Annotated in this window: 79 protein-coding genes and 3 pseudogenes; 48 read left to right on the top strand and 34 right to left on the bottom strand. The window is 72.9% G+C overall.

Annotated features, from left to right (window positions below):
* Nucleotides 1-344: 344 nt before the first annotated feature.
* The 3 genes from cmk (at nucleotide 345) to der (ending at nucleotide 3,179) form a co-directional block, all read left to right on the top strand.
* Nucleotides 345-1,019 carry a (d)CMP kinase gene (cmk, locus tag OO54_RS26395; RefSeq protein WP_033207209.1) on the top strand — a complete coding sequence of 225 codons (675 nt, stop codon included), beginning with the start codon at nucleotides 345-347 and terminating at the stop codon, nucleotides 1,017-1,019.
* A 53-nt stretch (nucleotides 1,020-1,072) separates the two neighbouring features.
* Nucleotides 1,073-1,660, top strand: a complete 588-nt coding sequence (locus OO54_RS26390; protein WP_051787195.1) for a lysophospholipid acyltransferase family protein — start codon at nucleotides 1,073-1,075, stop codon at nucleotides 1,658-1,660.
* 70 nt (nucleotides 1,661-1,730) lie between these two features.
* On the top strand, nucleotides 1,731-3,179 hold the full coding sequence (gene der, locus OO54_RS26385) for a ribosome biogenesis GTPase Der (protein WP_033207205.1): 1,449 nt from the start codon (nucleotides 1,731-1,733) through the stop codon (nucleotides 3,177-3,179).
* A gap of 76 nt (nucleotides 3,180-3,255) precedes the next feature.
* On the opposite strand, the gene OO54_RS47535 is transcribed toward der, so the two are convergent.
* Both OO54_RS47535 and OO54_RS26375 read right to left on the bottom strand, forming a co-directional pair.
* The gene (locus OO54_RS47535; RefSeq protein ID WP_033207203.1) at nucleotides 3,256-3,540 is read right to left on the bottom strand and encodes a hypothetical protein; all 285 of its coding nucleotides are present in this window, start codon (nucleotides 3,538-3,540) and stop codon (nucleotides 3,256-3,258) included.
* A gap of 221 nt (nucleotides 3,541-3,761) precedes the next feature.
* The gene (locus OO54_RS26375; RefSeq protein WP_017241560.1) at nucleotides 3,762-4,544 is read right to left on the bottom strand and encodes a hypothetical protein; all 783 of its coding nucleotides are present in this window, start codon (nucleotides 4,542-4,544) and stop codon (nucleotides 3,762-3,764) included.
* Nucleotides 4,545-5,024: 480 nt separating this feature from the next.
* Between OO54_RS26375 and OO54_RS48835 the strand changes: the two genes are divergently transcribed.
* Nucleotides 5,025-5,489 (top strand): LysM peptidoglycan-binding domain-containing protein, encoded by a 465-nt coding sequence (locus OO54_RS48835; RefSeq protein WP_418953238.1) that lies wholly within the window; start codon nucleotides 5,025-5,027, stop codon nucleotides 5,487-5,489.
* Nucleotides 5,490-5,509: 20 nt separating this feature from the next.
* On the opposite strand, the gene OO54_RS26365 is transcribed toward OO54_RS48835, so the two are convergent.
* The 3 genes from OO54_RS26365 to OO54_RS26355 are packed head-to-tail and all read right to left on the bottom strand — an operon-like array spanning nucleotide 5,510 to nucleotide 9,140.
* Nucleotides 5,510-6,157, bottom strand: coding sequence for an ABC transporter ATP-binding protein (locus OO54_RS26365; RefSeq protein ID WP_033207200.1), 648 nt, complete (start codon nucleotides 6,155-6,157; stop codon nucleotides 5,510-5,512).
* Nucleotides 6,154-8,751, bottom strand: a complete 2,598-nt coding sequence (locus tag OO54_RS26360) for an ABC transporter permease subunit (protein WP_033207198.1) — start codon at nucleotides 8,749-8,751, stop codon at nucleotides 6,154-6,156. The genes OO54_RS26365 and OO54_RS26360 overlap by 4 nt, the downstream gene beginning before the upstream one ends.
* Nucleotides 8,739-9,140, bottom strand: coding sequence for a hypothetical protein (locus tag OO54_RS26355; protein WP_033207197.1), 402 nt, complete (start codon nucleotides 9,138-9,140; stop codon nucleotides 8,739-8,741). Before OO54_RS26355 ends, OO54_RS26360 begins: the two co-directional genes overlap by 13 nt.
* A gap of 106 nt (nucleotides 9,141-9,246) precedes the next feature.
* On the opposite strand from OO54_RS26355, the gene OO54_RS26350 reads away from it, so the two are divergent.
* From OO54_RS26350 to OO54_RS26335, 4 genes are all read left to right on the top strand, one after another.
* Entirely contained in the window at nucleotides 9,247-9,765 is a 519-nt protein-coding gene (locus OO54_RS26350) for an MTB12 C-terminal domain-containing protein (RefSeq protein ID WP_033207224.1), read from the top strand.
* On the top strand, nucleotides 9,743-11,035 hold the full coding sequence (locus OO54_RS26345; protein WP_033207195.1) for an ABC transporter substrate-binding protein: 1,293 nt from the start codon (nucleotides 9,743-9,745) through the stop codon (nucleotides 11,033-11,035). Before OO54_RS26350 ends, OO54_RS26345 begins: the two co-directional genes overlap by 23 nt.
* Before the next feature lie 75 nt (nucleotides 11,036-11,110).
* On the top strand, nucleotides 11,111-12,385 hold the full coding sequence (locus OO54_RS26340) for a glycosyltransferase family 4 protein (RefSeq protein WP_033207193.1): 1,275 nt from the start codon (nucleotides 11,111-11,113) through the stop codon (nucleotides 12,383-12,385).
* 180 nt (nucleotides 12,386-12,565) lie between these two features.
* On the top strand, nucleotides 12,566-13,552 hold the full coding sequence (locus OO54_RS26335; protein WP_033207191.1) for a helix-turn-helix transcriptional regulator: 987 nt from the start codon (nucleotides 12,566-12,568) through the stop codon (nucleotides 13,550-13,552).
* Here the strand turns inward: OO54_RS26335 and ctaD are convergent.
* Complete coding sequence (ctaD, locus tag OO54_RS26330) at nucleotides 13,491-15,203, bottom strand: aa3-type cytochrome oxidase subunit I (RefSeq protein ID WP_033207190.1); 1,713 nt, start codon at nucleotides 15,201-15,203, stop codon at nucleotides 13,491-13,493. The two genes, OO54_RS26335 and ctaD, sit on opposite strands and share 62 nt — an antisense overlap.
* Nucleotides 15,204-15,512: 309 nt before the next feature.
* Between ctaD and OO54_RS26325 the strand changes: the two genes are divergently transcribed.
* Entirely contained in the window at nucleotides 15,513-15,728 is a 216-nt protein-coding gene (locus OO54_RS26325; RefSeq protein ID WP_026058646.1) for an I78 family peptidase inhibitor, read from the top strand.
* A gap of 72 nt (nucleotides 15,729-15,800) precedes the next feature.
* On the opposite strand, the gene OO54_RS26320 is transcribed toward OO54_RS26325, so the two are convergent.
* Entirely contained in the window at nucleotides 15,801-16,697 is an 897-nt protein-coding gene (locus OO54_RS26320) for a phosphatase PAP2 family protein (protein WP_033207188.1), read from the bottom strand.
* A gap of 407 nt (nucleotides 16,698-17,104) precedes the next feature.
* Here OO54_RS26320 and OO54_RS26315 point away from each other — a divergent pair, with 407 nt between their 5' ends.
* A complete protein-coding gene (locus tag OO54_RS26315; protein WP_033207186.1) occupies nucleotides 17,105-18,838 on the top strand; it encodes an MFS transporter in 1,734 nt (577 codons plus the stop codon).
* A 45-nt stretch (nucleotides 18,839-18,883) separates the two neighbouring features.
* Here OO54_RS26315 and OO54_RS26310 read toward each other — a convergent pair whose 3' ends face one another.
* The gene (locus OO54_RS26310) at nucleotides 18,884-19,318 is read right to left on the bottom strand and encodes a cell division protein SepF (RefSeq protein ID WP_017241572.1); all 435 of its coding nucleotides are present in this window, start codon (nucleotides 19,316-19,318) and stop codon (nucleotides 18,884-18,886) included.
* A gap of 311 nt (nucleotides 19,319-19,629) precedes the next feature.
* Here OO54_RS26310 and OO54_RS26305 point away from each other — a divergent pair, with 311 nt between their 5' ends.
* Complete coding sequence (locus OO54_RS26305; protein ID WP_200146579.1) at nucleotides 19,630-20,913, top strand: DUF5685 family protein; 1,284 nt, start codon at nucleotides 19,630-19,632, stop codon at nucleotides 20,911-20,913.
* Nucleotides 20,914-20,924: 11 nt separating this feature from the next.
* Here the strand turns inward: OO54_RS26305 and OO54_RS26300 are convergent, their stop codons facing one another.
* A complete protein-coding gene (locus OO54_RS26300) occupies nucleotides 20,925-21,902 on the bottom strand; it encodes an ABC transporter substrate-binding protein (RefSeq protein ID WP_033207184.1) in 978 nt (325 codons plus the stop codon).
* Nucleotides 21,899-22,378 carry a GNAT family N-acetyltransferase gene (locus OO54_RS26295; RefSeq protein ID WP_017241575.1) on the bottom strand — a complete coding sequence of 160 codons (480 nt, stop codon included), beginning with the start codon at nucleotides 22,376-22,378 and terminating at the stop codon, nucleotides 21,899-21,901. Before OO54_RS26295 ends, OO54_RS26300 begins: the two co-directional genes overlap by 4 nt.
* 476 nt (nucleotides 22,379-22,854) lie before the next feature.
* On the opposite strand from OO54_RS26295, the gene OO54_RS26290 reads away from it, so the two are divergent.
* The 11 genes from OO54_RS26290 to adhE all read left to right on the top strand — a co-directional run bounded on the left by OO54_RS26290 (nucleotide 22,855) and on the right by adhE (nucleotide 36,334).
* The gene (locus OO54_RS26290; RefSeq protein ID WP_017241576.1) at nucleotides 22,855-23,703 is read left to right on the top strand and encodes an amino acid ABC transporter permease; all 849 of its coding nucleotides are present in this window, start codon (nucleotides 22,855-22,857) and stop codon (nucleotides 23,701-23,703) included.
* Complete coding sequence (locus OO54_RS26285) at nucleotides 23,700-25,505, top strand: FAD/NAD(P)-binding protein (RefSeq protein WP_033207182.1); 1,806 nt, start codon at nucleotides 23,700-23,702, stop codon at nucleotides 25,503-25,505. The genes OO54_RS26290 and OO54_RS26285 overlap by 4 nt, the downstream gene beginning before the upstream one ends.
* A gap of 103 nt (nucleotides 25,506-25,608) precedes the next feature.
* On the top strand, nucleotides 25,609-26,502 hold the full coding sequence (locus tag OO54_RS26280; RefSeq protein WP_033207180.1) for an amino acid ABC transporter permease: 894 nt from the start codon (nucleotides 25,609-25,611) through the stop codon (nucleotides 26,500-26,502).
* Nucleotides 26,499-27,299 (top strand): amino acid ABC transporter ATP-binding protein, encoded by an 801-nt coding sequence (locus tag OO54_RS26275; protein ID WP_051787193.1) that lies wholly within the window; start codon nucleotides 26,499-26,501, stop codon nucleotides 27,297-27,299. Before OO54_RS26280 ends, OO54_RS26275 begins: the two co-directional genes overlap by 4 nt.
* 35 nt (nucleotides 27,300-27,334) lie before the next feature.
* On the top strand, nucleotides 27,335-28,309 hold the full coding sequence (locus OO54_RS26270) for an ABC transporter substrate-binding protein (protein WP_033207179.1): 975 nt from the start codon (nucleotides 27,335-27,337) through the stop codon (nucleotides 28,307-28,309).
* Between the two features lie 50 nt (nucleotides 28,310-28,359).
* Nucleotides 28,360-29,382, top strand: a complete 1,023-nt coding sequence (locus OO54_RS26265) for an LLM class flavin-dependent oxidoreductase (protein WP_033207177.1) — start codon at nucleotides 28,360-28,362, stop codon at nucleotides 29,380-29,382.
* Nucleotides 29,379-30,689 (top strand): NtaA/DmoA family FMN-dependent monooxygenase, encoded by a 1,311-nt coding sequence (locus OO54_RS26260; protein ID WP_033207175.1) that lies wholly within the window; start codon nucleotides 29,379-29,381, stop codon nucleotides 30,687-30,689. The genes OO54_RS26265 and OO54_RS26260 overlap by 4 nt, the downstream gene beginning before the upstream one ends.
* 5 nt (nucleotides 30,690-30,694) lie before the next feature.
* The gene (locus OO54_RS26255) at nucleotides 30,695-31,483 is read left to right on the top strand and encodes a DUF1684 domain-containing protein (protein WP_033207173.1); all 789 of its coding nucleotides are present in this window, start codon (nucleotides 30,695-30,697) and stop codon (nucleotides 31,481-31,483) included.
* 188 nt (nucleotides 31,484-31,671) lie between these two features.
* Nucleotides 31,672-32,529, top strand: coding sequence for a S1 family peptidase (locus tag OO54_RS26250; RefSeq protein ID WP_033207171.1), 858 nt, complete (start codon nucleotides 31,672-31,674; stop codon nucleotides 32,527-32,529).
* Nucleotides 32,530-32,696: 167 nt separating this feature from the next.
* Entirely contained in the window at nucleotides 32,697-33,587 is an 891-nt protein-coding gene (locus tag OO54_RS26245; RefSeq protein WP_033207169.1) for a S1 family peptidase, read from the top strand.
* Nucleotides 33,588-33,739: 152 nt separating this feature from the next.
* Entirely contained in the window at nucleotides 33,740-36,334 is a 2,595-nt protein-coding gene (adhE, locus tag OO54_RS26240) for a bifunctional acetaldehyde-CoA/alcohol dehydrogenase (protein ID WP_033207167.1), read from the top strand.
* Nucleotides 36,335-36,390: 56 nt separating this feature from the next.
* Here adhE and OO54_RS26235 read toward each other — a convergent pair whose 3' ends face one another.
* The gene (locus OO54_RS26235; protein ID WP_033207165.1) at nucleotides 36,391-37,428 is read right to left on the bottom strand and encodes an ABC-2 transporter permease; all 1,038 of its coding nucleotides are present in this window, start codon (nucleotides 37,426-37,428) and stop codon (nucleotides 36,391-36,393) included.
* Nucleotides 37,429-37,954: 526 nt separating this feature from the next.
* Between OO54_RS26235 and OO54_RS26230 the strand changes: the two genes are divergently transcribed.
* Nucleotides 37,955-38,845: an esterase/lipase family protein gene (locus OO54_RS26230; RefSeq protein ID WP_051787192.1), complete on the top strand. Its 891-nt coding sequence runs from the start codon at nucleotides 37,955-37,957 to the stop codon at nucleotides 38,843-38,845.
* Between the two features lie 112 nt (nucleotides 38,846-38,957).
* Here the strand turns inward: OO54_RS26230 and OO54_RS26225 are convergent, their stop codons facing one another.
* Nucleotides 38,958-39,953, bottom strand: coding sequence for a lytic polysaccharide monooxygenase auxiliary activity family 9 protein (locus tag OO54_RS26225; protein ID WP_033207164.1), 996 nt, complete (start codon nucleotides 39,951-39,953; stop codon nucleotides 38,958-38,960).
* Between the two features lie 123 nt (nucleotides 39,954-40,076).
* Entirely contained in the window at nucleotides 40,077-40,745 is a 669-nt protein-coding gene (locus OO54_RS26220; RefSeq protein WP_078905349.1) for a response regulator, read from the bottom strand.
* Between the two features lie 131 nt (nucleotides 40,746-40,876).
* On the opposite strand from OO54_RS26220, the gene OO54_RS26215 reads away from it, so the two are divergent.
* From OO54_RS26215 to OO54_RS26200, 4 genes are all read left to right on the top strand, one after another.
* On the top strand, nucleotides 40,877-41,860 hold the full coding sequence (locus tag OO54_RS26215; RefSeq protein WP_033207162.1) for a Bug family tripartite tricarboxylate transporter substrate binding protein: 984 nt from the start codon (nucleotides 40,877-40,879) through the stop codon (nucleotides 41,858-41,860).
* The gene (locus tag OO54_RS26210) at nucleotides 41,857-42,363 is read left to right on the top strand and encodes a tripartite tricarboxylate transporter TctB family protein (RefSeq protein ID WP_033207160.1); all 507 of its coding nucleotides are present in this window, start codon (nucleotides 41,857-41,859) and stop codon (nucleotides 42,361-42,363) included. Before OO54_RS26215 ends, OO54_RS26210 begins: the two co-directional genes overlap by 4 nt.
* Before the next feature lie 3 nt (nucleotides 42,364-42,366).
* On the top strand, nucleotides 42,367-43,857 hold the full coding sequence (locus tag OO54_RS26205) for a tripartite tricarboxylate transporter permease (RefSeq protein WP_017241596.1): 1,491 nt from the start codon (nucleotides 42,367-42,369) through the stop codon (nucleotides 43,855-43,857).
* Nucleotides 43,858-43,985: 128 nt separating this feature from the next.
* Nucleotides 43,986-44,396 (top strand): DUF6299 family protein, encoded by a 411-nt coding sequence (locus OO54_RS26200; protein WP_033207158.1) that lies wholly within the window; start codon nucleotides 43,986-43,988, stop codon nucleotides 44,394-44,396.
* A gap of 37 nt (nucleotides 44,397-44,433) precedes the next feature.
* Here the strand turns inward: OO54_RS26200 and OO54_RS26195 are convergent, their stop codons facing one another.
* Both OO54_RS26195 and OO54_RS26190 read right to left on the bottom strand, forming a co-directional pair.
* On the bottom strand, nucleotides 44,434-44,913 hold the full coding sequence (locus OO54_RS26195) for a ribonuclease FAU-1 family protein (RefSeq protein WP_017241598.1): 480 nt from the start codon (nucleotides 44,911-44,913) through the stop codon (nucleotides 44,434-44,436).
* The gene (locus tag OO54_RS26190) at nucleotides 44,894-45,817 is read right to left on the bottom strand and encodes a GNAT family N-acetyltransferase (protein WP_033207156.1); all 924 of its coding nucleotides are present in this window, start codon (nucleotides 45,815-45,817) and stop codon (nucleotides 44,894-44,896) included. The genes OO54_RS26195 and OO54_RS26190 overlap by 20 nt, the downstream gene beginning before the upstream one ends.
* 74 nt (nucleotides 45,818-45,891) lie before the next feature.
* On the opposite strand from OO54_RS26190, the gene OO54_RS26185 reads away from it, so the two are divergent.
* A complete protein-coding gene (locus OO54_RS26185; protein WP_017241600.1) occupies nucleotides 45,892-46,266 on the top strand; it encodes a GntR family transcriptional regulator in 375 nt (124 codons plus the stop codon).
* Nucleotides 46,267-46,324: 58 nt separating this feature from the next.
* Here the strand turns inward: OO54_RS26185 and OO54_RS26180 are convergent, their stop codons facing one another.
* The 4 genes from OO54_RS26180 to OO54_RS26165 all read right to left on the bottom strand — a co-directional run bounded on the left by OO54_RS26180 (nucleotide 46,325) and on the right by OO54_RS26165 (nucleotide 50,285).
* On the bottom strand, nucleotides 46,325-47,443 hold the full coding sequence (locus OO54_RS26180; protein ID WP_033207154.1) for a DUF5925 domain-containing protein: 1,119 nt from the start codon (nucleotides 47,441-47,443) through the stop codon (nucleotides 46,325-46,327).
* A gap of 126 nt (nucleotides 47,444-47,569) precedes the next feature.
* Entirely contained in the window at nucleotides 47,570-48,334 is a 765-nt protein-coding gene (locus OO54_RS26175) for a polysaccharide deacetylase family protein (protein ID WP_078905348.1), read from the bottom strand.
* A gap of 44 nt (nucleotides 48,335-48,378) precedes the next feature.
* The gene (locus OO54_RS26170) at nucleotides 48,379-49,458 is read right to left on the bottom strand and encodes a glycosyltransferase family 2 protein (protein ID WP_033207152.1); all 1,080 of its coding nucleotides are present in this window, start codon (nucleotides 49,456-49,458) and stop codon (nucleotides 48,379-48,381) included.
* Complete coding sequence (locus OO54_RS26165) at nucleotides 49,455-50,285, bottom strand: glycosyltransferase family 2 protein (RefSeq protein WP_033207150.1); 831 nt, start codon at nucleotides 50,283-50,285, stop codon at nucleotides 49,455-49,457. Before OO54_RS26165 ends, OO54_RS26170 begins: the two co-directional genes overlap by 4 nt.
* A 635-nt stretch (nucleotides 50,286-50,920) precedes the next feature.
* Here OO54_RS26165 and OO54_RS26160 point away from each other — a divergent pair.
* Nucleotides 50,921-51,727, top strand: a complete 807-nt coding sequence (locus tag OO54_RS26160) for an SGNH/GDSL hydrolase family protein (RefSeq protein WP_033207149.1) — start codon at nucleotides 50,921-50,923, stop codon at nucleotides 51,725-51,727.
* On the opposite strand, the gene OO54_RS26155 is transcribed toward OO54_RS26160, so the two are convergent.
* Nucleotides 51,711-52,850 (bottom strand): protein kinase domain-containing protein, encoded by a 1,140-nt coding sequence (locus OO54_RS26155; protein WP_033207147.1) that lies wholly within the window; start codon nucleotides 52,848-52,850, stop codon nucleotides 51,711-51,713. The two genes, OO54_RS26160 and OO54_RS26155, sit on opposite strands and share 17 nt — an antisense overlap.
* A 312-nt stretch (nucleotides 52,851-53,162) precedes the next feature.
* On the opposite strand from OO54_RS26155, the gene OO54_RS26150 reads away from it, so the two are divergent.
* On the top strand, nucleotides 53,163-53,435 hold the full coding sequence (locus tag OO54_RS26150; RefSeq protein ID WP_026058652.1) for a hypothetical protein: 273 nt from the start codon (nucleotides 53,163-53,165) through the stop codon (nucleotides 53,433-53,435).
* Nucleotides 53,436-53,556: 121 nt separating this feature from the next.
* Here OO54_RS26150 and OO54_RS26145 read toward each other — a convergent pair whose 3' ends face one another.
* The 3 genes from OO54_RS26145 to OO54_RS26135 all read right to left on the bottom strand — a co-directional run bounded on the left by OO54_RS26145 (nucleotide 53,557) and on the right by OO54_RS26135 (nucleotide 56,584).
* A complete protein-coding gene (locus OO54_RS26145; protein ID WP_033207145.1) occupies nucleotides 53,557-54,753 on the bottom strand; it encodes a CaiB/BaiF CoA transferase family protein in 1,197 nt (398 codons plus the stop codon).
* Nucleotides 54,754-54,872: 119 nt separating this feature from the next.
* Nucleotides 54,873-55,649, bottom strand: a complete 777-nt coding sequence (locus OO54_RS26140; RefSeq protein ID WP_033207143.1) for an ABC transporter permease — start codon at nucleotides 55,647-55,649, stop codon at nucleotides 54,873-54,875.
* A complete protein-coding gene (locus tag OO54_RS26135; RefSeq protein ID WP_033207141.1) occupies nucleotides 55,646-56,584 on the bottom strand; it encodes a daunorubicin resistance protein DrrA family ABC transporter ATP-binding protein in 939 nt (312 codons plus the stop codon). The genes OO54_RS26140 and OO54_RS26135 overlap by 4 nt, the downstream gene beginning before the upstream one ends.
* 63 nt (nucleotides 56,585-56,647) lie before the next feature.
* Here OO54_RS26135 and OO54_RS26130 point away from each other — a divergent pair, with 63 nt between their 5' ends.
* Nucleotides 56,648-57,391: a TetR/AcrR family transcriptional regulator gene (locus OO54_RS26130; protein WP_033207139.1), complete on the top strand. Its 744-nt coding sequence runs from the start codon at nucleotides 56,648-56,650 to the stop codon at nucleotides 57,389-57,391.
* On the opposite strand, the gene OO54_RS26125 is transcribed toward OO54_RS26130, so the two are convergent.
* The 3 genes from OO54_RS26125 to hmgA all read right to left on the bottom strand — a co-directional run bounded on the left by OO54_RS26125 (nucleotide 57,378) and on the right by hmgA (nucleotide 61,011).
* Nucleotides 57,378-58,703 carry a type ISP restriction/modification enzyme gene (locus OO54_RS26125; RefSeq protein ID WP_033207137.1) on the bottom strand — a complete coding sequence of 442 codons (1,326 nt, stop codon included), beginning with the start codon at nucleotides 58,701-58,703 and terminating at the stop codon, nucleotides 57,378-57,380. The two genes, OO54_RS26130 and OO54_RS26125, sit on opposite strands and share 14 nt — an antisense overlap.
* A gap of 204 nt (nucleotides 58,704-58,907) precedes the next feature.
* Nucleotides 58,908-59,657 (bottom strand): GntR family transcriptional regulator, encoded by a 750-nt coding sequence (locus OO54_RS26120; RefSeq protein WP_017241613.1) that lies wholly within the window; start codon nucleotides 59,655-59,657, stop codon nucleotides 58,908-58,910.
* Between the two features lie 40 nt (nucleotides 59,658-59,697).
* Nucleotides 59,698-61,011, bottom strand: coding sequence for a homogentisate 1,2-dioxygenase (gene hmgA, locus OO54_RS26115; RefSeq protein ID WP_017241614.1), 1,314 nt, complete (start codon nucleotides 61,009-61,011; stop codon nucleotides 59,698-59,700).
* A gap of 189 nt (nucleotides 61,012-61,200) precedes the next feature.
* On the opposite strand from hmgA, the gene OO54_RS26110 reads away from it, so the two are divergent.
* The 10 genes and pseudogenes from OO54_RS26110 to OO54_RS43865 all read left to right on the top strand — a co-directional run.
* Complete coding sequence (locus OO54_RS26110) at nucleotides 61,201-63,282, top strand: right-handed parallel beta-helix repeat-containing protein (protein ID WP_033207135.1); 2,082 nt, start codon at nucleotides 61,201-61,203, stop codon at nucleotides 63,280-63,282.
* 14 nt (nucleotides 63,283-63,296) lie between these two features.
* Nucleotides 63,297-64,157 (top strand): cupredoxin domain-containing protein, encoded by an 861-nt coding sequence (locus tag OO54_RS45940; protein ID WP_033207133.1) that lies wholly within the window; start codon nucleotides 63,297-63,299, stop codon nucleotides 64,155-64,157.
* A 71-nt stretch (nucleotides 64,158-64,228) separates the two neighbouring features.
* Complete coding sequence (locus tag OO54_RS26100) at nucleotides 64,229-65,470, top strand: hypothetical protein (RefSeq protein WP_033207213.1); 1,242 nt, start codon at nucleotides 64,229-64,231, stop codon at nucleotides 65,468-65,470.
* Nucleotides 65,471-65,507: 37 nt separating this feature from the next.
* A complete protein-coding gene (locus tag OO54_RS26095) occupies nucleotides 65,508-66,251 on the top strand; it encodes a TetR/AcrR family transcriptional regulator (protein ID WP_033207131.1) in 744 nt (247 codons plus the stop codon).
* A 290-nt stretch (nucleotides 66,252-66,541) separates the two neighbouring features.
* Nucleotides 66,542-68,743, top strand: coding sequence for a molybdopterin-dependent oxidoreductase (locus tag OO54_RS26090; protein ID WP_033207129.1), 2,202 nt, complete (start codon nucleotides 66,542-66,544; stop codon nucleotides 68,741-68,743).
* Nucleotides 68,744-69,081: 338 nt separating this feature from the next.
* Nucleotides 69,082-70,503 carry a CitMHS family transporter gene (locus OO54_RS26085; RefSeq protein ID WP_033207127.1) on the top strand — a complete coding sequence of 474 codons (1,422 nt, stop codon included), beginning with the start codon at nucleotides 69,082-69,084 and terminating at the stop codon, nucleotides 70,501-70,503.
* Between the two features lie 182 nt (nucleotides 70,504-70,685).
* Nucleotides 70,686-71,345, top strand: coding sequence for a hypothetical protein (locus OO54_RS26080; protein WP_033207125.1), 660 nt, complete (start codon nucleotides 70,686-70,688; stop codon nucleotides 71,343-71,345).
* Between the two features lie 52 nt (nucleotides 71,346-71,397).
* The gene (locus OO54_RS26075) at nucleotides 71,398-72,066 is read left to right on the top strand and encodes a class F sortase (protein WP_033207124.1); all 669 of its coding nucleotides are present in this window, start codon (nucleotides 71,398-71,400) and stop codon (nucleotides 72,064-72,066) included.
* 403 nt (nucleotides 72,067-72,469) lie between these two features.
* Nucleotides 72,470-73,861 carry an aldehyde dehydrogenase family protein gene (locus OO54_RS26070; protein ID WP_033207122.1) on the top strand — a complete coding sequence of 464 codons (1,392 nt, stop codon included), beginning with the start codon at nucleotides 72,470-72,472 and terminating at the stop codon, nucleotides 73,859-73,861.
* Nucleotides 73,862-73,880: 19 nt separating this feature from the next.
* Nucleotides 73,881-74,831: pseudogene (locus tag OO54_RS43865) on the top strand (zinc-binding dehydrogenase); the annotation flags it as partial.
* 180 nt (nucleotides 74,832-75,011) lie between these two features.
* Here the strand turns inward: OO54_RS43865 and OO54_RS48390 are convergent.
* The 4 genes and pseudogenes from OO54_RS48390 to OO54_RS26055 all read right to left on the bottom strand — a co-directional run.
* A pseudogene (locus OO54_RS48390) lies at nucleotides 75,012-75,167 on the bottom strand (DUF6190 family protein); the annotation flags it as partial.
* An 82-nt stretch (nucleotides 75,168-75,249) separates the two neighbouring features.
* Nucleotides 75,250-75,996 (bottom strand): DsbA family oxidoreductase, encoded by a 747-nt coding sequence (locus tag OO54_RS26065; protein WP_051787190.1) that lies wholly within the window; start codon nucleotides 75,994-75,996, stop codon nucleotides 75,250-75,252.
* 52 nt (nucleotides 75,997-76,048) lie between these two features.
* Entirely contained in the window at nucleotides 76,049-76,849 is an 801-nt protein-coding gene (locus tag OO54_RS26060) for an oxygen-binding di-iron domain-containing protein (RefSeq protein WP_033207120.1), read from the bottom strand.
* Between the two features lie 23 nt (nucleotides 76,850-76,872).
* A complete protein-coding gene (locus OO54_RS26055; protein WP_033207119.1) occupies nucleotides 76,873-77,811 on the bottom strand; it encodes a DMT family transporter in 939 nt (312 codons plus the stop codon).
* Between the two features lie 121 nt (nucleotides 77,812-77,932).
* Between OO54_RS26055 and OO54_RS26050 the strand changes: the two genes are divergently transcribed.
* The gene (locus OO54_RS26050; protein WP_033207116.1) at nucleotides 77,933-78,601 is read left to right on the top strand and encodes a TetR/AcrR family transcriptional regulator; all 669 of its coding nucleotides are present in this window, start codon (nucleotides 77,933-77,935) and stop codon (nucleotides 78,599-78,601) included.
* Between the two features lie 41 nt (nucleotides 78,602-78,642).
* Here the strand turns inward: OO54_RS26050 and OO54_RS26045 are convergent, their stop codons facing one another.
* Together OO54_RS26045 and OO54_RS26040 are read right to left on the bottom strand one after the other, a co-directional pair.
* Entirely contained in the window at nucleotides 78,643-79,599 is a 957-nt protein-coding gene (locus OO54_RS26045) for a DMT family transporter (protein WP_051787189.1), read from the bottom strand.
* A gap of 166 nt (nucleotides 79,600-79,765) precedes the next feature.
* Complete coding sequence (locus tag OO54_RS26040) at nucleotides 79,766-80,461, bottom strand: ArsR/SmtB family transcription factor (protein ID WP_033207112.1); 696 nt, start codon at nucleotides 80,459-80,461, stop codon at nucleotides 79,766-79,768.
* Nucleotides 80,462-80,767: 306 nt separating this feature from the next.
* Between OO54_RS26040 and OO54_RS26035 the strand changes: the two genes are divergently transcribed.
* Both OO54_RS26035 and OO54_RS41695 read left to right on the top strand, forming a co-directional pair.
* Complete coding sequence (locus tag OO54_RS26035) at nucleotides 80,768-82,099, top strand: outer membrane protein assembly factor BamB family protein (RefSeq protein ID WP_157856511.1); 1,332 nt, start codon at nucleotides 80,768-80,770, stop codon at nucleotides 82,097-82,099.
* A 127-nt stretch (nucleotides 82,100-82,226) separates the two neighbouring features.
* A pseudogene (locus OO54_RS41695) lies at nucleotides 82,227-82,439 on the top strand (transposase); the annotation flags it as partial.
* 100 nt (nucleotides 82,440-82,539) lie between these two features.
* Here the strand turns inward: OO54_RS41695 and OO54_RS26025 are convergent.
* Nucleotides 82,540-83,202: a TetR/AcrR family transcriptional regulator gene (locus OO54_RS26025; RefSeq protein ID WP_033207108.1), complete on the bottom strand. Its 663-nt coding sequence runs from the start codon at nucleotides 83,200-83,202 to the stop codon at nucleotides 82,540-82,542.
* A gap of 69 nt (nucleotides 83,203-83,271) precedes the next feature.
* Here OO54_RS26025 and OO54_RS26020 point away from each other — a divergent pair, with 69 nt between their 5' ends.
* The 3 genes from OO54_RS26020 (at nucleotide 83,272) to OO54_RS26010 (ending at nucleotide 85,549) form a co-directional block, all read left to right on the top strand.
* Complete coding sequence (locus tag OO54_RS26020) at nucleotides 83,272-84,429, top strand: acyl-CoA dehydrogenase family protein (protein WP_033207106.1); 1,158 nt, start codon at nucleotides 83,272-83,274, stop codon at nucleotides 84,427-84,429.
* Between the two features lie 60 nt (nucleotides 84,430-84,489).
* Nucleotides 84,490-84,777: a YiaA/YiaB family inner membrane protein gene (locus tag OO54_RS26015; protein ID WP_033207104.1), complete on the top strand. Its 288-nt coding sequence runs from the start codon at nucleotides 84,490-84,492 to the stop codon at nucleotides 84,775-84,777.
* A 142-nt stretch (nucleotides 84,778-84,919) separates the two neighbouring features.
* The gene (locus tag OO54_RS26010; protein ID WP_033207102.1) at nucleotides 84,920-85,549 is read left to right on the top strand and encodes a TetR/AcrR family transcriptional regulator; all 630 of its coding nucleotides are present in this window, start codon (nucleotides 84,920-84,922) and stop codon (nucleotides 85,547-85,549) included.
* Nucleotides 85,550-85,677: 128 nt separating this feature from the next.
* Here the strand turns inward: OO54_RS26010 and OO54_RS26005 are convergent, their stop codons facing one another.
* Entirely contained in the window at nucleotides 85,678-86,142 is a 465-nt protein-coding gene (locus tag OO54_RS26005) for a MaoC family dehydratase (RefSeq protein ID WP_026058659.1), read from the bottom strand.
* Between the two features lie 118 nt (nucleotides 86,143-86,260).
* On the opposite strand from OO54_RS26005, the gene soxR reads away from it, so the two are divergent.
* Nucleotides 86,261-86,740: a redox-sensitive transcriptional activator SoxR gene (gene soxR / locus OO54_RS26000; RefSeq protein ID WP_017241634.1), complete on the top strand. Its 480-nt coding sequence runs from the start codon at nucleotides 86,261-86,263 to the stop codon at nucleotides 86,738-86,740.
* Nucleotides 86,741-86,834: the final 94 nt, after the last annotated feature.

Raw genomic sequence — 86,834 nt, 5'->3', positions numbered from 1 at the left:
GCGCGCTTGGCGGCGCCTCCGCCCCTTGTGCCCGGACCCGCACCGATACGGCGTCGCACAGCCGGTGCGGGTTCAGGCGCGGAAGCCTGGGCCCGGCAAAGGGCGCCGTCCGTTGTGCCCACCCGTTCCGCCCCAGCGGAACGACTGCCCACAACGAGGCGGGGCGCAGCCCACAACGCGGGGCGCAGGCCACAACGGGCGGGGCGCGGGCGGGGGCGGGGGCTGGGCTGCACGGCGGCGGGTGCGGGCCCGTACGGGTGAGGGTCGGGGACTCGGTAACCTTGTGGGGGTGCCCGCATACCGCAGGGCGCCCCGCCACTCACCCCCAGGAAGGTGTTCCCACCGTGGAATCCGTGATCGTCGCCATCGACGGGCCCTCCGGCACGGGCAAGTCGAGCACTTCGAAGGCGGTCGCCGCCAAGCTGGGGCTGAGCTACCTGGACACGGGGGCGCAGTACCGGGCGATCACGTGGTGGATGATCAGCAACGGGGTGGACGTGCACGACGCCGACGCCGTCGCGAACGCCGCCGCGAAGCCGGTCATCGTCTCCGGCACCGACCCGTCCCGGCCGACCATCACGGTCGACGGCGCCGACGCGGCGGGCCCGATCCGTACCGAGGAGGTCACCTCGAAGGTCAGCGCCGTGAGCGCCGTCCCCGAGGTGCGGCGGCTCATCACCGAGCTGCAGCGGACGATCGCGAAGGGCGCCGAGCTCGGGATCGTGGTGGAGGGCCGGGACATCGGCACCACCGTCCTGCCCGACGCGGACCTGAAGATCTTCCTGACCGCCTCGCCCGAGGCCCGTGCCGCGCGCCGCTCCGGCGAGCTCAAGGGCGTCGACGTACACGCGACGAAGGAAGCCCTGATCAAGCGGGACGCGGCGGACTCCAGCCGTAAGACGTCCCCGCTGGCCAAGGCCGACGACGCCGTCGAGGTCGACACCACGGACCTCACGCTGGACCAGGTCATCGAGTGCGTCGTCACCCTGGTGGACGAGAAGCGGGCGGCCGCCAAGTGACCTTGCCCTCCGGGAAGGGCGCCGCCGTCGGTCGTCGTATCGGCATCGGGCTGATGTACGGCTTCTGGAAGCCGCGCGTCCTCGGCGCCTGGCGGGTGCCGGCCTCCGGCCCCGTCATCCTGGCCGTCAACCACGCGCACAACATCGACGGCCCCATGCTCATGGGCACCGCACCGCGGCCCGTGCACTTCCTCATCAAGAAGGAGGCGTTCGTCGGCCCGCTCGGCAGCTTCCTGGAGGGCATCGGGCAGCTCAAGGTCGACCGGCACAGCGCCGACCGCGCCGCGATAGGCAACGCGCTCGGTGTCCTGGAGCAGGGCGGCGTCCTCGGGATCTTCCCCGAGGGCACCCGCGGCGACGGCGACTTCGCCTCGCTGCGTGCCGGCCTGGCCTACTTCGCCGTCCGCAGTGGCGCGCCGATCGTCCCGGTCGCCGTCCTGGGAAGCACCGAGCGCCGCGGACGGTTGATCAAGGCACTGCCTCCGCTGCGCGGCCGCGTCGACGTCGTCTTCGGTGACGCGTTCGACGCGGGCGACGGCTCGGGCCGCCGCACCCGCAAGGCGCTCGACGAGGCCACCGTGCGGATCCAGGACCGGCTCACCGCCCACCTGGAAAACGCCAGGCGCCTCACCGGGCGCTGAGCGAGACTTTCAGTAGTGGGCCCCGCGGCCCGGGGACCCACCGACCACGAATGATCAAGGAACGGACTTCATGAACGACCAGCACGACCACGGGGCACTTGGCGACGCCGAGTACGCGGAGTTCATGGAGCTCGCCGCGGAAGAGGGCTTCGACGTCGACGAGGTCGAGGGCGCGATCGAGGAGGCCGGCCACGGCCCGCTCCCCGTCCTCGCCGTCGTCGGCCGTCCGAACGTCGGCAAGTCGACCCTGGTGAACCGCATCATCGGCCGCCGCGAGGCCGTCGTCGAGGACAAGCCGGGCGTCACCCGCGACCGCGTGACCTACGAGGCCGAGTGGGCCGGCCGCCGCTTCAAGGTCGTCGACACCGGCGGCTGGGAGCAGGACGTCCTCGGCATCGACGCCTCCGTCGCCGCCCAGGCCGAGTACGCCATCGAGGCCGCCGACGCCTGCCTCTTCGTCGTGGACGCCACCGTCGGCGCCACCGACACCGACGAGGCCGTCGTCAAGCTGCTCCGCCGCGCCGGCAAGCCGGTCGTCCTGGCCGCGAACAAGGTCGACGGCCAGTCCGGCGAGGCCGATGCCGCGATGCTCTGGTCCCTGGGCCTCGGCGAGCCGTTCCCCGTCTCCTCCCTGCACGGCCGCGGCACCGGCGACCTCCTCGACGAGGTCCTGCGCAAGCTGCCCGAGGCCCCCGAGCAGCGCTTCGGCAACGCGGTGGGCGGCCCCCGCCGCATCGCCCTCATCGGCCGCCCGAACGTCGGCAAGTCCTCCCTGCTCAACAAGGTGGCGGGCGAGGACCGCGTCGTCGTCAACGAGCTGGCCGGCACCACCCGCGACCCGGTCGACGAGCTCATCGAGCTCGGCGGCGTGACGTGGAAGTTCGTCGACACCGCCGGCATCCGCAAGAAGGTCCACCTCCAGGCGGGCGCCGACTACTACGCCTCGCTGCGGACCGCGGCCGCCATCGAGAAGGCGGAGGTGGCGGTCATCCTCATCGACACCACCGACAACATCTCGGTCCAGGACCAGCGCATCATCACGACGGCCGTCGAGTCGGGCCGCGCGATCGTCATCGCCTACAACAAGTGGGACGAGCTCGACGAGGAGCGCCGCTACTACCTCGAGCGCGAGATCGAGACCGAGATGCAGCAGGTCGCCTGGGCGCCCCGGGTCAACGTCTCCGCCAAGACCGGCCGCCACATGGAGAAGCTGGTCCCGGCCATCGAGACCGCCCTCGCCGGCTGGGAGACCCGCGTCCCCACCGGCCGGCTCAACTCCTTCCTCGGTGAGATCGTCGCGTCCCACCCGCACCCGGTCCGCGGCGGCAAGCAGCCCCGCATCCTCTTCGGCACGCAGGCCGGCACCAAGCCGCCCCGCTTCGTGCTCTTCGCCTCGGGCTTCCTGGAGGCCGGCTACCGCCGCTTCATCGAGCGCCGCCTGCGCGAGGAGTTCGGCTTCGAGGGCACCCCGATCCACATCTCGGTCCGGGTGCGCGAGAAGCGCGGCCGCAAGAAGTAGCACCCGCACCGCGGGTACGGCGGAGGGCCGGGGCTTCGACAAGCCCCGGCCCTCCGCCGTACCCCCGGCCCCGCTCCTACAGGCCCCTGCGCGGGCCGGGTGGCAGCGCCGCCTTCGGGTGCGTGACTGCCGGGGTGAACGGCTGCGGATGCTGCGCCGACCAGGCCGTCGGGTGCGCCGGCGTGTGCCGGTGGCCCTGCCCGTGTCCGTACCCGCCCGCGCCGAAGGCCCGGAACGCCAGCTCCTCCTCGCCGCTGCGGTCACCCGGCAGCGTGCGGAACGACCTGCGGTACTCCGAGTACAGGGCGTCGTAGATCGGCGTGGGCGAAGCGCCCGCCGCGACGTCCTGCGCGGGGCGCATGGCCGGGATCTGACTCGGATGCGGCTGGAGGAAGGGGTCGTATGCGTGCACGTACGTGCCAACGACCCCGCCGCCCGTCGGATGCGGGCGGCTCTCCGAAAGGGGCGCCCGCCGGGGACGCGGCACGGTCGGGCCCCCGGGCTTTGCCGGGCCGGTGCCGGCCGGACCCGTCGGTGAGCCGGGAACCCGCGCCCGCCCTATGGCCGGCCGGCCGTCCTCCATCAGGTACCGGCCAGCGGCATCGCGGCGGCCACCAGGCGGCCGTTCGCCGCCGCCTTCTCCAGGGCGTCGCGCAGCAGGTCCTCGCGCGGCTGCTGGCCGATCGAGCCCACCGGGGCGGCGAAGACGAGGACCGTGTGCGACTTGTTGGCCGCCGCGCGCCAGCCGTCGGTGACCTGGAGCGGCTGGTGCGCCTGCCACCAGGCGGCCTGGCCGACGCCGCCCGGCCCCGGCTGGAGCACGGAGTGCAGCTGGCCCATGGCGACCAGGACCGACCAGCCCGGCAGTACGGCGGGCTTCTCGTGGAGGTCCATGACCTGCTGGAAGCCCTGGTCGGCCAGGAGCGGCAGGAACTCGTCGGTCAGGCCGTCCGAACCGGGACGGGCCACCGGCGCGGTCGGCTCCACGACGAGCGCCGGGTGCAGCTCGCCGTCGATCAGGACGAGACCGCTGGTGACGCCGAGCACGGCCTGCTCGGGGTGGGCGGCGCTCAGCGCTTCGGCGGTGTCCGAGGCCGTGATGGAGGCGACGGCGCCCTGGAGCTGCTCTTCGGCGACCCGGACGACCTGCGACGGAATGCAACTGGCGTGGGCGAACGCGAGGACCGCGGTCTCGTCGCCGACGAACAGCACCGTGCTGGTGCGCTCCTGCTCGGAGTCGCCCGGCGTGCGGCAGGAGGTGCAGTCGTAGCTGCCCGGGGCGTTGTCGCCGGCGAGCAGCCGGTCCGCTTCTTCGTCGCCGATCTCGGCGCGTACGTCCTCGCTGACGTCGAGCATGCGCGGCACGGGGGGCTCCCTGGACTCGGTACGGGGGGACGCCGGGCCGTTCCCGGGCGCCTCATGACGACTTCAACGGGTCAGGCTCGGCCGGGGTCACGCGTGGAAGCGGGGCAACTTGGCACCGGCTCGTGCGGGACGATCCGCGGAGGGCCGGTGCCTCCGACCGGGTGGGGTGTGAACAGTGTTCCGCGCGGCACGGGCCGGGGGTGCCGGGCTGCTGCCTAGCCTGCCCCGATGTCGAAGATCCGATTTTGGACGGCCGGTTCCCTCGTGGCGGCGTCCGCGGCCGCGCTCCTGACCCTGGCCCCGGTGCCCGCCCGGGCCCAGGGCGCGCCCGACGCGGTCGGGAGCCGGCCCGATGCCGTCGCGGCCCGGCCCCGGGTGGTCGGGGACGTACCCGACGGACCCGACGCCCTCCGGGACGTGCCCGAAGCGGCCAGGGAGGCCGCTGCCGCCGCCCGGGAGGCCTCCGACGTCCTCCTGGAGGTGTCGGACGCGCTCCGGGGCGCCGCCTCGGTGCCCTCCTACGCCTGCGCGAAGGACCAGTGGCCGTGGGGCTGCGTCGCCGAGTGCGAGTCCAGCGGGCGGTGGCACGTCAACACCGGGAACGGATTCTACGGCGGGCTCCAGTTCTGGCAGCCGACCTGGGTCGAGCACGGCGGACTGCGGTACGCCCGGCGCGCCGACCTGGCGACCCGGCCGCAGCAGATCGCGGTCGCGGAGGAGGTGCTGCGCACCCAGGGGTGGGGAGCCTGGCCGGTCTGCTCCAAGCGGTACGGGCTGAGCGGGCGCGTCCACACCGTGCAGGCCGGGGACACGCTCGGCACGATCGCCCGCCGGTTCGCGATCAGGGGCGGCTGGCAGGCGCTCTACGCGGCGAACCGGAGCCTGATCGGGCCCGACCCGAACCGGATCGTCGTCGGCACCATGCTGCGGATCGCACCGCTCTGACGCCCCCGGGGGGACCGGCGTCAGGCGAGCTCGGCCGGTTCCCCGCTCCACGCCAGGGAGCCCCGCCGCAGCTCGTGGACCAGCGAGCCCGGCGGAAGGGCGTCCGGCACGTGCTGCTCGGCCAGGACCACGGCCGCGCCGTCCCGTACGGCGAGCCCGGCGAGCAGCCGGTACGTACGGGCGGCGACCGCCGGGGCCAGGCCGAGGGACGGCTCGTCGACCAGCACCACGCGCGCGGGTGCCGCCAGGGCGCGCGAGAGCGCCAGCATCCGGCGTTCCCCGCCCGACAGGGTGCCGGCGGTGCGGGACAGCAGGGGGACGAGTTCGGGGTACGGGGTGGGGGAGGCGGGCCCGGGGGAGGAGAGCGCGAGGTTCTCGGCGACGGTGAGGCCGTCGTACACGGCCCGCAGGTCCGGTACGAAGCACAGCCCGCGGCGGGCCCGCTCGTGCGGCGAGAGCCGCGTCACGTCGACGCCCCGCCACAGCACCCGGCCGGCGGAGAGCCGCACCGTGCCGGCGAGGGCGCGCAGGGCGGTCGTCCGGCCGGCGCCGTTCCGGCCCAGGAGCACGGTCACGGTCCCGGCCGGGACCGGCAGGTCGAGGCCGTGCAGGGCCTCCAGGGGGCCGTAGCGCACCCGGGCGGCGCGGAGCGCGATCTCGACGCTCATGACAGGATCCGGCCCCCTTCCATGGTGTGCACCGCGTGGGCGATCCCCCGGACGAGGTCCGGGTCGTGCTCCACGACCAGGACCGTCAGGCCGTCCGCCGCGAGAGCGGCCAGGATCCGCGCCAGCGCGGCCGTCTCGGCGGCGTCGAGCCCGGCCGCCGGTTCGTCGAGGAGCAGCGTGTGCGGCTGCCCGGCCAGCGCGCGGGCCAGCTCCACCCGGCGCAGGGTCCCGGTGGGCAGGTCCGCCGCCGGCCGGTGCCGTACGGGCCCGGCGAGCCCGACGAGCCGCAGGCTCCGCTCCACCGCCGCCGGGCCGCCGCGGACATGGCCCCGCTCCTCGCCCAGCCGGACGTTCTCCTCCACGGTGAGCGACGGGAAGACCGCCAGCCTCTGGAAGGTACGGGCGATGCCGAGGCGGGTCCTGGCGTGGGCGGAGCGGGCCGTGATGTCGGCGCCGTCGAGCGTGATCCGGCCCTCGCGGGGCCGCAGGGTTCCCGCGAGACAGTCGAAGAGGGTGCTCTTGCCGGCGCCGTTGGGCCCCACCAGGGCGGTCACGCGCCCGGGGCCGAGGCCGAGGGTGACGTGTGAGAGGGCGGTGGTCCCGCCGGGGTAGGTGAGCGTGAGGTCGTGCGCGCGCAGCCGCGGCGCGGGCGCGGCGTCCTCCGCGGGGCGCACGGGGCCGGCGGCGCCCGGCGTCCGGCGGCCCTTGTCGGCGGGGAGCCGCGGGGGCGTGGCGTCGGGGGGCGGCGGTTCCGTCGGCGGTGCCACCGGGCCCGCCACCGGCGTCCGGCGGGTCCCGTTCGCGAGCGTCCGGCGTGGCCGGGGGCGGGTCGGCGGGCCGGCGGGCAGGAGGGTCGTCAGCGGGGGGATCCGGCCCGTGAGCATGGCCAGGAGGCCGATGAGGGCGGCGGCGACACCGGCGTGGGGGCCGGCGTCGAGGGTGACGAGGAGGGCGGCGCCGGCCAGGGGGGTGAGGAGGCTGTCGGCGCCGAGGGCGAGGACGGCGGCGAACCAGAGGAGGCCGCGGACGGGGTCGTACGCCTCGGGGTCGAAGGCGCGCAGGCCCATGCCGAGGAGGCCGCCGCCGAGGGCGGCGAGGGCGGAGCCGAGGACGAAGGCCAGGAGTTTGAGGCCGGGCACGGGGACGCCCGCCGCCTCGGCTCCCGGTTCGTGGTCCCGGAGCGCGGCGAGGGCGCGGCCCGTGCGGCCGCGGCGCAGGACGGCCACGAGCGCCAGGCAGCAGGCCAGGACGACCAGCTCCAGGGCGTAGAAGGCGCGGTCGTCGGAGAAGCCCGCCGGGCGGCCGAGGGAGAGGCCCGCCGTCGCGTACGGCTGGGTGAGGACGAAGCGGCTGACGGCCACCCCGACGGCGAGGGTCGCGAGAGCCAGGGCGAGGCCGTGCCGCCGGATCGCCGGCCATCCCGTCACCAGCCCCACCGCGGCCACCATCGGCACCGCGAGGCCCAGCGCGACCAGGGCCGGCGCCCCGCCCGTCGTGAGCAGGGCCGTGAACAGGGCGCCGAGGCCCGCGTACGCCGCCTGGCCGAGCGCGATCTGGCCGCCCCGGCCCGCCACCACGACGAGGGACAGCAGGATCACGGCGAGCGCGGGGACCTGGATCGCCGTGTGCAGGTCGGAGCCCGCCAGGCCGAGGGGGAGGAGGAACAGCACGCCCACCACGAGCCACAGGCCGCCCGGCACGCGTGCCTCGCGCACCGGTGGCGGCAGGGCGTCGCGGCCCTTGCCGCCGATGCCCGGCAGGACGAGCGCCGCCACCAGGAGCGCCACCACGAACAGGTTCGCGGCGACGGCCTGCACGAGCGGCCCGGCCCAGCCCTCCGGGTGCAGCCGGGTCAGCTGGGCCTGGGCGACGCCGATGGCCAGCGCCGCCGCCACCGCGACCGGCAACGACCGCATCCGGGCGATCACCGCGACCGCGATCACCTCGATGACCAGCAGTGGCATCCCGTACGGGTCGAGCCGTACGTACGGGGCGAGGAGCACCCCGGTGAGCCCGGCCGTGAACGAGCCGAACGCCCAGCCCGCCGCCGCCACCCGGTCCGCGTCGATCCCCGAGAGCACCGCGAGCGGCCGGTTGTCGACGACCGCCCGCAGCTCCCGCCCGAAGCGGGTCCACCGGGTCACCGCCCCCACCAGGCAGGCGAGCGCCACCACCGCCGCGAGCTGCGCCCACGGGTCGTCGCCGAGCAGCACGGGCGCGTCGTCGCGCGCGCCGGGGCCCCACAGCAGCACCGCCGCGCCCACCAGGAGCACGAAGACGCCGATGGAGGCCACCAGGGTCCGCGCCGGGTTCGAGCCGAGGAGGGCGAGCGGCCGGAAGACCCCGCGGTCCAGGACGAGGCCGATGCCGGGCGCGACCACCAGGAGCGTGACGAGGGCGCCGAGGGGCAGCGGCCAGCCCCACTCGACCACCAGCTGGCGCAGGACGTACGCGCAGATCATGGCCACGGCGCCGTGGGCGAGGTTGAGCACCCCGGTCGCCCGGTGGGTGACGACCAGGCCGATGCCGGTGAGCGCGGCCGCGCTGCCGACCGCGAGGCCGGCGAGCGTCAGCTCGTACGTCAGGGAGGCCACGGCTCACACACCGGACAGGGGGCGAGTGCGGCGGCCCCGGCCTCGGTCGCCTCCGGTCTGCCCGCGACCAGGGGGCAGTCCGGGCGGTGCGCGAGGGTTCCGCCGGGCACCCGCAGCGGCGGGCCGTCGGAGGAGGGCGGGGGAGCCTCCTCCGGAGGGGGCGGTCCGGGTTCCCCGGGGCGTACGGGAAGCAGCGCGGCCGTCCCGGCGAGCACCGCTCCCGCCACGATCAGCGCCGCCCCGGGCACGGTGCACGAGGCGAGGTAGGGCAGCTGGCGTTCCGCGAAGCGTTCGCCGGAGATCCCGTACCAGCCGAGGGCGCACAGCACCGCGCCGGCGGCGGCCGCCGCGAGACCGCCCCACAGCAGGATCCGGGGTGTCGACGCCACGGCAGCCTCCCTGCGAGATGCCCTTTTTCTTGCGCTATGTTCTGAATCGTCCCACCCTGGAATCATCAGGCCGCCCGGCCTGCGCGGACACCCGGTGGTGAGCCACATGGTTCTCAGTCGACGTGCGGCAGCGCTCGCGGCCGCCGCGGTCCTGGCCCTGACCCCCGCCCTCGCGAGCTGCTCGGACGACGGGAACGCGTCCGGGGAGCAGACCACCACGACGGCGCCGCCCGAGCAGACGGCCGAGCCACCCGGCGGCGCCGCCCAGCCGGAGGACCCCGCCGCCGCGCGCACCGAGATCACCGACAACTGGACGGCCTTCTTCGACCCGGACACCCCGACGGCGGAGAAGACCGCACTCCTGGAGAACGGCGAACAGATGGCGCCCGTCCTCGCTGCCTTCGCGGGCGACAAGAACGCCGCCGCGACCTCGGCGAAGGTCGACAACATCGACTTCACCTCGCCCAGCGGGGCGAACGTCACCTACGACCTGCTCGTCAACGGCGACGTCGCCCTCCCCGACTCCCGAGGAACCTCGGTCCTCCAGGACGGCACCTGGAAGGTCTCCGTGAAGACGCTGTGCGGCCTGGTCGAGCTGAGCGGTGTCACCGTTCCGGGCTGCTGAGGCGATCGCGGCGCTCTTCCTGGCCGCGCTGCTCGCGCTCCTGACGGCGTGCGGCAGCAGGCTCCCCGAGCGCGCCTTCGGGACGCGGCCCACCGCCACCCCCTCCGGCGGTGAGCCGCTCCGGGTCGGGATCATCACGAGCGCCACCAGCCCGGTCGGCGGCCAGGCGTTCACCGGCCCGCGCGACGGAGCCCGCGCGTACTTCGACGCGCTCAACGCGCGGGGCGGCCTCGACGGCCGCCGCGTCGAGGTCGAGACCTGCGACGACGGCGGCAGCGGAGTCGGGAACAACGCGTGCGTGCACCGGCTCGTCGACGAGCGCCGGGTCTTCGCCCTCGTCGCCACCACCGCCCTGAACTACGCGGGCGCGCCCCTCGTCGCCCGGGCCGGCGTCCCCGACATCGGCGGACAGCCCCTGACGCCCGCGTACGACACGTACCCGCACCTCTACGGGATCTACGGCAGCTCCGCCCCGCGCACCGGCGGGAAGCCCGGCTGGAACGGGACGCTGTACGGCGGGACCGAGGTCTACCGCTGGTTCGCGACGGAGAAGGGCGCGAAGACCGCCGCCGTCGTCTCGTACAACCAGGCCGCGTCCGCCGCGTACGCCCGGCTGGTCGCGGACGGGCTGCGCGCCGAGGGCTACCGGGTCGTCGACGAGCAGGTGGACTTCGCGCTGCCCAACTTCCGCGCGGTCGCCGCCGATCTGCGGGACCGGCACGTCGACGTCCTCTTCGACGCGATGGACACCCACGGGAACGCGCGGCTCTGCGAGGCGATGGAGACCCTCGGGGTACGGGTCGACGCCAAGGTCACCAACGTCCAGAACTGGTCCTCGTCCGTCGCCCGCGACTACGCCCGCGCCCCCGGCTGCCTGAACGCCCTGTGGGTGACCGGCGCAAGCCGCAACCACCAGGACACCGGCCACCCCGCCGTCCGCGAGTTCCGTACGGCCATGGGGCAACGGCCGCTCTCCCAGTGGCAGCTGGAGGGATGGGCGGCGGCGATGTGGTTCACCGACGCGGCCCGCTCCTGCCTCGCCGGGGACGGCCTCACCCGCGCGTGCGTCGAGGAGTTCATGAACCGTCCGGAGCCCTACACCGCACGCGGACTGCTGCTCCCCGTCCGCTTCGAGCGGCTGGAGCGACCGCCGGCCACCCGGAACACATGTCTGTCCGTGGCGCGTTGGCAGGACGACCGGGGCTGGGTGAGCCAGGGAGAGATGACGACGAACTGCGCGACCGTGCCCCAGCTCGGCTACCGCCCGTGACAGCGGCCCCCCCGCAGCGGCAGTACAGTCGGGCGACCGAACGAAGAAGACTGACCGGGGGGAACCGGCGGCGAGATGCGTATCTCCTTTCTGCTCCACAACGGCTACCACTACGGCGGCACCATCAGAACGACGTTCACGCTCGCCGAGGAACTGGCGGAACGTCACGACGTCGAGATCGTCTCGGTGTTCCGCCACCGCGACCGTCCACTCCTGGGCCTGCCCGCGGGGGTGACACTGCGCCACCTCGTCGACCTCCGCAAGGAAAGCCCCGGATACGACGGCGACCACCCCGACCACCACCGGCCCGCCGAGGTCTTCCCGCGCGGCGACGGACGCTGGAAGCAGTACAGCGCGCTGACCGACGCCCGGATCGGGGAACACCTGCGCGGAGTGGAGGCCGACGTCATCGTCGCCACCCGTCCCGGGCTCAACGTGCACCTCGCCCGGCAGGCGCGGCGGGGGCCGGTCCTCGTCGGGCAGGAGCACCTCATCCTGGACGGCCACAGCTACCGGCTGCGCCGGGACATCGCCCACGAGTACGCGCTCCTCGACGCCGTCACGACCGTCACCGAGGCAGACGCCCGCGCCTACCGCGAGCTGAACCTGCCCGACGTACGCGTCGAGTCCGTGCCCAACAGCGTGCCCGCGCCGTCGGTGCCGCCCGCCGACCCGGCGGCGAAGACCGTGGTCGCGGCCGGCCGGCTGACCCGGGTCAAGCGGTACGACGTGCTGATCGACGCCTTCGCGGAGGTGGCCGCCGACCACCCCGACTGGAAGCTGCGGATCTACGGCTCCGGCGACGCCGTCCAGGACCTCAAGGGCCCGCTGGCCCGGCAGATCAAGGAGCGGGGCCTCGGCGAACAGGTCTTCCTCATGGGGTCGGTGACCCCGATGGAACCGGAGTGGGCCAAGGGCTCGATCGCGGCGGTGACCTCGCAGCGGGAGTCCTTCGGCATGACGATCGTGGAGGCGATGCGCTGCGGCCTCCCGGTGGTCTCCACCGACTGCCCGAACGGACCCCGCGAGATCATCGAGGACGGGGTCGACGGGCGCCTGGTGCCGGTCGACGACGTCACCGCGTTCGCGCGGGCGCTGCGCGGCCTCGTCGAGGACGACGAACTGCGTGCCAAGACGGCGCGGGCGGCGCTGGCCGCCTCCGAACGCTTCGATCCGGGCCGGATCGCCGCCCGGCACGAGGCGCTCTGGACGGAGCTCGTCGAGCGGGGCGCGAGCCGACGCACGTACTCCGCAGCGCGGGTGTCGCTCCATCGGGCGGTCGGCCGGGTCGTCGACGCCGTCTACGCGCAGAAGGCGAGGGCCGGCCGGATCGTCCGCCGCTTCCGCTGACGCGTGCCCGCGAGACCGCCCACCGCTGCCGTGGACGCGGTGTCGGCCGGAACGTCGGCCGCTGCCGCTGCCGAGGTGCCGGCCGGAGCGTGCGCTTCCGCTGACGCGGGGCACGCCGGCCGGGTGGGCGGCGGTGCATCGCGGACCGTGGCTGTCCGCGAGGGCTGACAGACTCGGGGCATGTTGGAGACCTCCGCGCGACTGCTGCGTCTGCTCTCGTTGCTCCAGGCCCACCGGGAGTGGTCGGGACCCGATCTCGCCGATCGGCTGGGGGTGACCCCGCGCACGGTACGGCGGGACGTCGACCGGCTGCGGGAGCTCGGCTACCCCGTGCACGCCACCCCCGGCACGGGCGGCGGCTACCAGCTCGGGGCCGGGGCCGAGCTGCCGCCGCTGCTCCTCGACGACGAGGAGGCCGTGGCGGTCGCGGTCGGCCTGCGCGCCGCCGCGGGACAGGGCGTCGAGGGCATCGGCGAGAGCTCCGTACGCGCCCTGGCCAAGCTGGAGCAGGTCCTGCCGGGCCGGCTGCGGCGGCGGATCTCGGCGCTCAACACCTTCACGGTGCCGATGATGCGCACCCCGAAGGACCGGGTGGACCCGGCGGTCCTCACCGAGCTGGCCAACGCCTGCCGGGACGGCGAGCGGCTCCGTTTCGCCTACCGGGACCACGGCGGCACGAGCAGCCGCAGGACCGTCGAGCCGCACCGCCTGGTCTGCACGGAGCGGCGCTGGTACCTGGTCGCCTGGGACCTGGACCGGGGTGACTGGCGCACGTTCCGGGCCGACCGGATCGAGCCGAAGCCGCCGCACGGCCCCCGCTTCCCGCCGCGCGAACCGCCGGCCGCGGATCTGGCCGCCTACGTCTCGAAGGGCGTGTCGAGCACCGCGTACGCGGCGGAGGCGACGGTCAGGCTGTTCGTGCCGCTCGCCGAGGCCGCGTCGGTCGTCGGCCCGCTGGACGGCACCCTGGAGGCCGACGGCGACGGGAGCTGCCTCCTTCGGACGGGGGCGCACAGCCTCGACGTCCTGGTGATCCACGTGTCGCTGATGGGCTTCGACTTCGAGGTGGTCGAACCGCCGGAGCTCACGGACCGGGTCCGCGCCCTCAGGGACCGCTTGTCCCGCGCTCTCGACCGGACGGCAGCGGGGTCGGCGGGGGACTCGTGAGCCGCATCCGCTCGTAGGCCGCGAACTCCGGGTGGTGCAGGTCGAAGGCGGGTGCCTCGGAGCGGATCCGCGGCACCGCGTCGAAGTTGTGCCGGGGCGGCGGGCAGGAGGTCGCCCACTCCAGGGAGCGCCCGAAGCCCCAGGGGTCGTCGACCTCGACCTTCGTGCCGTACCGCCAGGTCCGCCACACGTTGTAGAGGAACGGCAGGGTGGAGAAGCCGAGCAGGAAGGCGCCGATCGTGGACAGCGTGTTGAGGGTGGTGAAGCCGTCCGCCGCCAGGTAGTCGGCGTACCGCCGGGGCATGCCCTCGGCGCCGAGCCAGTGCTGCACCAGGAACGTCAGGTGGAAGCCGGTGAAGAGGGTCCAGAAGTGCATCTTCCCGAGCCGCTCGTCGAGCATCCGGCCGGTGAACTTGGGCCACCAGAAGGAGAAGCCGGCGAAGGTCGCGAAGACCACCGTGCCGAAGACCGTGTAGTGGAAGTGGGCCACCACGAAGTACGAGTCGGTGACCTGGAAGTCCATCGGCGGCGAGGCGAGGATCACCCCGGTCAGGCCGCCGAAGAGGAAGGAGACCAGGAAGCCGACGGACCACAGCATCGGGGTCTCGAAGGAGAGCGAGCCGCGCAGCATCGTCCCGGTCCAGTTGAAGAACTTCACTCCGGTCGGCACCGCGATGAGGAACGACAGCATCGAGAAGAACGGCAGCAGCACCGCGCCCGTCGCGAACATGTGGTGGGCCCAGACCACCACCGAGAGGCCGGTGATCGCCATCGTGGCCGCGATCAGGGTCGTGTACCCGAAGATCGGCTTGCGGGCGAAGACCGGGATGATCTCGCTGACGATCCCGAAGAACGGCAGCGCGATGATGTAGACCTCGGGATGGCCGAAGAACCAGAAGAGGTGCTGCCACAGCAGGGCCCCGCCGTTCTCGGGCTGGAAGACCACGGAGCCGAGGCGCCGGTCCGCCTCCAGGACCAGCAGCGCCGCCGCGAGCACCGGGAAGGCGACGATCACCAGGACCGCGGTGAACAGGACGTTCCAGGTGAAGATCGGCATCCGGAACATGGTCATGCCCGGCGCCCGCATCCCGACGATGGTCGCGAGGAAGTTGACCGAGGTCAGGATGGTGCCGAAACCGGAGAGCGCCAGGCCCATGATCCACAGGTCGACGCCGGCGCCGGGGGAGCGCTCCAGGCTGTTGAGCGGGGCGTACGCGGTCCAGCCGAAGGCGGCCGGGCCGGTCGGCGTGAGCAGCGAGCCGACCACCATCAGGCCGCCGAAGAGGAACAGCCAGTACGAGAACATGTTCAGCCGGGGGAAGGCGACGTCGGGCGCTCCGATCTGGAGCGGCACCAGCTCGTTGGCGAAGCCGGCGAACGTGGGTGTGGCGAAGAGCAGCAGCATGATCGTGCCGTGCAGGGTGAAGGCCTGGTTGAACTCCTGGTTCGAGACGAGCTGGAGTCCCGGCCGGGCCAGCTCGGCCCGCATCAGCATCGCCATGAGGCCGGCCAGGAGGAAGAACGCGAACGAGGTGGCCAGATAGAGGTGGCCGATTTTCTTGTGATCGGTCGTGGTGAGCCAGTCGATCAGGACGCGGCCGTGCCGCTGCCTGGCCGATTCGACGGTCGCGGTCGCTGTCCCGTTGTCCATCGCTGCCTCCGCCTCGCCGTCCTCCCGGCTCCGCGTCTCCGGGCGTTCGGTCAGCGTAAGCATTCTGTAAGGGAAGAGTGGGCGGTTCGCGTGCGCGTCGCCGCCGCAATTCGGGACGGGAACGCGGGAAGGCGGAATTGCGTATGCGTGACCGAACGCTTCCGGCGGCTTCGTGCGAACTGTCGGATGGTCTCCTGAATTGCTGGAGAAACGGCCGGAAATGGCCCTTGCGAGTGACGGTCGGCGTGTCAAACATATGTCGAGAACTTGTGACACAAGCGTGACCGCCAAGGGACTAACGTGAGGTCCATGTCACCCACATCACGCACTCCCGAACCGCCCCGCGACGCTCCCGAGTCCTATGTGGGCCTCGACGCGGAAGGCGCCGAGCAGCTCGCCAGGGCCCGCGGCTGGAGGGTCGTCAGGTCCCTGCCGCCCGGCTCGATCATCACCATGGAGTACCTGTCGGGGCGCATCAACTTCGAGGTCGAGGGCGGTTCCGTCACCCGCTGCTGGCTCGGCTGACGGAGCCCCGCGGGCGCACGGGGAAGGGCCCCGGCCGTTGTGGCCGGGGCCCTTCTCGTACCGCGTGACGCGTCAGCCGCGGGTCGCCGGGGCGCGTCGGCCGCCGGCCACCCCCACGGGCTCGCGGACCGGCTCGCGGGCCGGCTCCTCGGTGGCCGGCGGGCGCGGCGGGAAGAATCCCGGGCGCGGACCGCCGGAGGCCACGGGCAGCGACGGCACGAGGCGACGGCGCTCCCGCAGGCGCTCCCGCACGCGGTCGCGGGCGGCGAGGATCCAGGACTCCGCCACCGCGAGGAACGGCTCGCACCACGGCAGGGCCAGGAGGACGAGCAGTCCGGCGGCCCAGCCGAGCAGGACGTCGCTCAGCCAGTGCGTGCCGAGGTACACGGTGGTGAGGCCCACGCCGAGCGCGACCACGGCGGAGAGGGCGGACAGGTACCGCCGGGCCCGCGGGGTGGTCGCCAGGTAGGCGAGGATGCCCCAGGTCACGACCGCGTTGGCGGTGTGACCCGAGGGGAATATGTCGCCGCCGGCGAAGAGCTCGGCGGAGCCGACCTGCGTCGCGTAGTGGGGGCCGAGACGACCGAGGCCGAGTTTCACCGCGCCGACCGAGACGTTCAGCAGCAGCAGGGCGGCGCCGAGACAGAGGAGCGGTCGCAGGGTGTGCTGGCGCCAGGAGCGCCAGCCCAGCCACGCGGCCACCATGACGGCCGTGGGGCCGCGCTGACCGAGGACGACGTAGTAGTCGAGGAATCCGTGGATCTCGGGCCACTGCTGGTACGGCCGGAAGAGCATGATCTTCCAGTCGAGGGTCACCAGCCAGGTCGACAGCAACACCGCCACGACGATGGCCAGATAGAACGCCGACGTCCCGCCGAAGAGGGCGAGACGCGTGCGGGTCATCCGCGGGACCTCTATCTTCGGCGGTTCCGGCTCCCGGTCCAGCCGGGCAAAGATGTCGGTACGCACCCAATGGACGTTACAGGGAGTGAGAAGCAGACCCGGTCGATCCGGTCCCTTCGTGATGACGATGTGATGTGGAGTAGGTCTCAGCGAGTGGTCTATTCCAGGCGTCCGTCTGTAAATCCTATGACCTTCGGTCCTATTGTCGGGGAAGACGATTCCGGAAGTGTGTTTGAAGGCGACGGAATTTCTTCAAACAGGCATCCGTGCGGAATTCCATGCGACGCGCGGCCCGCCCGGAGTGGCGTACGCCACACCCCGAGGCCCGCCGGGGTGAGAGCTGCACCACGCGCTCGGGGCTTGAACTCGCGTACGCTGACGGCTCACTCGCCCGTCGATGCCGGGCCGCCCCAGGGGCATACGCCCTGGTCCGGGGCCCGCCGAGCGCGAGAGCTTCACTGGGAGGTACGTACATGTCGCGGACGAACACGGCCCAAGGGCGATCGCGTGCCACTGCCGGCAGAAGCGCCAACCGGTGGGTCGTCCTCGTCGTCCTCTGCGTCAGCCTCCTGCTGGTCGCCCTCGACGCGACCATCCTCCACGTCGCCGTCCCCTCGCTCACCGAGGACCTGCGCCCCAGCTCCACCGCGCTGCTCTGGATCGTCGACGCCTACCCCTTGATCTGCGCCTCGCTGCTGATCCTCTTCGGCACCCTCGGGGACCGGGTCGGCCGCCGGCGGGTCCTCCTCCTCGGCTACGCGCTCTTCGGCATCGCCTCCGCGGTCGCCGCCCTCGCCACCGAACCCTGGGTCCTCATCGCGGCCCGCGCGCTGCTCGGCGTCGGCGGCGCGATGATCATGCCCGCGACGCTCTCCATCCTGCGGGCGGTCTTCCCCGACCGGCGGGAGCGCGCCACCGCCATCGGCATCTGGACCGCGGTCGCCGCGATCGGCGCCGCCACCGGACCGGTGCTCGGCGGGTTCCTCGTCGAGAACTACTGGTGGGGCTCCGTCTTCCTCATCAACATCCCGCTGATGGCCCTCATACTGCCGCTCGGCCGCAGGCTCCTCCCGGAGTCCCGGGGCGGATCCGACGGCCCGTGGGACGTCCTCGGAGCGCTCATGGCCGCGGCCGGCGTCCTCGGCTGCGTCCTGGGCATCAAGCGTGCCGGGGCCGGCGAACCGTTCCTCACCCTGCCGACCGCCGGTCCGCTGCTCGCCGGCGCCGTGCTCCTCGTCCTCTTCGTACGGCGGCAGAAGCGGCGCCCGCACCCGCTGATCGACCTGCGGCTCTTCTCCCGGGCCGCCTTCACCACCTCGGTCGGCTGCATCGTCATCGGCATGCTGGCCCTGGTCGGCCTGGAGCTCATCGCCGTCCAGTACCTCCAGCTGGTCATCGGGCTCAGCCCCCTGGAGACCGGCCTCCGGCTCCTCCCGCTGACCTTCGCCGCCATGGCCGCCGGCGCCACCGGCTCGTACACCCTGCGCAGGATCGGGCCGCGCCGGATGGTCGGCTGGGGCTTCGTCCTCACCGCCGCCGCCGTGCTGCTGCTGACCCTGATGGGGCAGGACGACCGGCCGCTGCTGCTCACGGTGGGCTTCGTGCTGCTCGGCTTCGGCCTGCAGACCACGCTCTTCTCGGCGTACGAGTCGATGCTCAGCGAGGCGCCGCAGGAGAGCGCCGGCGGCGCGGCCGCGATCGGCGAGACCTCGTACCAGCTCGGCGCCGGCATGGGCATCGCCCTGCTCGGCAGTGTGATGAACGCGGCTTACGCCCCCGGACTCTCAGGGGTCCCCGGGGTGCCCGCGGAGGCGAGCAAGGCCGCGGCGAACTCCCTCGGCGAGGCCTACAAGGTCGCCGACCAGCTCGGCGGCGCCGCCGGTGACGCCCTGCACCAGGCCGCCCGGCACTCCTTCGTGAACGGCCTGCACCTCACCCTGTGCGTGAGCGCCGGGCTGCTGCTCCTCGGCGCGCTGATGGCCCGGCGGCTGCCCCGGGTCATGGACTGCCCGGTGGATCAGGAAGAGGCCTTCGACGTGCTGAAGGCCCCGGAGCCGGGCGAGCCGCGGGTGCCCCGGGTCTTGGACCGCCCGGTGGGTCAGGAAGGGGCCTTCGACGTACTGGAGGCTCCGGAGCCGTGCGAGTCGCGGGTGCCCGCGACCCGGGAAGCGATCGAGCCCGCCGGGTCGGGGAGCCCGGCGCACTGACCCGGTCGTCGCCCGGGAGGCGCCGTGCCTGGCCGGCGGGCCCGCTCAGCTCTGGTTGAAGAAGCCGTCCTGCCGGCGCCGGCCCGACTCGCCGGTGACGATCTGGGTGTCGGCCGGGGTGAGCAGGAAGACCCGCGTCGCCACCCGCTCGATCGATCCGCGCAGGCCGAAGGCGAGACCGGCGGCGAAGTCGACGACGCGCTTGGCGTCGTTGCCCTCCATCGCGGTCAGGTTCACGATCACCGGGACGCCGTCCCGGAAGAGCTCGCCGATGCTCCGGGCGTCCCGGAAGCCGTCCGGGGAGACGGTGGCGATCCGGCGGCCCCGTTCCTCGGCGGTGTCCGTGGCGACCCGGACCCGGGGGTCCGTCACCCAGGCGTCGCCGCTCTCGGCACCGTCGGCGTACTCGTCGTCGTAGTAACGCTCGTCGTTGTCCTCGACGAGTCCCAGCCAGGCACTCGCCTTGCGCACCGATCCCATGGACGCCTCCTTTCAGCGCGGTCACTTGTGGTTCCGCAGTACCCATCGTCGTCCATGATGCGGATCGGGCGCCAAGTGGATAGTCGCCGCGCAGGGGATTCGTGACGGTACTGGTGCAGAACGTGAGGGACGTTTCCTGGCGATTCGTCAGGAAACTTGCGGTATGCGGGGCCTGAGGGAGGGCCATGTTGCTGAAAATATGAAAGTCGGGCTGGACGGGTGACGATGGGCGCGTACGGGTGAACGACCCGGCTCGCTACGATGCCGCGAGGCCGCTCGGAGGCACGTCGCACCATCCACGGGGGAGTCAGTTGTTCGGAATCGTCAGGCCCTGCGCGCACCGGCTCACCGACCGTCTCAAGGTCGAGTGGACGGCCCACCTCTGCGGCCTCTGCCTGGCCCTCCGCGCCGACCACGGGCAGTTCGCCCGCGTCGTGACCAACTACGACGGGCTCATCGTCTCGGTCCTGACGGAGGCTCAGACCGGCGCCGTCGCGTCCGGCCGCCGCACGGCGGGCCCCTGCCCGCTGCGTGGCATGCGGACCGCCCCGGTGGCCCGGGGCGAGGGCGCCCGGCTCGCCGCCGCCGTCTCGCTGGTCCTCGCCTCGGCCAAGGTGCGGGACCACGTCGCCGACCGGGACGGCCTGTTGGCCCGCCGGCCCGTCGCCGCCGCGGCCCGCCGGGTCGCCCGCTCCTGGGACAAGGCCGGGGCCAGGACGGGCCGCTCCCTCGGCTTCGACACCGCCGTCCTCGTCGACGCCGTCGACCGGCAGACCGGCATCGAGACCCTCGCGGGGCCCGGCACCCCCCTGCTCACCGTCACCGAGCCGACCGAGACGGCCACGGCGGCCGCCTTCGCGCACACCGCCGTCCTCGCCGGCCGGCCGGGGAACGCGGAGCCGCTCGCCGAGGCCGGCCGCCTCTTCGGCCGGCTCGCGCACCTCCTCGACGCCGTCGAGGACCAGGCGGCCGACGCGGAGAGCGGCGCCTGGAACCCGCTCACCGCCACCGGCACCTCCCGCGAGGAGGCCCGCCGCCTCGCCGACGACGCCCTGCACGGCATCCGTCTCGCGCTGAAGGACGCCGAGTTCGCCGACGGCAAGCTCGCCCACGTCCTCCTCGCCCATGAGCTCCGCGCCTCCGTGGACCGCGCCTTCGGCACGACGAGCTGCTCGCACGTCGGGGCGGGACAGGGCGCCCCGCACGCGCACGGCCCGGTCCCGGGGAACCCGTACGCCACCCCCGGCGGCCCGGTGCCCGGGAACCCGTACGCCCCCGGCGGACCGGCCGGCCCCGGAGGTCCGTACGTCCCCGGTCCCGGCGGCCCCGGTGGCCCCGGCGGGCCGTTCCCGCCCGAACCGCCCAACCGGCGCGGGCTGATAGCCGGATGCGCCCTCTGGGTGGGCCTGGCCTGCACCTGCCAGATGTGCTGCGGCACCTTCGAGGACCCGTGGAGCCGCCAGCGGCGCGAGGGACTCTGCCAGCAGTGCGACCCCGGCAGCTGCTGCGACTGCTGTGACTGCTGCGGCAACTGCTCCTCCTGCTGCGAGGGCGACGGCTGCTGCGGGGGCTGCGACTGCGGCTGCGACTGCTGACCCTCGTACCGCTACTTCGTCGGTGCCGGGATCTCCGGCGGGGAGATCTCCGAGCGCGCGATGGTCGAACCCGTCACCCCCCACTTCCTCAGGATCCGGTCGTACGTCCCGTCGGCCTTCAGGCCGTTGACGGCCGCCTGGAACGCGGGGGCGAGCGGGGTGCCCTTCTTGAAGGCGAAGCCGACGTCGAGCCGCCGGTACTCGTTGAGGAACTTCACGTTCGGCTGCTGGGTCACCGCGTACCGCACGCCGTTGATGGTGTTCATCACGACGTCGCTGCGGCCCTGCCGGAGCGACATCCAGATGGCGCCGGTCTCGCTGTAGACGTTCACCTCGTACGGCTTCAGACCGGCCTGCGCGCACCGGCCCTTGTTCTTCTCCAGGGTCCGTTCGAAGGTGGTGCCGGCGTTCACGGCCACCTTCAGGCCGCACAGCTGGGTGAGGTCCGTGACCGCCTTCAAGGTGCTGTCGGCCCGGGCGGCGAAGCCCTGCCCGTCGTTGACGTACGTGACGAAGTCGATCGTCTTGCGCCGCTCCTCGGTCACACCGAAGTTCCCCGTGCCGACGTCGTACTTGCCGCTGCCGAGCGCCGGCAGGATCGCCTCGAAGCCCACCACCTCCCGCTTGAGCTCCAGACCGAGTGCCTTCGTCACGGCGGCCGAGAAGTCGGCGTCCACACCGACCACGGTCGTGCCGTCGGGCAGGTACGCGGAACTGGGCGGGGTCGCGACCGAGGCGGCGAACGTGAGGCTGCCCCGCTGCCGTACGTCGGCGGGGAGCAGCTTCGCCGCCGCGTCGTTCTTCCGGACCCCCGACACCACGTCGTCCGTCGGGAGCGCGCCCTTCGCGGCGCCCGGCGCCCCGGAGGCCCCGGCCGGCGCGGTGGCCGGGTCGCCGCCCGAGCAGGCGGTGAGGGCGAGCGCGGCGGCGGTGATCAGGGCGAAGGCGGCGGTGGTGCGTGCGGGGCCGGAACTCGTGCGCGTACTCATGGCTTCGGGTTCTCCAGGAATTTCTCGAACGGCAGCGGGCCGATCGACTCGGGATCGGCGGTCACGTCGAAGAGCGGGCGGTAGCCGCTCGCCAGGTAGAGGCCCTTGGCCTCCGGCTGGCGCGGGCCGGTCGTCAGGAAGACGCGGGAGTAGCCGCGGGCGGCGGCCTCCCGTTCGAGCACGGTGAGGACACGGCGGGCGAGTCCGCGCCTGCGGTGCGCGGAGTGCGTCCAGATCCGTTTCAGCTCGGCGGTGTGCTCGTCGTAGCGGCGGTAGGCGCCGCCCGCCACCGGTCTGCCCTGCTCCAGGAGGAGCAGGAAGGCGCCGTGGGGCGGGGTGAACTCGGCCGCCGGGTAGGCGGTCAGGTCGTGCGGGGAGCCGTACCGGGTCGTGTACTCGTGCGCCAGCTCCTCGAAGAGCGGGCGCGCCAGGGGGTCGGTGGTCGTGGTCCGGTGCACGGACAACGCGAAGGTCATGACGGTCCTTCAGGGCGAAGGAGGGCAGGGGAAGGCAACGGAGAGGCCGGGAAACCGGGAAGGCGTGGGAACGCGGGAAAGACAGGGGAACGCGGGAAAGGCAGGGCACGGCGAGGGGAGGGGAGAGCTCAGGCGCTCACGAGAGGCCTGGATGTGAAGGCGCCGCGGAGAACAGCACGCGGGCGGGGCAGAGCAGGGGGTCGGCTCAACAGGAAGAGGACCACACGCGACCGAAGTCGATGTGGGAGCGCTTGACCAGCTGCTGCGGATGCATGGCCTCAGTGGAACAGGCATCCGTTGCCACGTCAACCATGATGAGACGTACGGCTCACAGTACGGACACCCTTGACAGCGGGCCGTGTTGACCGCATAGCCTCGAAGGGCGGATCGGGCTGAGGGGCCCGGAACCGCACTCAGCGCGTGTGAAGGCGCACTCCCGTGTTCGATCCACTCTCTGGCATCCACGGAGCCTTCGCATGTCCGCGACCCTCGTCAAGACCGCCTCCACGGCCCCTCCGGCCGAACCGGCCCTCCGTGTCGTCCCCACCCGCCGTGCCGGGCAGTGGGCCGCAGCGGGCCTCGTCATCGTCCTCCTCGCGCTCGGCCTCGTCTCGGTCGTCCGCAACAAGGCCTTCCAGTGGGACGTCGTCGCCGAGTACTTCACCTCCGCGTCCGTCCTGCGCGGCCTCGGCCTGACCCTGTGGCTGACCGCTCTCGTGATGGCCCTGGGCTTCGTCCTCGGCACCCTGCTCGCCGTCCTCAGGCTCTCCGCCAACCCCGTTCTGCGCGCGGTCAGTTGGGGGTACGTGTGGTTCTTCCGGTCCACCCCGATCCTGGTCCAGCTGCTCTTCTGGTTCAACATCGGCGTGCTCTACCCGCAGATCCTCGGCGTGAACACCGTCAACCTCCTCGGCCCGGTCGCCGTCGCCGTCATCGGCCTCACCCTGCACGAGGCCGCCTACGCCGCCGAGGTCGTGCGCGGCGGCATCCTCTCCGTCGACCGCGGCCAGATCGAGGCCGCCCAGTCCCTCGGGCTCGGCCGGTGGCGCAGGCTGTCCCGGATCGTGCTGCCGCAGGCCATGCGCGCCATCGTCCCGCCGGCCGGGAACATGCTGATCGGGACCCTCAAGGGCACCTCGATCGTCTCCGTGATCGCCGTCCAGGACCTGCTCTACTCGACCCAGCTCGTCTACCACCGCACGTACGAGATCATCCCGCTGCTCCTCGTCGCCACCCTCTGGTACGTCGCCGTCACCTCGGTCCTCGGCATCGGCCAGCACTACGTCGAGCGGCACTACGCCCGCGGGACGGCCGGTGCGCGATGAGCCTCCGTCCGTCGATCGTCGTCGTGGGAGCCGGGCCGCGGGGGACCGGCTTCCTGGAACGGCTCGCCGCCAACCTGCCCGAGCTGTACGCCGGAAGACCGCTCGACGTCCACCTCGTCGACCCCCACCCGCCCGGCCCCGGCCGGATCTGGCGCACCGAACAGTCCCCGCTGCTCTGGATGAACTCCCAGGCCGAGGACGTCACGATGTTCACCGACGAGACCGTCGCACTCGAAGGCCCCGTCCGGCCCGGCCCCACGCTCGCCGAATGGGCCGGCATCGACGGCCGCACCTTCCCCACCCGCCCCCAACAGGGCGCCTACCTGCGCTGGGCGTACGAGCGGGCCCGCGACGCCCTGCCCGCCGACGTCACCGTCCACGAACACCGCACCACCGCCCTGCGGATCGGCGGCCCCCGCGAGGGACGCCAGCGGGTCTGGCTGGCGGGCGCCGCCGCGCCGCTCCTCGCCGACCTCGTCGTCCTCACCGTCGGGCACCTCGACGCCGAACCCGACCGGGAGCAGCGGGAACTCGCCGGCTTCGCCGCCCGCCACCGGCTCGTCCACCTGCCGCCCGACTTCACCGCCGACACCGACCTCGCCGCGCTGCCCGCCGGCGAACCCGTCCTCGTCCGCGGCCTCGGCCTCGCCTTCGTCGACCTCATGGTGCTGCTCACCGAGGGTCGCGGCGGCCGGTACGAAGGCGAGGGCGACGCGCTGGTCTACGTACCCTCCGGGAAGGAGCCGGTGCTGCACGTCGGATCGCGGCGCGGCGTCCCGTACCACTCGAAGATCGGTTACGTGCTCGACGGCGAACGGCCTCCGCTGCCCCGCTTCTTCGGCCCCGAACAGACCGACGCCCTGCTGAGCGGGACCGGGCCGATCGACTTCCGGCGCGACGTGTGGCCGCTCGTCGACAAGGAGCTCGGCTGGGCCCACTACCACCGGCTCTTCTCCACCCACCCCGAGCGGACCTCGCTCGGCTGGAGCGACTTCGAGAAGGCCTACGAGGAGGCGCCGCCGCGCGGGGCGGAGATCGCCGCGATCGTCGCCGCGGCCGTCCCCGACCCCGCCGACCGGCTCGACCTCGACGCCCTCGACCATCCCCTGGACGGCCTCCGCTTCGCCTCCGCCGAGGCGCTCCAGCACGGCCTGCGCGACTACATCACCGACGACCTGAACCGCCGTCACGACCCCGCCCACAGCCCCGACGCCGCCGTCTTCGCCGGCCTCCTCTCCGTCTACGGCCAGCTCCTGCGGCTCGGGAAGCGCATGGACCCGGGTGCCTGGTGGCACGGCTTCTTCAGCTACCTCGCCTCCGGTCCGCCCGGTCCGCGACTGCGCCAGCTGCTCGCCCTGTCCCGCGCCGGCGTCGTGCGCTTCCTCGGCCCCCAGGTCACCGTCGAGGCCGACGAGGAACGCGGGGTCTTCCGGGCCTCGTCCGCCGCCGTGCCGGGGGAGTGGACCGAGGCCCGCGCCCTGGTCGAGGCCAGGCTCCCCGAGCCGACCCTCGAACTCACCGGAAGCCCGCTGCTGCGCGCGCTGTACGAGGAGGGGGCCAGGGCCACCGCGAGCGGCCTCCTCATGGTCGACCCCGTCGACGGCCGGCTCCTGGAGCACGACGGACGCCCGCACCCGCGCCGCTTCGCGCTCGGGCCGCACACCACCGCCCGCGCCGGCGGGGCGTTCACCCGGCCCCGCACCGGCGGGGTCGCCTTCGGGCAGAACGACGTCACGGCGCGCGCCGCGCTGACCTTCCTGCGCGACCGGGAGTGTCGGCTCCCCGCGCCGCTGAGCGCCTGAGCCCGCGCCGCCGAGTGCCTGACCGGCGCCGCCGAGCGCCCGAGCCCACGCCGTCCGCTGCTGCGGCCGCCCCTTCCCGCCCCGCCCCCTCCGAGGAACCGCCATGTCTCTCACCAGCGATCCGCCCGCCACCGAAAGCGTCGTGAAGGACCCGCCCCCCACACCTCCGGCACCCGCACTCGTGGTCGTCCCGGTGCGCCACCCCTGGCGCTGGGCCGCCGTCGCGGCCACCGCCGTCCTGCTCGCCCAGTTCGGCCACGGTCTCGTGACCAACCCCGGCTGGGAGTGGGACGTCTTCGCCGCCTTCTTCACCACGGAGACGATCCTCCAGGCCGTCTGGGTCACCCTCCAGCTCACCTTCCACGGCACCGCGCTCGGCTTCGCCATCGGCATCGTGCTCGCCTTCATGCGCCTGTCCGCCAGCCCGTTCCTGCGGTCGGTCGCCTTCGCCTACATCTGGGCGTTCCGCTCCATCCCGCTCATCGTCCAGCTGCTCTTCTGGTTCAACCTCGCCTATCTGTACGAGGAACTGAGCATCGGCATCCCCTTCGGGCCGGGCTTCGTCTCCTTCGACACGATGGGCCTGGTCGGCGAGATGGGCGCCGCCGTCCTCGGCCTCGCCCTGCACCAGGCGGCCTACGCGGCGGAGATCGTGCGGGGCGGCGTGCTCGCCGTGGACGAGGGCCAGCTGGAGGCGGCGGCCTCCCTCGGCATCCCCCGGCTCCGCCAGGTCCGGCGGATCGTGCTGCCGCAGGCGATGCGCTCGATCCTGCCGAACGCCGCCAACGAGATCATCTCGCTCTTCAAGGGCACCTCGATCGTCTCCGTCATGGCGATCGGTGAACTCTTCTACCAGGTGCAGGTCGTCTACGGCCGCAACGGCCGGGTCGTCCCCCTCCTGATGGTCGCCACCGCCTGGTACGTCCTGCTCACCACCGCGCTCTCCGTCGTCCAGCACTACGTCGAACGCCACTACGCGAAGGGGAGCGTCCGATGAGCTCCGTCACCACCGCGGACCCCGCGGCCGGGACCGCCACCGCCAAGGTCGAGATCCGGTCCGTCCACAAGCACTTCGGCCCGCTCCACGTCCTGCGCGGCATCGACCTCGACATCCGGGCCGGCGAGGTCACCGTCGTCCTCGGCCCCTCCGGCTCCGGCAAGTCGACCCTGCTGCGGACCGTCAACCACCTGGAGAAGGTCGACGGCGGCACGGTCAGCGTCGACGGCGTCCTCGTCGGCTACCGCCGCTCCGGCAACAAGCTGTACGAGCTCCGCGAGCGCGAGATCCTCAAGCAGCGCACCCGGATCGGCTTCGTCTTCCAGAACTTCCACCTCTTCCCGCACCTCACCGTCCTGGAGAACATCGTCGAGGCCCCCGTCTCGGCCCTCAAACGCCCCCGCAAGGAGGCCGAGGCCGCGGCCCGGAGCCTGCTCGAACGCGTCGGGCTCGCCGACAAGGCGGAGGCGTACCCCAAGCAGCTCTCCGGCGGACAGCAGCAGCGGGTGGCCATCGCCCGGGCGCTCGCCCTCGAACCCGGCCTGCTGCTCTTCGACGAGCCGACCTCCGCGCTCGACCCCGAACTGGTCGGCGAGGTCCTCGACGTCATCAAGGACCTGGCCGCGTCCGGCACGACCATGATCGTCGTCACCCACGAGATCGGCTTCGCCCGCGAGGTCGCCGACACCGTGGTCTTCATGGACGAGGGCCGGATCGTCGAGCAGGGGCCGCCCGCCGAGGTCCTCGACAGCCCGCGCCACGAGCGCACCCGCGCCTTCCTCTCCAAGGTCCTCTGATCCCCACCCTCCCTCTCACCCCCAGGAGCAACGCCATGAAGACCCGTCGCGCCGTCCTCACCGCCCTCGCCTCGCTCACCGCCCTCGGGCTCCTCACCGCCTGCGGTTCGGGCGACGCCGCCGTCGACGAGATCAAGCCGGAGGGCCGGAAGGACACGGGCATCAACATCGGCCCGAACCAGAACCGCGTCCACACCGCCGAGGTCGACGCCATCGCCGGCAAGCTGCCCGAGGCCGTCCGCAAGAGAGGCACGCTGATCCTCGGCGTCTCCGCCAAGAGCAACCCGCCGCTCGCCTTCCGCGCCACCGACGACAAGACGCTGATCGGCGTCGAGCTGGACCTGGCCACCCTGGTCGCCGACACCCTCGGTCTGAAGCCCGAGTTCAACCCGGTCTCCTGGGAGAACCTCTTCGTCGGCCTGGACAGCGGCAAGTACGACGCCGTCTTCTCCAACGTGACCGTCACCGAGGAGCGCAAGGACAAGTACGACTTCGCCACCTACCGCCTCGACGACCTCGCCTTCGAGGCGAAGAAGGGGTCGGGCTGGACGGTGAAGGGCCCCGAGGACGTGTCGGGCAAGCGGATCGCGGTCGGCTCCGGCACCAACCAGGAGAAGATCCTCGTCGACTGGTCCCGGCAGAACGAGAAGGCCGGCCGCAAGGGCGTCGACATCAAGTACTACGACAACACGACCGACTACTACCTCGCCCTCCAGTCCGGCCGCATCGACGGCTACCTCGGCCCCAACCCCACCGTCGCCTACCACGTGGCCTCCGCCGGACAGACCGAGGCCGTCGGCAAGTTCTCCGGAGCGGGCGCCGGGCTCCAGGGCAAGATCGCGGCCACCACGAAGAAGGACAGCGGCCTCGTCGCCGCGTACGCGGCCGCGATCGACCACATCGTTGCGAACGGCACCTACGCCGAGGTCCTCAAGCGGTGGGGCCTGAGCGGCGAGGCCGTCACGAAGTCCGAGATCAACCCGCCCGGCCTGCCCCGCACCAAGAACTGACCCGCCGTGACCGACGCAGCCCCGACCGGCCCCGCACCGAGAGAGACCGCATGACCAGCACCCGAACGCTCCACCTCGCCGCCGAGCTCGCGCCGGGCTCCGGCCGGGCCGACCCGGGTCCGGAGACCGCCGGCCGTACGGTCGCGCTCGCCCGGATCGCCGAGGCCGCGGGGCTCGACTTCGTCACCCACGACGACTCCTACGCCCGGCCCGGCCTCGACGCGCTCGCCACCCTCGCCCGGGTCGCGCCCGAGACCCGCTCCGTCGGCCTCGTACCGACCGTGCACACCACCCACACCGAGCCCTTCCACGTCCAGGCCGCCGTCGCCACCCTCGACTGGGTGAGCCGGGGCCGGGCGGGCTGGGGGATCGCGGTGTCCCCGACCGGCGCGGAGGCACGGCTCTTCGGCCGCCGCCCGGCCCCGCCGGTCGCCGAGCTCTGGCAGGAGGCGGGGGAGGTCGCCGAGGTCTCCCGCAAGCTGTGGGACAGCTGGGAGGACGACGCCGAGATACGGGACGTGGCGACCGGCCGGTTCGTCGACCGCCGCAAGCTGCACCACGTGGACTTCCAGGGCGCGACCTTCTCGGTCAAGGGCCCCTCGATCGTCCCCCGGCCCCCGCAGGGCAACCCGGTGACCGTCGTCGACGCCACCCGCCCGGCCGCCCGGGACACCGCCGCCCACCACGCCGACGTGGCCCTCGTCCGGGCCTCGTCCGCCGAGGAGGCCGCGGCCCTCCGCGCCGAACTGCACCGCGCCGCCCGCGCCCACGGCCGGGACCCCGGCCAACTGCGGGTGCTGCTCTCGCTGACCGTCGACCTCGACGCGTACGAGGGCGGGCCCGGGGCGCTCGCGGAACTGATCGCCGGCTGGCACGGCGGCGCGGCGGTCGACGGCTTCCACCTCGTGCCGGCGGTGCCGGAGCGGGACCTGGAGCGGTTCGCGGCGGGGACGGTGACCCGGCTGCGGGAGCGCGGCCTGTTCCGTACGGCCTACGAGGGGTCCACCCTCCGCGACCACCTGGGACTCGCCCGCCCGGTCAGCCAGTACGCGACGACGGGAGCGGGTTCATGAGCACCTCCGAGGGCGGCCGGAAGCAGATCCGTCTCGCCGCGCACTTCCCGGGCGTCAACTCCACCACGGTCTGGGCCGATCCCCGTTCCGGTTCGCAGATCGACTTCTCCTCGTTCGAGCACCTGGCCAGGACGGCGGAGCGCGGTCTCTTCGACTTCTTCTTCCTGGCCGAGGGGCTCCGGCTGCGCGAGCACGCGGGGCGCATCCACGACCTGGACGTCGTCGGGCGCCCCGAGTCGATCACCGTCCTGAACGCGCTGGCCGCCGTCACCGACCGGCTCGGCCTGGCCGCCACGGTCAACGCGACCTTCAACGAGCCGTACGACCTGGCCCGGCGGCTGGCCTCGCTCGACCACCTGAGCGCGGGCCGGGCCGCCTGGAACGTGGTCACCTCGTCGGACGCCTTCACCGGGGAGAACTTCCGGCGCGGCGGCTACCTGGACCGGGCCGACAGGTACACCCGGGCCGCCGAGTTCCTCGCCACCGCCCGGGAGCTGTGGGACTCCTGGTCCCCGGACGGCGCCCCGCGGCCCTTCGCCCACAGCGGGCCGCAGTTCCGGATCGGCGGAGAGTTCACCGTCCCGCGCTCCCCGCAGGGGCATCCGGTCGTCATCCAGGCGGGGGACTCCCCCGAGGGGCGGGAGTTCGCCGCCTCGTCCGCCGACGTGGTCTTCACCCGGCACTCCACCCCGGAGGCGGGCCGGGAGTTCTACGCCGACGTCAAGGGGCGGCTCGCCCGGTACGGACGGGCGCCCGGCGACCTCAAGATCATGCCGGGAGTGACGTACGTCCTCGGCGACACCGACGCCGACGCGCACGAGCGGGCGGCCGGGATCCGCCGGCAGCAGGTCTCCCCGCAGAACGCGATCCTCGCCCTGGAGCAGATCTGGGGCCGCGACCTGTCCGGCTACGACCCCGACGGACCACTTCCGGCCATCGACCCCGACCCGGACTCCGCGCTCGTCCAGGGCCGGGTGAGGGTCGCCGACCCCGTGGCGGTGGCCAGGAGATGGCGGGCGCTGTCGGAGGCGAAGGGGCTGTCGATCCGGCAGACGGTCATCGAGTCGTCCGGCCGGCAGTCCTTCGTCGGCTCCCCGGCGACGGTCGCGGCGGCGCTCGCGGAGCACGTCGCCACGGACGCGGCCGACGGCTTCATCCTCGTACCCCACCTCACCCCCGGCGGCCTGGACGAATTCGTCGACCGGGTCGTCCCGCTGCTCCAGGAGCGCGGGGTCTTCCGTACGGATTACTCCGGCACCACGCTGCGGTCGCACCTCGGGCTTCCCGAGCCCGTATGGAAGGGTTGAACACCATGAGCACGGATCCACGGCAGGACTGGCAGCACTGGCACGAGCAGCGGGAGGCCGCGGTCTCCTCCTCGTACGGCCCGCTCTCCCTCTCGGGCACCCACTGGCTCGCGGACTTCCCCGAGGGGCGCATTCCGGCCGTTCCCGGCGAGTGGCGGGAGGACGGCGACGAGGTGCTCCTGACGGCGGGCGCCGGGGACGGCCTCACCGTCGACGGCAAGCCGTTCGCCGGCACGGTCCGGCTCGGTGCCGACCACGGTCCGATCCACGAGTCGCGGGTCGAGGCGGCGGGCCGGCGGCTCGTCGTGCTGCGGCGCGAAGGGCTGTGGGCCGTACGGGACTTCGACCCGGGATCGCAGGCGCGCCGCGCCTTCCGGGGCATCGAGGCCACTCCGTACGACGAGCGCTGGGTGGTGCCCGGCGTCTACCGTCCGTACGAGGCGACGCGCAGCGTACGGGTGAGGAACGCCGACGGCCGGGAGCGCGGTCTTGGCCTCTCCGGGGAGCTGTCGTTCGAGCTGCACGGCGGGGAGCACGTCCTTCAGGTGGCCGTCGAGGACGACGGCACGCTGTGGGCGGTCTTCGCGGACGCCACCAGCGGCCGGGACAGCTACCGCTTCCGTTTCCTGCGGCCGGCGGCCCCGGCGCCGGACGGCTCCGTGACGGTGGACTTCAACCGGGCGCTGCTGCCGCCGTGCGCGTTCGTCGACCACTTCATCTGCCCGTTCCCGCCGCCCGGGAACACGCTCGACACCGCGGTGCCGGCCGGGGAGCGGCTGCTGAACCCCGCCTGACCGGGTCTTTCCTCGCGCAGGGATGCCCCCGGCCGGGACGGCCGGGGGCATCCGTCCGTACTGCGGTCTTGTGCGTCCGCTGTACGAGGGCCAGTATCACTGGCGGTGCATGTCAGGAACACGTCACCTGATGGCGCCTCACGGGCCCGTCACCCACGGGCCCCTCCGCTTTTCCCAGAAGGAGAACAGTGAGGAGCACAGTGAGGAACACCCGCACCCGCCTGCTCGCCGTCGCCGCCGGCCTCGCCGCCGTCACGGCCCTCGGACTCCCCGCCGCCCAGGCCGCCCCCACGCCCGGTCCCGCCCAGCTCGCCCGCGCCGACGCGGCCGTCGAGGCCGCCGGAGTCGGCGGCATCGCCTGGTACGTCGACGAGGCGTCGGGCCGGGTCGTCGTCACCGCCGACTCCACCGTCACGGACGAGGGGCTCGCGAAGATCCGGAGAGCGGCCGGCGCCGACTCCGGGGCGCTCCGCGTCCAGCGCGCCCCCGGCGTCTTCAAGCCCCTGCTCGGGGCCGGGGACGCCATCTACGGCAACGGCTACCGCTGCTCGCTCGGCTTCAACGTCCGCAGCGGCAGCACGTACTACTTCCTCACCGCCGGGCACTGCGGCAACGTGGTGAACACCTGGTACGCCAACTCGGCGCAGTCCACGCTGATCGGCGCCACCGTCGGGTCGAGCTTCCCCGGCAACGACTACGCCCTGGTCCGCTACGACAACACCTCGCTCGCCCACACCGGCGGCTTCACCGCCGCCAACGCCTACGTGGGCGAGTCCGTCAAGCGCTCCGGCTCGACGACCGGCACCCGCAGCGGCACGGTCACCGGCCTCAACGCCACCGTCCGCTACTCCGGCGGCGGCACGGTGAAGGGCATGATCCAGACCAACGTCTGCGCCGAGCCCGGCGACTCCGGCGGCGCGCTGTACGACGGCACCAAGGCGCTCGGCCTCACCTCGGGCGGCAGCGGCAACTGCTCGACCGGCGGCACCACCTTCTACCAGCCGGTGCCCGAGGCGCTCGCCAAGTACGGAGTGAGCCTGTACTGAGCAACGCCCGTATACAGATTGACAGTTGAAGGCCGTACGGCTGAAAGGCGCCCTTGCGGCGTGAAGTCGTACGGCCCGAGACTCCCCCACAGCGCCGGCCCCTGGCCGCGCCTCACGGGCCCGACACCCCACTGCGGGCCCCCGATTCCCCTTGGGAGGAACGAGAAGTGAGGACCATGCGCACCACCCCCACGCGAAACATCCGGATGCTCGCCGTCGCGAGCGGGCTCGTCGCCGCCGCGGCGCTCGCCGTCCCCACCGCGAACGCCGAATCCGCCGGAACCTTCGGCGTCACCCAGCTCGCCGCCGCGAGTGACGCCGTCCTCGCCGCCGACGTGGCCGGCACCGCCTGGCGCGTCGACCCGGCGACCTCGACGGTGGTCGTCACCGTCGACTCCACCGTCTCCCCGGCCGAGATCGCGAAGATCAAGCGGCAGGCGGGGGCCAACGCGGGAGCACTGCGCGTCGAGCGCACCCCCGGCACGTTCAACAAGCTGATCTCCGGCGGCGACGCGATCTACGCGAGCAGCTGGCGCTGCTCGCTGGGCTTCAACGTCCGGGACAGCGCGGGGAACTACTACTTCCTCACCGCCGGCCACTGCACCGACGGCGCGGGCACCTGGTACTCCAACTCCTCCCGCACCACCGTGCTCGGCTCCACGACCGGGTCGAGCTTCCCGACCAACGACTACGGCATCGTGCGCTACACCAACAGCTCGGTGACCAAGTCCGGCACGGTCGGCGGCGTCGACATCACCAGCGCCGCCAACGCCACGGTCGGCATGTCCGTCACCCGCCGCGGCTCGACGACCGGCACCCACAGCGGCACGGTGACCGGCCTGAACGCCACCGTGAACTACGGCGGCGGCGACATCGTCTACGGCATGATCCAGACGAACGTCTGCGCCGAGCCGGGCGACTCCGGCGGCCCGCTCTACTCGGGCAGCCGGGCGATCGGCCTCACCTCTGGCGGCAGCGGCAACTGCTCCTCGGGCGGCACGACGTTCTTCCAGCCCGTGACGGAGGCGCTGAGCGCCTACGGGGTGAACGTGTACTAGGCGGGACCGGGCCGGAGAGTCCTTTCGTGAATGCGTTCACAAAAGGACTTCCGGCCCCTTCCTCCGGGCCCTTCTCCGCTCCTTCTCCCAGGTCGACGGGTGTCGAATGGAGATATCGGAGAAATGAGGGACCCGGAGAAGGAGCGCCTGTCATGGAGGCCGAGAAGATGGTGGACGGGCTGGTGCGGGAAGCCCTCGGGGCGCTCGACCGGTTCGAGACCTTCGACCAGGAACGGGTCGACCACATCGTCGAGAAGGCCTCGCTCGCCGCGCTGAGCGCGCACGGCGACCTGGCGAAGCTCGCCGTCGAGGAGACCGGGCGCGGGGTCTTCGAGGACAAGGCGGTCAAGAACCTCTTCGCCTGCGAGCACGTCACCCACTCGATGGCCGGCCTCAAGACCGCCGGAGTCATCCGCCGCGACGAGCTGAACGGCATCACCGAGATCGCCGAACCCGTCGGCGTCGTCTGCGCGATGACCCCCGTCACCAACCCCACCTCGACCACCGTCTTCAAGGCGCTCATCGCCCTCAAGACCCGCAACCCGATCGTCTTCGCCTTCCACCCGTCCGCGCAGAAGTGCTCCGCCGAGGCCGCCAGGATCGTCCGCGACGCAGCGATCGCCGCCGGCGCCCCTCAGGGGTGCGTGCAGTGGATCGAGGAGCCCTCCATGGAGGCCACCGGCCTCCTCATGCGCCACGAGGGCGTCTCCACCATCCTCGCCACCGGCGGGAACGCGATGGTCAGGGCCGCCTACTCGTGCGGCAAGCCCGCCCTCGGCGTCGGCGCAGGAAACGTCCCCGCGTACGTCACCAAGAGCGCCAGGCTCCAGCGCGCGATCCACGACATCGTGCTCTCCAAGGCCTTCGACAACGGCATGATCTGCGCCTCCGAGCAGGCCGTCATCCTCGACGACGAGGTGTACGAGGAGGGGCTCGCCGAGTTCGAACGGCTCGGCGCCCACGTCGTCACCGCCGCCGAGAAGACCAAGCTGGAGGAGTACGTCTTCGGAACCACCGCGTACGCGACGAACTGCGGCGGCGCCAGGCTCAACGCGGCCGTCGTCGGCAAGTCCCCGCACTGGATCGCCGAGCAGGCCGGCTTCGAGGTCCCCGAGGGCACCTCGGTCCTCCTCGCCGAATGCGCGGAGGTCGGCGAGGCCGAGCCGCTCACCCGCGAGAAGCTCTCCCCGGTCCTCGCCGCCCTCAGGGCCGACTCCACCGAGCACGGCCTCGAACTCTCGGCCCGCATGGTCGAGTTCCACGGCCTCGGCCACAGCGCCGCGATCCACGCCGAGGACGAGGAACTCGCCGAGGAGTTCGGCAAGCGCGTCAAGGCGATCCGGGTCATCGTCAACGCCCCCTCCACCTTCGGCGGCATCGGCGACGTCTACAACTCCTTCCTCCCCTCGCTCACCCTCGGCTGCGGCTCGTACGGACACAACTCCGTGTCGGACAACGTCGGCGCGGTCGACCTGATCAACGTCAAGCGGATCGGACGGCGCAACAACAACGTGCAGTGGTACAAGGTCCCGCCGAAGATCTACTTCGAGCGGGGCGCCATCCGCCACCTCGGCGAGATGGAGGGCCTGAAGCGGGTCACGATCGTCACCGACCGGACCATGGACGAGATCGGCTTCGTCCGGAAGGTCACCGACATCCTCCACGGCCGCCCGGAGCCCGTCACCGTCCAGGTCATCGACTCCGTCGAGCCCGACCCGGAGCTCGCCACCGTCCGGGCCGGCGCCGCCGCCATGCGGGACTTCCGGCCGGACACGATCATCGCCCTCGGCGGCGGCTCCCCGATGGACGCGGCGAAGATCATGTGGCTGATGTACGAGCGGCCCGAGGTCGAGTTCGCGGACACCAAGGAGAAGTTCTTCGACATCCGCAAGCGCGCCTACCGCTTCCCGAAGCTCGGCGAGAAGGCGAAGCTGGTCGCGATCCCGACCACCTCGGGCACCGGCAGCGAGGTCACCCCCTTCGCGGTCATCTCCGACCCCGAGGCCGCGCGGAAGTACCCGCTCGCCGACTACGCGCTCACCCCGGACGTGGCCATCGTCGACCCGGTGCTGCCGATGGACCTCCCGGCCACGGTCACCGCCGATTCGGGCTTCGACGCCCTCACCCACGCCACCGAGGCGTACGTCTCGGCCTACGCCAACGACTTCACCGACGGCCAGTGCCTCCAGGCGATCAAGCTGATCTTCGAGAACCTGGAGGCCTGTGTGACGGAGGGCGCCAAGGCTCCCGAGGCCCGCGAGAGGATGCACAACGCGTCCACCATCGCCGGCATGGCCTTCGCCAACGCCTTCCTCGGCCTGGTCCATGCCATGGCCCACACCCTCGGCAACACCTTCCACGTCGCCCACGGCCGCACCAACGCGCTGCTGCTCCCGCACGTGATCCGGCACAACGGCACCGTCACCCACAAGGCCGTGCCGTGGCCGAAGGCCGAGGTCTACCGGGCCCCGGAGCGGTACCAGGAGATCGCACGGACGCTCGGCCTGCCGGCCGGGACCCCGGAGGAGGGCGTGGAGTCCTACGCCCGGGCGGTCGAGGAGCTCCGTACCCGGTGCGGCATCCCGGCCTCCTTCCGGGAGGAGGGCGTCGACGAGGCGGCCTTCCTCGCGGCCCTGCCGCAGCAGGCGATGAACGCCTACGCCGACCAGTGCGCGCCCGCCAACCCGCGGATGCCGATGATCGACGAGATGAAGGAACTGATGACCCAGGCGTACTACGGCGGGTAGGCCGCCGGCACGGACGAGGCCCCCGCCGCCCGGCGGGGGCCTCGCGCACGTCCGCGCTACGCCGGGGTCCCGCCCATCTCCGAGGCGATCGGCTCGGCCTTCGGCTTCCGCTTCACCGAGGACAGCACCAGGGTGACCGCGGCGCCGACGATCGCCCATACCGACAGGATCACCATCGAGGCGGTCATGCCGTTGCCCTTGAAGTACGCGATGGAACGCGCCGCCCAGGTACCCGCGCCCGGTGGCAGGTACGGGCCGATCGCCCGCCAGAACGGCGGCAGCATCGGCAGCGGGAAGGCGCCGCCCGCGCTGGGGTTGCCGGCGATCACGATGAGCAGGATCGCCAGGCCGATGCCGACGATCCCGAAGACGGACTGGAGGGCGAGGGTGGCGGCGCCGACGGCGAACACCACCAGGGTGCCCAGGCCCCACAGGGCCGCGATGCTGCCCGGCAGGGCGCCGAGGATCGGGCCGACGATGATCGCGCCGCCGAGGCCGCCGAGCGCCGCGTAGAGCGCGAGCACCCCGAGGCGGATGATCGCGCGCTCCCGGTTGGCCGGCCGCGAGCCCGCGCTGATCGCGAGGATCGCGGCACAGATGTAGCCGCCGACGCACCAGCCGATGACCAGGTAGAAGGCGGAGAGCCCGTTGAAGTCCTGGGAGGAGGACGGGGCCACGTCGACGGTCCGCACGAGACGCTGGTTGGCCGCCTCCAGCTTCGTGATCATCGCCTCCAGGGTCGCGGAGAGCACCTTTCCGCCGCCGGAGGCGACGAGCAGGGTGTCGGTGCGGCCCCGCGGGTCGACGATCAGGGCCCCGTCGATGTCCCGGTTCAGGATCTGGTCCCGCGCCTCGGCCTCGTCCGCGACCACGCGCGGGTCGAGGGGATCGCCGGGCAGCTCCTCCAGCCGGTCCTCGAGGACGGTGGCGGCCTGCCCGGGGGCGACCACGCCGAAGGGGACGTCCGTGGGCTTCGGATTGTGCAGGGCCCCGACGTACGAGGTGATGAACAGGAGCTGGAGGGCGAAGACGCCGACGACGAGCAGGGCGGCTCGGGGGGTGACGGCGCTTTTCAGTTCATCGACGAGGCTCATGCCCCCCAGGCTCCGGCGCAGCGGGTGTTTCCGCAGGTGGGGGCGCCTGAACGGGTTATCGCACAAACGTTCACCCAGGGCGGGAAGGCCGCCCCCGTCGGGCTGCCCGACCTCGACGAGACCGAACGCCTCGGCGCCGAACTCGGCATCCTCGGCATGGACGCCTCCCGCGGACCTCGCCGAACTGCGCGCCTCCGTCGTCCCGAACGAGGCCTCCCGGTCGGCGGTCGCCGAGGGCTCCTTCGACCCGACGGACGAGAAGGCCCGCCGGATCGAGGAGGTGGCGGACCGGGCCCGGGCGGAGTTCGGCCCGAGAGCGGTCCTCCCGGGCTCCCCGGCGGCCTGAAATGCCTCCCGACAGCGCTTCTTGACGACACATCACTTTTTACCGACGCGTAACTTCCCAGCCGAGGCTACCGATGCGTAGCTTGGCTGAAGCGCATCCCCACCGCGCATCCCCACTTGTGGTCCGGACCGCAGGGCACAGCACCCCCACCTTCCCCTTGAGCCGCAAGGAGATCGCCCGATGCTGCCCCGGATGTCCTCGAAGCCCTGGAAGAACGCCGTCAGAGCGCTGTCCGTCCTCCTGCTGACCGCCGCCGCCACCCTCGCACCGACCGCCGCCGCCTCCGCCGGAACGGAGACCGCCACCGCACCCAGCCGTGGCTGGAACGACTTCTCCTGCAAGCCGTCCGCCGCGCACCCGCGCCCCGTCGTCCTCGTCCACGGCACCTTCGGGAACTCCGTCGACAACTGGCTGGTCCTCGCGCCCTACCTGGTCAACCGCGGCTACTGCGTCTTCTCGCTCGACTACGGCCAGCTGCCGGGCGTGCCGTTCTTCAACGGACTCGGACCCATCGCCGCCTCCGCCGGGCAGCTCGACACCTACGTCGACCGGGTCCTCGCCGCCACCGGCGCCCCGAAGGCCGACCTCGTCGGACACTCGCAGGGCGGCATGATGCCCCGCTGGTACCTCAAGTTCCTCGGCGGGGCCGAGAAGGTGAACGCGCTCGTCGGGATCGCCCCCGACAACCACGGCACCACCCTGCTCGGCCTCACCAGACTCCTGCCGTACTTCCCCGGCGCCGAGGACCTGATCAGCTCCACGACCCCCGGCCTCGCCGACCAGATCGCCGGCTCGGCCTTCATCACCAAGCTCAACGAGGGCGGCGACACCGTCCCCGGCGTCCGCTACCACGTCATCGCGACCCAGTACGACGAAGTCGTCACCCCCTACCGCTCCCAGTTCCTCAGCGGCCCGAACGTCACCAACGTCCTCATCCAGGACAAATGCGCGCTCGACCTCTCCGAGCACGTGGCCATCGGCACGGTGGACCGCGTCACCTTCCACGAGGTCGCCAACGCCCTCGACCCGGCCCACGCCACCCCGACCACCTGCCTCTCGGTGATCGGCTAGCCCCTGCCCGGAAGACGGAACCAGGCGGGACCTTCCCGGAGAGGACCCAGGTGACCTGGCCCCGGGCCGAGGACCTGGCCCCGGGCCCAGGACCTGGCCCCGGGCCCAGGACCTAGCCCCGGACCCGGCGCCGGGCCGTCCCGAACAGCAACGCCGCACCGAGCAGCAGCACGGCGGCGCCACCGGCCGCGAGGAACGGCGTGGTGGCGCCGCCGCCCGTCTCCGCCAGCTCCACCCCGGAACCCGAACCGGCCGCCGAAGCGGGCGCGTTGGGTTCGGCGGCGGCCGTCTCCGACGGAGCGGGCTCGGCGGCGGCCGTCTCCGGACGGGTGGGCTCGGGGGCCGCCGCCGTCTCCTCCGCGCCGGTCGCCGCGTCGCCGTCCCCGTGCCCGCCGTGCTCGACCGAGGACTCGCCCGCGCCGGCCTCGATCTGCTCGTCGGTGGGCGCGGAGGCGGTAGGAGCCGGAGCCGTACCGCCCCCGTCCTGCCCGAACACCACGTCCGAGCAGGTGTAGAACGCCTCCGGGGAGTCCGACCGCTGCCAGATCGAATAGATCAGATGACGCCCGGACTTCCTCGGCACCGTCCCCCGGAACACGTAGTCGCCGTTCTCCATCCCCGGATCGGTCACCGTGGCGAACGGCTTCTCCTCCAGGTCCGACCACTTCAGCGGCTTCGTCGGGTCGTACCCGTCCTTCGTCACGTACAGCGCGAACGACCCCCTGTGCGGAGCCGTCCCCTTGTACCGGAACGTGTGCGCTCCCGCCGTCATCCGGCTCGCCGGCCAGTCGGCCCGCGCCAGGTCGAGCCCCCGGTACTTGTCGTTGCCCGCGCTGCACAGCTTGCCGTCCGGGATCAACCGCCGGTGCTGCCCCGCCGCGTTCGCGATGTTCACCGCGTTCCAGTCGTAGAACGCCTGCGTCCCGCTCGCCGCCACCGCGGCCTTGCACGCGGCCGACTTCGGCGCCTCCGGCCCCTCCGCGTAACACCCCGCCACCCGGCTCACCGGATCCGTCATCGAGCCGTGCGCGAAAGCGGGCGCGACGGCGAGACCCGACAGGACCAGAGCGGAGGTGGCGACTGCCGCGGCCGTACGGCGAGAGCTCATAGGGGGACAACTCCTTCACGAGGGTGGGTGTGGGGGGTTGCCGAGCAAACTAGCCGCGGACGAAGGACGGATGACGGCCTTTAGGGCCGCGTTAAGGCACAGGTAAGAGGGGCCTGAGGAACGTCAGCCCAGGTGCCGGTAGCGCCGCTCCGGGCGGCCCGTGCCGCCGTAGCGGAGGCTGACCTCGGCGCGGCCCGTCTGGGCGAAGTACTCGAGGTAGCGGCGGGCGCTCACGCGGGAGAGGGAACCCGCTTCGGCGCACTCGGTGGCGGACAGGCCCTCCGGGTGGGAGCGGAGGACGGAGTCGACGAGGTCGGCCGTGTGGGCGGCGAGGCCCTTCGGGAGTTCGCGGGAGCCGCGGGGGCGGGCGCCGAAGATCTGGTCGACGTCCTCCTGGCGGGCCTCGTCGAGCTCGTCGAGGCGGGTGCGGAGGGAGGCGACGTGGCGGAGCTGCTCGTGCAGGGCCGCCTGGCTGAAGGGCTTGATGAGGTAGTGCAGCGCCCCGGCGCGGAGGGCCGAGCGGATGGTGCCGACGTCCCGGGCGGCGGTGATGAAGAGCGCGTCCATGCCGAGACCGGCGGCGCGCAGCTCCCGCAGCACCCGGACCCCGTCCATGTCCGGCAGGAAGACGTCGAGGAGCACCAGGTCGGGGCGGAGGCGCTCGGCGGCCCGCAGGGCCTCGGCGCCGCTGTGCGCGACCCCGGACACGCGGAAGCCCGGCACGGCCGACACATAGCGGCAGTGCAGCTTGGCGACCATGAAGTCGTCGTCCACCACCAGCACGTTCGTCACGCCGACACGGTAGGTCCCGACCACAACGACCACAACGTCCGTTGATTGCGGAAGAGAGACAGCTTCTTCACGTACCGGCAACATGTGGGCCACCTCACACCCCCTATCCCTCTACCTGAGAGGCGGCTCCCGTGCGGTTGCGCACCCCCTTCGCCCTCCTCGGGGCGGCGCTGCTCGTGCTGGTGGGTCCCCCGCTGCTCAGTCCCGGCAGCGGCTCCGACACCGGCACCCGGATACCCGGCCTGCGCTTCATGGTCCCCAACACCCCCGGCGGCGGATACGACATCACCGCCCGCACCGCGGCCAAGAACGCCGAGGAAGCGGGCCTCACCGGCGACATCGAGGTCTTCAACCTGCCCGGCGCGGGCGGCACCGTCGGCCTCACCCGGCTCGTCGGCGAACGCGGCAACGGCCGCCTCGCCATGTCCATGGGCCTCGGCGTCGTCGGCGCCGTCCACACCAACAAGACCCCCAGGACCCTCGCCGACACCACCCCGATCGCCCGGCTCACCGAGGAGCAGGACATCGTGGTGGTCGGCAAGGACTCCCCGTACAAGACCATCCAGGACCTGCTCGCCGCCTGGAAGAAGGACCCCGGGAAGCTGCCCGTCGGCGGCGGCTCCTCGCCCGGCGGCCCCGACCACCTCGCCCCGATGCTGATGGCCCAGGCCGCCGGGATCGCCCCCAAGGACGTGAACTACGTCCCCTTCGACGGCGGCGGCGAACTCCTCGCCTCCATCCTGGGCGACAAGGTCGGCTTCGGCGTCTCCGGCGTCGGCGAGTACCTCGACCAGATCAAGGCGGGGGAGCTGCGCCTCCTCGCCGTCACCGGCCCGCAGCGGGTCCCCGGCCTCGACGCCCCCACGCTCCGCGAGGCGGGCCTCGACACCGAGTTCACCAACTGGCGCGGCATCGTCGCCCCGCCCGGTCTCTCCGACGCCGAGCGCGAGAAGCTCGTGGGACTGGTGACGGAGCTGCACGACTCCCCGCAGTGGCGCGAGTCGCTGAAGACCCACGGCTGGAACGACGCCTTCCTGCCCGGCGACGAGTTCGGCGCCTTCCTCACCGAGCAGGACCGGCGGGTCGGCTCCGTCCTGAAGGAGCTCGGCCTGTGACCACCACGCTCAAGAGCCTGCTGCGCGGGCGGTCCGAACTCGGCGTCGGCGCCCTGCTCCTCCTCCTCGGCGTCCTCGTCCTCACCGACGCCCTCACCCTCGACGCCGACGTCACCGGCCGCGGCCCCGTCGGGCCCGCCACCGTCCCCCTCGTGGTCGGCTGCGGTCTCCTGATCGTCGCCGTCCTCCTCACCGTCGACGTCCTGCGCGGCGGCCGCGGCGAGGCCGAGTCCGGCGAGGACGTCGACCTGACGGAACCCGCGGACTGGCGCACGGTCCTGCTCCTCGCCGGAGTCTTCCTCGCCTTCGCCGTCCTCATCGGCCCCCTCGGCTTCCCCGTCGCGGGCGCCCTCCTCTTCTGGGGTGCGGCGTACGCCCTCGGCAGCCGGCACCTCCACCGCGACCCGCTGATCGCGGCCGGCCTCTCGCTCCTCACCTACGCCGTCTTCGACAAGCTGCTCGGCGTCCCGCTGCCCGGCGGCCCGCTGATGGGAGTGATCTGACCCGTGGATTCCCTGAACTCCCTGATCGACGGCTTCGGGACCGCCCTCACCCCGGTGAACCTGCTGTGGGCCGCGATCGGCGTGCTCCTCGGCACGGCCATCGGCGTCCTGCCCGGCATCGGCCCGGCGATGGCCGTCGCCCTGCTGCTCCCGGTGACGTACGGACTCGAACCGACCGGCGCCTTCATCATGTTCGCCGGCATCTACTACGGCGCCATGTTCGGCGGCTCCACCACGTCGATCCTGCTCAACACCCCGGGGGAGAGCGCCGCCGTCGTCGCGGCCATCGAGGGGAATCCGATGGCCAAGACGGGGCGGGGTGCCCAGGCGCTCGCCGCGGCCGCCATCGGTCACTTCGCCGGCGGCATGATCGGCACGATCCTGCTCGTCGTCCTCGCCCCGACCGTCGCCGCGCTCGCCGTCGACATCGGCGCCCCCGACTACCTCGCGCTCATGGTCCTCGCCTTCATCGCGGTGACCTCGGTCCTCGGCTCGTCCCGCATCCGCGGCCTCGCCTCCCTCCTCATCGGTCTGACGATCGGCCTGGTCGGCCTCGACCAGATGACCGGACAGCAGCGCCTCACCTTCGGCTCGCTCCAGCTCGCCGACGGCGTGGACGTCGTGATCGTCGCGGTCGGCCTCTTCGCCATCGGCGAGGCCCTGTGGGTCGCCGCGCACCTGCGCCGCACGGCCGGCGAGGCCATTCCGGTCGGCCGCCCCTGGCTGGGCGGGGACGACGTCCGGCGGACCTGGAAGTCCTGGCTGCGCGGCCCCCTCATCGGCTTCCCGTTCGGCGCGATCCCTGCCGGCGGCGCCGAGATCCCGACGTTCCTGTCGTACGTCACGGAGAAGCGGCTCTCGAAGCACAAGGAGCAGTTCGGCAAGGGCGCCATCGAGGGCGTCGCCGGACCCGAGTCGGCGGCCTCGGCCTCCGCGGCCGGCACCCTCGTCTCCATGCTGACCCTGGGCCTGCCCACGACCGCCGTCGCCGCCGTGATGCTGGCCGCGTTCCAGCAGTACGGCATCCAGCCCGGCCCGCTGCTCTTCGAGCGGGAACCGGAACTGGTCTGGGGCCTGATCGCCTCGCTGTTCGTCGGCATGGTGCTGCTGCTCGCGCTCAACCTGCCGCTCGCGCCGGTCTGGGCCAAGCTGCTGCGCATCCCGCGCCCGTACCTGTACGCCGGCATCCTGTTCTTCGCCGCCGTCGGGGCGTACGCGGTGGGAGGCGAGGCGCTCGACCTGGTCGTCCTGCTCGTCATCGGCCTGCTCGGCCTCGGGATGCGGCGCTACGGCCTGCCGGTGCTGCCGGCGGTCATCGGCGTCATCCTCGGCCCGGCCGCCGAACAGCAGCTGCGGCGCGCCCTCCAGATCAGCGACGGATCGCTGACGGGCCTGGTGAACACGCCGTTCGCGATCACCGTGTACGCGGTCGTCGTGATCCTGCTGGCCTGGCCGCTGCTGAGGAGGGCGATCACCCGGCGCACCCCGCACTGACCGTACGACGGTATGCGCGCCCGCTGTCCAACTCGCCCCCGATGGGGTGAGTTTCGGACAGCGGGCGGCTTGATCCGGTATCCCTGGCGGGCAGCACCATCCCCCCACGTTCCGAAGGGACCCCGCTCATGCGCGTCCGTATCGCCCTCGTCGCAGGCGCCCTGCTCGCCGCCGCCGTCGCCCCCCTCGCCCACGCGGAAGAGGCCGACAGCCTCTCCATCGACGGACACGGCACCGTCGCCTCCGACGGCACGGTGAGCCTGTCCGGCACGTACCGCTGCATCGACGACAGCGCCGGCCCCGTCTTCGTCAGCGCCACCCTCGTCCAGGGGGACCACTCCGCCGGCATCGGCGGCACCCAGGCCGTCTGCGACGGCCGCGACCACACGTGGGTCAACACCTCCGTCGTGAAGGAACCCGCCTACCAGGCAGGCGCCGCCCAGGTCCGCGCCCACCTCATGCAGCTCACCACCGGCGAGATGGGCCTGCCGACGCCCGCCTTCCTCGCCTCCGAGGACTCGGGCGTCGAACTGAGCTGAGCCGTACGGGGCCCGGAACCGGGCGCGTACGCCGGCCCTAGTGCAGCAGGTCGATCAGGCCCTGACGGCCGAGCAGTTCGAGCTCGTCGAGGGCCACCACGGCACGGGCCGCCGCCTCCGGGTCGGAGGCGGTGAGGCCGCTCGCCGCGAACTCGTCCTCGTCGAGCCGCAGGACCTCGCTGCCGTCCGCCGACACCCACAGGTCCAGGTCCAGGTCCTCGACCACCACCCCCGAGCCGTCGATCACGGCCGGACGGGTGATGTCGCAGTACCACCCCTTGAGGGCGCCCTCGGCGGACCACACCTCCTTGACCGTGAACCAGCGGTCGCTCCAGTAGTGCTCCACGAAGACGTCACCCGGCTCGAACCGCACGAAGCCGAAGTCCCGCACGCCCTCGGCCGCCCACGGGGCACGCACCGAGAGCCGGGCGCCGTCCTCGGTGAGCACCTCGGCCGGGTAACGGATCTTCGTCCGGCCCGCCTTCGTCAGGGTGACCTCAACCGATCGTCCGGACATGCCGTACCTCCCGCACCGCGATCTCGTACCCGAACCACTTGTTGATCGCCAGCATCGGCTCGTTCCCGGTGTCGTTCCCGGTGAAGGCTTCCGTGCAGCCCGCCGCACGGGCCCGGTGCAGCGACGCGTTCTTGACGAGCTTGGCGAGCCCGCGGCCCCGGAACGCGGGCGAGGTGCCCGTCATCCCCGAGCAGTACCGGCCGAGACCGTCCGTCTGCGCCGCGCTGAACGCCGCCGGGACACCGTCCACCACCGCGACCGTCGTCAGCGCCCGGTCGAGCAGCGGATGCTCCCAGGTGGTCGCCCGCCAGTGCGCGTAGTCGTCCATCTCCATGCCCACGTCGCCCGGCTCGTCGGCCGTCGTCACCGCGTCCAGCTCGAACAGCGGCCGCGGATCGGCCGCGAAGTCCTCCGCCGTGAGCAGCTCGACACCGGCCGGTGGCGCCTGGAGCGGCGGCAGCGCCGCGGTGGTGAGGTCGAGCCGCAGGAAGTAGGCCGAACGGCTGGGGGAGTACCCCCGACGCCCGGCCCAGGCGAGGTCCTCGGGCGTGTCCAGGACCCAGCTGTACAGGGTCCGCGCGCCCCGCTCGGCGAGGTGCTCCTCGGCGGCGCGCAGCAGCAGCCCTCCGGCGCCCCGCCCCAGGTGCGCGGGGTCCACGTACACGTTGACGGAGCCGACGCCGGGCTCCGGGGCGTCGTGGGCGATCCGCACCTGCGCGGTACCGATGATGCCGCCGTCGTCGGTCACCGCCACGAGCGGACGCTCGTGGCCCGCGGGGTGGGCGTGCGCCCATTCGAACGCGAACTGCTCGGCGGTCGCGAGCATGAACGGGAGCGCGGCACGGCGGACCCGGGCGAAGCCTTCGGCGTCCCCTGCCGTCACATCACGGACGATCACAGTCATGGGGCCGCACGCTACGGGCCGGGGGTGCGCCGCCGCCTCCCATTTTCCGGCGGGGTGAGGGCAGAATCGGCGGGGTGACACTCACCATCGCCGTGGACCACGAATCCACCACCGCTCCGTACGAACAGCTGCGTGCCCAGATCTCGGAGCGGGCCCGGTCGGGCAGACTGCCGGTCGGATACAAGCTGCCGACGGTACGAGGGCTCGCGGAGCAGCTGGGCCTCGCAGCGAACACGGTCGCCAAGGCGTACAAGGCGCTGGAGGCGGACGGGGTCATCGAGACGCGCGGGCGGCACGGGACCTTCGTCGCGGCCGCCGGCGACGCCGCCAGCCGCCGGGCCGCCACCGCCGCCGCCCAGTTCGCCGAGGAGGCCCGCCGCCTCGGCCTCAGCCGTGAGGCGGCGGAAGCGGCGCTGAACGAGGCGCTCCGCGCCGCCTACGACAGCTGAGACGTCGCGGGATCCGCGTGTACCGGCCCTCCGGGGCCGGGACCTCCGGCACCGGCCTCTACAGGTACAGTCCCGCACCCGCCGTGCGGGGCTCCGGGAGTTCCGCGGGGGGCGTGCCGCGGCGCAGCGCGAACAGTTCCGCCAGCGTCGCGCCCTCGCGCGGCACGTCCTCCTCGCGCCCGAGCCACGCCACCGACTCCGTCCGGGTCAGCGGCCCGACCTCGATGCGGGCCAGGCAGCGGCCCGGACGGACCACGGCCGGGTGCAGCCGCTCCAGGTCCTCGTTGGTGGTGACGCCGACCAGGACGTTGCGCCCCTGCCCGAGCAGACCGTCCGTCAGGTTGAGCAGCCGCGACAGGGCCTGCCCCGCCGTGTGCTTCGCCTCGCCCCGGATCAGCTCGTCGCAGTCCTCCAGGAGCAGCAGCCGCCACCGCCCCTTCGCCGTGCCCTCGTCCTCGCCGATGGCGATGTCCATCAGATAGCCGACGTCGTTGAAGAGCCGCTCCGGGTCGAGCACGCAGTCCACCTGGCACCAGTCGCGCCACGACCGGGCCAGGGTCCGCAGCGCGGACGTCTTGCCCGTCCCCGGCGGCCCGTGCAGCAGCAGCAGCCGGCCGGCGATGGAGTCCGGGGTCACCTTCATGAGGCGGTCCATGGAATCGGCCACCTTCGCCGAGTAGTTGGGCCGAACCTCCTCCCACGTGCCCGCGCTGATCTGCCGGGTGGTCCGGTGCGGGCCGCGCCGGGGAGACACGTACCAGAATCCCATCGTCACGTTCTCGGGCTGCGGCTCCGGCTCGTCCTTCGCGCCGTCCGTGGCCTCCTTGAGGATCCGCTCCGCCAGCTCCGCGTCGGCGGCCGTCACGGTGACGTCCGCACCCCGGTTCCAACGCGAGATCAGCAGCGTCCAGCCGTCGCCCTCGGCGAGCAGGGCGCTGCGGTCGTCGTCCTTCGCGGCCCGCAGCACTCGGGCGCCCGCCGGGAGCAGCGTCGCCTCGGGCTTCACCCGGTCCACGGTGGTGCTGTGCGAGTGGGGCTGCTCGCCGGTCGCGAAGCGGCCGAGGAACAGCGCGTCGACGACGTCCGACGGCGAGTCGCTGTCGTCGAGGTTGAGCCGGATCGGCAGCGACCGCTGCGGCTCGGACGGTTCCGGTGGGGTGTCAGCCATGGCGCCCATGATCCGGCAACCGGGCATTCCGTGCACCGGGTTTTGAACGGGACGTTCCCCCCGGTCGCCGACATGGCCGTACGCCGTGACGACGTGCCCACCGGCCCGCCCCACGCGGCCCGTCCGGGCGTCACGTCAGATCCAGTGGCCCCGCACCGCGCCGCGGGCGCGTCGCGCCAGCGCGTAGCCCTTCGTCATGGCCCGGTCCGCCGCGAAGTTCCGTGCGACGGCCCGGCCCTCCACGAGCCGGGTGAACTCCTCGATGCCGGTGGACCGGCGCACGGTCACCCGCTCCAGGGCGTACGGCCCCTGGCGGCGGCGGGCCAGCGCGTTGCCGACGGCGAGCGCCTGCGCGAACCCGGCCTCCCGGACCGCGTGGCGGACCCGGCGGCTGGAGTACCCGTACGGGTACGCGAAGGAGGCCGGGGCGGTCCCGAGCTCCTCGCCGACGATCTCGTGGCAGCGCAGCGCCTCGAAGCGCAGCCGCCGCTGGTCGAGCTGGTCGAGCTGCGGGTGGGTGTGGCTGTGCCCGCCGATCTCGGTGCCGGCGTCGGCCAGTTCGCGCACCTGCGACCAGTCGAGCATCGTGTCGAGCGCGCCGCCCTCGTCGTGCTTCCCCCGGAGCCAGCCCGTGGAGACGAAGACGGTGCTCGCGAAGGAGTGCTTGGCGAGCACCGGCAGCGCGTGCCGGTGCACGCCCTCGTAGCCGTCGTCGAAGGTGACGAGGAGCGGCCGGGCCGGCAGCGGTCCGCCGGAGCGCCAGGCCGCGGCGAGCCCGGCGGTCGTCAGCGGAGTGAACCCGCGCTCGGCGACCACCTCCATCTGTGCCGCGAAGGCCTCCGGCGTGACCGACAGGCCCAGGACGGCGGGTGCCGGGTCCCGGTCGACGGCGTGGTACATCAGGATGGGCACGGCGGCCCGCGCCCCCTCCGCCTCGGCCACGGTCACGCGACGACTCCTTCCGCACCCCGCGCGGCTTCGCGCACGGACCCGGTGCCGTCCGCCGCTCCGGGCGCCGCTCCGGGCACCGGTTCGATGGGGCCCCAGGAGAACGTGGTCCCGCCCCGCCGGGCCCGCAGCTGTCCGAGCGCGTACCCGCCGGCCGCGAGGGTCACACCGGTGAGGATGGCCCCGGCGCGGCCCGCGCCGCCGGATCGGCCGCGCAGCGCGTCGGCCGCGCCCCGGAGCACGCCGGCGGGCAACACCCGGGTCGTGTAGCGCCGTTCGGACTCCAGGCCCTTCTGCGTACCGACGCTCCGGGCGACCAGGGCCTTGGAGAGGCCTTCGGCGTACACCCGGGTGCGGAAGTAGCCGAAGCGCTCGCGGGCGGCGGGCACCTTGTGGTGGATGACCGCGCGGTCGTCGATGAGCAGGATCGCCCGGGGCAGCGCCTTGGCGAGCCTGATGCACAGCTCGGTCTCCTCGCAGCCGAGGGGCCGCCGGTCGCCGTCCCGGCCGATGCCGGTGGCGAAGCCGCCCGCCGCGTCGAAGGCCGTGCGGCGGAAGGAGGCGTTGCCGCCGAGCACGTTGCGCACCGGGACCCGGCCCGGGGGCAGGCCCCGGTACGTGCAGCCGACGACCCAGTCGAACTCCTCCGGGAACCAGGCGGGACGGCGTCCGGAGGCCCAGGCGGGCAGGGTGCGCCCGCCGACGGCCATCACGCGGGGGTCGTCGTAGGCGGCGGCGAAGTGCCGGAGCCAGTCCCGCTCGGCGACGGCGTCGTCGTCGAGGAAGGCCACGAGATCGCCGCGGGCGGCGGCGATTCCGGTGTTGCGGCCGGCGGAGAGGCCGCGGGGGCCCGCGTTGGCGAGCACCCGCACCTCCCCGCGGAGCCGCTCGTCCGCGTACTCCTCGGTGAGCCGGGAGAGCAACCGCTCGTTGTGGTCGACCACGAGCAGCGTCTCCAGCGGCGGCAGCGACTGTTTCCGGACGGAGTCGACGGCGGCGAGGATGTCCTCCCACCGCTCCTCCGTGTAGACGCAGATCACCACCGAGAAGCCCCGCGGGGTCGTGCTGTCGCTCAAGACGTCTCTCCCCGGGGGACGTTGACCGAGAACGCGGCGGGCCGTCGACGGGCCGACCGGCTGACGGCCTTCTCCTTGAGGATGACCTTGAGGACGCGGATCCCGTCGCGTACGGCGTTGAGGTTGCTCACGCCGTGAATGCGCAGGTACTCGTGGCTCGGCACTTCCTGCACCTTGAGACCGGCCTTGACGACCCGGATGTTGATGAGCGTCTCGATCTCGAATCCGGTGCAGTCGAGGGTGATCTTGTCGAGGCAGTGGCGCCAGAAGGCGTTGTATCCGTAGCAGAGGTCGGTGTAGCGGGCGCCGAACTTGCGGTTGACGAGGGTGCAGAGCGCCCAGTTGCCCAGTCGGCGAATGGTCGTCATGTCGTCGGTGCCGCCGCCGTTGGCGAAGCGGGAGCCCTTGGCGAAGTCGGCGCCCCCGACGAGGGCGGAGACGTAGGAGACGATCTCCTGGCCGTCGGCGGAGCCGTCCGCGTCGACCATCACGATGATGTCGCCGGTGCAGGCGGCGAAGCCGCTGATGAGGGCGTCGCCCTTGCCCTTGCCGACCTGCTTCACGACCTTGACGTCCGGCCGGAGTTCACGCGCGACGTCGACGGTGCTGTCGGTGGAATTTCCGTCGACGAGGACGACTTCGTGAATCCAATCCGGCAGCGTCTTGAAGACGTACGGAAGATTTTCTGCCTCGTTCATCGCGGGAATGACGACGCTCACCGGCGGAGTGATCGCCAAATGCGAGGTGATGGCCCGGTACTGGGCTGCTATTCGACTCGGCTCGGTCATTTCTTGGCCCGTGACGGCCGGGCGCAGGAACGAGCTCATGGGTCCGATTTCCCTCTCGTCCGGTGGGCGGCCCACCCCTTGGGCCGCCCGGTGGTCTATCCGGTTCGAAAGGGGGGTTCCCGCCCGCCCGTACGGAATCGAACTCCGTGCAGGATCGGCGAGTTGGCATGACTGGCCGCGCGGTACCCGCGACTCGGCGCACGTTCGAACACCGAGCACGGCACCCCCCTACCGCGCCTCGCACCGGGTCCACCGCGTCGCCAGGCCCTCCCCAGAGCCGCTTTGCGTGATGGATCGGTGCGAGTGAGATGTACGACGGTATTGATGAATGGGACTGTATGGCAAGTCCCGGATCTGTGGCCCCGTTTTCCGCACATTGGCGAAGCTTCGCCGATCGGATACGCGAGCCTCTCGATCGGATTCGATCAATCCGTTTAATCGCGGCGAACGGTGGGGCGGGACCGTACTTCTGTGGATTGTTGTGCGAATGTGTCGCGATCCCGTTCGGTCACGGCGCGGGAGCGGAAGTTCCGGTTCCTGGAGTGGCCGGATCTCGACGGTTGCTGACGGAGGATCGGCCGCCGTTCATCCCCAGTTTTGACATGAACACTTCCGGTACGGGCGATCCGATGCTACTACCTGGTAGCGCAGAGATCCTGCTACAGGGAGGTTCCATGAGACTGTCCCGATTCACCGCGCTCTCGTCCTCGCTCCTGCTCGGCGCCGTCCTCGCCCTCACCGGGGCGAGCGCCGCGCAGGCCGCCGAGACCGCCGCACTCGACTATGTGGCGCTTGGCGACTCGTACTCATCCGGCGTAGGCGCCGGCAGTTACGACAGCGCCAGCGGCGACTGCAAGCGCTCCACGAAGGCGTACCCGGTGCTGTGGAAGAACGCGAACGCCCCCTCGTCGTTCGCCTTCACCGCCTGCTCGGGCGCCCGAACGGGTGATGTGACCGCCAATCAGCTCGGGCCCCTCTCGGCCGCCACCGACCTGGTGTCCATCACGATCGGGGGAAATGACGCCGGTTTCGCCGACGTCATGACGACCTGTGTGCTCCAGTCCGAGTCCACCTGTATCAATCGTGTGAATCAGGCCAAGAGTTACGTGGACACCACGCTTCCCGGCAAGCTCGACTCCGTCTACACGGCCATCAGGGGCAAGGCCCCCGCCGCGCGCGTGGTCGTCCTCGGCTACCCGCGCTTCTACCAGCTGAGCGGCAGCTGCATCGCCGGCCTCAGCGAGGGCGAGCGCAGCGCCATCAACGGCGCCTCCGACTACCTCAACGCCGCCGTCGCCAAGCGCGCCGCCGACCACGGCTTCGCCTACGCCAGCGTCGTCCCGGCCTTCACCGGACACGAGATCTGCTCGGGCTCCGCCTGGCTGCACAGCGTCAACTGGCTCAACATCGGCGAGTCCTACCACCCGACCGCCGCCGGCCAGTCGGGCGGCTACCTGCCCTCCTTCAGGGGCGCGGTGTAACCGGGCCCTCGCCCGTGGCGCCGGATCCGGCCGGAGCGGTGCTCGTCGCCCCGCCCCCACCCGGACCGGCGCCCGAACCGTCGTCCCGCACCGCCTGATACGTCAGCGCCCCCGCGATCAGCAGAGCCCCGACGAGCCCGGCCACCAGGACGTGCCCCCGCCGGGGCGCACCCGCCCGGGCGGCCCGGGGCCGGGACGGGGTCTCGGCGGGTCCGGGGGAGGGGGCGGGTCCGAGGCCTGAACTGTCCGCGTCGCCCGGTCCGCCGGCCGGCCTGCCTCCCGGTCCGTTCTCCCGTCCGTCCTCCGATCCGCGGGCCGCGGAACCTCCGCGAGCCGTACGGCCGTTGCCGGTTCCTCCGCCCGCGGGACGTGCGGGCCGCGGCGACACTCCGCCCAGTCGCCCCAGCTCCCGCTCGATGCGGTCCGCCGCACCCGGCGAGGCGACGCCCTCGCCGCCCGGCGGCTCCTCGCCCAGCAACTCCTCGATCAGAGCGCCCAGGGGGCCCGTCCGGTGGCCGGCCGTCGCGTCGAGCAGGGCGCCGAGCGACCGCAGGTCCGCGGCCTCGCCCGCCTCGCCCGTCGTGCCCGCGGCACCGCCGCTCGAGCCGCTGCCCGGACCGGCGGGCGGACGGGCGCCCGGACCCGCGCCCGGGTCGGTGCCGAAGCCCGTGACGACCACCCGTCCGTCGTTCCCGAGCAGGACGTGCTCGGGTGCCACGCCCCGGTGCGGGACGCCCGCCTCCCGGGCCGCGCGCAGGGCGCCGAGTACCTGGAGGCCGACGCGCGCGGCCTCGCGCGGGGCCAGGGGGCCGCCCGCTTCGAGGGTCTCGGCGAGCGTGAGGCCGCGGACCAGTTCCATCACGACCCAGGGCCGGCCGTCCTCGGTGGCGACGCCGTGGACCGTCACCACGGCCGGGTGGGAGAGCCGCGCGGCCGCCCGCGCCTCGCGCTCGCGGCGCGCGTACAGGAGGGGGACGTCGTCGGCGGGGACGCCGTCCGGGAGCCGGAGCTCCTTGAGGGCCACCTCGTGCCCGCGCGTCTCGTCCAGGGCACGCCAGACGGTGCCCGTCGCCCCCTCGGCGAGGACGTCCAGAAGCCGGTAACGACCCGCGATCACCGTCATGGACCCACGGTAGCCCGAGGGGCGTCCTCCTGCCCCCGGTCCGTCGGCGGGAGCGCTGTGGCGATCTTGGTGTCGGAGATCACATCGGCCTCCGTGGCCATGGAGGCGGGTCGGGAGTGCAGGATGGTTCGTGACGGTTCGGCAGGTGTTCGAGTGCTGTCCAACTCGCCCTGGAATCAGATGGATTCGGACAGTGACCGTCAACCCCCGTACGGGTGCGGTGAATCCCGTCGGCGGGATACACGCGTGTGACGGTGGGGCGATAGGGTTAACCTGCCCGGGCCGGGTGCCCTTGTACGGGTGGGGAGTGACATGGAACAGATAGCAATGCGCAGCAGGCCGCGAGTGCCTGCCATCACCTGCGGGAGCAGTGCGACCAGTTCGCGACTCGACCGCCATCTCGCGGTGCTCGGCGGCCCCGCCGTGCCCCAGCGCGAGGTGGCCGAGGCGACGCTGCTGATGCGGGAACTGACGGCGCGTACGCACGAGCCGGCGGTGCACGGTCACCGCAGCCGCAGCGCGCGGGTCTCCCTCTTCGCCCCGCTCCGCCGACTCCGCCGCTCGCTCTTCGGCGCGCGCCGCTAGCGAACCCCGGGGCCGCCCGACCGGCCCCGACCGCGACTTCGCCGGACGTGTCCCCGCCCGTCCGGCGTTCAGTCGTGTCCGGAGCGCCGTGGCGTCCGTGCGGCCCGTACCCGGTTCCCCGTCAGGCGATCACGCCGGTGCTCCGCAGCTCCTTCAGCTCCGCCTCCGTCACCCCGAGTCCGGTGAGCACGGTGTCGGTGTCCTGCCCGAGGGCCGGGATCCGGTCCATGCGCGGCTCCGGCGCGTCCGGGAAGACGATCGGCGGCAGCAGCGAGCGCAGCGGTCCGACCGGTGACTCCACCTCCCGCCAGCGGTCCCGGGCCGTCAGCTGGGGATGGTCGGCGAGCTCGGCCACCGAGTTGAGGCGGGCGCAGGCGATGCCCGCCGCGTCGAGCCTTGTCAGGGCCTCGGCGGCCGTCAGCGGGGCCAGCGCCTCCGCCACGACGGCGTCCGTCGCCCCGCGTCGCGCCACCCTCGCCGTGTTGGTCGCGAACGCCGGGTCGTCGGCGAGACCGGGTCGGCCGAGTACCTGCTCGGCGAGCCGCCGCCACTCCCGGTCGTTCTGCACCGAGAGCAGCACCAGGCCCCCGTCGGCCGTCGGATAGGCGTCGTACGGGGCGATGACCGCGTGCGCGAGTCCCGTACGCGCCGGGGCGGCGCCCCCGTGGGTCCCGTGGTGCAGCGGATGCCCCATCCACTCGGCCAGCGAGTCGAGCAGGGACACCTCCACCGGACCGCCCCGGCCGGTGGTGCCGCGCCGGACGAGTGCGGCGAGGACGCCCGAGAAGGCGTACATCCCGGCCGCGATGTCGGCGGCCGGGATCCCGGACTTGACCGGCTGCTCCGGGGTGCCGGTCACCGACACCAGGCCCGCCTCGCACTGGACGAGCATGTCGTACGCCCGCTTGTGCGCGTACGGTCCCGCCGCCCCGTACCCCGAGATGTCCACGGCGATCAGCCGCGGGTGCGCGGCGCAGAGCGAGGCGGCGTCGAGACCGAGCCGGGCCGCGGCCCCCTGTGCGAGGTTCTGGACGAAGACGTCCGCGCCGGCCACCATCCGCCGCACGAGGGCGAGGCCCCTGGGGTCCTTGAGGTCGACGGCCACGGACCCCTTGCCGCGGTTGCACCACACGAAGTGGGAGGCGAGGCCGCGCGCCGCCGTGTCGTAGCCGCGGGCGAAGTCCCCGCCGTCCGGACGCTCGATCTTGACGACACGGGCGCCGAGGTCGGCGAGCTGCCGGGTGGCGAACGGGGCGGCGACGGCCTGTTCGACGGCGACGACCGTGACCCCTTCGAGGGGAAGTGGCTGGGTGCTCATGACAGCCCTGCCTACCCTGCCGGCGAGGCTCTTGTCATCAGGGGACACGTCACGCGGGGCCGGTCCGGAGCACGGACGGGAGCGGACGGGGTACGGACGCCGGTGCCCGCCCGCGGCGTTCAGCGGCGGGCGTACCTGCGGACCGCGAGCGGGGCGAAGACGGCGATGAGGCCCCCCGACCAGAGCAGCGCCCCGGCGACCGGGTGGGCCACCGGCCAGGCCGCGTCCACCGGGACGGGCGCGTTGCCGAAGAGGTGGCGGACCGCCGTCGTGACGGCCGAGATCGGGTTCCACTCGGCGAGCGTCCGCAGCCAGCCGGGCATGCCGCCGGTCGGGATGTACGCGTTCGACAGCAGCGGCAGCATGAAGGTCGCGCTGCCCAGCTGGCCGGCCGCCTCCTCGCTCCGCGAGGCCAGGCCGAGGAGGATGCCCACCCAGGTCGTCGCGAAGCGGAAGAGGAGCAGCAGACCGAAGGCGCCCAGGGCCCGGAGGGGCGTGCCCTCGATCCGCCAGCCCATGGCGAGCCCCACCAGGATCAGCGGGACCGTGCCGACCGCGCTCGCCACCAGGTCGGCCAGCGCCTGTCCGAGCGGGACGGCGGACCGGCTGATGGGGAGGGTGCGGAAGCGGTCCATGACGCCCCGGTGGGAGTCCTGAGCGGCCTGGAACATGCCGGTCATGAGGCCGCCCGCCGCCGTCGCGACCAGCATTCCGGGCACCAGGAAGGCCCGGTACTCCTCGCCGGGCGTGGCGAGCGCGCTGCCGAAGACGTACCCGAAGAAGAGCAGGAAGACGATCGGCATCGTCTGCGTCATGACGGTGATCGCGGGCGCGTGCCGGATCCGCTGGAGGTGACGGCCGAGTACGGCGGTCCCGTCGTGGGCGAGGGCGTTCACGCGACGAGCTCCTTCCGGTCGGTGAGGCGCAGGAACACCTCGTCGAGGGTGGGCGGACGCAGTGAGGCGTCGATGATGTGGACCCCGGCCGCGTCGACCGCGCGGACGATGCGGGGGAGGGTGAGCGTGGTGTCCGTGGTGACCGCGCCGACCGCGCGCCGCCCGGCGTCCAGGGCCGGAGCCGAGCCGGTCAGCCGGTCGAGGACGGCCGCGGCCGCTTCGAGGGACGACGGGTCGGCGACGACCACCTCGGCGTAGCTGCCGACGAGCGCCTTGAGTTCGGCCGGTGTGCCGCGCTGTGCGGCACGCCCTTCGTCGATCAGCACGATGTCGTCGGCGAGCTGGTCGGCCTCCTCCAGATACTGCGTGGTCAGCAGCACGGTGGTGCCCTGGGACGCCAACTCCCTTACGGCGTCCCAGATCCCGTTCCGGCTGTGCGGGTCGAGACCGGTCGTGGGCTCGTCGAGGAAGAGCACCCGCGGCGGCACCAGCAGGCTGGCGGCGAGGTCGAGGCGGCGCCGCATGCCGCCGGAGTAGGTCCGGGCGGGCCGCCCGGCGGCGGCGGTCAGGCCGAACCTCTCCAGGAGCTCGTCGGCGCGGGAGCGCGGGGCGCGCAGCAGCTTCGCGAAGAGGCGCAGGTTCTCGGCGCCGGTGAGGTCGCCGTCGACGGAGGCGTACTGCCCGGTGACCGCGATCCGCTTCCGTACTCCCGCCGGGTCGCGGACCACGTCGTGGCCGGCGACCAGCGCGCTGCCCGCGTCGGGCGTGACCAGGGTGGTGAGGACGCGGACGGCGGTCGTCTTGCCGGCGCCGTTGGGGCCGAGGACGCCACAGACCGTTCCCTCGGGGACGGCGAGGTCGAGGCCGCGGAGGGCGTGGACGTCGCCGTATCGCTTCCGCAGGCCTTCACTAAGTACAGCGTACGTAGTCGTCATGGCGCGACCATACCCCACTACGTACGGTGTACGTAACTACGATGGAGGGCGAGGTGATGATCCATGGCGGGCCGAGCGGCCGAACCGGAAGTGATCTGGGCGCGCCCCGAGCGCACGGGCCGCGGCCCCAGACCGGCGTACAGCCGGCGTGACGTCGTGGACGCGGCCGTCCGCATCGCCGACGCCGACGGCATCGACGCCGTCTCCATGCGCCGCGTCGCCGCCGAGATCGGCTGCGGCACCATGTCGCTCTACAACTACGTCCCCCGCAAGGAGGACCTGTACGAGCTGATGGTCGACGCGGTCAGCGGCGAGTACGAGCTTCCCGAGGAGCCCAGCGGCGACTGGCGCGCCGACATGACCGCGATCGCCTACCAGAGCCGCGCCCTCATGTACCGACACCCCTGGCTGCCCCGGGTGATGACCACCGCCTACGGCCTCAGCCCCAACGCCCTGCGCTTCCTGGAATGGTGCCTGGGCTGCCTCACGCCCCTGGACGTGCCCGCCGGACTGAAGATGCAGCTGATCGCCATGGTCAACGGCACGGTCATGGCGACCGTCGCCAACGAACAGGCCGTCGCCGAGCGGGCCCGCGGACTGCCCTGGTCCGAGGCGGAGGAGCAGGCGGTACGCGGCGCCTACCTCATGGGGCAGGTGGCGAGCGGACGCTACCCGCACCTCGCCGGGCTGCTCGCCGAGGCCCCCGCGGCCCCCGTCGACGCGGAGGAGATCTTCGCGATGACCATCGCCCGCCTCCTGGAGTCCTTCGCGCCGCCGGCCGAGGCAGCGCGCGTCACAGGAGCATGAACTGCCCCTCCGGACCCTCCTCCTGGTGGTCCAGCACGGACGCCGGGCGGCGGGCGCGGTCCGGCGGCGGCAGGACCCCGGCGGCGCGGAGGACCGCCGCTCCGATGCTTCGGGGGGCCGGTGCCGTCGGTGCCGTTCGAGTGGGTCCGGTGGGTCCGGGAGCTTCGGTGGTTCCTGCGTCTTCGGTGGTTCCCGTGGTCCCTGTTCCTTCGGCGGGCGGTGCCGTGCGCTCGGCCAGGGCCGACCGTTCCGGCTCGTGGGTCCCGAGCAGCGCCAGCACGGTGATCAGGTCGAGGAGTTCCGAGGTCCACTCCTGCGGCCAGCCGCCCGGCCCGATCGCCTCCAGGGATCCCGGCTCCGCCGGAGCGGTCCGGTGCGCGAACCACTGCTCCAGGACCCGCACGCCGCCGACCTGGTAGTTCCAGGCCTCGGCCGGCACCGGGGAGATCCGGCCGCCGTCGAGGTCGAGGACCTCGTCCCGGGGGTCGTACGCGATCGTGGCCGGCCGGGACGGCACCGCCGCCCGCACATAGGGCCGTCGGCCGCCCGGGAGCCGCGGCTTCGTCCCGCTGAGGGCCCCGCGCGTCTGTACGTCGACGAGCTCACGGCCGAGGGCCACGCCCGCCGCCCACACCTCCGGGTCCTCCGGCAGCGGCACCCGGCACCCGGCGGGGGAGGGGAGCGCCGCCGCCACCGTCCACGCCAGCCACTCCCGCGCGTCGACCTCGTGCCCGTACCGCTCCCCGAGGAAGGCGAGGAGGCCCGGGGCGAGATTGGGCTCGTGGCCGCCGGGGCGGCGGAACAGCGGCCTGATGCGCCCGGGGCGGCCCGCGGGGGAACGGCCCTCGGGGAGCGCGGCGGTCACCAGGATCGCGGGGCCGACGGCCCCGGGCACGTATCCCTGCTCGACGGCGAAGAGCTGTGGTCCGCCGACCACCCGCCACAGTTCCGGCCGGGCGGTGTCGATCAGACGGTGGTCGGGCAGCAGCCACTGCTCGTCGAACGGCCCGTGCGCGATCCGCACCGGCGCCGGGCACGGGCCGGCCTCGCGGGCGAACCGCACGGTGCCGGTCCGCTGCCCGGGCAGCGCGGCCACCGCGCTCACCGGCGTACGCGCCCGGCTCGGCCGGAACAGCGCCTCCCGCTCGGCACCCTCGGCCGCCGTCAGCCGGTCCCAGCGGGCGCGCAGGGTGCGGGCGTCGGGGGCGACGATCCATGACCGCCCGAACCGCAGCGGGGCCACGGACCACGGCATCAGCTCGTCGAGGAGGGGCGGCTCGTCGAGACGTACATCTTCCGTCACGCCCCGCATGCTAACGACGGCCGTCCGTGGGCTTCCACCGTCAGCGTGCTGCCTTCGTCACCGCGCCGCCGGCGTCACGGGCACGTGCGCACCGTCACGACGCGCGCACGTGCAGGGCGTTTCGACCATGCAGAGCGCTTCGATCGTGCAGGGCGTTTCGACCGTCATCGCGCGCATCGTCAATGCGCTCACACCGTCACGGCGCTGCCGTCGTCACTGTGCCCCCACGGTGACCGTGAAGGAGAAGCGGTCGCCGCGGTAGCGGATGCGGGCCACGTCGACGACCCTGCCGTCCTCGTCGTAGGTCACGCCGGTGTAGTGGAGGATCGGGGAGAGCAGCGGGACCTGGAGGAGGCCCGCCGTCTCCGGGTCGGCGAGGCGCGCCTCGACCGTGTCCGTGATGCGGCTGATCCGCACCCCGACGACGTCGCGCAGCACCTTCGTCATCGGCCAGCGGACCAGATCGGCCGGGTCGATCGCGGCGGCGAGCTCCGGGAGCACCGCGTTCTCCGCCCAGTTGGTGGGCTCGTCGCTCTCCCCGTCGCGGCGCAGCCGCCGGTACGCCACGACCTCCGGCACGTCCGGGAAGTACTCGGCGAGCTCGCCCGGCACCGGTTCGGGGCCGTGCCCGAGGACCGTCGTCCGCTCGCCCGACTGCTGGGCCACGATCGTGTCGATCGAGCCCAGCAGCCGGCGCGGGGTGGACCGCCGGGCACCCGGCTCGATGAACGTGCCGCGCCGCCGGTGCCGGCTGATCAGACCCTCCTCCTCCAGCTCCTTGAGGGCCTGGCGCATGGTGAGCACGCTCACGCCGTAGTGGGCGGCGAGCTGCTCCTCGGTGGGCAGCCGCAGCGAGGCGTCGGGCGTGCGGCCCAGTATCGAGGCGCGCAGCGACTGCGAGACCTGATACCAGAGCGGCAGCTTGCGGTTCAGGACCAGCGAGTCGGGTGCGAAGGCGGTCACGGGTTCTCCGTACGAAGGCTACGGGCTTACGACCGAGACATTACGGCCGGAAGTGGCGCTCCAGACCCTGCCATACGTCGTCGTATCCCTTCTGCAGGTGGTCGGCGTCCGCGGCCTGCGAGGTCGCGGTCATCGGCCAGCGGGTCTCGAACATGAACGCGAGGCCGTCGTCGATCTTCTGCGGCTTCAGCTCGGCGGCGCTGGCCTTGTCGAAGGTCTCCCGGTCGGGGCCGTGCGCGGACATCATGTTGTGCAGCGAGCCGCCGCCCGGCACGAAGCCCTCCGCCTTGGCGTCGTAGGCGCCCTCGATCAGGCCCATGTACTCGCTCATCACGTTGCGGTGGAAGTACGGCGGGCGGAACGTGTCCTCGCCGACCAGCCAGCGCGGGGCGAAGACCACGAAGTCCACGCCCGCGAGCCCCGGGGTGTCGGAGGGCGAGGTGAGGACCGTGAAGATCGACGGGTCGGGGTGGTCGTACGAGATCGTCCCGATGACGTTGAAGCGGCGCAGGTCGTAGACGTACGGGGTGTGGTTGCCGTGCCAGGCGACGACGTCCAGCGGGGAGTGGCCGTACGTCGCCGACCAGAGGTTGCCGCAGTACTTGTTGACCACCTCGACCGGACCCTCGACGTCCTCGTACGCGGCGACGGGGGCCCGGAAGTCGCGGGCGTTGGCCAGGCCGTTGGCGCCGATCGGGCCGAGGTCGGGGAGCTGGAAGGGGGCGCCGTAGTTCTCGCAGACGTAGCCGCGGGCGGTCTCGTCGAGCAGCTCGACGCGGAACCGGACCCCGCGGGGGATCAGCGCGACCTCGCCCGGGTGCGCGGCGAGCAGGCCCAGCTCGGTGCGGAGCAGCAGGCCGCCGCGCTCCGGGACGATCAGCAGCTCGCCGTCCGCGTCGCCGAAGACCCGCTCCATGGACGCGTTGGCGTGGTAGAGGTGCACGGCCATGCCGGTCCGCTGGGCCGCGTCGCCGTTGCCGCCGAGGGTCCACAGGCCGGCCAGCCAGTCGGTGCCGGGGGCCGGGTCGGGCAGCGGGTTCCAGCGGAGCCGGTTGGGGTCGGGCACGGTCTCGGTGAAGGGGGCGCCGCGCAGTGCACCGTTGTCGGTCCGGGTGAACGGCGGGTGCGCCGCCGACGGGCGGATCCGGTAGAGCCAGGAGCGGCGGTTGTGGGACCGCGGCTCGGTGAAGGCGCTGCCGCTGAGCTGCTCGGCGTAGAGGCCGAGGGGTGCGCGCTGCGGCGAGTTGCGGCCGTCCGGCAGAGCCCCGGGGACCGCCTCCGAGCTGTGCTCGTTGCCGAAACCGGTGCTGTAGGTGAGCGCCTCGGCCGTTTTCCTGGCCTGCTCCGTGGTCATCGCCCGCTCCTGTCCTGAGCCCCTGTTCCGAGGCCGCAAGGGAATCCTATGGATGACCGTAGGATTCCGCGCGCCTCCCGTCAACGGGGCACGGGCCCCGGCATGATCCCTCCCCGCTTTCGCGGTGCCCGGCACGAGTCCGTGCACGAGGGGGTCAGAAAAGATGAACAATGCTCTACTCTCACGCGCATGTCCTGGACCCGAAGACTCGTCCTCGCGCTCTCGGTCGTGCTCGCGGCGCTCGCCGCGGCCCTGCTCACCGCACCCGGGGCCCAGGCCCACGAGGAGCGGCCCGTCACCCTGCCCGACGGCTCCGGCAGCGTGCCGAAGCTCCGCACGGGCGAACCCGACCTCCTCGTCTGCAAGACCGACCGCGCCGACTTCGAGCGCCGCGTCGCAGGCTTCCCCGCCGCCCTCAAGACCCGCAACCTCGCCCTCCACGAACGCTGCGCGCGCGGCGGATACCGCCACCTCCAGCAGGCCGTCGACGCCGTCGACAGGCCGGGAATGACCATCGCGATCCTCCCCGGCCTGTACGAGGAGGAGCCCTCCCTGCCGCAGCCCACCGGAGAGTGCGCCAGGCTCAAGGCCCCCAAGTCCTCGCTCGGCTACCAGATCCTCAGCTACGAGCAGCAGCTGAGCTGCCCCCACAACCAGAACCTCGTCGCCATCCTCGGCAAGAAGAACCTCCAGATCGAAGGCACCGGCGCCTCCCGCCTCGACGTCGTCATCGACGCCAAGTACCAGAAGCTCAACGCCCTCAGGGCGGACGGCTCCGACGGCATCTACTTCCGCAACTTCACCGCCCAGCGCACCACCTTCAACTCGCTGTACGTCCTCGCCGCCGACGGCTTCGTCATCGACGACGTCCTCACCCGCTGGAACGACGAGTACGGCTTCCTCACCTTCGCCTCCGACCACGGCCTCTACAAGAACTGCGAGTCCTACGGGAACGGCGACTCCGGCATCTACCCCGGCTCGGCCTCGAACATCAACGACGGCTACGGCTACGACGTCCCCCGCTACGCCATCGAGATCACCGGCTGCCGCAGCCACCACAACATGGTCGGCTACTCCGGCACCGCCGGCGACTCCGTCTGGGTCCACGACAACGAGCTCGACCACAACATGGGCGGCGCCTCCATGGACTCCGCCTTCCCCGGCCACCCCGGACTGCCCCAGAACCACGCCCGCTTCGAACGCAACCTGATCCACGACAACAACCAGAACTACTACCCGCACGTCGCCGACGGCACCTGCGCCAAGCCGCCCGTCGACCGCGGCTACGAACAGGGCGTCGTCTGCCCCCAGATCTCCATGCCGCCCGGCACCGGCATCATCACCGCCGGCGGCAACTGGAACCTCTACGAGGACAACTGGATCTACGGCCACCAGCGCGCCGCGTTCTTCCTCAGCGCCGTCCCCGCCTTCATCCGCGGCGAGTCCGCCTGGGGCAAGCAGACCGACACCTCCCACCACAACCGCTACGCCGGCAACCACCTCGGCGTCGACAAGGCCGGCAACGCCCACCCCAACCGCACCGAGGTCTGGTGGGACGGCCAGGGCAGCGGAAACTGCTGGCAGTCCGACGCCGGTGCCACCACCCCCGGCGCCCTCCCCGGCTGCGGAACCCGCCGCGGCGACGTCTCCGGCAACACCGACCGGCTCATCGGCGAACCCGTCAAACTCGCCCAGCTCCTCGTCTGCGCCGACTACAACGTCCAAGCGCGCCGCCTCCCGGCCGGCTGCGACTGGTACGGCGCCCGCGGCCTCCAGCGCGTCGAGACCCAGCTCGCCCTCGGCGGCGCGCTCCTCCTCGCCCTCGCCGGCTGCGCCCTGTGGTGGCGCCGGCTCCGCGGCAACCGGCTCGCGGGCGTGGCCACCCTCATCGGCCTCGCGGGCCTGGCCCTCGACGTCGCCGGCTCGACCCTCGCCCTCACCCCGACCGCCCTGCCGGCCCTCGCGCTGCTGCTCACCGGGGTCTGGTGGACCCTCATCGGCCTCGCCCTGCGGCCCACCCGCCCCGTCCTCGCCTGGGCCACCCTGACCCTCGGCGCCGTCACCCTCCTCGACGCCTTCGACAAGGCCGTCCTCATGGTGCCCGGCATCCCCCTCAGCCCCGCCTGGTTCCGCCTCCTCCTCGGCGTCGTCTGGGTCCTCTGGGCCGTCATAGCCTCCGGCGCCCGCCCACCTCGCCCCTCGGACCAGTCCGCCCCCGGCCACCCCACGGACCAGCCCACCGTCGACCGACCCGCGGGCGGTACGGCGTGACGCGGCCGCCTGGGGTGACGCCCCTCCTTTCGCTCACGGTCGTCCTGGCCGCCGCGCTGACCCTCACGGGCTGCGGCGGCCGGGCCACCACCCACCACAAGCCGGGCACCACTCACCAGGAGGCCACCGGGAGCAGTGGCACGCTGCTCCCGGCCCGGGACGAGACGGGCCACCGGCTCAGGGAGCTCCCCGCGGCGGACGCCCCCACCGTCAGGGCCGAAGCGCGCCCCGACCCGGAGGGCGGCTGGAACGTCCACCTCGCCGTGGAGAGGTTCCGCTTCACCCCCGAGAGCACCGGCGGCGCGGCCCTCCCGGGCCGGGGGCACGCCCGCCTCCTCGTCGACGGCCGGGAGACCGCCCGCATGTACGGCCCTTGGGGGTACGTGCCTCCCGGCGCCCACACCCTGACCGTCCGGCTCCACGCGGACGACCACACGGTCTGGGCCGTCTCCGGAAGCCCCGTCCAGACCACCGTGCGCCTGGACGGCACCCCCGGCACCCCCGCCACATCCCCCGCTCCCGGCGCCTCCGCAACCCCCGGCGCCCCCGCCACGCCCGCCACGCCCGGTGCCTCCGTCGCCCCGGTACCGACGAGCCCACCACCGGCCGACGCCGGCCGGACGGTCACCCTCACCATCACCGGGAAGACCGTCGAACCACCCCTCTCCCGCATCGAGTTGAAGAAGGGCGAACGCCTCACCCTCCGTGTCACCGCTGACCGTGCCGACACCGTCCACGTGCACGGCTACGACCGCGAACTCCGCCTCTCGCCCGGCACCCCCGCGACCCTCACCCTCCTCGCCGACCGCACCGGTCTCTTCGAGGTCGAGACACACGAGTCCGGACTCGTGCTGACCCAACTCGTCGTCCGGTGACCGCCTTCCCCCTCCCCGTCGCCGCCGCCCACGCCCACGCCGAGTCGCTCGGACTCCCGCTCGCCCACGGCGTGGGCTCCCGGCACGACCTCCCCCTCTCGCCCTTCTACGCCTACGCCGGCGCCTTCACCGCACTCCTCGTCTCCTTCCTGGCCCTCGGCCTCCTCTGGTCCTCCTCCCGGTTCCGCGGAGACCTGGCCGGGCACCCGCTCCCCGCACCTCTCCAGCGGGTGGCCGACGCGCCGGCCACCCGCGCGGCCCTCCGTCTCCTCGGCGCCGCAGCCGCCCTGCTGTTCGTCCTCCATCTCCTCCTCGGCCCCGACGACCCGGACCGCAACCCCGCGCCCGGCGCGCTCTACGTGCTCCTCTGGGTCGGTCTCGTCCCCGCCTCCCTTCTCCTCGGCCCCGTCTGGCGCCTCCTCAACCCCCTGCGTGCCGTCCACGCCCTCCGCCCGCCCCGGCACCCCCGTCCGCTGCCCGCCGCACTCGGCATCCGCCCCGCCGCCGTCGGGCTCCTCCTCTTCACCTGGCTCGAACTCGTCGCGCCCGACAACGCCTCCACCACCACCCTCCTGACCGCCCTCGCCGTCCACACCGCCGTCCAGCTCGTCGGAGCCGCCCGCCACGGCGACCGGTGGTTCGCCCACGCCGACCCCTTCGAGGTCTACTCCTCCCTCCTCGCCCGGCTCTCACCGCTCGGCCGCCGCGCCGACGGCCGGCTCGTCCTGCGCTCCCCCTTCGACAGCCTCGACTCCACACCCCAGACCCCCGGTCTGGTCGCCACCGTCTGCGTCCTCCTCGGCTCCACCGCCTACGACGGCCTCTCCGACAACCCCCGCTGGATCACCACCCTCCAGACCTCGCCCCTCGGCCCCACCGCCACCGCCACGCTCGGCCTCCTCGCCGCCGTCGCCCTCGCCGCCGCCTGCTACGGCCTCTGCGCGGGAGCCCTGCGTCTGACGAACCGCGAACTCACCACTCCGCTCACCTCCTTCGCCCACTCGCTCCTGCCCATCGCCCTCGGGTACCTCGTCGCCCACTACTTCTCGCTCTTCGTCACCGAAGGGCCACGTACGGTCATCATGGCAGCGGGCACTGACAACGCCCTCGCACCCGCCCCACCCCTGGGCCCGGGCGGCCTCGCGACCCTCCAGGTCGCCGCGATCGTCACCGGGCACGTCCTCGGCGTCGTCGCCGCCCACGACCGGTCCGTACGGCTCTTCCCGCCCGACCGGGCGGTCGCCGGCCAACTCCCCCTGTTCGCGCTGATGATCGCGTACACCCTCGGCGGCATCGGGCTGCTCATCGCCTGAGGCCCGGCTTCGCCCGACACCCGACCGGAGCGGCATCATGGTCCCCGTGCCCCAGACCAGCCCCCAGACACCCCCGGTGCTCCGTCGCACCCCGGTGCAGCAGCGCAGCGCCGAGCGGCTCGCCCGGATCCTCGACGCCTGCGCCGCACTCCTCGACGAGACCGGGTACGAGCAGCTGAGCACCCGCGCCGTCGCCGCCCGCGCCGGGGTCCCCATCGGCTCCGTCTACCGCTTCTTCGGCAACAAGCGGGCGATGGTCGCCGCCCTGGCCCACCGCAACCTCGACGAGTACGCCGAGCGGATCTCCACCCGCTTCGCGGCGACGTCCCTGCTCGACGCCCACGGTGCGATCGACGGCGTCCTCGACGAGTTCATCGCGATGAAGCGGACCGTCCCCGGTTTCGCACTCGTCGACTTCGGCGTGCCCGCCGCCGCGCCCGGCGAGACCTCCGCCGAGGGTCCGGTCGGCTCCGGGGAGTCTGCCGGCGAAGCGGCCGGAGGCGCTGAAGAGGCCGGCGCCGGAGGATCCGGCGAGGACGGGATCGAGGGGCTCGCCGAGGATCCCAACCGCCTCGTCGTCGACCGGATCTGCGCGCTCCTCGCCACCCATCTCGGCCGCACCGTCGACGACGACCTGCGACGGAAGGTGCTCGTCGGCGTCGAGACCGCCGACGCCCTCGTCCGCCTCGCCTTCCGCGCCGATCCCGCGGGCGACCCGGCGCTCGTCGACGAGACTCGCCACCTCCTCCACGCGTATCTGGCGCCCTCGCTGTCGTCATAGGGGTACGGGGATCCTCGCGAAGCCGTCCCGTGCGAGCGGCCCCCGTAACCCTCGCCGACGCGGCTTGGCGAGGCGTCCGTACCCCTCGCCAAGCCGTTCCGCGCGAGAGGTCCGGCACACCTCACCGAGCGGTCCCGCGCAAGAGGACCAGCCCTCGCCAAGCCGTTCCGCGCGAGCGGTCCGGCACACCCTCGCCGAGCCGTCCCGTGCGAAGGGCCCCGCACCCCCTCCCGTGCGTCCCAACCGGTCGGTATGCTCGGCGCCACTCGACGCCGCCCCAGGGAGAAGCCATGTCCACCGCCCTGCGCATCTGTCCCCTCTGCGAAGCGACCTGCGGACTGACCCTCACGATCGACGGGACCCGGGTGACGGGGGCGCGGGGTGACCGCGACGACGTCCTCAGCGAGGGGTTCATCTGCCCGAAGGGCGCCGCGTTCCCCGAGGTCGACGCGGACCCGGACCGGTTGCGCGGACCGCTGGTCAGGAAGGACGGGAGGCTCCAGGAGGCCACCTGGGAAGAGGCGTTCGACGTGATCGCCTCCCGAATCCGGCCGCTGATCGAGGAGTACGGGCCGGACGCGGTGGGTATCGTCCTGGGCAACCCCAACGTGCACACGATGGCCGGCGCCCTCTACCCGCCCCTGCTGATCGGCGCGGTGCGGACGCGGAACCTCTTCACCGCGTCGACGCTCGACCAGATGCCCAAGCACGTCTCCAGCGGCCTGCTCTTCGGGGACCCCTTCGCCGTACCCGTGCCGGACCTGGACCGCACCGACCACCTGCTGATCCTCGGGGCCAACCCGCTGGACTCCAACGGAAGTCTGTGCACCGCCCCCGACTTCCCCGGCAGGCTCAAGGCACTGCGCCGGCGCGGCGGCACCCTCACCGTCGTCGACCCCCGGCGCACCCGGACCGCCCGCCTCGCCGACCGACACGTCTCGATCCGCCCGGGCGCCGACGCACTCCTCCTCGCCGCCCTCGTCCACACCCTCTTCGAGGAGGGCCTCACCGACCTCGGCCCGCTCGCCGCCCACGTCGAGGGGGTGGAGGAGGTGCGGTCCGCGGTGGGGGAGTTCAGCCCCGAGGCGGTCGCCGCCGCCTGCGACGTGGACGCCGCCACGATCCGTACGCTCGCCCGCGAACTCGCCGCCGCCCCCACGGCAGCCGTGTACGGGCGGATGGGCAGCTCCACCGTGGCGTACGGCACCCTCGGCAACTGGCTCGTCGACGTCCTCAACATCCTCACCGGCAACCTCGACCGGCCCGGCGGCGCCCTCTTCCCGCTCTCCGCCACCGCGCCCGCCCCGCGCCCCGCAGGACCGGGGAAGGGGTTCGCCCTCGGCCGCCGGCACAGCAGGGTCTCGCACCACCCCGAGGTCAAGGGCGAACTGCCGCTGGTCGCGCTCGCCGAGGAGATCGAGACGCCGGGGGAGGGCCGGATCAGGGCGGTGATCACCGTCGCAGCCAACCCCGTCCTCTCCGCGCCCGACGGGGACCGCCTCGACGCGGCCCTCGGCTCCCTCGACCTCATGATCGCCGTCGACCCCTACCTCAACGAGACCACCCGCCACGCCGACGTCCTGCTGCCCCCGCCGCCGCCCTCGCGGAGCGCCCACTTCGACTTCGCCTTCAACGGCTTCGCCGTCCGCGACCAGGCCCGCTACACCCCGGCCGCCGTCCCCCTCGAAGCGGACCGCATGGACGAATGCGAGATCCACGCCCGGCTGATCCTCGCCGTGTCCGGGCCGGACGGGGCCCCGCCGTCCGCCGTCGACGAGCTGGCGATCGACATGACGCTCGCCAAGGCCGTCACCCAGGAGCACTCGCCCGCCTACGGCGCCGACCCGAAGGAGTTCGCGGCCGGGCTCTCCGGCGACACCGGGCCCGAACGGCGGCTCGACCTGATGCTGCGCCTCGGCCCGTACGGGCTCACCCTCGACGAACTGAAGGCCCACCCGCACGGCATCGACCTCGGACCGCTGAAGCCCCGGATCCCGCAGCTCCTCAAGACCCGCAGCGGACGGATCGAGCTCCTCCCCGCGCCCCTCGCCGCCGACCTGCCCCGGCTGCGGGCCGCGCTCCACGCCGTACCGGAGCCGGGCACGCTCCACCTCGTCGGACGGCGGCACCTGCGCTCGAACAACAGCTGGCTGCACAACACCCCCGCGCTCGGCGGGGGATCGAACCGCTGCACCCTCCAGGTGCATCCGTCGGACGCGGAGCGGCTGCGGCTCACCGACGGCGGGCTCGCCCGGGTCAAGGGAGAGGGCGGAGAGCTCGAGGTGCCGGTGGAAGTCACCGACGGGGTGCGGCCCGGGGCGGTGAGCCTTCCGCACGGCTGGGGCCACGACCGGCCCGGCACCCGGCTCTCCGTGGCGTCCGCCCGCCCCGGCGTCAACGTCAACCAGCTGCTCGACGGCTCCCGGATCGACCCCCTCTCCGGCACCGCCGTCCTGAACGGATTCCCCGTCGAGGTGACACCCCTGCTGTGACCCCGACCGGGCGCCCCGCTGTGACCCCGACCGAGCGCCCTGCCGTGACCCCGACCGAGCGCCCTGCCGTGACCCCGACCGGGCGCCCTGCCGTGACCCCGACCGGGCGCCCTGCCGTGACCCCGACCGGGCGCCCTGCCGTGACCCCGACCGAGCGCCCTGCCGTGACCCCGACCGGGCGCCCCGTCGGTACCCCGGCCGTGACCCCTGCCGTGACCTGGGGTTTTGCTCGTATTGCTCACGCGTCAACGTCTTGTTAACGGCTGAAGAGGACACCTACCGTCATCCGGACCGCCGCCGCTCGGCGGGAGTTCAAGGGTGAACGTGAGGTGTCCTCCATGCTGACCGTCCTCGGTTTCGCCATGATCGCGACCTTCCTGGTCCTGATCATGATGAAGAAGATGTCGCCGATCGCGGCGCTCGTGCTGATCCCCGCGCTCTTCTGCGTCGCGGTCGGGCAGGGGGCCCAGCTCGGCGACTACGTCATCGAAGGCGTCGGCAAGCTGGCGCCGACCGCCGCGATGCTGATGTTCGCGATCGTCTATTTCGGAGTCATGATCGACGTCGGCCTCTTCGACCCGATCGTCCGGGGCATCCTGCGCTTCTGCAAGGCCGACCCCGTCCGTATCGTCGTGGGCACCGCGGTGCTCGCCGCGATCGTCTCGCTGGACGGCGACGGCTCCACCACGTTCATGATCACCGTCTCGGCGATGTATCCGCTGTACAAGCGGCTCGGCATGAGCCTGGTGGTCATGACCGGTGTCGCCGCCACCGCCAACGGCGTCATGAACACCCTGCCCTGGGGCGGCCCGACGGCCCGCGCCGCCACCGCGCTGAAGCTCGACGCCGCCGACGTCTTCGTGCCGATGATCCCCGCGCTCGGCATGGGCCTGCTCTTCGTGTTCGTCCTCGCGTACGTCCTCGGCCGCCGTGAGCGCAAGCGGATCGGCTACCTCACCCTCGACGAGGCCCTGGTGCCGGAGACCGAGACCGTACTGGTCGCGACGGGCGGCACGGGCTCCACGGGCACCGGCGCCACCGGCACCGGTTCGGGCGGGCAGGGCGAGACGACGGGTCCCGGCACCGGCGGCGGCACCGGAACCGCGCCGGCCGACGGATTCCAGGGGCTCGACCCCCACCGTGCGACGCTCCGCCCCAAGCTGTACTGGTTCAACGCCGGGCTGACCGTGGCACTGCTGACGGCGATGATCCTCGAACTGCTGCCGATCCCGGTCCTGTTCCTCCTCGGTGCGGCCCTCGCGCTCACCGTGAACTACCCGAACATGGCCGAGCAGAAGGCCCGTATCGCCGCGCACGCCGACAACGTCCTCAACGTCGCCGGCATGGTCTTCGCCGCCGCCGTCTTCACCGGCGTCCTCACCGGCACGGGCATGGTCAAGCACATGGCCGACTGGCTCGTCGGCGCCATCCCCGAGGGCATGGGCCCGCACATGGGGCTGGTGACCGGCGTGCTGAGCATCCCGCTGACGTACTTCATGTCGAACGACGGCTTCTACTTCGGCGTGGTGCCGGTCCTCGCCGAGGCGGGCGCGGCCCACGGCGTCTCGCCCCTGGAGATCGCCCGCGCGTCGCTGGTCGGCCAGGCGCTGCACATGTCGAGCCCGCTGGTGCCCGCGGTGTACGTGCTGGTCGGCATGGCGAAGGTGGAGTTCGGCGACCACACCAGGTTCACGGTGAAGTGGGCCGCGCTGACCTCGCTGGTGGTGCTGGCTGCGGGGATCCTCTTCGGAATCATCTGACGCGCCGGGCGGGCGGCGGCGCAGGGGGCCGGCCCCCGGGTCCGTAACCGGGCTCGGATGTGCGCCGGACGGGCGACTTCGGAGGGTGGTGCACGTATGTCGCCACTCATCGTGGTCGGTCGGTGACAGATAGTCGGATTATCGGTAAATCGGTCTGACGATCCCTTTCCGGAGGAACCCGCATGCCTGCTCGTACCGCCCGGCCTCTCGCCGCCGCCACCGCAGCCGCATTCGCCCTGAGCGGCCTCGCCCTCGCGGGCGCGCCGGCGGCGTACGCCGCCCCCGGCGACAACGGCGACGTGAAGATCCACAAGGTCGGCACCCCCTTCGACGACCAGAGCAACGAGCCGAAGGTCTGCAGGTTCTACCTGGCGGCCTTCAACTTCGACACGCTCCAGGAAGTCGACTGGGAGATCTCGCCCCAGCCACCCAAGGCCGACGATCCGAGCCTCAACGGTCACATCACCCTGGCCACGGGCACGGGCCACACCGGCCCGCTGTCGCTGCCCAACGGCCAGTACAAGCTCGTCTGGACCTTCGAGGGGCAGACCGGGGCCGGCAAGCAGAAGGTCTTCAAGGTCGAGTGCCCCGGTGACGTCATCACCAACCCGACCCAGCCGCCGACCCAGCCGCCGAACGGCGGACCCGGCGGCAACGGCGGCCACGGGCACGGCAAGCCCCCGCACGGCCCGGTCGGTGCGGGCGGCGGCGGCAGCGCGGAGATCGCGGCCGAGGACTCCTCCGCCTTCGGCGTCGGTGCGGCCGTCGCGGCCGGCCTCGCCGGCACGGCCGGACTGGTCCTGATCCGTCGCTCGCGCCGCCGCGACAATGGCGCCGCGTAGGTCCCGCCTCACGCGACGCAGGCGGCGGCTCCTCCGCCTCGCCAGGACCGTGGTGGTCACCACGGTCCTGGTCACCGGAGGCGTCTGGTGGGCCGGTGACGAGGAGCCGGCCGACCCGCCGCTCGCCGCCGCCCCGGCGGTTCCCGGGGCGGCGGCGGCGAGCGGAGCGCCGGCCGCCCTGGACCACAAGGCGAAGCCCGGGGCCCGGCCGAAGGCGACACCACCGCCGCGGCCGACGCCCCCGCCGGCGCCGCTGCCCCGCTCGCGCCCCACCACCCTGGCCGTCCCCGCCATCACCATCGAGGCCCCGGTGACCGAACTCGACATCGACGGCAAAGGACGGCTCGCCACGCCGCCGGTCGACAACCCCAGGGTCGTCGGCTGGTACGCGAAGGGGGTCACCCCCGGTGAACGCGGCACCGCCGTCGTGGTCGGCCACCGCGACACCCGCACCGGGCCCGCCGTCTTCCTGAACCTCGACTCCCTCAGCCCCGGAAACACCGTCCGCGTCGCCCGCGCCGACGGCAAGGTCGCCGTCTTCACGGTCGACCGCGTGCGTACGTACGCCAAGGCGGACTTCCCCGACAAGGAGGTGTACGGCGCCACCGGGCGCCCCGAACTCAGGCTCCTCACCTGCGGTGGGGCGTTCGACAGCCGTAACGGCTACGAGGCGAACATCGTCGTCTTCGCCCACCTCACCGACCTCGCCCGGAAGATCTGACCCCGCGTCCGGCACGCCCTCCGGATCCGCGAACCGGGCCGACAGGGCCCGCTCCCCGCCCACGCCCCGTCCGACGGAATCCAGCCGCTCCGTCGGACGGGGCGTGTCGTGTGTGTGCGTACGGTCGCCGCCGTCGGTGTGGCACGCAGGGCACGCGGGGCACGCAGGGCACGCGGGGCATGCAGGGCACGCGGGGCATGCAGGGCACGCGGGATCCCCCGTGCCGGGAAGCCCGTGACGGTGCGAGGCGCACGTGGACAGGCGGCCGGTGGGGCGGCACGATCGAGTGGGCCGGGGTGCGGGGGCGGGTGAGACGGGGGGCACGTCGGTCGACCCTGGCGCTGAAAAACTAACAGCGCTAGTTTGAGTCGGACGGGGAACCGGCAACGTGAGGAGACAGCGGATGAAGGCGCACGACGCGATGTACATCGGCGGGGAGTGGCGCCCCGCGTCCTCCACGGACACGATCCCGGTGATCAACCCGGCGGACGAGCAGGTCATCGGCCACGTCCCGGCCGGCACCGCCGAGGACGTCGACGCCGCCGTTCGCGCCGCCCGCGCCGCGCTCCCCGGCTGGGCGGCCACGCCGCCGGCCGAGCGCGGAGCCCGTATCGCCGCGCTGCGCGACGCGCTCGCCGCCCGGGCGGAGGAGATCGCCGCCACCGTCACCGCCGAACTCGGCGCGCCGCCCCGGCTCGCCGCCACCGTGCACGCGGGGCTGCCGATCGCCGTCGCCGGCTCGTACGCCGAACTCGCCGCCACCCACCCCTTCGAGGAGAAGGTCGGCAACTCCACCGTCTACTCCGAGCCCGTCGGCGTCGTCGCCGCGATCACCCCCTGGAACTACCCGCTCCACCAGATCGTCGCCAAGGTCGCCCCGGCCCTCGCCGCCGGCTGCGTCACCGTCCTCAAGCCCGCCGAGGACACCCCGCTCACCGCCCAGCTCTTCGCCGAGGCCGTGCACGAGGCCGGCCTGCCCGCCGGCGTGTTCAACCTGGTCACCGGCCTCGGCCCGGTCGCCGGCCAGGCGCTCGCCGAGCACCCGGACGTGGACCTCGTCTCCTTCACCGGCTCGACCGCCGTCGGCCGCCGCATCGGCGCCCTCGCCGGCGGCGCCGTCAAGCGGGTCGCGCTCGAACTCGGCGGCAAGTCCGCCAACGTGATCCTCCCGAGCGCCGACCTGCCCAAGGCCGTCGCCGCCGGCATCGCCAACGTCATGTCCAACTCCGGCCAGACGTGCAGCGCCTGGACCCGGATGCTCGTCCCCGCCGACCGGTACGAGGAGGCGGTCGCCCTCGCCGCCGAGGCCGTCGCCAAGTACGTCCCCGGCGAGCGCGTCGGCCCTCTCGTCAACGCCAAGCAGCAGGAGCGCGTGCGCGGCTACATCGAGAAGGGCATGGAGGAGGGCGCCCGACTCGTCGCCGGCGGCCCCGACGCCCCGCGCGAGACCGGGTACTACGTCTCCCCGACCGTCTTCGCCGACGTCACCCCGGAGATGACCATCGCCCAGGAGGAGATCTTCGGACCGGTCGTCTCGATCCTCCGGTACGAGGACGAGGCCGACGCCCTGGCCATCGCCAACGGCACCGACTACGGCCTCGCCGGCGCCGTCTGGGGCGAGCCCGAGGCGGCCGTGGCCTTCGCCCGCCGCATGGACACCGGGCAGGTCGACATCAACGGCGGCCGCTTCAACCCGCTGGCCCCCTTCGGCGGATACAAGCAGTCCGGCGTGGGCCGGGAACTCGGCGCGCACGGACTCGCCGAGTACCTCCAGACCAAGTCCCTCCAGTTCTGAGCCCGAAGGAGCAACGAACGTGATCCGCGCCGCCGTCCTGCCCGCCGTCGGCTCTCCCCTGGAGATCACCGGCATCGAACTCCCCGAGCCCGGTCCCGGCCAGGTCCGGGTCCGGCTCGCCGCCGCCGGGGTCTGCCACTCCGACCTGTCGCTCTCCAACGGCACCATGCGCGTGCCGGTCCCGGCCGTCCTCGGCCACGAGGGCGCCGGCACGGTCGTCTCCGTCGGCGACGGGGTCACGCACGTGGCCCCCGGCGACGGCGTCGTCCTCAACTGGGCGCCGTCCTGCGGCACCTGCCACCCCTGCTCGCTCGGCGAGGTCTGGCTCTGCGCCGACGCCCTGACCGGCGCCGCGAACGTCCACGCGCGCACGGCGGACGGCACCGAGCTCCACCCCGGACTCAACGTCGCCGCCTTCGCCGAGGAGACGGTCGTCGCCGCGAACTGCGTCCTGCCCGTCCCGGACGGCGTGCCGCTCACCGACGCCGCGCTCCTCGGCTGCGCCGCCCTCACCGGATGGGGCGCGATCCACCACTCCGCCCGGGTCCGGGAAGGCGAGACCGTCGCCGTGTTCGGCGTCGGCGGGGTGGGCCTCGCCACCCTCCAGGCCGCCCGGATCGCGGGCGCGTCGACGATCGTCGCGGTCGACGTCACCCCGGAGAAGGAGGCGCTGGCACGGGCGGCGGGAGCCACCGAGTACGTCGTCGCCTCCGGGACCATGCCGAAGGAGATCCGGAAGCTGACGGGCGGCCAGGGCGTCGACGTGGCCGTCGAATGCGTCGGCCGCGCCGTCACGATCCGCACCGCCTGGGAGTCCACCCGGCGCGGCGGCCGCACCACGGTCGTCGGCATCGGCGGCAAGGACCAGCAGGTCACCTTCAACGCCCTGGAGCTCTTCCACTGGGGCCGCACCCTGGCCGGCTGCGTCTACGGCAACTCGAACCCGGTCGAGGACCTGCCGGTCCTCGCCGAGGGGGGGGGGGGGCGGGGCGCCCCCCCCCCCCCCCCCCCCCCCCCCCCCCCCCCGCCGGTCCGGGGACGGGGACGGGGACGGGGGAGGGGGAGGGGGAGGAGCGTCGCGTGGCACGGCCCGGGTTCCACGGGGTTCCTCGACCGGGCTTCGAGCGCCCTCCCGCACGATCGGTTCGACGGGAAGTCCGGGCGTACGGAGCAACCGGGGGCTCGCTGTGCGGAGCAGGCCCCCCTTGCCGATGACCTGCGCGAGGACGAACCGTTCATGGGTGGGCAGTCCGTCGAGCCCGGGTGCGGTCAAGGCCCGGCGGACGTCCTCCTCCTCGTACCCGACCCGGTCGACGGCCGGGCATTCCGCGCATCGGAATGCCCGGCCGTCGTTCGCGTGCTCCGGCCGCCGCCGCGGACCCTCCCGGCTATTCGGTGGCGGCCCGCAGCAGAAGGCCCTCGAACACCTTCGGGTCGTCCGAGGCGATCACCGGCCAGCCGACGCCGTACGCACCCTCCCAGCCCACGTCGATGCCCGGGTTGGCGTGGTCGGAGCCGTCGGGCAGGAAGAGGTGCGGGCTGCAGTTCACCCGGTCGGTCCTGGACACCGCGGCCTGGTCGGCGAGCGTCCGGCGTGCGCGGCCGTCGTCGAGCGCCTCGGCCAGCGCGTCGACGTCGACCACGCCGGTGTCCGCGGCCACGTCCAGGATCACCTTGCGGTGGCTGACGCAGCGCGACTCGGCCCAGAAGGCCCGGCGGAGTCCGAGGTCGAGCTGCTCGGAGGCGCTCAGGCTCTGCTCCTTCGCCGCGAGGACCGCCTCCAGGGCGGGCAGCGTCGTCGTGGGGTAGAGCCAGTCCTTGGCCTGCCACAGCTGCCACCCGGCGGCCGGCTCGAGGCTCGCCATCCGGGCGACCTCGCTGTCCGTGCCGGGCCGCGGGCTCGGGGCGTCGTTCAGCAGCTCGAGCGGGAAGGCGTGCAGGTCGAAGGAGACCCGCTCCTCCAGGCCGAGCCGGGCCCGGGTGGCGTGCAGCCGGTGGACGGCGATGTGCGCGAAGGAACACCAGATGTCGGAGAAGACGGTGATGACGCCGCGCGGCGGGGTCAGGTCGGTGGTGGTCGGGTCGGTGGTGGTCGGGTCGGTGGTGGTCAGGTCGGTGGTGGTCGGGTCGGACATGGTTCTCCTCGGTTCGTGCGTCGGGTTCCGGTCGTGCGGGGAGGGGAGGGGCTCAGGCGGCGGGGGACTCGTGGGCGTCGAGGGCCGCCTCGAGATCGAGGTCGGCGTCCGGCAGCCAGGCGGGCAGGGCGGGGATGCTGGCCATCGCGTCGAAGAGCCGGGGCACGGCGTCCCCGCGGACCGTCGGCCCGTGCGCGCTCAGCAGCCGCGCCGGGCGCAGCGCGGCCAACTCGCGTACGGGCCGGACGAACCTCGCCTCGTCGACCAGGGCGGTCCATGGGGCTATCGCCCGGTTCAGTACGTCGAATCCGCGGAAGAACTCTTCCTCGGAGAGGTCGGTGAATTCCTGGGCGATCTCTTCGACGACGGTTCCGAAGCTGTCGGAGCTGTACAGCGTGCCGTCGGAGTGGTCGAACACGGCGAGAGTGCCCGGTGAGTCGAAGGTGGGCGGCCGGTGAAAACCGAGCTCGCGGTCGCCGATCTTCACCCGGCTTCCCGGGTTGGCTGTCACCGACCGTTCCCGCGGAATGTCGAACTCTTCCGACATGCGCGTCAGTGATATCGCGTTGGCGAGCACCTTCGCCCGGGGCGCGGCCTCCAGGACGCGGGCGAGGGCGCCGGTGTGGTCGCGGTCGTCGTGGGTCACGACGATCCAGCGCAGGTCGGCCGGGTCGATCAGCGACCAGAGGGAGTCGAGGAAGGCCTCCCGGTCCACGGGCATGCCGGTGTCGACGAGGAGCGGCTGCCCCGCCCGTAAGAGGAAGGCGTGGACGGGCTGGTGGCCGAGGCCGGGTACGGGCAGGGCCGAGGGGAGGACGTGGATGTCCGGCCCCGCGCTGTAGGAGGGTTTCATGCCGCACCTCTCGTGAGGGGTCTTCAGGCGAGCTGGATGGTCAGGGAGCCGGCGATCAGCAGGGCGAGGCCCAGGGCGCGGGGCTTCGTCAGGGAGCGCCGGGGGAGCCTGAACAGGCCCTTGTGGTCGATCAGCGCCGAGGTGAGCTGCTGCCCGGTCACGGTGAGCGCGATGGTCACCGCCGCGCCGATGGAGGGGATGAGCAGGAAGGTGCCGGTGACGTAGGCGGCGGCGCAGGCGCCACCCAGCCAGCCCCACCAGGGCATCTTCTTCAGCGGGGCGATCTTGGGCTTCGGGGTGCGCCGGGTCGCGTACAGCACGAGCAGGACCACGGCGATCGTGAAGGTCGCGACGGCGAAGCTGATCACGGCGACGGTGATGGGCTCCTTCAGCTGGGCGCGGAGTTGGGCGTTGACCGCGCCCTGCACCGGAAGCACGCCGCCGGCGACGACACCGAGGGCGAGCAGGCCCGCGCGGCCCGCGCTCGACGTCCTGGGCGCGCCGGGGGGCGCCGCCGCCTTCATGCCCCGGATGATCACGACGATGCCCGCGAGCACGGCCAGGGCGCCGATGACGATCCCGGCGCCGAGGTCCTTGCGTTCGAGGCCGAGGAGCCCGAAGAGATCGAGGGCTAGCGAGGCGAACATCTGGCCGGTGACGAAGAGCCCCACGGCGGCGAGGGCGCCGAGCCGTGGGAACAGCAGGATGCCGCTGGTGATGTAGAGCGGACTGGCCAGTCCGCCCAGCAGCTGCCAGGGCTCCACGTCGGGCAGTTCGCCGAGCGCGCCGAGTGCGCCGGCGGCCACCGCGAGCACGACGAGCAGACCCGTGGCGACGCCGAGCTGGATGGTGGAAGCGCCGTACGGGGTGCCGACGGCCGAGTTGAGCTGGAGGTTCACCGAGGCCTGTACGGCCAGGAGGCAGCCGACCAGCAGGGCCGCGGCGAGGAGCGCGGTGTGCATGGGATCTCCCTGGGGCGGGATGGCGAACGGATAAGTGGACACCAAGTCCGTTTAGCATGCCATGCGGCATTGCAAACGGACAAGATGTCCACTTGAGTCCCGGGGAAGTAAGGTCTGATCCATGAGCGACGACGAGCAGCGCGGACAGGGAGCCGCCCCCGTGCCCCGGGTCGGCGGGCTCCTGGGAGATCTGCAGGCCGCGGACGAGCGGCCGGTCGCCCCGCGGCGACGCGCGGACGCGGAGCGCAACCGCACCCAGATCCTGACCGCGGCCGAGCGGCTCTTCGCCGAACAGGATCCCCGTACAGTCACCATGGACCGGATCGCCAAGGCCGCGGGCGTCGGCCGCGCCACGCTCTACCGGAGCTTCCCCGACCCGTCCTCGGTCGCCGTGGCGCTGCTCGACGAGCACGAGCGCCGGCTCCAGGGGCAGCTCATCTACGGGCCGCCGCCACTCGGACCCGGCGCGCCCGCGGGGGAGCGGCTCGCGGCCTTCTACCTGGCCATGCTCGACCTGCTGGAGCGTCATCTTCCGCTGGCGCTCGGGGCGGAGACCGGCGCCGCGCGCTTCCGGACGGGCGCCTACGGCTTCTGGCGCGTCCATGTCCGTACGCTGCTCGTCGCCCACGGCGTCCGCGACCCGGACCCGCTGATCGACATCGCGCTCAGCCCGTTGTCACCCGAGCTCTTCCGGTTCCAGCGGCACGAACTCGGCCTGTCGGTCGAGCGCATCGGCCGGTCCCTGACGGCCTTCGCCCGCCGACTCCTCGAGTCCGGCGACGGGGACTGACGGTCCGGCCGCCGGACGGCGGGAGGCCGTGGCCGGCAGGGTCAACTCCCGGATGCGCCCGTGTCGTTACCCGGCCGGACCCCACGGGGCACCGCTCCCGTTCCGACCGCGACGGAGGCCCGTGACCGAGAGCGGGACACGGCCACGCCCGCCAGGCACAACGCGCCGCCGGCGAGGGTGAGCAGCCCCGGCAGCTCGCCGAGGAACACCCAGGCCAGCAGCACCACGAGGGCGGGCACGGCGTACGTCGTGGCGCCCATCCGTCCCGCGGTCGTCCTGGCCAGGGCGTAGGCCCAGGTCGTGAACGCCAGCGCGGTCGGGAACACCCCCAGGTAGACCATGTTCAGGGTCGCCGACAGCGGGGCCCGGCCCGCCTCATCGACCAGCTGCCCGGCGAACGGCAGACAGGCCACCGCGCCCACCAGGCACCCGAACGTCGTCACCTGGAGCGCGCTGCCGTGCGCCAGCGCCGGCTTCTGCGCCACCACTCCGCCCGCGTACGCCATCGCCGCCAGCAGACAGAGCACCACCCCGAGCACCGAGGCGTGCCCACCCGACGACGAGGCGGACATCGACAACCCCACCGCCACCGCACCCGCGAAGGACACCGCCATGCCGGCCAGCAGCCGGGGCGGCAGCGACTCCTTCAGGAACCGCGCGCCGAGCAGCGCGATCAGGATCGGCCCGATGTTCACCACCATCGCCGCGGTGCCCGCGTCGACCTCCTGCTCACCCCAGTTGAGCACCACCATGTACACCCCGAACCACAGCAGCCCCGACACCACGATCCCCGGCCAGGCCGCCCTCGGCGGCAGCCCCTCCCGCCGCACCAGCAGGACCACCCCCAGGACCAGGGCGCCGGCCAGCAGCCTGCCGAGCGCGAGCGCGCCGGGGGAGTACGCCGCCCCCGCGCTGCGGATGGACACGAACGCGGAGGCCCACAGGACCACGGTCACACCGGCGGCGGCGAGCGCGAGCCGCGACGATTGCTTCTGCATGGCTCGACCGTAGGACGTGAACCCTTCGGCGCTCACCGCAATATCGCCGGGCCGCCCGTGCCCGGGTCACCGCAGGGCCCCCGCGCCCAGGGCACCGCCGGGCCGCCCGTGACCGGGTCGCCGCGCTCCTGCCGCCCGGGTCGCCGCTGCGTCGCCCGTGCCCGGGTCACCGCAGGGCGGCCGGGGCGATGCCCAGGGACGCGTACAGGGCGGACTCGCCCTCGGCGGTCACCTTCACGGCGCGCTCGGACCCGATCCGTACGCACCATCCGGCGTCCAGCGCGTGCCGGCACAGGGCGGCGCCCGCGATGCCCGCGAGGTGCGGCCGTCGCTCGGTCCAGTCGAGGCAGCCGCGGGCCACCGGCCGCCGCCCCTTGCGCACGAGGGTGATGCCCCGGTCGTCGAACCAGGTCAGACCCCGGTCCGTGAGCGCGAAGCCGGTGTCCTGACGGAGCAGCCCGCGTACGGTCATGGCCTCCGTGATCGCGATGCCGAGCCGTCCGGCGAGATGGTCGTAGCACGTACGGCCGCGGGCCATCGCCTCACCGGCGCTCGCCTCGCGCAGAGAACGCGGCGCCGCGGGCACCTCGGGCTGGGACCGGGCGGCCAGATCCTCGACGAGGTGCGCGATCCCGGGGTCGGCCAGCCGCACGTACCGGTGTCTGCCCTGCCGTTCCTCGGCGAGCACCCCTCCCGCGACCAGCTTTCCGAGGTGCTCGCTGGCGGTGGACGGCGCCACTCCCGCCTGCCGGGCGAGCTCCCCCGCCGTCCAGGCCCGGCCGTCCAGCAGGGCGAGCAGGAACGCGGCGCGGCTCTCGTCCGCGAAGAGCGCCGCGAGCGCGGCGAGGTCACTGGCTGCCATCCCCCCACTGTGCCGCACACACCCTTCGGCGGCGGCCGAACCGTCCAGGGTGCTCCCTGGGCTCTGTCGTCACAGGTCACGCCCAAGTGCTGCGAGGGTGGCGACCTCCGCCCCTCCCCCGTTGCTTCCGGCGGAGTCGTCCCTGCTCACGTGGTGCGGACCCGGGCCGTACCCGTCGTCGGCCGGTGGGGGGTGGCCTTCCGTCCCGGTGAACTTCCTATGATGATCGCCGCCAAGGAACGTGGGAAGTCCTGCGGACCATTGGCGGCGCGGACGTACTTGGGGGAGCGAGACTTGATCGCACAGGTGAATGACCTACCGTCCGGCAGACGTGCCAGGCGCACCCTGGCCACGAGGGCGGCGGCCCTGGTCGCCCTCTGCTCACTCACCGCCGGGTGCTTCGCCTCCGAGCCCGAGGACTTGGGCGTCGTCTGGGACACCCCTGTGGACCGCAGGGCCGAACCGCAGGGCAACGGGGCCTGGCTGTCCGGCGACACGTTGGTCCGCAGCCGCTTCGACGCGGTGAGCGGGTACGACGCCCGTACCGGGAAACGGAGTTGGGAGTACGTGCCGCCCGGCCGCTCGGCGGTCTGCCACGCCACCGCCGACACCGACGGCTCAGTCATGGTCCTCACCCGCGACGAGGACGGCGCTTCTGCCTCCGCCAAGGGCGAGCTCTGCGCCACCGCCGTCGCAATCGATATGAGGAACGGCCGCGAGATCTGGCAGGTCCCTCTTTCCGACACCGGATCCGGCCTCCACCGCTTCCAGCCCTATGCGGTGTCCGCCGGCAGCGGCATCGCCGTGCTCCTCAAGAACGACGGCCTGAACGCCGTGGACGTGCGCAGCGGGAAGCCGCTCTGGACGGCGGCCCTGCCCAAGGGCTGCGTCCCGGGCAGGACCAGGGTGGCCGACCGCCAGGTCGCCGCCCTTCTCGCCTGCGGCGGCACCGACAAGGACTTGGGAGACAAGGTCGCAAGGGACGCCGAGCTGCACGCCGCCGCCTTCGACCCGGCCACCGGCGCGCTCCTGTGGTCCGCCCCGCTCGGGGGCCGGAGCGCCATCCTCTGGGACGCCCGTGCAGACTTCGTCTCCGCCGACCCGGTGGTCGTGGCAGCCTCGGCATCGGGCGACTCCGACTCCGGGGCCTACTTCTCCTTCGGCGGCAACGGCCGCCCGAACCCGCCGATCGATTTCAGCGGTCCCTACGGCGAGATCACGTTCTACGAGCGGCTCAAGGCCGTCGCGGACGGCACCAGGCTCTACGCCCTGCCCCGCCAGGGGAAGTCGCCGCGCTATTACAGCTACCGCCTGACCGCCTTCGACCTGGCCACCGGAATTCCCGTCTGGGGCGGCACCCGCGACGACGACCGCCTCGACGGCGACACCGGGCATCGCCTTCTCCTCCTCAAGGACGGGAAACTCACCGTCCTCACCTCGCCCCACCGCAGTTCCTACTTCGGCCTCCGTGTCCTCGACGCCGCCACGGGCGAGCAGCGCGACGCCCGTAGCTTCCCCGATGGCAAGGACCCTGCGAACGCGCTCTTCGAGTACAAGGACTGGCTCATCGGCGCCCGCTACGAGGAACACACGACACCGGCCAGGCCTTTCACGGCCTACGAGCGCCGTGATCGATGAGTGACCGGCACGGTCGCAGCAGGTGCTCATGCGGTTTCTTCATTTGATCTTGGGTGATGGATCATTTGGTCGTGATGCGCCGTCATGAACTGTCCGGTGCCGATGGGGAGTCCGTCCGCTCGCTTTCGTCGTGACGGGCGGCAACACCAACGACCGCACCCGGTTCACCGCCGTGATGGAAGCGATCCGGGTGTCTCGCAGCGGATCCGGACGGCCTGGAAACCGGCCGGCTCACGTCCTCGGCGACAAGGGCTGCAGCTCGAAGGCGATCCGCGCCCGGCTCCGTCGCCGGGGCATTGCCCACACGATTCCCGAGCGGCTCGACCAGTTCAAGCAGTGACGAGGCATCGCCACCCGCTACGACAAGACTGCCGAGTCCTACGAAGCAGCCGTCACCCTCGCCTCACTCCTGACGTGGGCGTGACATTTGACGACAGGCCCTAGGCGTCCTGCCGGTCGGGCCGGGCCGGGAGCGCCTCGTACTGGAGCCGCAGACCGTCGAGGAGGGCGCGCAGGCCGGTGTCGAAGGCTCGCTCGTCGACTTTCTGGCGGTGTTCCGCGAGGAGGTGCGCCTGGCCGAGGTGGGGGTAGTCGGCGGGGTCGTAGGCGGTCTCGTCGTCGACGAAGCCGCGGGCGAAGGAGCCCAGGGCGGAGCCGGTGACGAAGTACCGCATCAGGGCGCCGATCGAGGTCGCCTGGGCGGGGGGCCAGCCGGCACGGACCATGGCGCCGAAGACGGCGTCGGCGACGCGGAGGCCCGCCGGGCGGCGGCCGGGGCCCTGGGCGAGGACCGGGACGATGTGCGGATGGTCGGCGAGGGCGGCGCGGTAGGAGACCGCCCAGTCGTGCAGGGCGGTCCACCAGTCCCGGACGTCGTCCTCCGCGAACATCGACAGGTCGATCTTCGCGCTCACCGAGTCGGCGACGGCGTCGAGGATCTCGTCCTTCGTGCGGAAGTGGTTGTAGAGCGAGGGGCCGCTCACCCCGAGTACGGCGGCGAGCCGGCGGGTGGAGAGCCCGGCGAGGCCCTCCGCGTCGACCAGCGCTCCCGCCGTCTCGACGATCAGGTCTCGGCTGAGCAGGGGCTTGCGCGGTCGGGCCATGGCGCACATAGTAGGCCTGCACTAAAAAACTAGCAGTGGTAATTAAATGGACGGTCGAGGTGGTGCACGGTGGATCTGGCGCTGAGCGAGGAGCAGGAAGCCGTACGGCGGCTCGCCGAGGACTTCGTCGCACGCGAGGTCACTCCGCACGTCGTCGCCTGGGACCGCGCCGAGGAGGTCGACCGGACGATCGTGAAGAAACTCGGCGCCGTCGGCTTCCTGGGGCTCACGATCCCGGAGGAGTACGGGGGCTCCGGCGGCGACCACCTCGCGTACTGCCTCGTCACCGAGGAACTCGGCCGCGGCGACTCCTCCGTGCGCGGCATCGTCTCCGTCTCCCTCGGCCTGGTCGCCAAGACCATCGCCTCCTGGGGCAGCGAGGAGCAGAAGCGCGCCTGGCTGCCCCGGCTCGCCGCCGGCGAGGCGCTCGGCTGCTTCGGGCTCACCGAGCCGGGCACCGGCTCCGACGCCGGGAACCTGGCCACCCGGGCCGTCCGTGACGCCGCCACCGGTGACTACGTGGTCAACGGCAGCAAGATGTTCATCACCAACGGCACCTGGGCCGACGTCGTCCTGCTCTTCGCGCGGACCGGCGACGCGCCGGGACACAAGGGCGTCTCCGCCTTCCTCGTCCCCACCGACACCCCCGGCCTCACCCGCCGCGCCATCCACGGCAAGCTCGGCCTGCGCGGCCAGGCCACCGCCGAACTGGTCCTGGAGGACGTCCGCGTGCCCGCCGCCGCGATGCTCGGCCCCGAGGGCAAGGGCTTCACCGTCGCCATGTCGGCCCTGGCCAAGGGCCGCATGTCGGTCGCCGCCGGCTGCGTCGGCATCGCGCAGGCCGCGCTGGACGCCGCTGTGCGGTACGCGGGGGAGCGCGAGCAGTTCGGCAAGCCCATCGCCTCGTACCAGCTCGTGCAGGAACTGATCAGCGACATCGCCGTCGACGTGGACGCCGCCCGGCTGCTGACCTGGCGCGTCGCCGACCTCGTCGACCGGGGCCAGGACTTCGCCACCGCCGCCTCCAAGGCCAAGCTGTACGCCTCCGAGGCCGCCGTCCGCGCCGCCAACAACGCCCTCCAGGTCTTCGGCGGCTACGGCTACATCGACGAGTACCCGGTCGGCAAGCTGCTGCGCGACGCCCGCGTCATGACCCTGTACGAGGGCACCAGTCAGATCCAGAAGCTCATCATCGGCCGGGCGCTGACGGGGGTCTCGGCCTTCTGAGTATCCGAGTGAGTACGCGGGCGGATGTGGCGCGGAGCACATCCGCCCGATGCTCTTCCCATGAGCGACACACCGGTCAAGCAGCAGAACACCGCCGCCTACTACATGCAGGCCGTCATCTCCTTCGCGATCGCCGCCCTGGCCGTGGGCATCGGGGTCTACCGGCTCGAAGCCAGCGCCTGGGTGCGGGCCTTCCTCGCCGTCTCGGTCCTCTACCTCACGACCTCGGCCTTCACGCTGGCCAAGGTGGTCCGCGACCGCCAGGAGGCGGGCCAGATCGTCAGCCGGGTCGACCAGGCCCGCCTGGAGAAGCTCCTCGCCGAGCACGACCCGTTCCAGAAGCTCTGATGCCGCGGGCCCGGACGCCCGGGCCCGGCGCGGGAAGCCGCCGGGGCCGCCGGGGCGGGGCTCTCATGCCGAGACGCTCTAAGCGCTTGCTCACCCTCGTTGTATGGTGTTCGTCCTGACGGGGTCCGAGAAGGAGTGTGGGATGAGCGTGGCGGAGGAGACGCCCGGGGGCGAGGACATGCCCTGGGGCGAGGTCACGCCCGAGGCGGCCCGGCGGCTGCTGGTGGCCGCCGTCGAGGCGTTCGCCGAACGCGGCTATCACGCCACCACCACCCGGGACATCGCCGGCCGCGCCGGGATGAGCCCGGCCGCGCTCTACATCCACTACAAGACCAAGGAAGAGCTGCTCCACCGGATCAGCCGCATCGGTCACGACAAGGCCCTGGAGATCCTCCGGGCCGCGGCCGCCGGCGACGGCACGGCCGCCGAGCGCCTCGCCGACGCCGTCCGCTCCTTCGTCCGCTGGCACGCCGAGCGCCACACCACCGCGCGGGTCGTCCAGTACGAGCTCGACGCCCTCGGTCCCGACCACCGCGCCGAGATCGTGGAACTGCGCCGCCAGTCCGACGCGGCGGTGCGCGCGATCATCGACGAGGGCGTGGCGGCCGGCGAGTTCGACGTGCCGGACGTGCCGGGCACCACCGTCGCCGTGCTCTCCCTCTGCATCGACGTCTCGCGCTGGTTCAACGCCCAGGGCCGCCGGACGGCCGACGAGGTCGGCGCCCTCTACGCCGACCTCGTCCTCCGGATGGTCGGGGTCCGGACCGCGTGACGGCCCCGGGTCCGGGGCCGCGTGACGGGCCCGGGACCGCGTGACGGGCCCTGACCCGTGCGACCGGCCCCGGCCGCACGACCGGCCCGGACCCGCGGAGGGGGTCCGGGCTCTTGGCACGGCGGCGCTCAGAAGTAGTAGCGGGAGACGGACTCGGCGACGCAGACCGGCTTGTCGGAGCCCTCGCGCTCCACGGTGACCGCCGCCGTCACCTGCACACCGTCGCCGCCCACCTCCTCGACCTTCGTCAGGACGGCCGTGGCGCGCAGGCGCGACCCGACGGGGACGGGGGCAGGGAAACGAACCTTCTCCGTGCCGTAGTTGAGGCCCATCTTCATGCCCTGGACCGACAGGACCTGGGGGACGAACAGCGGCAGCAGCGACAGCGTCAGGTAGCCGTGCGCGATGGTCTTGCCGAACGGGCCGGCGGCGGCGCGCTCCGGGTCGACGTGGATCCACTGGTGGTCGCCGGTCGCCTCGGCGAACAGGTCGATCCGCTTCTGGTCGACCTCCAGCCAGTCGCTGTGCCCCAGCTGCTCGCCGACCCCCGCGCGCAGCTCCTCGGCGGAGGTGAAGATCCTCGGCTCGGCCATGTTCGTGTCCCTTCTGGTACGGCATACCCAACGGTCGGTATCTAAGCGCTTGCTCAGCATGTGGGGTGAGGTGGCCGCTGTCAACGGCCTCCGGCGACACACCAGTAGGGTTCACTGAGTGCCGCAGATTCCAGAGAAGATCCACGAGCTCACCGTCGGCCAGCTCTCCGCGCGCAGCGGGGCCGCCGTGTCCGCCCTGCACTTCTACGAGGCGAAGGGGCTCATCAGCAGTCGCCGCACCACCGGCAACCAGCGCCGCTACGGCCGCGACACCCTCCGCCGGGTCGCCTTCGTCCGGGCCGCGCAGCGGGTCGGCATCCCCCTCGCGACGATCCGTCAGGCGCTCGCCCAGCTCCCCGAGGAGCGCACGCCCACCAACGAGGACTGGGCCCGCCTCTCGGCCGCCTGGCGCACCGAACTCGACGAACGCATCAAGCAGCTCGGCCGCCTCCGCGACCACCTGACGGACTGCATCGGCTGCGGCTGCCTGTCCCTGGAGACCTGCGTCCTCTCCAACCCGGACGACGTCTTCGGCGAGCGCATGGCCGGCTCCCGCCTCCTCCCCCTCCGCCGCCCCGCCACCGACGACGCCTCCTAGGTGTATTGACCCGCGGCGTTGTTGACACGGCTGATCGGCGGGTGTCCGTCGAGTGCGGTGTGGCAGCGGTGGTGGTTGTAGGTGTGGAGGAAGT

The sequence above is a fragment of the Streptomyces wedmorensis genome, assembly GCF_000716445.1.
GTDB lineage: Bacteria > Actinomycetota > Actinomycetes > Streptomycetales > Streptomycetaceae > Streptomyces > Streptomyces wedmorensis.
The sequence above is the reverse complement of the archived record's forward strand: the minus strand, read 5'-3'. Positions and strand labels throughout refer to the sequence as shown.

Excerpts from the sequence above, each read along its gene's own strand:
- OO54_RS26390 (WP_051787195.1), top strand. The coding sequence starts at position 1,073 with ATGTACGGCTTCTGGAAGCCGCGCGTCCTCGGCGCCTGGCGGGTGCCG.
- der (WP_033207205.1), top strand. The coding sequence starts at position 1,731 with ATGAACGACCAGCACGACCACGGGGCACTTGGCGACGCCGAGTACGCG.
- OO54_RS47535 (WP_033207203.1), bottom strand. The coding sequence starts at position 3,540 with ATGCGCCCCGCGCAGGACGTCGCGGCGGGCGCTTCGCCCACGCCGATC.
- OO54_RS26365 (WP_033207200.1), bottom strand. The coding sequence starts at position 6,157 with ATGAGCGTCGAGATCGCGCTCCGCGCCGCCCGGGTGCGCTACGGCCCC.
- OO54_RS26350 (WP_033207224.1), top strand. The coding sequence starts at position 9,247 with ATGGTTCTCAGTCGACGTGCGGCAGCGCTCGCGGCCGCCGCGGTCCTG.
- OO54_RS26340 (WP_033207193.1), top strand. The coding sequence starts at position 11,111 with ATGCGTATCTCCTTTCTGCTCCACAACGGCTACCACTACGGCGGCACC.
- OO54_RS26335 (WP_033207191.1), top strand. The coding sequence starts at position 12,566 with ATGTTGGAGACCTCCGCGCGACTGCTGCGTCTGCTCTCGTTGCTCCAG.
- ctaD (WP_033207190.1), bottom strand. The coding sequence starts at position 15,203 with ATGGACAACGGGACAGCGACCGCGACCGTCGAATCGGCCAGGCAGCGG.
- OO54_RS26325 (WP_026058646.1), top strand. The coding sequence starts at position 15,513 with ATGTCACCCACATCACGCACTCCCGAACCGCCCCGCGACGCTCCCGAG.
- OO54_RS26315 (WP_033207186.1), top strand. The coding sequence starts at position 17,105 with ATGTCGCGGACGAACACGGCCCAAGGGCGATCGCGTGCCACTGCCGGC.
- OO54_RS26310 (WP_017241572.1), bottom strand. The coding sequence starts at position 19,318 with ATGGGATCGGTGCGCAAGGCGAGTGCCTGGCTGGGACTCGTCGAGGAC.
- OO54_RS26300 (WP_033207184.1), bottom strand. The coding sequence starts at position 21,902 with ATGAGTACGCGCACGAGTTCCGGCCCCGCACGCACCACCGCCGCCTTC.
- OO54_RS26295 (WP_017241575.1), bottom strand. The coding sequence starts at position 22,378 with ATGACCTTCGCGTTGTCCGTGCACCGGACCACGACCACCGACCCCCTG.
- OO54_RS26290 (WP_017241576.1), top strand. The coding sequence starts at position 22,855 with ATGTCCGCGACCCTCGTCAAGACCGCCTCCACGGCCCCTCCGGCCGAA.
- OO54_RS26285 (WP_033207182.1), top strand. The coding sequence starts at position 23,700 with ATGAGCCTCCGTCCGTCGATCGTCGTCGTGGGAGCCGGGCCGCGGGGG.
- OO54_RS26280 (WP_033207180.1), top strand. The coding sequence starts at position 25,609 with ATGTCTCTCACCAGCGATCCGCCCGCCACCGAAAGCGTCGTGAAGGAC.
- OO54_RS26275 (WP_051787193.1), top strand. The coding sequence starts at position 26,499 with ATGAGCTCCGTCACCACCGCGGACCCCGCGGCCGGGACCGCCACCGCC.
- OO54_RS26270 (WP_033207179.1), top strand. The coding sequence starts at position 27,335 with ATGAAGACCCGTCGCGCCGTCCTCACCGCCCTCGCCTCGCTCACCGCC.
- OO54_RS26265 (WP_033207177.1), top strand. The coding sequence starts at position 28,360 with ATGACCAGCACCCGAACGCTCCACCTCGCCGCCGAGCTCGCGCCGGGC.
- OO54_RS26260 (WP_033207175.1), top strand. The coding sequence starts at position 29,379 with ATGAGCACCTCCGAGGGCGGCCGGAAGCAGATCCGTCTCGCCGCGCAC.
- OO54_RS26255 (WP_033207173.1), top strand. The coding sequence starts at position 30,695 with ATGAGCACGGATCCACGGCAGGACTGGCAGCACTGGCACGAGCAGCGG.
- adhE (WP_033207167.1), top strand. The coding sequence starts at position 33,740 with ATGGAGGCCGAGAAGATGGTGGACGGGCTGGTGCGGGAAGCCCTCGGG.
- OO54_RS26235 (WP_033207165.1), bottom strand. The coding sequence starts at position 37,428 with ATGAGCCTCGTCGATGAACTGAAAAGCGCCGTCACCCCCCGAGCCGCC.
- OO54_RS26230 (WP_051787192.1), top strand. The coding sequence starts at position 37,955 with ATGCTGCCCCGGATGTCCTCGAAGCCCTGGAAGAACGCCGTCAGAGCG.
- OO54_RS26225 (WP_033207164.1), bottom strand. The coding sequence starts at position 39,953 with ATGAGCTCTCGCCGTACGGCCGCGGCAGTCGCCACCTCCGCTCTGGTC.
- OO54_RS26200 (WP_033207158.1), top strand. The coding sequence starts at position 43,986 with ATGCGCGTCCGTATCGCCCTCGTCGCAGGCGCCCTGCTCGCCGCCGCC.
- OO54_RS26195 (WP_017241598.1), bottom strand. The coding sequence starts at position 44,913 with ATGTCCGGACGATCGGTTGAGGTCACCCTGACGAAGGCGGGCCGGACG.
- OO54_RS26190 (WP_033207156.1), bottom strand. The coding sequence starts at position 45,817 with ATGACTGTGATCGTCCGTGATGTGACGGCAGGGGACGCCGAAGGCTTC.
- OO54_RS26180 (WP_033207154.1), bottom strand. The coding sequence starts at position 47,443 with ATGGGCGCCATGGCTGACACCCCACCGGAACCGTCCGAGCCGCAGCGG.
- OO54_RS26175 (WP_078905348.1), bottom strand. The coding sequence starts at position 48,334 with ATGTACCACGCCGTCGACCGGGACCCGGCACCCGCCGTCCTGGGCCTG.
- OO54_RS26165 (WP_033207150.1), bottom strand. The coding sequence starts at position 50,285 with ATGAGCTCGTTCCTGCGCCCGGCCGTCACGGGCCAAGAAATGACCGAG.
- OO54_RS26160 (WP_033207149.1), top strand. The coding sequence starts at position 50,921 with ATGAGACTGTCCCGATTCACCGCGCTCTCGTCCTCGCTCCTGCTCGGC.
- OO54_RS26155 (WP_033207147.1), bottom strand. The coding sequence starts at position 52,850 with ATGACGGTGATCGCGGGTCGTTACCGGCTTCTGGACGTCCTCGCCGAG.
- OO54_RS26150 (WP_026058652.1), top strand. The coding sequence starts at position 53,163 with ATGGAACAGATAGCAATGCGCAGCAGGCCGCGAGTGCCTGCCATCACC.
- OO54_RS26145 (WP_033207145.1), bottom strand. The coding sequence starts at position 54,753 with ATGAGCACCCAGCCACTTCCCCTCGAAGGGGTCACGGTCGTCGCCGTC.
- OO54_RS26135 (WP_033207141.1), bottom strand. The coding sequence starts at position 56,584 with ATGACGACTACGTACGCTGTACTTAGTGAAGGCCTGCGGAAGCGATAC.
- OO54_RS26130 (WP_033207139.1), top strand. The coding sequence starts at position 56,648 with ATGGCGGGCCGAGCGGCCGAACCGGAAGTGATCTGGGCGCGCCCCGAG.
- OO54_RS26125 (WP_033207137.1), bottom strand. The coding sequence starts at position 58,703 with ATGCGGGGCGTGACGGAAGATGTACGTCTCGACGAGCCGCCCCTCCTC.
- hmgA (WP_017241614.1), bottom strand. The coding sequence starts at position 61,011 with ATGACCACGGAGCAGGCCAGGAAAACGGCCGAGGCGCTCACCTACAGC.
- OO54_RS26110 (WP_033207135.1), top strand. The coding sequence starts at position 61,201 with ATGTCCTGGACCCGAAGACTCGTCCTCGCGCTCTCGGTCGTGCTCGCG.
- OO54_RS26095 (WP_033207131.1), top strand. The coding sequence starts at position 65,508 with ATGGTCCCCGTGCCCCAGACCAGCCCCCAGACACCCCCGGTGCTCCGT.
- OO54_RS26090 (WP_033207129.1), top strand. The coding sequence starts at position 66,542 with ATGTCCACCGCCCTGCGCATCTGTCCCCTCTGCGAAGCGACCTGCGGA.
- OO54_RS26085 (WP_033207127.1), top strand. The coding sequence starts at position 69,082 with ATGCTGACCGTCCTCGGTTTCGCCATGATCGCGACCTTCCTGGTCCTG.
- OO54_RS26080 (WP_033207125.1), top strand. The coding sequence starts at position 70,686 with ATGCCTGCTCGTACCGCCCGGCCTCTCGCCGCCGCCACCGCAGCCGCA.
- OO54_RS26070 (WP_033207122.1), top strand. The coding sequence starts at position 72,470 with ATGAAGGCGCACGACGCGATGTACATCGGCGGGGAGTGGCGCCCCGCG.
- OO54_RS26065 (WP_051787190.1), bottom strand. The coding sequence starts at position 75,996 with ATGTCCGACCCGACCACCACCGACCTGACCACCACCGACCCGACCACC.
- OO54_RS26060 (WP_033207120.1), bottom strand. The coding sequence starts at position 76,849 with ATGAAACCCTCCTACAGCGCGGGGCCGGACATCCACGTCCTCCCCTCG.
- OO54_RS26055 (WP_033207119.1), bottom strand. The coding sequence starts at position 77,811 with ATGCACACCGCGCTCCTCGCCGCGGCCCTGCTGGTCGGCTGCCTCCTG.
- OO54_RS26050 (WP_033207116.1), top strand. The coding sequence starts at position 77,933 with ATGAGCGACGACGAGCAGCGCGGACAGGGAGCCGCCCCCGTGCCCCGG.
- OO54_RS26045 (WP_051787189.1), bottom strand. The coding sequence starts at position 79,599 with ATGCAGAAGCAATCGTCGCGGCTCGCGCTCGCCGCCGCCGGTGTGACC.
- OO54_RS26040 (WP_033207112.1), bottom strand. The coding sequence starts at position 80,461 with ATGGCAGCCAGTGACCTCGCCGCGCTCGCGGCGCTCTTCGCGGACGAG.
- OO54_RS26025 (WP_033207108.1), bottom strand. The coding sequence starts at position 83,202 with ATGGCCCGACCGCGCAAGCCCCTGCTCAGCCGAGACCTGATCGTCGAG.
- OO54_RS26015 (WP_033207104.1), top strand. The coding sequence starts at position 84,490 with ATGAGCGACACACCGGTCAAGCAGCAGAACACCGCCGCCTACTACATG.
- OO54_RS26010 (WP_033207102.1), top strand. The coding sequence starts at position 84,920 with ATGAGCGTGGCGGAGGAGACGCCCGGGGGCGAGGACATGCCCTGGGGC.
- OO54_RS26005 (WP_026058659.1), bottom strand. The coding sequence starts at position 86,142 with ATGGCCGAGCCGAGGATCTTCACCTCCGCCGAGGAGCTGCGCGCGGGG.